Below are 115,343 nucleotides of genomic sequence, written 5' to 3'. Positions count from 1 at the left end.
TAAAAAGGAAAAAAAATGCTGTTCCGTAGAAATAAAAGAAGTTAAAACTGAAACGAAAGACGATAAGAATCTAAGCAAACTTGCTGTTAAAGGAAGTGAGTAAAATGACTGTAAATCATGGTGGAACGCTAGGAATAGACTTCTTTGTTGCTTATATAAAATTAATAATGAACTCACGAAGATGCTCATTTGAGGAGGCAAAAACAATCACACTTGATTTGTTCTTTAACAGGAACGAAAATCAGTTTGGAAAACAAACATACAACCACTTTTTGCTAGCCTTTGAGAAAATAACAGAAAATCAATAGAATAATAAAGGGATAACCCTTACGTACAATCGTAAAAGGTATCCCTTATTTCATCTTTTCTTAAACTGTATTACCAATAATAAGGATATGGATATGGTGGATAAGGCGGATAGTAATATCTAGGTGGCGTTAATAATGCACCTGCTGCTAATCCTGTTAAAAATGGAAAACCGAAACCTAATCCAAATCCTGGAAACCCAAAACCGAAACCAGGTCTACCAAAACCGAAGCCCGGTCTACCAAAGCCAAAACCTGGACGGCCGAACCCCATTCCAAAAATTCTCGAATCTGCTGGATTATAATTTACATCTTGATAATTAGACAACACTTTTCAACTTCCTCCTCATTTGTTGAATGTTTTACTGTCTTCCATAAAGATTATGCTAATTATCAATAAAGTTCTTGGGCGTTCAACCTAATATAGAGGAAAAATATGAGATATTAGCGGATTTTTGCCACAACAGTCGGTAATGGCTTTTTCATAAATGTGGTTTCTGTAACATCCTCTGACTTTGGGAGCGATCGAGTAACCTTATCCAATATCCAAAAGACTCCAACGAAAAATACGATTACCCCGCTTACAAAAATTATATATACACTTCCAACTACTACACCTAATACGCCACCAATAAGGGACCCTATCGGCATTGCGATACCACTTAAACTAAAAGATGCAGAGAACACTCTTCCTAACAAATGTTTTGGTATTCCTCTTTGTATAAAAGTATTAACTAAAATATTCGTAACCCCACCTGGGAACCAAGCTAGACCGTAAATTACAATCATTAACCACGTCCATGGGCTAAAAACCGATATTGCCCACAAAATACCGCTTATAATAAATGCAGTCGCATAAACCTTTCCGATTCCAAACTTTTCTAACTTCAGATACGGAGTCAATAATGCTCCACTAATACTTCCTAGTGCTTGTGCCATCAATAACAGGCCAAAAATTTCTGCCCCGCCTTGTTGTTTACTGAATTCTGGTAATACAACAAAAGTGGCACCACCTACTAGATTAATAGCGATGATTCCTAACAATAATCTAGAGAATGTCTTATTAAGAAGTATACTAATACCCTCTTTTAGCTCCACACCATACTTTTTAAAATGTACTATAAATGATTCATCACTTTTTTCTTTTCTTTGTGGTTTAGGTAATTTTATTAAGGAGAATAGTATAGCCCCCATTAAAAACATAACAGAGTCTATAAGATATATAGAAATTGCGCCAATTGTTACAAGTAATACGCCGGCAATTGCATTGCATCCGGTTTCAATTCCTTGATAAGCAAAAGTGAAAAGCGAATTTGCTTTTGTTAGGTCTTTTTTTTCTACAATTTTAGGTAAAGACGCCATTTGAGCAGGGTAAACTAACATATTAAAAGTTGTTATGATAGGAGAAATAATTAAAACGAGTGTAACTGTTATTACGTCAAAGTAATGCGCGATTGGAATGATTAACAAAAGAATAGATTGAATGCACTGTGTCATAATTAATAAGGGACGAATTGGTATTCTATCAATAAATGGTCCGGCAAAAAATTGAACAAACCTCGGTATGATAGTAAGGAACCCAGCCAAACCAGTATAAAAAGTAGAGCCCCCTAATTCAGAAACTAACCACATGGCCGCGACTGCATACATTGTGTCCCCAATATTTGTTACAACTCTCCCTAAAAACATGTATAGAAAATTTCTATTTAAAAGTATACTCATAGGTTGTTAATCCCCATATTCTTCACTTTTTAGTTCTGTAGAGACTATTTTTACACCGATACTGTATTCCTCTGTTTGTGTCCCGTCGCTTACAGAAGTTTTCATTACCCAGTTCTCAAGAAACTGCTTAAATTCTTCTTTTATTTCGTCTTGTTGTTGAGGAGTTAAATGTAATCGAAGGCTTAAAGCGGTAGAATCTTTTGAAAGATAGTTATCTTTTAACACTGGGTCAACCTGTGTATCTCCTACTGAGTTAAACCACTTTGCTTTTGATTTATAATACTTCTCTATAACTCCCCCAAACTTCCTTTCTTCCACAAGCTCGATTAATCCACCTTCATATAATTTTTTCATATGATAATGTACATTTCCACCTGTTTCTCTTAGCAGATCCGCTACTTGTTTAGAAGTTTTTGGTTTATCAATTAACTGACCAATTATTTTAATTCTAAGTGCATTTCCAAGTAATTTTGCTTGTTCAACTGATACATTTAATGAATTATCGTTCATGAAAATCCCCCTATCATAATTAATCTATTTTTTTAGATTATCAATCTGCAAATATAGATTATCACATTTTTAAACAATTGTATATACTTACCAATAAATTAATGTTGCTACTGATTTTATGATTAAATTACAGTGCTCACTTTAATTTACCAATAAAAAAAAGCCACTGATTTCTCAGCAGCTCATCTTTATATATACTTCCTCTGCACGGTCTTCCCATCATAGAAGAACACTACATTTTTCCCTTCAATAACCGATTCCATATGCACTGGTCTTCCCCATAACTGATAAATGTATGGTAACACTTTTTCCAAATATTTTAAGTCAAGCTCAATTCCTTCAAACCAATGTTTTAAATAGAGTTCTCCAGCTTTCATGTAGTCGCCATCATTTACTGTAATATATGGAAAACCTCCATTTACCCGCATGTTCACTAATTGGTCGCGAACTTGCACCCACTCTTTATCAACAATTTTGTAGTCTTTCCCTTGCTTTTGGAATAAGTACATATCTTCTCTTAAAACAAGGTCTTTCGTTAAATAGTTACGAATAAACGAAATATCCGATTCGATTTCACGCACCTCGAACATTTTTTCACGACCGGAACCTGGCTCTACTCCATCCTTTTTCATGTCCTCTGTTGGGTTGTTGTAACGTTCTTCGATATCTTCAAAGATTTTCAATCCTAAATAATAAGGGTTTATGCTAGTACGTGATGGTTGCACAACGCCCGCATTTAGTTTAGCGAATTCCACCGCCTCGTCACTCGTTAAGTCCATTTCACGTAAGATGCGTTGATGCCAGAAGGAAGCCCAGCCTTCGTTCATGATTTTCGTTTCTAGCTGTGGCCAAAAATAGAGCATCTCCTCCCGCATCATCGTTAAAATATCCCGTTGCCATTCTTCTAGTTCTCGACTGTATTGCTCGATAAATAATAAAATGTCTTTTTCAGGCTGGGGCGGAAGGCTCTTCTTCTTTCTTCTCGGCTTTTCCTTCGGTTTGTTACGATCGTCTAATAACCAGAGATCGTCATAAATAGAATGCTTATGTGGAGCTTCCTCCTCTTCTAAATCTTCTAAACTCCAGGCAAGTTTTGGTCGTACTAAGGACGGGTCAATATGCTCTTGAATGGAAAGGACAGCATCTAGAAATGTCTCGACTTCTTTTTTGCCATATTCATGCTCATACTGTTTTATCCGTTCAGCAGTGGCCGCCATACTTTCTACCATGTCTCGTTTCGTATTTTGGAAGCGACTATTATTTTTAAAGAAATCACAGTGAGCTAAAACGTGCGCAACAATAAGTTTATTTTGAATTAACGAATTGGTATCTAACAAAAACGCATAGCAAGGATCCGAGTTGATGACGAGCTCATAAATTTTACTTAACCCTAAGTCGTAATGAAGCTTCATTTTATGGAACTGTTTTCCGAAACTCCAATGAGAAAATCTCGTTGGCATTCCGTACGCTCCGAATGTGTAAATAATGTCAGCTGGACAAATTTCATATCTCATTGGGTAAAAATCTAAACCAAAGCCTTTTGCTATTTCTGTAATTTCATCGATAGCGTAAAATAACGCTTTTTCATCTTCCGGTCTCATCTCACCCTCTCCTTTCCTCTTACAACAATGTATGAACAAGAAGTCGATAACATGAAACTTTCGTTATTGAAATAATTTAGCTTTACAAATAATAAGTAAAACCATTATTATATTCGCCTTAACGTTTCGTAAAAAAATATATAAAAGACGGATACTATTTACTGTAGTGGTATACTTTCTATAGAGAGGAGTGTATTCATGGATTATGTCCTTTTAATTGTAATCGGCTTTTGCATTAGTATGCTTTCTGGTTTTTTCGGCATAGGTGGTGGATTTGTTCTAACACCACTGTTATTACTTTTAGGATTTAGCCCTATTGAAGCGATCACAACTAGCTTATTTTATACGATTGGTTCTTCTATCGCAGGAATGTATGCCCATTACAAATTAAAGAATATTTTATGGAAAGAAGCTATTATTGTCGGAATTAGTGGAGCTATTGCTACTCAGGTAGCCTATCCGTTTGTACGGTGGCTAGAGAGCAACAATTTGGATACGACTGTTATTCCAACATTTTATTTAATTCTCTTAACTTATTTCTCTTATAGCATGTTAAAGAAACAAAAAAATGTCACAAGCAAGACGTCAGTAGGAGCTAGTAAGTGGAAGTTAATCATATTAGGAATAGGGGCAGGATTTCTTTCCACAACACTCGGAGTTGGTGGTGGCTTTTTCTTAGTTCCTTTGCTTATTACTTTTTTCGGATTGCCTTCTAAAAAAGCGGTTGCGACTAGTTTAGTAGCAGTATTTTTCATCGTCTCTACTGGTTTTGTTACATATGTAGTAAATACACCAATACAATGGGAAGTCGCATTCTTTTTAGTTACCGGGGCTTTGTTAGGCTCTCCTTTAGGAGCAAAGGCTACGTCTTTTTTCCAACAAAAAAGGATTCAACATTTACTTGGATTTCTTTATATCACCACATTTATTAGCTTGGCATTAAAGTTAATTCAGCTCAACACTGTCGGCTTTTGGATTCTTTCCATCTATACTCTGTTTGTTAATGTACTATTATTAGTTCAGCTTTTTAAACAAAAAAGGTTAGCAGCAATAACGTGAAAAAGCTAGGGAGGCTCCCTAGCTTTTTACAATAAAAGTGCTGTTGCTATACCAAAATATATAAATAAAGAGATAATATCATTTAACGTCGTAATTAGTGGACCTGATGCAATCGCAGGGTCTACATTTAGTTTATATAGAATAAGTGGAATAATTGTACCTGCTAACGTACCAATTATTAATGTACAAAGTAAAGATATTCCAACAACGACACCAAACATTGGGTCAGGTAACCATACCCAGGCAATAATCGCAATTAAAATACCACAAGTAATTCCGATGATAATTCCAACACGAAGTTCCCTTAAAACTAATCCCGTTGCTACTTTCATATCCATCTCACGCGTAATCAATCCACGTACTACAACAGCAAGTGACTGAGTTCCAGTATTTCCTGTCATTCCTGCAATCATTGGCATGAAAAATGCTAAAGCAACGACAGCTTCTAATGTTTCTTCAAAGTTACTTATAATACTTCCTGAAATTAAACCGATAAATAGAAGTAAAATAAGCCAAGGTAATCTTCTTCTTGATGCAACCCATGCTTTCGTATCAAAATCAATATCTTTACCCGATGCAGAAAGCTTTTCAATATCCTCATTTGCTTCTTGTATTACAACGTCGATGACATCATCGACCGTGATAATACCGACAAGCGTACCATCTTCTTCAATTACTGGAACTGCTAAAAAGTCGTAACGACCAATAATATTAGCTACTTCTTCTTGGTCGGTATCGGCCGAAACAGAGATAACACGACTAAACATAATGTCTTCAATTTTTTCGTCCGCATCCGCTAATATTAAATCACGGTATGATACAACTCCGACTAGTTTCTTTTCCCCATTAATAACATATAAATAGTTAATTGTTTCAGCGATTTCCGCAAAACTTTTTAGCTTTGCCACTACTTCCATAACCGTGTAATGACTAGGAATCCAAACGAAGCGGTTTGTCATAATACGACCAGCAGTTTCCGCTTCATACTTCATTAGATCACGTACGGCAGTTGATTCCTCTTCATCCATTTTAGAAAGGAATGCTTCTTTAATTTTTGGCTCCATTTCATGGAAAAGAGTCGCTAGATCATCGTTATCCATCATATCCATTATTTTGGCTGATTTCTCAACACCAATTTTTTGGAATACTTGCAGCTGTAATTCTTGTGTTAACTCTTGAATAAATGATGTAAGCTCTTCATCGGACATGTATGATAAGAATCTTACTCGATGCTTTTCTGGTAATTGCTGATAAATGGAGGCAACGTCATATGGTTGCAGCTCATCAATTATTTCTTGAAAATCTTTCCGTTTACCTTCTTTAATGTACTTAATAACATTGATGATAATTTCATTTTCTGTTAAATTTTTCACCATGTTCTTCCCCTCCTTTTCAAATATGATAAAGGATGTTTAGAACTTTTATTATTTCCTCATCGAGAGATGAATATGAAAATAAATATGTTCGTTACGATCCTTTATGCTCCTTCGACTTGGGCCGATATCCATTTTCATAACCACCTCCATCTTTCTTATACCCTCTTTCATGCAAAAAACCACCTTCTATTTGAATGAAGGTGGTATACGCGCACAAAAATATAGAACGAACTCATCCCCCATTCGTAGAGCTTTAGCACTGTGTGGCATAGGGTAAATCCCAGCTACATTAAAGCCACCTTATATCGATGGTCCCTGTTGACCCGTTGGCGTCTTTGGACGTTTCTGGGCAGCAGCGTATCTCCAACACAGGAGCCTCACCTAACGAAGGCATATAGGTTTTTCTTCACACCTAATACTCTACATCGTGAAAAAACACTTTGTCAATGCCTTTCCTTACCTTTTTTCTTCAAGTGATAATTGTTTTAAAAGTTTTGTCTTTTTATCGAACACTAACGTAACAACTACTTCAAATTTTTCTTGCCCGTTACTCCCTACTAGTTTAAATGTATCTTTCGCTTCTTTTTCCGATAGTTCTTCACGCCCTACATAAGTATAATCTTGAAATTCCACATCCGCTCCGTAGCTTTCCTTCGCAACTTCAACTGCAATTCTTCCCCACTTCTCATAATCATTACTTTCTTGTGCAAAAGCAACGTTTCCGACCATCGTTATTAATAAAGTAGCAATAAATAATGATGCAACAGCACTTTTCTTCATCATGTTTGGCCTCCCACTCTTTTTTTTCATTATTATTTTGCACCTTATCCCATCATTTGATTACGATAATTTTATACGTAAGAAACTGTTTGGCGATTAGACCAACATTTACAACGTGAAAAAAATTAAATAAGCGGGCAATATAATATCAACTCCTTCACAAAGGAGGTATGGCGGAGATGAACACGATTGACTATGATCGTGCATTATACTACACACACCGATCAGAATGGGATAACTTACTTATCCTTATGGTTCGCACAAAAGATGATTTTCTTTCCAAACATATTGAACACTTTTTACATTCGTATAACTTTTCCCGGGATCATCAAGTTATCGAACAAAACCTTTACCAGTTGCTGAGATATATCGATCATGCTGTTCAAATTAATACAACACACTATGATGAAGAAACAAGTCACGATTACGTGAATATGTAGGAAGGCGCTTAGCCTTCCTTTTTTTTATTTGTTAGACATCTGAATGAGGGTAGGGTTTTGCTCCGCTGAAATTTATGCTGACTTTTCCCCTCTGTTGAACCACATTCCGAAGTTCATTGCACTACTTTTGTAAACAAAAGAAAAAAACACCCTAAAAATAGGATGTTTACTTTTGCTCAACGTATTGATGCATTTTGTAATATAGCTTTAGTTCATCTATAACACCTTTTACAAGTAACTTACTGTCATCCGTTAACGTATAATTTTCACGGTCAAAACAGTGCGGGTCTAGCACTAGCTGTTTCGGTATAACATTAGCATATACGCCACGACCTACTGTGCGCATGTTTGTAAGGGCATTTATTCCCCCTTTTCCTCCTCCAGCTACTGCGATTAATCCTACAGGTTTATGCGCAAACTGTTCATTACTTAAAAAATCTAAAGCATTTTTTAATGCACCACTCATGCCAGAATGGTACTCTGGAGAAGTTAATATAACGGCATCTGCCTTTTTTACCGTATCTCGCAATGCGCGAACATGGTCTAATTCTCCTTGATATTCTTCTCCGTTATATAAAGGCAACGTTTCTTCGCTAAGGTCAATTATTTTTGCATTGAACTCCTTTTCGATAAACGTAGCTAAAATTCTCGTTCTTCCCGCTTTACGTGGACTTCCGTTTATTACTACTATTTCCATCGCTAGCCACTCCTTTCCAATATGTTCAGTATAACAATCGTCCTCTAAGTATTTGTATAGGATAAAGGACATGAATCATTTTAGGTCAAAAGCTTTAATCGTTCAAATATTTCACTGCAAATAACGCTGCTTGTGTTCGATCCGCTAGTTCTAGTTTCGCTAATATATTTGATACGTGAGTTTTAACCGTCTTTTCTGTAATGTAAAGACTACTTGCAATTTCTTTATTACTTTTCCCTTTGCAGATCTCATGTAAAACTTCTAATTCTCTTTTCGTTAATTCTTTTAATTTATTTTGAGGTGCTTCGTTTTCATTCGATAAGTGAGACATTACGTGAAACGTTACTTTTGGATGAAGCTGGCTTTCACCACGATATATAGCACGAATAGCTGCACTTAGCTCATCAGGCTCTACATCCTTTAATTGATAACCTGCAGCACCTGCTTTTATAGCAGGAATGACATGGTCTTGATCAGCAAAGCTTGTTAGTATTAATATTTTTATGTGAGGGTGTTTTTCCACAATAATTTTTGTTGCCTCTATTCCGTCTTTCACAGGCATTTGCAAGTCCATTAATATGATGTCAGGCTTTAACTCGTCTGCGAGGTTAATTGCTTCTGCACCGTCTTTTGCTTCCCCAATTACTTGAATGTCCTTTTGTGTTTTCAAAAAAAAGTGTAAACCTCGACGAACAACATGATGATCATCAGCAATTAAAACTTTAATCATTTCATTCCCTCCTTCACAAATGGAATGGTTACTTTTACGGTTGTACCGGCACCAAGCTTACTCGTTAAACTAAATGTACCTTGTAAAATTTCCGCTCGTTCTTTCATACTCGCTATACCTAATGATGGAAAGTCCTCCATATTACTACATTCAAAACCATCACCATGATCTACAATCGTTAATGTTACTTCATCTTTTTCTTTTAAGACATGCATAGTAACCTTTTGAACATTTGCATGCTTTTTGCAATTATTTAACGCTTCTTGTCCTATTCGCCACAGGCATTCTTCCATTTCACTTGGTATATCTAAAACACCTGTCACATGTGCATCTACTTCAATACTTAATACTTTTCCATAATGGAGCAAGGCGCTAACTAAACCGTTTTCTAATCCTTGTGGACGAAGCTGCCAAATGAGTCCTCTCATTTCGCTCATCGCTTCTTGCGATAATTCCTGCATATAATTTAACATTTCTATCAACTCAGGATTCTGCGTCATTTCTTTCGTTCCACGTACTGTTAGCATTAGGGAAAATAATAGTTGATTTACGGAATCATGGAGGTCTCGGGCTAGTCGGTTTCTTTCAGCTATAACAGTAAGGCGCTGTTCATTCTCAGTTAATTTAATTCTTTTAATCGCTGTTCCGACTTGATATGCTACCGATTCTAATAATGCTAGTTCTCCGTCCGTGAATTGTGTTTTATTTGGAGAAGCAACGTTTAACAAACCAAACTTCTCCGTCCCTGCGGTTAATGGCACTGTCGCATGGTGAGTAATCCCCTTCGTATCTCCCCAATGATTTTCGACGGCATCCTCTAATCGTTTACATTCCATAATGTTCGTTGCTTTTTGAAGAGCTCCACGATTATATTTATTGACACACCAGCAAGAACCTTCACACATAACTTTCTTTTTATTATTCGATAACGCTTCTGGTAATTGATAGTCTGCCGCGAGTTGATAAGTCCCTTTTTCTTCGTCTATTAAAAAAATCCATCCCGTTTCTAACTTCATAATAGCTAATAGCTCTTTTAGAACATCTAAAAGCATAGTTGATAATTCAGTTGCTTGGTTTAAAGATTCTGCAATTACTTTTAATGCCTTTAATTCACTTATACGTTGATCATCCACTTCTCCCATACCCCTTTACCATTCGTTATTTCTATTATAACAATCAGTACTACTGTTTTAACTTATAAATTAGTCGAGTTTTTTCTAAGACTTTAGACCGAAAAAAGAGGTCAGAATAGTTCTGACCTCTTTTACTAATTGCTTAGCTTTTTAACAAGCACTATTTTAATAATTGATTTACTTTTTCCATAACATCAGTAGCAATACTCTCTAGTTTTTGTTCGCTTTCAGCTAATGTATTGGATTGTACGCCAAAGTAAAATTTCACTTTTGGTTCTGTACCTGAAGGACGCATACATACCCATGATCCATCCTCTAAGAAATATTTCAACACGTTGGAAGTTGGTAATTGAATAGTACTTGTTTCTCTAGTTTGAACATTTACCTTTTCTTGTTTATTATAGTCTTCTGTTACATTAACTGTTAAACCAGCAAATTCAGTTGGAGGTTCAGCTCGAAACGTTGCCAGTAAGTTTGCAATTTGTTCTGCCCCATCTTTCCCTTTCAATGTAAGAGAACGAAGTCCTTCTAAATAATAGCCATATTTTTCATATAAGCTCATTAATGCTTCATATATTGTTAAACCTTGTTTCTTATAGAAAGCACATATTTCCACTGCCATTATTGCTGCTTGTACAGCATCTTTATCACGTGCAAAGTCTGCAATTAAACTTCCGTAGCTTTCTTCATAGCCAAATTGGAAAGTATATTCGCCTGTTTCCTCATATTGTTTGATTTTTTCTCCAATAAATTTAAACCCTGTTAACGTATCAACCGTTTTAACACCAAAACTATCGGCAATAACTCTACCAAATTCAGAAGTAACAATTGTTTTTAACATAACTCCATTGTTTGGCAACAAGCCTAACTGCTTTCTTTCTGATAGTAAGTAATGTAAAAACAGTGCCCCTGTTTGGTTTCCAGTTAAAATGACATATTCACCGTGCTCATTTTTTACTGCTATACCTAAACGGTCTGCATCTGGATCTGTTGCGATAAGTAAATCTGCGTCTATTTCTTTCCCGTCACGAATAGCTAACTCAAAAGCAGCATGCTCTTCTGGATTAGGTGATTGAACAGTAGAAAAGTTAGGGTCTGGAACTTCCTGTTCTTTTACAACATGAACATTTTTATAACCAAGTGCCTCTAATCCTTGTCTTACAGGAAGGTTAGCTGTTCCGTGAAGTGGTGTAAACACAACTTTTACTTTATCTCCTATCTCTTCTGCAAGTTCCGGATGTAGCGTAATTGTTTTTAGCTGCTGAAGGTAGGCAGAGTCCACTGGTTCACTAATCATTTTAATTAATCCTTTTTCGATTAACTCCTCTTTGGAAGCAACTTCTATCGTTAATTCGTTTTCGACTTCATCTACTTTTGCAATTACCTCATCTGCTTCTTGAGGTGGTAATTGACTGCCGTCAGGGCCGTAAACTTTATAACCATTGTATTCTGGAGGATTATGACTTGCAGTAACAACAATACCTGAAAAAGCATGAAGATACCGAACTGCAAACGACAATACTGGTGTTGGACGTAAACTCTCAAACACATACGTTTGGATTCCATGGCTAGCAATCGTTTTAGCTGCTTCCATCGCAAATTCTGGTGATTTATGTCGACAATCATATGCAATCGCAACCCCACGATTTTTTGCTTCCTCACCAAATGAAGCAATATATTTAGCAAGACCTTCTGAAGCCTTTCGTACTGTATAAACATTCATGCGATTCGTTCCTGCACCAATCTCCCCACGCATACCTCCTGTTCCAAATTCTAAGTTTTTATAAAACGCTTCTTCTTTCGCTTTATCATCCTCGCTCATCGCTTGTAGCAGTTGCTTCATTTCATCGTCTAAATTTGTATGCTTTTCCCATAATTCGTACTTATTAGTCCAACTCATTTTACTTCCTCCATTTCATTGCTCATGAATATGTACTTTTTCTTTATTTCTTATTTAATTCCTGCTTATATTTAATGACAAATAATGCAATCCCCATCATTATACTAAAAAAGTGTCAATTATTGAATGTTAATTTGGCTTTACGTGTTCATGTAAAGTTTCTACTGTTTGTCTGTATTTATCTACAAAAAAAGAACAAGCTAACAGACACAAGTAAATACTTATATTTGTTAGTTGTTGTTCTCTTCTCAGAAAACCATTTACTTAAAAGCCATTGCAGCGTTTACTGCCTTTTTCCAACCTTCATATAGAGATTTTTGTTCATCTACTTTCATTTTAGGTTCAAAGGAACTTTCAACCTTCCATTGTTCTGAAATTTCCTCCCTACCTTTCCAAAAGCCAACTGCTAAACCTGCCAAATAGGCTGCTCCTAATGCTGTTGTTTCATTAACTACCGGGCGCTCTACCGGCACTTGTAACACATCGCTTTGAAATTGCATTAAGAAATTATTTCTCACAGCACCTCCGTCGACACGTAGTGTTTTTAACGTTATCGATGAATCTTGTTCCATTGCACTAAGTACATCTTTCGATTGATATGCTAACGACTCCAACGTCGCACGGATAAAGTGATCCTTTGACGTACCTCTCGTAATGCCGAATACAGCCCCTCTAACATCACTATCCCAATAAGGTGTTCCTAGCCCTACAAAAGCTGGCACTACATAAACACCTTCCGTAGAAACTACATTATTGGCATATTGCTCTGACTCTTCCGCGCTTTGTATTAGGTTCAATCCATCACGAAGCCATTGAATAGCCGCACCAGCAATAAATATACTACCTTCTAAGGCGTAAGTCACTTTGCCATCTAATCCCCATGCAATCGTCGTCAATAAGCCATGATTGGATTCTACTGGCTTTTCTCCTGTATTCATTAACATGAAACAACCGGTCCCGTACGTATTTTTCGCCATTCCCTCTTCAAAGCATGCTTGGCCAAATAGGGCTGCTTGTTGGTCCCCTGCTACTCCGGCAATTGGTACTTCTTTTCCAAAAAAGTGGTAATCAGCTGTATGAGCGTATATTTCAGAGGAAGCGCGTACTTCTGGTAACATAGATGCCGGAACTGTAAACATGTCCAATAGCTCTTCATCCCATTTCAATTCATGAATATTATACATTAACGTTCTAGATGCGTTTGAATAATCAGTAACATGGGCTTTCCCACCAGATAGTTTCCAAATAAGCCAACTATCTATCGTACCGAATAGTACTTCTCCCTTATTTGCTTTTTCCCTTACTCCTTCTACGTTATCTAATATCCACTTTACCTTTGTTCCTGAAAAATAAGGATCAATTAACAAACCTGTTTTCTTTTGAACTGTATCCTCATATCCTGCCTCTTTCAGTTCATTACATATAGAGGCTGTTTGCCTAGATTGCCATACAATTGCGTTATAGACAGGCTTGCCGGTTTTTTTGTCCCATACAACGGTTGTTTCTCTTTGGTTTGTAATGCCAATACCTACAATTTGTTCAGGTTTTATACCAGATTCAGAAAGACACGATGCTATACATGATAATACGCTGCTCCAAATTTCATTAGCATTATGTTCTACCCAACCACTTTTCGGAAAATATTGAGTGAATTCACGTTGAGAACTATAGACGATTTCTCCACTTTTGTTAAAAATAATAGCTCTTGAACTTGTCGTTCCTTGATCTATTGCTAAAATAAATTTCCCCACTCTTACTCTCCCCTTATTTGAAAGTTTTTTCTATAATGAATAATTAATTATGTAAGGTTTTTTATTATCATATGGTGGACTACTCCTCGTAATGTCACATAATAAGTTGTTATTTCCATTTTAAATTGGATAGCTACAAGTAACAACTGTAATGATAATAAGTACATAAAAGTTGAACAATATATATATGTGCGAGTAAAATATAAGTATTCCGATATAAGTAGGTGCATTTAGTATGAATAAAACTGTTCCGATACCATTAGTTACGCTAAATCAATGGTTTATCTTCATTATTGTTCTTCTTTCATTAAGTACGGGGTTATACAATCTATTATTGCTTCCCTTTATCACTGGAATAATCGGGTTGTTGTTTAAAAAGAATCCTATTATTTTAATTGGATCACAATTTTTAAGAAAACATAAATCTTCCTATCCTCAAGAAGAAATCGCACAACTTCAATTTAATCAAACAATTGCAGTTACATGTTTAGGGATTTCACTTATTGGCTTTAATTTTGGAATTCCGACACTTGGATTCATCTTTGCAATCATGGTAGGTCTAGCCGCTCTTGTTGCAAATTTAGGCTTTTGTGTTGGATGTTTTATACGATTTCAATGGCAGCAATATCAATTTAAAAGACAACAAAATAACGGATAGTGAAGAGCTGCTAAAAAAATAGCAGCTTTTTACCTATTTTTTTATTGAATCACCTCCTTCCAAAATACCTATTTAAATCATTCCTCTAAACAGAAAGACTCATTTTAAAAATCAACCCCAATAAACACTTAACCTCTTCCGAAATAGTTGGTGGATTATTCGACAAATTTTGCTAATAAGTCCATAAATTTCACAAGGGAGTTGGAAAAGTTGGAAAAAGAAAAAAAGCTTATTACAACATCTAGAAAGCAACGCATTCAAAAATCAAAAGTACTAGAAAGAAGAAGAAAGAAAAGGAAAGTTACAAGTTTTATTATTGCAGGTATTTTAGCTGCTAGTGCTTTCATAACATTTGGAACAACCCATATGTTAGCCGATAAGTCGGTAGGCAATCATAAAGTAGTACAAGGGGACACTCTTTATTCTTTATCAAGAACTTATGGAGTCTCTGTAAAAGAATTAAAAGAAACTAATAACTTACAAACTGACACGATTAAAGTTGGACAAACATTAAAAGTACCAGCAAAAGAAAACGTTTCCGGTCATAATAGCACTCATTCTCATATTGTTAAAAACGGTGAAACACTTTATTCTATTGCTAAAAGGTACGGCATTACAGTTCAACAATTAAAAGACTACAACGGGTTGCAAAACAACATAATTAAAGTTGACCAAACTTTACAAATTCCGAAAACAACTCACGTAGTAACGAAAGGTGATACTTTATTTTCAATAGCAAGAAAAAATGGGTTAACTGTAGATGAATTAAAGGCAGCAAACAACTTAACTTCTTCGACTATTTATGTAGGTCAAACATTGTCATTAGTGAAAAATTCAACTAGCCAACCAAAAGGCAGTCAATCTGTTTTTTATGGAGAAAAAGTAGAAAGTGGAACATATACAGTTGTACCAGGAGATACATTGTGGAATATTGCGAAAAGATTTCAAATTTCCGTTGAATCACTGAAAAAAACAAACAATATGAAAAATGATTACGTTCTAATTGGCCAAAAACTAACGATAAAAGCTCCTAACTTATATAAAGTAGATGCTGATGTTGTCGGGGCAATTGATAATAGCACGATTGAATTACTAATAAGTGGTTATGACGAACCTGTTGTCCTAAGAGTGGCGTATGGGACTGGAAAAGCATTCGACCTCTATAGCGGAGCAGTAATCACTATCATTTATCAAGATTCCGCTAACCCCTCATTAATTGAATATCGATTTTAAAGAAACAATAGAAAGCTCTCAAAGAAGAGCTTTCTATTGTTTATATTTTATGGAATAAATATCTTTTCGTCTGTCTTTTAGTTGACGTACTGTTCCTGACTGTCTTTGTCTTCGTAATATTTCTAAATCTACATCACCTATGACTACCATTTCTATATTGGCATTACATTCTCCTACTATTCCATCACGAGCAAATTCAAAATCAGAAGGTGCAAATATGGCTGACTGTGCATATTGAATATCCATATTTTCCACTTGTGGTAAATTACCACATGTTCCTGCGATTACGGTGTAAATTTGATTTTCAACCGCTCTTGCTTGCGCACAATAGCGAACCCGTAAATAACCTTGGCGATCTTCTGTATTAAACGGACAAAAAATAATATTGGCACCTTTTTCTGTTGCAATTCGAGCTAACTCTGGAAATTCGATATCATAACATATTTGAATGGCAATCTTTCCACAATCAGTATTGAATACTCTTACTCGATCTCCTCGACTTATTCCCCACCATTTACGTTCATTAGGGGTAATGTGAAGTTTATATTGTTTTTCAATCGTACCGTCACGGCGAAATAAATAAGCGATATTATATATTTTTTCATCCTCTTCAACAAAATGCGAACCACCGATAATATTAACATTATATTTAACGGCTAAATCCGTAAATAATTGAATGTATTGTTCCGTAAATGCTGTTAAACGTTGCACCGCTTTACTCGGAACTTTTTCATGTAAAATGGACATAAGTTGTGTCGTAAAAATTTCTGGGAAAACCGCAAAATCTGATCCTGCATCCGAAGCAACATCCGTATAATATTCCACTTGTGTTGCAAATTCTTCAAAAGAATTAATTTGCTTCATTTTATATTGGACAACACAAATCCGTACTGGAAAGGAGGTTTTAAAGTGTCGCTTAGACACTGGAACAAAATCTACGTTATTCCATTCCATCAACGTAGCATATTTATTCGACGCAACATCATCCGGCAAATACCCAGGATTAATTCTCATTAATGTAAATTCATTTAACAATTGAAAAGAAAGTACCGGATCGTAAATTTTATGGCGCATTACTTGTCTGACATATTCCCGTGGCGTCATATCTTGCTCGTATTTATGATAATTAGGAATCCGCCCACCGATGATAATACTTTTTAAATTTAATCTTCGTGCTAAGTCTTTTCTAGCTTCATATAAACGATGCCCTACCTTCATACGGCGAAAATCTGGATGGACCATTACTTCAATTCCGTATAAATTGTATCCATCTGGATTATGGTTTGTTATGTAACCTTCATCGGTAATGTCATCCCACGTATGCCGATCATCATACTCATCAAAATTAATAATAAGGCTGGAGCAAGAACCAATTATTTCACCGTCATACTCTGCACAAAATTGTCCTTCTGGGAAAATGGATAAATGACTCTCTAATTGATCCTTTGTCCATGGAATCATTCCTGGAAAGCATGTATGTTGCATCGTAATTATCCGTTCAATATCCTCTTCTTCCATATTCCGAATAATCATTTTCTTTTCAAACTTTGATAAATCTATTTTTGACAAAACCGTCCATCTCCTTTATTTGTCCAAACTATCTACTACTTTTTATTTTCCCTAACTTCAGTATTCCAAAACTCATTCGATTACTATGCTGAATAGTTCATGTGAAAGTGACAATAATAATGGGAAAATGTACCTTCAGGAGGTGCTCTTATGATACTTGGTTGGGATTCTTGGAGTTTAGCAAGATTACTTACGTTATTATTAGGCTTCGGATACTTTACACTATGGATACAAATTTATCTTTGGCACAGTAGAGGAAGATTTCACGCTTGGCAAATGTACATCCCCGTCGTGAGTCTCCCTCTTGCAAGCATCATTGCTATAATTACGGCAATATTCCCATATAATTGGCTCGCTTGGATACATACACTGCTCTCTGTCATCGTAATAGCGGTTGGTTTTTATGGAGGGGTACTTCATTGGAAGTCTATTAACAAACGAACTGGTGGGTTTAGAAAAGAAAATGTAATGGCAGGCCCGCCGATTACACTACCAACTTTTGTAGGTTCAATGGGAATTTTCGCACTCTTAATCATATGGTATTAAAGGGAAAGTTTGACATATTAATGTCAAACTTTTTCTATTTAATACATAAATTACTTTATTGTTTTGTTTATCAACTATACTAAATAAATATTTTTTTCGACAAGTTTCGACAAACTATACATTTTTTTAGTAAACGCTTTACATATTGTTATGTAAGAATCTTTAACTTTCAAATGAATAACAATTCACTGAAAGTTTAAAAATATCTGTGCCGAAACAGTGGGAAAAGTCTGAAAATCATGTGGACAATCTCTTTTTATGGTGCTATATTTTGAATTACTTTTTAATTCATATTTTCATTCATAGGAGGCATACAGCATGATTGACAATCCACTAATCGCTACCACCCTTATCTTTGCACTACTTGCACTTGGAGAATGGATTTCGATAATATCTAGAGCAAGAGTCCCAATGTTACTTACAGCAATGCTTGGATATTTACTATGTGTATGGACAGGAATATTTCCTGCAGATATTTTAGACAAAGCAATGTTCCCTGCTTTAGGAGCACTCTTAATTGGGCCAGCAATTCTTCATATGGGAACTCTAATACCTTTTTCATTATTAAAGAGTCAAATAAAGGCTGTATTAATTTCATTAGGAGGACTAATCACTGCTGCCGCGTTAATTCTCGCTATTATTCCTTTATTTTTTGATTATGCTACAGCAGTTGCAGGATTAGGCCCCGTAACGGGCGGCATCGTTGCTTTAATTATAACGTCTGAAAAGTTAACTGAAATTGGAATGACAAGTTTAATCATCATACCAGCACTTATCGTTGCCTTTCAAGGTGTGGTTGGGATGCCACTGGCGTTAAATTTCATGAGACGCTATTCGATAAAAATAAAAAAGCAAATGGATGACGGTACTTTTATTCCGATGTTAAAAGAAGCTAATGAAGAAAGTGCCGCAACAAAAGAAAATGCTAGTGCCGTAAAATCTAGCTTAACATTAAAATTATTCTTCGTTTTCGTAGGTGCTGCAATTGGTGTAGCACTGGGAGAAATTACTCCAGTACATTACAGCTTATGGTGCTTAGCAATCGGAATAGTAGGTTTAAAACTCCGTATATTTGAACCACGTACATTAGAAAAATCAAATTCTTTTACTATCACAATGATTGGAATTCTTTTCGTTGTTATCGGTACGATGGGTGGAGTTACCCCACAGCAAGTAGTTGAGAACCTTCCTGCTATATTAGCAATTTTAACTATTGGAACGTTAGGCATTTGTATTGGTGGATACGTTGTTTCTAAACTAGTAAAATGGGATCCACTGAAAGGAATGCCTGTCGCATTAACTGCATTATTCGGCTTTCCAGCAGATTACATTTTATGTGAAGAGGCAGCTCGAAGTGCGGCTAGAAATAAAGAAGAAGAAAAAGCAATTTTTGACGAATTAGTTCCGCCGATGTTAATTGGAGGCTTCACTACTGTAACAGTAGCATCCGTTGTGATTGCTGGAATTATTGTTCAAACGTTATAGGAGGAATTACAGATGAAAAAAACTGTTTTTAAAAACGGAGTAGTTATAGATGGAACAGGTGCAGAACAAAAATTAGATTATATTGTCGTAGTTAATGATAAATTGATTGAATACGTTGGGCCTGAAAGTGAGTACACTTCCACTGGAGATGAAACAATTGTTGATGCTCAAGGCGGCACTGTTTTACCCGGCTTTATCGATTCACACGTTCATATGATGTTTGAATACGAACCAATTGAGAAAAGATTAACAACACCATTTTCGATGATGTATTATAAAGCGGAAAAATATTTAGAAAAGACACTAAACGCTGGTGTAACATCTGTTCGTGATGCGCTTGGGGCAGATCTTGGGGTTAAACAAGCTGTTGAACAAGGATATATTAAAGGTCCTCGATTACAAGTTAGTATTAATGCATTAACGATTACTGGTGGTCATGGAGACGGCTATCAAGTATCAGGTCAAGTGTTAGATTTACTTCCCTCTAACTACCCTGGTATGCCAGATGGGCGCTGTGACGGTGTGGAAGAAGTCCGTAAGAAAACAAGAGAAATGTTACGTGCAGGAGCTGAGGTCATTAAAGTGCATGCTACTGGTGGAGTTTTAAGTGCGACAGACCATCCAGAGTTCACTCAATTCTCGTTAGAAGAGCTAAAGGTAATTGTAGAGGAAGGAAAATTCCGTAAAGGTGTCAAAGTAATGGCACACGCTCAAGGAGCAGAAGGAATTAAAAATGCTGTTAAAGCAGGTATTCATTCAATAGAACACGGTATTTTCCTTGATGATGAATCGATTCAATTAATGGTTGAAAACGGAACTTACTTAGTTCCAACGTTACTTGCACCTGTAGCTGTTCTTGAAATGGCTGACGAGCTTGGTATGCCTCAATCTGCAGTTAAAAAATCACTAGAAGTAATTGAACAACATAGAGAAAGTTTTGCTCGTGCATATAAAGCCGGTGTAAAAATCGCGATGGGTACTGACGCTGGCGTTATGCCACACGGGATAAACCTTCGTGAACTTGGCCTTATGGTCGATTATGGAATGACACCAATGGATGCCATTGTCGCATCGACTAAAACTGCCGCGGAATGTCTCGGTTGGGAAGATAAAGTAGGAACGTTACAAGAGGGCAAACTAGCTGACATCATTGTTGTGAAAGGGAACCCGCTAGACGATATTTACTCACTAGCAAACACTGAAAACATACAAGTTGTAATGAAAGATGGGCAAATCGAAAAGAACTTAGTGTAATAATTCGATCAAGCAAGTGGGGAAAATTAAGACTTTTTTCCTCACTTGTTTTTTATTTTAATTTAAAGTTGTTACAATTTTTAATAGCATATTATTTTCGGTATCTTTTTTTGCGGTCATTCACCCTTTTACTTGTGGAAACCCATCTTTTATTAGCGGTAAGCCCTTTTTATTGGCGGTAACCACTCTCTTATTTGCAATAACTCCCTTTTATTTGCCGTAACCATCCTTTTATTTGCGATAACCCCACAGGCTATCCTCAAGGTAGATAAGCCACCTAAGATTCTCCAACCAGTTTTGTATGAAAACACCTAATTTGAAGTAGACTTGTTATAAGGGATACATTCCCAATTAAGAAAGAAGGTGCTCACAATTGGAACATCCAAAATCTCCTCATTACGAAGAATACAACGTAATGGATCAATTCCACGAATGGGACGTAATCACGCAAAGAGTCATACGTAATAGACTCGCTGCCAGTGATGTTTCTTTCTTTACACCAGAAGAACAAAACACCATTATCGCTCTTTACCCTATTATTTTCCCATCTCATTTAGGAGATATTGGTGTAAACGTGCTTGCCCTTTTGGATCAACGAATGCGAGAAAATAAAATAAACGGCTATGTAAAAGGCACAACATTACAAAAAGTAGATGTAATACGTACAGGATTACGATATGTTGCTACCGAATGCTATACGCAATTTCACCATCCCTTTTCTACTTTGGAGAAAAAACTACAAATCTCATATGTTGGACAGTTAGTTGAAAACATAGGCTCTAGTGAAGTCTGGATAAAAATAACGCCAAAGTTATTTTTCACTACTTTTACATATGAACTACTTAAAATTATATACGCAGACCCTTCCGTTTGGTCCGATATTGGCTTTGGTGGCCCTGCGTTTCCAAGAGGCTATTATACGTTCGGTTTTGATCAATTTGATCCGTGGGAGGCGCCTAATAATGAGCAAAACAAAAATCATTGATGTTTGTATTGTTGGAGCTGGTGCTAGTGGTAGTGTGATTGCCAGCGAGCTTAGTAAAAAAGGGCTTTCCGTTGTTTGCATAGAGGCTGGTCCTAAAAGGTTGCCAGTTAACGACTTTGCTAGTGACGAATTGGAGATGGAGAAGCTTTTTTGGAATGACCCACGAATTAGCTTAGGCAGTGACCCACTTGATTTAGCAAGAAGTACTTCCGGGAAAGGTGTAGGTGGGAGCGCAGTCCACTATACGGCTCAACTATTACGATTTCATCACTCAGACTTTCGAGCATACACGTTTGAAGGGGTTGGAGAAGATTGGCCGATATCTTATGAAACATTACAACCTTATTACGAAAAGTTAGAAAAAGAGCTGCTGTTATCGGGGCCAATAGACTTCCCGTGGGAGCCATACGGTGGGAAGTATCCATACCCACCACACCATGATTTAAGTAATAACACCTTAAAGTTTAGAGAAGGATGTGAAAATGCTGGATTACAGCATTCCGTTTCCCCACTCGCTATTTTATCAGCTCCACATGAACATCGAGCTCCGTGTACCAATCGGGGGTTTTGTGAGGAAGGGTGTATGCCCGATGCAAAAACGACACCTTTAAACACATTCATTCCGAAAGCTATAAAATACGGTACAAAAATTATAACAGATGCTATGGTAAGCCGTATCGATGTCGATTCCCATGGGAAAGCGCGCGGTGTTGAATATATTAAAAATAATGAAACACATTTCCAAGAAGCTCGTCTTGTTGTGCTTGCAACTTATGCAGTTGAAACACCTCGACTGCTTCTACAAAGTGCAAATTCCAACTACCCAGACGGAATTGCCAACAGTAGTGGTTTAGTCGGAAAATATATTATGACAAATTTAAATGATAAAATGATTATTAAATTCGATGAAGAAATTCGTATGTACCGTGGTAATCCAGTACAAGCATTAACATTAGATCCTTATGAGTATGGTAAAACTTCTAACTACGCTAGAGGGTTTATTATGAATTCTTACGGATTACGACCGATGCGACTAGCTTCTCTATTTTTTGAAAACGAACCTTCCCTTTACGGTGAAGAATTTAGAAGCCGAATGTTAGATTATAATTACTATGGAAGTTTCGCCATGTTAGGAGAAACATTACCACAGAAGGAAAACTGTGTTACTTTAAGTGAAAAGAAAGATGAGCACGGTCTTCCTATACCAAAGGTTCAACATTCTTATGGTGAAAATGATATAAAAATTCGCGAAGCTGCTCGAGAACTTCTATCTCAAATTGGTCAAGCATCTGGTGGCAAACCACTCTACCATTTAAAGGCACATGCACACTTAATGGGTGGATGTCGAATGGGTACTGACCCAACCAATTCAGTAGTGAATAGCTACGGTCAGAGTCACGATATTCCTAATTTATTTATTGTAGGCACACCGACATTTGTCACTGCTCCCTCTGCAAATCCTACATTAACTGTATATGCATTAGCATTAAGAAGTTCGGAATTTATACTGGAAGAATTAAAGTTGCAAAATATTAGCTAAAAGAGGCTCAAACAAGACTAAAATGATCAATTAATAAACGAACAATTGGAGATTTAGCGGAGGAAATATACGTAGACTCCAGCGGGAGGAAAGGCATAGGTGAGAAGATAGCAGTGCGAAGCACGAGGAGGCTCACCAGCTACGAAAAGTGAAGGCGGCTCGACCTGGCCCGACAAGCATAAGCCAGTCACTTCAGTTGGGCGCTCTTTGCCCAACTGAAGTGACTGGCTTATGTCTCGAGGGCCAAGCCGCCGTAACTAGACACGCCCGCGGAAAGCGAAGTATATTTCCGGAGCGGGTCTTCCCCGAAAATCATTGTTCGTTTTTTAATTTGATTAAATAGTCTAGTCCCAACCTATTTCTTAAATTGTCAAAAAACAGACAAACAATTTATCATCGTAAGTTTTTTCCTTTGCATCATCCTATTACTCTATACTATAATTTTCAAGAAGATAGATGAAAGAAGGTTAAATAGTGAATCATACAAAGCTCGTGGAAAACCTTTTATTCGGAGCATTCATCGTCGCTCTAGTTGCAATGCTCGGAAGTTTATACTTTTCCGAAATACTATTATTTATACCTTGCGACCTCTGTTGGTACCAACGTATTTTAATGTATCCGCTTGTTATTATATTAGGTATAGCTGCAGTCAAAAAGGACGCAAACATTACAACATATGCTCTACCCTTTTCTATTATCGGGATTGCAATATCTTCCTACCATTATTTAATCCAAAAAGTGCCTATTTTTGCAGATAACGCATTAGAATGTGGTATTGTCCCATGTACTGGACAATATATTAACTTGTTAGGTTTTATCACTATCCCATTTTTAGCACTCATCGGTTTTATATTAATTACAATACTATTATTACTTGTTAGAAAGTATAAGAAAGAAGGAAAATAATATGAAAAAAATAATTGCTATTATTTCAGTTATTGTCGTCGTCTTTGGTGCAATTGCATTCATAACAAACTATCAACAAAAAGAACAATCAAAAGGAAATCCTTATGGAAAAGATGTTGTTCATCCAGAAACTGTTAAAATATTAGGAAACCCATTATACGAAAACGTTATACTACCAGATGATTTAGAAGAAAACTTAAATAACAATGTTCCAACTACTGTTTACTTTTTTGCGCCTGATTGTCAGTATTGCCAATTAACAACTCCTATTCTAGTTCCTCTTGCAGAAGAAATGGATGTTAATGTCCAATTATATAACTTACGTGAATTTGAAGAAGGTTGGAATGACTATGCTATTCGAGCAACACCTACCCTTATTCATTTCGTTGATGGAAAAGAAGTTAACCGTGTTGAAGGTTACCAAGAAGAACCTGTATTTGAACAATGGCTAGAACAAATAAAAGAAGAGACTGCTAGCGAAAGCTAATAGTCTCTTCTTTTTTACTAGTATTTTAAACTAAGTATTCATTTGCTGCTTTCCCGTATTTCGTAAATGAATACGGTGTATTATTTTGTTTAATAAATTGCTCCAGTGGAAATGGAAAATGGAAACCATACTCTTCTAACATCGTAACATTTCTATTAAAAATAGTACGGTGTTTAGCAGTTACCGTTTCTTCTTGAATGGCTTCAATAACAGCAATTATAGATTGAAGGCTTGAGATGATATAAAATGCTTCCCTTAACGTCCCATTGTAATACGTAAATGTCTCATTAATTCCTTTCGTATGTATAGACCCTACCGTTAAATCCAGCTTCTCCATATCTCGGTCTGTTACATAATGAGGAAGTACGTCGGTTAATAAATAGTAAATTAGTTCATCAATATGATCCTCCTGTTCAGGAGTTGATGCATATACGACTTTCACAGTGAAACCCACCTTTGTTATCTTTTCTTTATTCAAGATTACCATATATAATAAAGGAATTAAGTAGGTAGTTACTGGAATCTTAAAGGTCAGAATTATACCAATTATTGAAAGGTGAAGATAAATGAAAATTTCCATCCGTGGTCATATGATAGAGATAGTTTGCAGTCAGCCATTTACGCAAAGGTCGTTGCAAGACTTTTTAAAGCATGATATTGGTATTCCTAAAACATTACTACACGAAATCCGAATGAGCAAAACTGTAAAAGTTAATGAGGAAGAACCAAACTGGGTAAAGCCATTAAATGAAAATGATCGCATTACATTTAAAGTGATTTACGACGAGACAATTACTCCTCCTCCCACTAAGATGAACATCGATATTTTAATGGAAGACGAAAACCTATTAATCATAAATAAACCATACGGAGTCGATACTCATCCTTCATCTGAAAGAGATACAACTTCCCTGTCAAACGGGGTAGCTGCGTACTTTCACCATCAAGGAATTCGACAAAAGGTCCGCCATATACATCGGTTAGATAGGGATACGAGTGGGACCATTTTATTTGCAAAGCATGCTTTAAGTGGAGCGATTTTAGACCGGTCTTTAGAGAGAAGAGAAATAACAAGAACGTATTTAGCGTTAGTTGAAGGTACTGTAACAACGAAAAAAGGAACAATTAATAAACCTATTGGGAAAGACCGCCACCATTCCAATAGAAGAGTAGTTGCAAAGACTGGTCAAAAAGCAGTTACTCATTTTGAAGTATTAGAGCAATTTTCAAAAGATAATTGTACTTTAGTTAAACTAACATTAGAAACAGGAAGAACTCATCAAATAAGGGTACATATGAGCAGTATCGGGAATCCACTCGTTGGGGACCAATTATATGGAGCAAAAACGAAAAATGGAGGACGGCACGCACTTCACGCATGGCACATTACCGTCCTTCACCCATTTGACAATACATCTTTACATGCTAAAGCGCCTATCCCGGAAAGCTTTTGTCCTCCTTTGTTGCTTAAAAAAATAAAATCAAATTTTGAATAGGTCTCACCCTTGTATACCTTCCGAAAGGATAAGCACATATCCGAAATGGAAGTATTCTTTTCAAATGTTACTTGATATCAACGTGACCAAATTTGATGTCGCAAAATTAAAAGTATATAATCTTGTCGCCTATTTTTCACACTTTCCGTATCTAACCAATAGAATGGTAAAAAGGAAAGGTGAAGAGATATGTATGATTATGTCCTACTGTTACACATATTCTTAATGATTTCCTCTATATTTTTAGGATATTTCTTCATTGTAAAATACGGTCAAAATGTTAGGACGTACCAATTCCATGTCCTATACAGTTTTACTGTTTTGTTTTTTACTTGGTTGCTAACATTTGTATGTTGGTTTTGGTTAATGAGGGGACACGATATTTTTTTACTAATAGGTGGCACCCTAGTTACAATTGTAACAGCACTGTTTTGTAGTCTCGTTTTGTTAGCATCCATAGTCGTGAAAAAAAATATAATCGTTGAGCAAAATGAGAAAAAACTAAGGTGAAAATACCTTAGTTTTTTCTTATTAATAATATATTAATGTACGATAGCTAGTGAGAAACGCTGTGGTCCAGATGGAACGTTATACGCTTGAACCTCAATTGTATACGTTCCAGATTGCGGAGCGTTTATAAATACGTTCTCAACATTGTTGCGACCATCCCAATTATTATCATAAGGATAACTAAAATCATTACCTACATATTTTTGTCCATTCGGAGCAGTAATAACTAGATCTAAATCATTAACTAGTGTATAAGATGCTGTTGTACTTCCAGGTGCATCTGTCCATACTAACGAGATTTTTAATGGTTTACCCGCTTGCGTTTGGAACGAATACGTTGCTTTTTGTCCTGTTGTTAATGCAGTTGCTTCATTGACATACGCTACATTTAACGATTTATCTAAAGTAACACGCCCCCAGCCTTGGTCACCACTTGGATATCCTAAACCAACATCAGTAGCCCCAGCGATAAGTGTAGCTTTTATTAAGGAAGGTTTAGGTGTAATTCCTCTATTTTTTATAAAATGCTCGCGTAATTGCGCGACATTCCCCGCAACTATAGGTGTCGCCATAGAGGTACCGCCCATATACGCATACTTACTGTTATAATTCGCCCAAAACGAAGAGTCTGGTGCTAAAGAAGAGCGTGCTGATAATATAAATGTTCCAGGAGCTGTTACGTCTGGTTTAATTCGTCCATCTCTCGTAGCTCCTCTCGATGAAAATTGTGCGATATGATTAGGGTTATCTGCAATTGAACCGAAACTTGGTCGGTAGTTTTCCGTTGCGCCGACCGTAATGGCATTTTTCGCTGTCCCTGGAGCGCTAATTGTTCCAGAGTTAGGTCCTTCATTTCCAGCTGCAAAAAGTACCGTCATATCATTGTTTCGAACATACTCATCCACTTGTCTCGAGTTAGCAGTGTACGCTCCATTTACTGGGGCCCCCCAAGAGTTAGTATGAATTCTAGCGCCAGCATTCCAAGCTTGACTAAATAACGTATTTAAATTCGATGGTAATCCTCCTAATCCTCCGCTGCTATCCATAATAGATTGGAAGACTAAGTTAGCTTGCGGAGCCATTCCTTTATTTAAAGCATTACCAAGTACAGAACCAGCTACATGCGTACCATGCCCATTCGGATCATTTGCATTGTTAGTTCTTCCTAACGCGTAAAGAGCTGTAATTTTCCCACGGAATGCTTCATGCATAGAACTATCGTTACGACCTGTATCTAAACCCGTATCCGCTACTGCAACTACTTGACCTTGTCCATATAGTCCGTAATTGTTTTGTGCAACGTCTGCTTTTACTATTCCTCTTGCTACATCATTCATTAGCTCATACTCAGGCTTTGGCGAAATATAAAGAACTTCATTATTAGCAGCATGCTGAACAATCTCATCTAAACCGTTAAATTTCATGTTTTTGTTTTCGTGTTTTGTATTTAAAATAACCGCTTGAACTAGCTGAGAAGCTCCTTTCGTTAAAAGCGCAGGGTCAATTTTATAAAATGGTAAAAATGGTTGTACATTCTCAACCGAATGCAAAGAACTTATATTTTTAGTAGCACCACTATATTGTACAATAAAAGCATAATCTGGAATGTAATCTAGAATCGATACTCCTAGAGACTCCAATCCTTTTCTCTCTTCTTCTGAAATAGGTCCAGTAAATTGTACGATGTATAGTTCGTTATTTTTCGAGACTGCTTCTAACTTCTTTTGAATACCTTTAGGAATATTAATATTTTCCGTATCTACTAGAAAGGATGCCTCCCCGCTACTTACCGGTTTAGCCAAACTAGCATTTTCTAAACTTTTCACACCATTAAAATTCACTTGAAAATCTGCCCCACTAGTTGGTGAACTAACCATAACTGATGCTAAGATAGCAGCGGAAGCAACTACTGATAGCACAACTCTTTTTTTCCCCTTCATTTCTCCTCAACTCCTCATCTTCATTCATTAATAAGATAGCATAGGAGAAACCTTTTCCGGTATTGGGAAAATTCAGTCTATTAGTATGTCATACTATTACTTTTTTTCACCCTATTTTCCCAATGGAAAAAGAATGACAGTTTACTATAAACAACGAAAAAGACATTGTTTCTCTTAGGAAACAATGCCTTGCCTCATTATCCAAAATGTACTGGATCAGGATGCTCTTCTAAAGCAATTAATGATTGATTCGCATTATGGTCTACAAGCTGCACTCCTAATGATAGAGATATAACAAGCCCTGCACCTACCAACGTTTTTAATAGTTTATGCATCATATTTCCTCCTTAAAATTTATTTTATTTCCTTATAACATAAAGAATAATAATAACTTGCCTTTTTATATTTAAAACATTGTTCAAAATGTAAAGCTAACCTTTCACTAAATTTAAGAATTAGCTCTTTCATATGGTGCTTCCGATAGTATGGTAAAGCTATTTCTAAAAAATAGGTATCTAGCTGTTCATATTCCTTTGTTAGTAAATAGTTCATCAAATGAAAGGAGATACTATATTTTTTGTATTCTTCCTTTTCTTCTAGGAGGGTTCTTCCTAGCTCAAGCCAATTAAAAGAATGCTCTAAATCTCCTAACTGGTAGTACTCATCAACAATTGAAAAAATAGTATTTAATTTGGACAAGACCGATACATTTTCTTTTAATTTATAACTTTTTTGAAATTGTACTAATGCCTTTTCATGCTGTTTTTGATCGGAAAATAACTTACCTAAATTATGACAAATGGTAGCTTGTAATACCTGATTATTTGATAATTCAGCTATTTTCCATGCCAATATATAACTCTCCTCAGCTTTATCGTATTCTCCAATTCTTCGATAACTAATCCCAAGAAGAATTTGACACTCTGCACTTCGTGTATAATTGTAGGTTGATTGATATATTAATAGAGATTCTTTCGTATAAATAATACTTATCGGCACCCTCATTAACTGACTATAGGCAAGCCCTAATAAATAATAGATATCCGCTTTCTCCGTCTGGTCTAAGTCTGTACTATGGTGCAAGGCTTTCTCCGCTTCTTTTAACTTTTCAATGGAATCATGAAAGTTATTTTTTATATAAAAAATGATAGATTGAAACTTATAATAAAAATATGTCATTTTCAAATCGAAGGTAGCTTGATATTGTTCCAAATTACTTAATTCCAATTCAACCTCATCGAACTTCCTTAATAAAATAAAATATCTCGCTTTAAAAAGTGAAAAATAAATATACGTTTTTAATGATTGAGTAGTAATCAACGGTTCCAGCTTTTGAAATAAAATTCTACTCTGCTCAGCATTACCATCTCTAACTGAGTAATACCAGTTAAACATTTGTTGTAACAATGATTCATTTTCTTGCTCAAACAAATCTACTTCTAATCTTTCAGAAAGTAATTTTAATACTTCCAAACTAGGAGTCGTGATATTGTTTTCAATTTTTGATAAATAAGAAACCGATATGATTCCTTGTGCTAATTCTTCTTGTGTAAAATTTCTACGGAGCCGAAAAAATTTAATTTTACTTCCTACGTCCATTATATGTATCCGTTGTTCTACCGTCATAACGCCTTTTCCTTCCTTTATAAACTGTCTATTTTTTAAAATTTATAAAGACAATTTTATATAATGGAATATTTTAAAAATTGAAACAAAATATCTTCCCTTTATTATATGGTCTTTATCATACAAATTTAAGTAGTTTTTTTATTCTTCTAAGCATAGGAAATTTTTACTAAAAAAATGTTTATTTAGGCTAAATTTGCTATGTCCTCCAGACCCCGAACAAGTGAAAGCGAGGAGGAGACTCAAGCCACGCTCATGGCGACGCACATGATGTGCTAGTGTCGACCGTGCGACAGGACGTCGCGGTACGGTAGACAAAGCGAACACCGCAAGTGAAACGGACAAACCTTTAACCAACTTCTTAATTTCAAGATAGACACCCATGTACCTTTTTCACTTTCTTTGCCGAATTCACACTACTTTTGTCAGCCTGAAAGGAAAATGAAAACCTCTGTGTAATTATTATTTAAGGAGGGATAAATGTTGAGGCAAATGAAAACAAATGAGATTGCTGATGAGATTGGAGTTTCGCCACGGACAGTTCGAGATTGGGTGAAAAGATATAAAATCCCTTGCAATAAAAATGCATTTGGCCATTATGTTTACAATGAACAAGCTGTACAAAAAATTAAAGAAATTAATGGTGAAGACGTCACAACAACTACTAAACAATCCCGACAACTAATAAAAGAGAGAGAAGAGGAGAATGTCACAACCATGGATCAACTAGAAAAAATTTTATCACGACTAAAAGTAGCAGAAATACAAATTCAACAAAAGGCAGATGATGTTGTATCCTATCAACTTTTACAACAAAGAAAAGAAATTGAAGAACTGTCTTCTAAAGTAGAAACGTTGGAGACAAAGTTAATAGAAATGGAAGAAAAACTTCAAGCTTCTAAACCGAGGACTACCCAGATTCAAAACCCACTGCCATTAAAACCGAAAAGACGAGGAATTGCAAAAGCTATTTTTAGTATCTTTTAAAAATAACGGCATACAAAGTTGTTGCCGTTATTTTTTCTGCCTATTTTCGATTTTTGCTAATACATCTCGAAAAGCTTCGATCAATTCAATCTTATCATCATTAGGAAGGTTCGAATCGATAATACGGGCAACAGCTAGTGAAAACTTTTCATGTATCGTCTTCCTTAACCTTGGATGTGTTAACTCATCATTTAATTCCCTCTCTAGGAGCAGTTGAAAATGCTCTTGTTCAGCTACATTGTCAAGCTCGACCTTCCGATTATTCCAAAGATTTAAATAGTTTTGTAATAATTTCATAAAATAATTCTCCTAATCTTTTTTCGAAATATATTGAAAAATATAGAAATTACCAGTTTTTTATGGTAATTTGATTACATGATAGACAACAATAGTTAACTTAAAAAGAAATGTAAGGTGACAAACATGATTTACATAAAAGATTTTATTTTGCATCTTTTCTTTATTCTCTTTCCCATTTTACTTTATCATAGCATTACATTTTATCGGAATGAAATCATTAACGAATCGATGCAAAAAATGTACTTATTTATAAGCTGTTCTATATCTTCCATCATGTGTATGCTGTTTCCAATATTCGTTCATGCTGGTGTAAATTTTGACTTGCGTGGCATTCCAATCATAATAGCTATATTATATGGAGGGTACTTATATGGATTTTTTACGATTGTAGTTTTACTACTTTTTCGTTTACTTATTGGTGGGTATGACGGAATAATTTCAACGTTCATCGCTACCCCTCTATACACAATCTTACCTGCATTTCTTTACCCATATTGGGCTGATTTTAATAAAAAAATCAAGTTTGTTTCATCATTTTTTATTATTTCCATTAAATTTTTAGCTCTTTATTTTGTAATTTATTTCGGACATTCCTTCCTTCAATTTCAATACAATCATCTTTTTGAAGATTTCCGTTATGCAATTTTACTAGGGGTATTTAGCTTTATCACTATCGTTCTAGCCATTTTTTTATTAGAGTATTTTCTAGATATTGCAGCAATCCAAAGACAAGTGCAAAAAACAAAACGTCTTTCTATGGTATCTAGCTTGGCCGCAAGCGTTGCGCATGAAATTCGAACACCTTTAACTGTCGTTAAAGGTTTTTCTCAACTATTAGGTACTGAACAAAATAAATCGAATAAAGAATTCGTTCCTATTATTCTACATGAATTAGATCGGACGGAAGAAATAGTACAAAATTTTTTAAATTTAGCTAACAATAAAGTATCTGAAATGAAATCAATATCTTCAATAGAGCTTATTGATTCATCAATCGAAGCATTAACAACTTATTCATCCAATAGTAAAGTGCCGATTGATTGTTTTCACGAAAAAAACTATCGATTAAAAGGAGATTTTGCACCTTTATGCGAGGCACTTATTAATATTTTAAAAAATTCAATTGATGCTGTAAGTAACCCACATGGCAAAGTGACAGTTAAATGTTTTATGAAAAATAAAAACGTTATTATACAAGTTAAAGATAATGGTGTTGGCATGACCTCGGAACAAATAGAAAGACTTGGTGAACCAGCCTACAACCTTATTGAAAAAGGTACTGGTCTTGGCCTTATGACGGCTTTTTCCATCATCTATGCTCATGGGGGAGACATTCAATTTAAAAGTAAAATAAACAAAGGTACAGTCGTAACAATTTCCATACCTGGCTACAAAAAAGGAGCATAGTTTTTAAAAACTAGCTCCTTTCCTTATTATAAGTTTGCTACTGCACTTGCTGGAATAAATATATAAACAAGTATCGCTAAAATAAAACAATAAATAGAAAAATAAATTAGTTTACTTCTCTTTAAGAAGTCGATTAACCAAATAATACCTAACCAAGAGAAGATGAATGTCACGATGAACGCGACGATTAATGCGGGCACCCCAACTTCCGCAAACGCTCCTCCTGAAATATCTTTAAATGCTAATACAGATGAACCTAAAATAACAGGTACTGATAGTAAAAATGAATATCTTACAGCAGTTTCTTTATTTAATCCTGATAGTAAAGCAGCTACTAACGTAGAACCTGAACGAGAAATTCCTGGAAAAACCGCGATAGTTTGTCCAATACCAACGATAACAGAGTCTTTCAACGTCATATCTTTTTCCGTTCTATTTCCATCTTTATGCAAGCGCTCAATGTAAATTAAGGCTAAACCAGTGATCGTTAACGTAATAGAAATAGTTAATGGACGTTTTAACGTTTCACTAAAAGCATCTTCTAACAGTATGCCTCCGACGCCAGTAATAGCAGTCGCAACAACAATGTAAATGGCAAACCAAAAACTTGTTTTATTCTCTGCAGTCTTTTCTCTAAAGTAGGCAAAAAAACCGGTAATGATGGAAATAATATCTTTTCTAAAATAAATAATAACAGCTAAAATGGATGCTAAATGAAGAAAAATTTCAAATGATAAACCTGGTAAATTATAACCTAAAAGGTATTGAGTGATAACTATGTGCGCTGTACTCGAAATAGGTAAGTATTCCGATATTCCTTGAACTATACCGAAAATAATCGCTTCTAAAATGGACATATTGTTCTCCTCTGTATATAAAAATTGCAAAATCTTTTTCCATTGTAACACAAACTTTATATCTTTTATTTTACATTTTAATTAATATTTTGCTTATCTTTTTTGACTTCCTTGAAACAGAGTGGCGGTTTAAATTAATCCTTCCTCTACAAAACAGGTAGTACTCCCCACTTTGTAATAACAAAAAAAAGAGGCTGAGACAAAACTAAAATGATCATGATAAAAAACGAACAATCGCAGAATTAGCGGAGGAAATGTACGTAGACTCCTCGAAAAATGCCTCCGCATTTTTCTTCGTGCGATGTTTCGCTGCCGAAGCCTTCCTTGTCCTGCGGGAGCAAAGGCATAGGTGAGAAGATAGCAGTGCTTTAGCACGAGGAGGCTCACCAGCCGCCCGCGGAAAGCGAAGTACATTTCCGGAGCGGGTTATTTCCACTCTACTATTTTTTGTTCGTTTTATACTTTGATAAAAATAGTTGTGTCCCAACCTCGACTTTAGCTATTCGTCGCTAGAATGTCGATTGGTCCTCCTTGGGCTGCTATGTCTTGAAGATAAAATAGGTTTATAGGAAACATTGGTAGTCCGACGACGTAGGGGCTTAGTTCGTATGCTTGGAAATATATAACGATTGTTTTATCTGCTATATAAAAATATTGGTTCGGGTTGATATTTTCAAAAGGCTCTAACGTTGGAATTTCTCTTCTTCTAATCTGAGCTCGAACTTCGTTAGATATTCTTTCTACATAATTACTGTTTGGACTAAACAAATCTGGTAGCGAATATTGTTTTCCTGTTACTGTATTAAACGTGAGTGATTGAATAACCGTTAAGCCATGTGCTGCTCCTTCTATATACGTATAATTACTTATGGCAATACTTAAAATTCCTCTTTGATTATTTTTCACTTCAAACGTACTAACTACTTCTGCTCTATCTTTATTTTGGAAATAACCTTGGGAAACTAATAGATGATGGATTACATTTTGTAGTCGATGATTAATAAAATGTTGTACTTGACTATTTTTCAATCCACTAACGATTGGAAAATATATTGTCGCTTTAGGAGATAGTCTCCACACTTGGGTTCGTACAATAGCCGGCGGAGTAAATAGTGCCATACTTTCACCTCTTTCGTTAATTATTTCATATATATTCCGAATAATGATGGAGAAGAAGAGAGATAAAGATAAAGATAAAGATAAAAAAATAAAAAAGCCCAATAGCGATTTGCTATTAGACTTTCATCTTTTCTTCATTGTTCGTTTGAAAATATGATTTAACGATGAGGTGTAGTATATCTTCTGTCATATTTAAATGCTGTAAATTTGAATCTTTTAATAATTGTTGTGTATTTTGGTCGTGAAAGATGATGTTACGATCTAAATATGGCTTAAAGACACTAATCATTTCATTCATTTGCTTTTCTAACGGATTGAGTTCGTACTGACTATTAAACTCATATATTTGCAAATTATTAAACTGAAGGTAATGTTTAATAACATTTAGTATTTCCATATTAGTGGAAGGATTAGGATTTGTTATAAAGTAAATCATATTTTTCTCAGCTTTTTGACTTCCTAATGCGAGTATATCTGCTACATAGTCAACAGGTACAAGATTAGAAGTTCCATCACTTGAGCCAATTAAGTGAATTTTTTCAGTTAAAAGGCCTTTTCTTTCTAACCGTTTCTTGAATAAATCTAATCCACGCATAAACCCATACAACGTAAATTGCGAATTTGCCTCACCTGTTTTGGAATCTCCTACGATAATACTTGGTCGAAAAATACTTACATCCATTTTGTCAGCGTACTCAAACACCGCTCTTTCTGCTAACGCTTTACTCTCTTCATATGGATTATAATATGTTTGTCCTATTGGGGACAGTTGTTCAAATCCTTCGTCGCTTGTTCCTACAGTATATGCTGTGCTTACGTGAAGAAACTTTTTAACTTTAATTTTGTGAGCAAAACTAAGCGCTTCTTTCGTCCCTCCAAAGTTTGTTGCCATCAATTCTTCTCTTAACTCCACATCAAACTTTACAAGCGCTGCCAAATGATAAAATACATCTATTTTATTTTCCAGATATGTTACATCGTCCTCAGATAACCCTAAGTTCTTTGCTGTTATATCTCCTTGAAAAATCGTAATCGATGCATCTTCTGTTGAACATAGTGTCGATAGAGTACTTTCTGCCTTTTTTATATCTCTAGCTATCAAGTAAATAGCATGTCCTTCAAGTAGAAATTGTTTTATCAGCTTGCTTCCTAAAAAACCAGTTGCTCCAGTTAAAAATATATTCATTGGTGCCTCCTATACTGTCGGGTTACGTTTAAGTTTAATATAGATAGGAGTATCTATCAACATAAGTATGTATATTAGTACTGGTACTTAAAGGGATTAGTTATTTGCAAGTGCTTTAGCTTTCTCTGTACAGACATCCATCGCAGAAAGAACAGCTGAACGTAATCCTTCTTTTTCCAAAGTTAATACTGCTTCAATTGTCGCTCCACCTGGTGTACAAACTTGGTCTTTTAATTCTCCTGGGTGCTTTCCTGTCTCTAATACCATTTTCGCTGCACCTAATACTGCCTGTGCCCCTAGTTTATATGCTTGGTCTCTTGGAATCCCTTGTTTAACTGCCCCATCAGCAAGCGCTTCAATAAACATATATACGTAAGCTGGAGAAGATCCACTTATTGCTGGAATTGCATCCATAAGCCCTTCATTCATTACTTCAGCTTGACCAAACGTTTCACATAGCTTAACTACTAGGTCAAGCTCATCAGTAGTAACATATCTGTTAGGTGTAATTACACTCATTCCCTCCCTCACTAGAGAAGGTGTGTTTGGCATTACTCTAATTGCTTTTACTCCGTTATGAAAACCGCTCTCCAAATACGACAACGTAATGCCCGCAGCAATCGTAATTACAATAACATCTTTTTTCACATAATCTTTTATTTCATCGATTACTTCTTTATGAACATCAGGCTTTACAGCAAGAAATAATATATCAGCATTTTTTGCAACTTGCTTATTATCTCTTTCGATTTTTATGTTAAAAGTCTTTTTTACAAATTGCCTCGTCTCTTCTGTTCTTGCGCTTGCGATTATTCGCTCACGATCGACAATTCCTGATTGAATCATTCCACCTATTATCGCTTGAGCCATTTTCCCACAGCCTATAAATGCTAACGTTTTATTCATTTTTCGTTCACTTCCCTTTTTTCTCTTGACTTGTATTATACAAAAGGGTGTTAGATTACACAAAAAAATCGTCCAGAAATAGATTCCGGACGAAGCTATCTAATTAAACTATTGCAATGCTTTCTCTACATCAATAACGCCATTTCCATAATAAAAACTGCTTCCTAAGTTTGTTGCTGTTTCACGTAATTTTTCTCTAACTTGCACATTCGTTAAAGTTGGATCTTGTGCTAATAATAAAGCTGCAGCACCTGCTACATGAGGTGAAGCCATAGATGTTCCATTTAAAGAACCGTAACTATTCCCAGGCAATGTACTTAAAATATTTGCACCTGGAGCCATCACTTCCAATTGGCTTCCGACGCTAGAGAAAGATGCTCTTCTATTATTTGAATCTACTGCTCCTACCGCAATAACAGAGTCGTAGCGAGCTGGATATCCAATCGTATTAATAAGCCCAAAGAAATCTCCACTATTTCCGGCAGCAGCCACTACAACAAGTCCGCTATTGTATGCATTATCAGCAGCCTGCTTTAATGTAGTAGACCCTGAACTTCCCCCTAAACTCATATTAATTACATCCATATTATTTGCAATAGACCACTCTATTCCTTGTGCAATTCCACTTAATGTTCCACTACCGTCAGTGCCTAACACTTTAACAGCATAGAGATCAACGTCATACGCTACACCAAGAACGCCTACTTGATTATTTAAAGCCGCTACAGTTCCTGCTACATGTGTTCCATGTCCATTACCATCCTGAAGTGCATTCGGCTCACCAGCGACGAAACTTGCTCCACCAACTACTCGCAAATCTTCATGGGATGCGTCGATGCCTGTATCAAGTATGGCTACCTTCACGCCATTCCCAGTTACATTTTGTGAATGAGCAACATCTGCTTTAATATGAGGAACACCATACGGTACAGTTTGACTTACGGCATGCATTTTCACATTTTCTTCTATGTATGCCACATTCGGATTTTTCTCTAACGCATTAACTGCTTGCTCTGGCAATGTTACTTCTAATACGTTCATATATTGAAATTGATGATTAATTTGCCCACCAAGATTTTGGACAGTTTGTTTATCATTTGCCCCAACATTCTTCTCAAACCCAATTAAATACTCCTTCATTACTGGCTTCCCATTTGCACTCGCGCTACTTGGAAGTAACACAAAAGATACAACTAAAACTAGGATTGCTAAAACGGAAAGTAACTTAGAACATTTTCTCAAAATAAAACCTCCCCCTTGATTTCTAAATACTCTGACGTATTTAGTTCGTTTTTATGTTAGCATATGTTATCTAACATTGTTATTGGGAAAATAGGGAGGTCCATCATCACGTAAGCCTAAAGAATTCTTCTAACTTTCCCAATGATGCAAATATACATTTTACAAATTTAATGTTTACACTAATATTTCGTTATTTTTTTCCGATATAATTATTAGACTAAAATTTGGGGGACATCTAATGAGCAACTGGTGGAAAAAACAAAATATCGGAACAAAATACTTTACTATTTTCGGAATTACTCTTGCGTTATTTGTTATTACATTATCCATTGTCTTTATGCAGTTTTATCGATTAAGTGGTAATGTTGAAAAAATGGACCAAGCTAGTAGGCAAGAAATTTTGTTAACGGAAATGGGATCTATCGTTAAGGAAAAGACAATAAAAGCATACAGTTATCAATTTCAACCGAACGAAACGACTGTCAAACAATATGAAGAGATTTCAGCACACTTAACTACTTTAGAGGAAAATGTGGAAGGTATCATTCTTTCATCACAAGCAGAAGCTTTTGAACAGTATAAAACGATTAACAACCAATTTAATCATTTATTTTTCAATGAGTTAATTGCAGCTATTTTAATGGATAACGAAATTATCGTTACTAATACATTAAGGCAAATGGAAGTGTTGAACAGCCAAACAATAGATATTTTATATGATCTTCGCAGTCAGTACGAGCAAATGAGACAGGAAAGTAACGAAACGACTTTCTCTAATATAACTAGAAGTGCCATTGTTATTTTGATAGCAACAGTATTAACAATCGCTTTAAGTGGGATCATTATAGTTCGACTAAACCGTTCCATAAGTAACGGGCTAAAAAATGTTGTACATACAGCAAATGAAATTTCAGAAGGAAATTTATCTATTGGCGATATTCAAACATCAAGTACAGATGAAATCGGCCAGCTTAGTACGTCTGTCAATCATATGAAAAATAATTTAAAAGCAATGGTGGAGGAAATTCAACACGTTTCACAAACAGTCACCATTCAAAGCGAAGCACTCAAAGAATCTTCAAACGAGGTGCAACAAGGAGGCGAACAAGTAGCTGCTACGATGCAACAGCTATCCGCAGGTGCTGATCAACAAGCAGATGCTGCTTCTGAAATAAATGAAAAAGTGAATGTGTTTACTAGCCTAATTAGTAACACGAATACATTAGGGGAAGATTGCTTCCAAGCTTCATCTGAAGTTCTCCAATCAACATCTTCTGGTAAAGAATTAATGAAGAACTCAGTAGAAGCAATGGAAAACATTTATGAAAATGTAGAGCAGTCCTTTCAAAAGATTGGTGGTCTGGAACAAAAAACGAAAGAAGTATCTAGTTTAGTCGAAGTAATACAAGGTATTGCTGCTCAAACGAACCTTTTAGCATTAAATGCAGCAATTGAGGCGGCACGTGCTGGTGAAAGCGGCAGAGGCTTCGCAGTAGTTGCGGAGGAAGTAAGAAAGTTAGCGGAACAAGTATCCCAGTCACTTGAAGGAATTACGACTATCGTTAATGGCATTAAAACGGAATCTAAAATTATCTCCGAGTCGCTTACGACTAGTTTCCATCTAGTGAAAGAAGGAACGGAATCAATTAGAATAACGGGCGACACGTTTGGTACGATTCATGAACATATTCAAACAATGGGTGAAAGAATACAAACGATGACGCATAACTTACAAGATGTAACAAAAACTTCTAAAGACATTAATATGTCGATTGAATCCATTGCATCTGTTACAGAGGAATCAGCTGCTGGTATAGAAGAAACAGCTGCAACAATTGAACAATCCAACCATTCTATGGAGGAAATTGCTTCAAGTGCTAAAAACCTCTCTCAATTATCAGAGCAGTTAAATGTATTAGTCACTAAATTTAAATAATAGCGTAAAAAGCAATCCAATTAACTCGGATTGCTTTTTTAATGTGGAAATGGATTAAAAAGTAGAAATAAGCTATTTACGACATATAAGACAAAAATTAATAGTGATACGTACACATATTTAGGAGTATGTGTCGTTTTTCTTAATAAAACGAAAATAACGACTAGGTGCATGATAATGAGTATAAACGTCGAAAAGTAATGGAATATATCTACCGATGATAAAAGTAGTCCCGATCGATAAAAAATATCTGAACTTCCAAGAACGAATAAATTAAATAAATTACTACCTAACACGCTTCCAATAGCTAACGAAGGATTTCCAAGCCTTACAGCAACGATACAACTTACGACCTCTGGTAACGATGTAGTTACGGCAATTAAAAACATTCCTACAAAACTAGATCCTAAACCAGTAATTACTGCTATTTTATCCCCTGTAAGCGTTAAAAGCGTACCAAAAACCATGATGAGTAAGCAGCTAACGATAAACTTTATAACTGTTCCTCGAATAGAATTTCTCTCCATCTTTTCTGGATGAGCTTCTTTTTCTTCTGCCTTTTCACTCGGTATTCTCGATAAAATCCATAATCCAAAGCCATAACCAACTAACAATAAAATAGAATCAAGTCCGATTCCAAAAAAGTGAATATCTGATTGAATGTACAACCCAAATAGTAAATATACGGTTAGGAACAAACTTAAAATACTAGCATATAAATGTTCCTTCGTTTTAAATTGAAAAATGCGTTGCTTTAAGAAGTAAATATTAATAAATGCTAATGTTAATAAATTAAACAAGTTACTACCAAGAATGTTACCTAAAATCATGTCAGGATTATGAATGATAGCCGCTGTGTAACTCGTTGTAATTTCTGGTAAAGAGGTAGCGCCACCTAAAAGGATCGCTCCTAAAAAGGCTCCGCCTAACGTTGTGTTTCGGCTAATATGATCTGCATATTTTGATAATTTCATGGCAATTAGTACTGTAGCTATTACGGAAATAGTGAATAAGAAATAGACCAAGACATTGAGTTCCTTTCTTTCTAAGTGTAAAGATACTTATTAATTATGTAGTTTCATTTTTTGCACGGCACAATTATATTACTACAACCAATTTATGTTAGACTAAAGTTAAGTTTTTTCCTTAAACTAGTTCGTATAGTTCGTATACTTTAACCTAAACTAAAGAACCATAAACCTATAGTTGTTGTTTAAACATACTATTTTCATGTAAAAATAATTGCTTGTATCTACTTATTATTTTATTTTCTATTGTCCGATTACGTGAAAAAACTCCTCTAAAATAGAGGAGTTTTGGATTATGCGGTATAAGATTGTTCCATTTTCACTTCAACTAAAACTTTTTGAATTCTATTTTTACGGACTTCTTCAATTATAATTTCCGCAAAATCTAATTGGATCTTTTCACCCTTTTTCGGTAAATAACCAATTTTTTCAGAAATCCAGCCGCTTAATGTGATGGAACTAGAATCACTAACATCTAAATTTACAACAGTGGAGAAGTCTTCAACGGATGTTTTTCCATCCATTCGGAATTTTCCTTCTTGAAGTACTTCAATTAATAGTATACTTTCATCATGCTCATCCCAAATATCACCGACAATTTCTTCGATAATATCCTCAATTGAGATAATACCCGCTGTTCCACCATACTCATCAATAACAATCGCAAGGTGGTTTTTAGACTTTTGTAGTTCTTTTAAAAGGTTTGAAATTTTACTTGAACCGATGACAAAATGCGGTTTTCTCATTATGTCTGTTAATTCAAAGTTTTTATTTTCTACATATCGCTCGAAAAAATCACGGTGTGATATAATCCCGACAATATTATCAATTGTTCCCTCGTATACTGGAATTCTAGAGTATTTTTCACGTACAAAAGTTTCCTTAATATCTAGTAAACTATTATTTATGGACACAGCAACGACATCAGGTCGTGGTGTTAATATGTCATTTACAACTATATCGTCAAATTCAATTGCATTATGCAATAGTTCTTTTTCTTGAGAGAGAAATGTCCCTTCTTCTTCTCCAATCTCGACTAATGCCTTGACGTCCTCATCCGTAACAGTTGGCTCCATTTCTTTAGAACCTAATACTTTGTTTATGCCAAGCTTTAACTGGACAAAAAGCCAAGTAATCGGATAGAAGAGTTTCATGACCGCCATTAAAGAAGCAGAAATAACTAACAAGTATTTCTCTGCATATTGTTTCGCTAACGATTTCGGAAGAACTTCACCAAAAATAAGAATAAGAATCGTAGTAACAGCAGTTGAAATAGCTAACGTGGTCCCTTGCGAACCAAACAGATCCGTCGCAATTTTTGTTGCAATCGTCGCCATCGCAATGTTTACAATGTTATTCCCAATTAAAATAGTGGATAAACTGTGGTCAAACTTCTCCGTCAATTTAAGCGAACGCTGTGCTTTTACATTTTCATCATCAGCCATATTTCGTAAACGAACTTTGTTCGCACTTGTAATAGCTGTTTCTGATGCAGAAAAATAACCCGAAAGTATTAATAATGCTCCAAAAAAGATTATCGAGTCATAGGGTATACTGTCCAAAATCTCATCACTCTCCTAGTAATCATTAATATAAATATATTCAATTTTAAACATTTTAGCAATAAAAATGCATACTTTTAATATTTTTATTACGTTTATATTGGAATATTTTAGATTTCTTTACAAAATTGTCTCTAATTCAAAAATATCTTCGTTATTAATTTTAGATATATTAAAAACTCAGCCTTTCATAGCTGAGTTTTTGGCATTATTGAAGTGCTCCCTCAATTTCCTTCACCATTTCTAAAACTGATATTAGACCTCCACCGGATAAATACCAATAGTTTGGATCTAAATAAATGATATTACCTTCTTGGTATGCTTTCGTTTTTTCAATTAGCGCATTTTCAACTGTTTGCTTTGCAGAAGATTCACCTGCAACCGCTGCACCTCTGTCGATAACGAATAAATAATCTGGATTTTGCTCTAAAATGTACTCAAATGATACATTCATCCCATGTGTTGAAACTTCAATACCAGCGTCAACTGGCTCAAACCCAAATTCATCATGAATGATACCGAAACGAGATCCTGGGCCGTATGCGCTAATATTCCCTTCATTCGCCAGTATGATTAACGCATTTTTTCCATTTTTAGTTGTTTTTTCACTCAATTGTTCAATCGCGCTCTTAATTGAAGCAAGTTGTTGTTCGATATAACCTTCTTGGTTAAAAATTTGACCTAACGTTTGCATATTACTTTCAAATGATTGTAAGTAATCATTTGTATTAATACCAAGATGAATCGTTGGTGCGATTTTAGATAGCTCATCATATAATTCAGCCTGTCTTGCTGAAATAATGATTAAGTCCGGATTAATTTCACTAATTTTTTCAAAATCTGGCTCTTTTAAAGCTCCTACATTTTCATACTTCTCATCTTCATATTTCGATAAGTATGGCGGAATATTTGCCTGTGGAACTCCAACTACATCTATTCCCATTTTATCTAATGAATCTAAAATACCGAAATCAAACACTACCACTTTTGATGGGTTAATAGTTACAGCTGTACTCCCTAGTTCATGTTCAATTGTTAGTACATCTTCATCGTTACTATTTGAGCTAGCATTTCCAGACGTTGTGTCAGTATTTCCGCACGCAGCTAAAATTGTAATGAAAAATATAATTGTAAAAACAGTTAATAATTTTTTCATAAGAACCCCTCTTAATTCTCTATTTATTGTTGTAGCCTTTAATAAAACAGGCATTCCCTTTTTTATAAATGCCTGATAAAGAACAGTTAAGTATTCTTCTAGCTACTAAGAAAAGTACACACAAATTCTATTACATTGAATATTTTCTATATGAATATCCATATCATAAATTGTTTTCAAAATATCTGAATTAATAATGTGATCGGTAGCGCCTTCCTTAATTAATTTTCCGTCCTTTAAAGCAACAATATAATCTGAATATACAGACGCAAAATTTATATCATGGATAACAATAATAACTGTTTTTCCTCTTTCTTTTACTAGTCTACTTAATACCTTCATTATTTGAACGGAATGTTTCATATCAAGGTTATTCAGCGGTTCATCTAGTAAAATATATTCTGTATTTTGGGCAATTACCATTGCAATATAAGCACGTTGCCTTTGACCACCACTTAGCTGATCAAGAAACTTATCCTCCATCTCACCTAAGTCCATATACTGGATTGCATCATCAACATATTGCCAGTCTTCTTTTGTTAAATTACCTTGTGAATAAGGGAAACGTCCAAATGCAACTAACTCACGTACTGTAAGGCGAATATTGATTTGGTTAGATTGTTTTAATATTGAAATTTTCTTTGCTAATTCATTACTATTCCATCTATTTATATCTCTACCATCTATGCGAACTTTTCCTTCATCTTGCTTAATCAGCCTACTAACGATTGATAATAACGTACTTTTCCCAGCTCCATTCGGCCCGATAAAAGTCGTTATTTTCCCTTTTTCAATATTAACAGAAACATCTTCTACGACCTTTTTATTTCCATACGCTTTACTTACACCTAAAACTTCAATCATTTTCTTGTCCCCCTTAGTAGAAGATATATGAAGTACACTCCACCAATAAAGTTGATAATGACACTTAGAGTTGTTGAGAACGTAAAGACTCTCTCTACTACGAGTTGCCCACCTACAAGTGCAATAATACTAATAAAAACAGATCCTATAAGTAAGTACTTATGCTTATACGTTTTCAAAAACTCATACGATACATTGGCTACTAGTAAACCTAAAAAGATAATTGGACCAACTAATGCCGTTGAAATAGAAACTAGAATAGCAATAACAATTAATAACCGTTTTACTGCATAATCATAGTCAACACCTAAGTTAATTGCCTCATCTTTACCTAACGATAGAACATCTAAGTAGTTGGCAAACTTCATAAAATAGAGTCCAACTAAAACGAGTACACCTATTGCAATAAAAATTAAATCTGTTTGTACATTATTAAAACTAGCAAACATTCTATCCTGTACAACCATAAACTCATTTGGATCAATTAGTACTTGCATGAACGTAGAAGCACTATCAAATAATGTTCCAAATATAATCCCTACAAGTAAAAGAAAGTATATATTGTTTCCTTCTCTTTTAAACAAGATTTTATAAAAGACTAAGGAAAATAACACCATTAATAAGATAGAGATAATAAAGTTCACATTTTTGTTGATTAAAAGAAAGCTAGTAGAACCAAATAAAAATATAATAAAAGTTTGTATTAAAATATATAAATTATCTAAACCTAAAAGACTTGGAGTCAAAATTCGGTTGTTTGTAATCGTTTGAAAGACGACGGTAGAAATTGCAATTGTTCCACCAGTGATGACGATTGCTAAAATTTTCATTCCTCTTCTAGGTAAAACATAACCCCAGTTACTACCTAACCCGATAAATAAATACGTTAGTATTAATGCGACTGATACTATTATTAATCCTGAAATCTTCCACTTAAGCTGCATAATTCTTTCTCCTCATTAATAGGTACAGGAACATTCCGCTTCCTATAACACCTACTGTTAAACCGATAGGGATTTCATACGGGTAAATAATCGTTCTACCAAGAATGTCACATACTAATACGAAGATTGCACCAATTAGGGCAGTATGAGATAGGTTTTTCTTTAAGTTGTCTCCTTGATATAAACTTACGATATTAGGAACAATTAATCCTAAAAACGGTATCATACCGACTGTTAACAATACCAATGTAGCTACTAACGCTACAATAATTAATCCGATATTAACTACTCGTTTATAATTCATTCCTAGGTTAACTGCGAATTCCTCTCCCATCCCAGCTACCGTAAATCGGTTAGCATAAAGATAGGCGATAGCCATTAAAGGAATACTTATATAGAGTAATTCGTACCTTCCTTGCATAATTAACGAAAAATTACCTTGTAGCCATGAAGACATATTCTGAATTAAATCGTTCTTGTACGCAAAGAAAGTAGTTATGGAACCTATAATATTACCAAACATTAAACCTACTAACGGAATAAAAATGGCATCTTTATACTTAACTTTTTCTAATATTTTCATAAAAATGAAGGTTCCTAGTAAAGCAAAAATAAACGCAACAATCATTTTTTGGAACATGCTTGCAGATGTAAATAACATTAACGAAACTAGAACACCTAAACGCGCAGAGTCCATCGTTCCAGCAGTAGTAGGAGAAACAAACTTGTTTCTAGTTAATTGTTGCATGATTAAACCACAAATACTTAAAGAAACACCGGCAATAATAATACTTACTAACCGTGGTACTCGACTTATTAGAAAAATTTGTACTTCATCATCTCTCCAATAAATTAAGTCAAGTGGTGTAATGTTTTTCACTCCGATAAATAAGGAGATAATGGATAAAATTATTAGTAAGATTATTAAATACCTTCTTTTCATGTCTAGAACCCCTATTATGTTGCTTTTTATTTCACTAATTACGAAGTGATATTCATTATCATTTAAAAATAAAAATAAAAGTGATGCTCCGCACCAAAAATCTGATAACGATTCTCATTACCAGTAATAATTATATCTCTATAATCAATTGACAGTCAAGGTCTTTATACTGAAACTGAATTGAATTGTGGAACTATTTCACTTTTTCTTAACAATTTAATGATAGTTGTAATAGTGCAAAGGCAAAAAGCGTGGCGTGTACAAATCGAATTGAAAAATAAACTGTTAAACAGACACTAAAAAATGAGTATATACCTTGGATAAATCGAAAAGCACACTCAATAATAGAGTGTGCTTTAAACAATAACATCATTACACTTTTTCAAGCCTAGGTAGTTCAACTCGGAAGATTGTTTCTTCTCTTGATGATTTACATGTAATGGTACCGTTATGTTTTTCAATAATATTTTTACAAACGAAAAGCCCTATTCCTGTTCCTAACTCCTTTGTTGTATAAAATGGCTCGAATATCGTTCCAATTGTATTCTCAGGTATTTCCGGTCCATTGTTAGAAATTGAAACACCTACAAATCTTCCGTTTTCACAGTTCGTTATTTTTATTACTTTAGGTTTTTCTCTATTACTTAATGCATCAATTGAATTAATGATTAAATTTAGTAACACTTGTCTTAATTCATCTTTATTTCCTTCTAATATTACTTCGCACTCCATTTCTACCTTTACATCAACATCGGCGGCGACAATACTAGGGTACGTTAGTTGTAAAATGTTATCGATTACCTCATTTACGTTTATTTTTTCAGGCTTCCTACCAGGAATGTTAGCTTTAGAAGTATGCAAAAATTGTGTAATTCTGAAATTAAGTTGCTCTAATTCAACATCGATAATATCTAGATACTTTAATGTTGGGTACTCATCACGAAGCAGTTTAGTAAACCCAATTACTGCTGTAAGAGGATTACGAAATTCGTGGACGAAACTTGAAGACATTTGACCTAGTAATGCTAAGCGATCTTTCTGAGTTTCATGAATTAGTATTGTTTTTTCTTCCAGCTCTTTATCTTTTATTTCTGTATACTTTTTTACAGCATAATAACTAAATTGATCAAAAAGGTAATTAATCTTCTCTATTGCACTTTGCAAATCTTCTATTGGAATGTCTACTTTACTTATATATTTTAGAATGACAGTCCTTCCGAAATTAACATTAAAAACAAATTCCCCGATATTAATATTTGCTTCTACTCTTTCAAGAGCGACTTTAGTAGCTAGCTGTTTTAGTTCTTCATTCGAAATTAAGTCTTTTAATGCCTTTTTTACAAGTATGTACATTTGATAACCGTTATTTTTCACTTTATCTTTATGTATATCGTTATCGGAAAGCTTAATATAATGCTCCCACTCCATTAAAAATTCATCTTGGTTTTCTTGTAAAAAGAGAAATATTTTGTCGAAATTGGCTTTAGCTACATTACTCAAGAGACATTTCACCACCAAACAGAACTTTATATATTTAATTTCAACAAAAAGTGAGATTTTCCTTTATTTTTCACTAATATTAGAAAACTCACGAATCCATTGGACGAAACGAGTTTGTGTTAATCCTTCTTAATCGACTTTAATGAGTAAACCATATTTCTATAAACTAAAAACCCACCATTTATGGCGGGTTTTAAAAGATATTAGTTATTATTCATAACTTTTTTCTAATTCATCAATCAAGCTTCCTACAAATGCTACAGCTTTTTTAATTGGTTCTTGCGTTGACATGTCAACACCTGCGTGTTTTAACAGTTCTAAAGGAGTTTTCGTCCCACCCATTTTTAATACTTCTATCCAACGATCAACTGCAGGTTGACCTTCTTCTTTCATAAGTTGCGCTACTGCAGTAGATGCTGTTAAACCAGCAGAGTATGTGTATGGATATAGGCCCATGTAATAATGCGGTTGACGCATCCACGTTAAGCCAGCTCCTTCATCTAATTCCACAGTGTCTCCCCAGAAATTAGATAGAACTTCTGTTTTTTGTTCCGTTAACGTTTTCGCAGTAATGGGAGTACCAGCTTCCGCTAAAGCATACACTCTTCTTTGAAGCTCGCCTTCTAATAAATGTGTAACAAAATTATGATAGTATGTTCCTAAAAATTGAAGAATAATCCATCTTCTCATTCTTTTATCTTCTGTTGTACTTAATAAATGCTGCCCTAATAGTAATTCGTTCATCGTGGACGGTGCTTCTACAAAATACATAGACGGTCTTGTGTTAGAATATGTCTGATTTTTTCCAGCTAAGTAAAAATGTCCGGCATGTCCTAATTCATGCGTTAATATAAATGCGCCGCGCATTGTATCTGTCCAAGTAATCAAAATGTATGGGTGTACTCCATATGGACTTGCACAAAAAGCACCAGTAGATTTTCCAACGTTTTCAGCTAAATCTACCCATCGGTCCTTTAACCCCTTTTCCATAATTTCCACATACTCTGGTCCCATTACTTGAAGTGATTCTAATATAACTTTAGAAGCATCTTCATAAGTAGTTGTAGGGTTAAAATCAGGATCTAACGGTGCTTTCAAATCGCAGAACATTAGTTTATCTAATCCTAGTACACGTTTTTTCAATTTAGCAAATCGACGCATATGAGGTGCTAATTCTTTTTGAATAACATCTAATTGGTTGTTGTACATTTCTAATGAAACATCTTGTGGTTGCAGTAGCATATGTGTGACGGACTCATACCCGCGCAAACGAGAAAGAGTCACTTGTTTCTTAATTTCGGTTGAGTATGTAGCTGCAAAAGTGTTTTGATATTGCTTTAATGTATTTGTAAATGATTGAAACGCATTTCTTCGTACTTCCGTATTAGGTGATAATTCATATCTATCTTCAAACGTTGCAAAAGTTAAAGGTAGTTCCTTTCCTTGTTCATCTTGGAACGGAGCGAAAGCCATATCAGAAGATTTACTGCGCTGATACGTCATATATGGTGATGATAATACTTCCCCAAGCGCTGCTAACGTTTCTTCCGTTTCAGGATGCAATATATGTGGTTTCGTTTCTAGCAGCTCATTTAAAGGCTTTTGGAAAGCTTGTAACTTAGGTTCTTCTACTAAATATTTTTCTACTGTTCCGTCAGGTAAAGCTAATATTTCCGAATCGATAAAAGCAGTTGACGCTGAAACTGAAGCTAAAAATGAACCAACTAATGCTGATTGTGCTTGGCTCTCTGAATTTGTTCCGTCCTCTGCCTGTTGCAAATTAGCATAAGTAGCTACTCGCATCACACGAACATAAAGTGCTTCTTGTTGTGATAAGCATTCTAATAAATTGTTAGCTCCTTCGCCAAGTTTTCCTTTATATTGAGTAACTGTTGGCACCTCTTGTTTAATCGCTTCCAATTCTTCTTTCCATGCTTCTTTCGTCGGAAAAAGGTCTGTTAAATCCCATTTTAGTTCTTCAGGTACTTCATTTCTTAAAGTATTTTTCACTTGTACATTTTGCATTTTATTTACCCCTCTACTAATAATTTCGAAGCTCTAAATATTTTTTATTATAAACGAATTGGAGTAATATTTGTACAATTATTCCGAAATTTCCATTTGTTTTTAAAAAATCCGCTTCTTGAGAGTTGCGTTAGTTTTTCTTATGCAACTTTAACAAGTGGACCATGTTCAATAGTAGAACCTTATAGTTTAATAATTTTCACTTCCTCTTAAGCTAAATTTTTTTTACTTACTAGCATATTTTCTGACATATTATTTCCAGTCTGTTAAAATAGTTTTATTCTAAAAACAAAGAAGGTATTATTATATGGAAAATGTTGGACTTGTACTTGAAGGTGGAGGAATGAGAGGGGTATATACAGCCGGAGTACTAGAGTACTTTATGAAAGAAAACCTTTACTTTCCTTATAGTATCGGAGTTTCTGCAGGTGCGTGTATGGCTGCTTCCTACCTATCTCGCCAAGCTGGTAGAAATAAAAAAGTTAATTTAGATTATGTCAATGATTGGCGATATTTCTCAGTTAGGAATTATTTTAAGAAGAGACAACTGTTCGGAATGGATTTTATTTTTGATGAAATCCCGAAAAGAATTGTCCCCTTTGATTTTGATGCATTCCAAAATAGTAATGAACAATTAGTAATCGGCACGACAGATTGTCATACCGGTGAAGCAGTCTATTTTAACAAAAGCGACCATGCAGAAAATATATTATCAATTATACGCGCATCTAGCTCTTTGCCTTTTGTTGCTCCGCCAGTGCATTACGATAATCGTATTTTACTAGACGGTGGAATAATTGATCCTATTCCAATTAGAAAAGCACAACAAGATGGTAAGCGAAAGAATATTGTTATATTAACAAAACCTGCTGGCTACTTTAAGAAACCAAGTAAGTTTTCGTCCTTATTTCAATATAAAGAGTTTCCTAAAGTAAATGGCTTACTTCAAACACGCCATAGCGTTTATAACGAAACGATCGAATATTTATTGGAAGAAGAGAAAAAAGAGAATGTTATCGTATTACGGCCTAGTGTCGCCTTACCAGTTGGAAGAATGGAACGTAATCGAAGCAAATTAGAGATGTTATATGAACTAGGTATGCGTGATGCAGAAGAGCAGATTGGTAGGATAAGAGAGTTTATTCAATGATGTGAAAAGCAATATTAGTGAACTATGTGCTGTTACTCAAGGGAGTACTTAGTTCACTAATTATCCCCATATTCGTTATTTTCGTTGACAAAATTGAACGAAGTGTTGAGTTTTTATCACTTTTTTCGAATTATCTTTCAGTTGCCTGGCATTTATTTATCACTGACCTCGGTTTATTTATCACCGATCGCCTTTTATTTATCACCGACCCAATTTATTTATCACCGACCTCAATTTATTTATCACCGACCTCAATTTATTTATCACCGACCTCAATTTATTTATCACCGACTCGCTTTTATTTATCACTGACCTCCTTTTATTTATCACCGACTCGCTTTTATTTATCACTGACCTCCTTTTATTTATCACCGACTTGCTTTTATTTATCACTGGCCTCGGTTTATTTATCACCGACCCTTCTCAAGAAAACAACTTTAAATGATACCGAGTACTCTTCAAACTCCCCGTACGTTTTAGATTTAATTTTGATAAATACCTCGAAGCAGTAACTATAGGGAGTCCACCAATAAAGTCTCGAAATTCTCGATTTGTAATTTCGTTACTAATTAATAAATAGTAATCGTTGAGAGTATGTTTGTAAGCATCGGAACTTTTATATCTACAATCAGGACATAGCCATATGCCATTTTTTAACCTCTCCATCCCCATTACAAGACAGGATGGACAATGTACCCCCTTGATTAGTTCTTCTTTACGAACTTTAAACTTTTCTAGTTAATTAGGCTCAAAAGACACATTTCTCTTTTTCAAAAGATTTTCTACTCTTTTCAATTCACAAGTAGACCAAATTTCCTTTCGGTGAATGCGATTAATATCAACTAGTTTCATAGGAAGTGCCTCTGCTCGCACTATATTACTTGGAATTTTCACATACTCTGGATTTGATTTTAAAGTTGTATATGAATTGGTAAGTACAACTAATGTAAGAACTGGGATTGCAGGTAATTGAAGAGCTTGTAACAATCCCAATAACTGAAGCTTATGTCTTTCTACTTGTGATATAGGGTCATAAGAAACTAGCTCTTTTTCGATCCTTGCTTGAGTTAATTGGTTTGAGCTTGCTTGGTAAATAAGTTCTCCTGCGAAGTTTTTCGATTCTAAGATGAGAATATATCGAGTTGTCATTACTAATGTGTCTATTTGGAAGTAACTGCTTTTGTTGGGTAATCGGAGGTTAGTTAAAGTAAGCGATTCGCTTTTCGATAAAAGGGAGAGGTAGTAGTCCAACGTTTTTTCACCACGAAATCCAGCTTGCTGCTTCCAAAGTTCTTCCTCTAAAAGGCTTCTGCTTGGATGCTTCACTGGCACTCTTCTTTTTGCAGCTTCAAGCATTAATAAATAAATTGGGGTTTTTCTTTCTTTAATAATGATCACTCCTTTCAAGATTCCAACATCAATATTCGACATTTCGCTTTTATTCCTCCTTATGAACATAATAAAAAAACTCAGCATAGGCTGAGTTTTTCCATTTACACTATTATTTAATAGATCCTTCAATTTCTTTTACCATTTCTTGCACGGATGTTAAACCTCCACCAGAAAGGTACCAGTAGTTAGGGTCTAAATATACGATATTTCCGTTTTGATATGCTTTTGTTTTTTCTACAATTGCATTTTCAACTGTTTGTTTTGCGGAAGATTCACCAGCAACTGCTGCGCCACGGTCAATTACGAATAAATAGTCAGGATCTTGTTCTAAAATGTATTCGAAAGAAACGTTCATTCCGTGTGTAGATACTTCGATACCCGCATCAACTGGCGTGAATCCGAATTCATCATGAATAATTCCAAATCTAGAACCAGCTCCGTAAGCACTAATATTACCTTCGTTAGCTAAAACGATTAACGCATTTTTGTTTAATGCTGTTGCTTTCTCTTTTAACGCTTCAATTGATTCTTTAACAGTAGCAAGCTGCTGTTGAATAAATTCTTCTTGTTCAAAAATCTCACCTAATGTTTCCATATTTTTAGTGAAAGAGTTTAAGTAATCATTTGTATCTACACCTAAAAATATAGTTGGACCAATTTTAGATAGCTCATCATAAGATTCTGCTTGTCTTCCAGAGATAATAATTAAGTCCGGGTTAATTTCACTAATTTTTTCAAAATCAGGCTCTTTTAAACTACCTACATTTTCATATTTACTATCTTCATATTTTGATAAGTACGGAGGGATGTTCGCTTGTGGAACACCTGCAACTTCAACATCCATTTGATCTAAAGAATCTAAAATACCAAAATCAAAAACGACTACTTTTTCAGGACTTTTACTTACTTCCGTTGTTCCAAGTTCGTGCTCAATTGTAAGTGTAGCTACTTCAGAACCACTGTCACCATTTCCATTATCTCCACTTCCGTTGTTAGCAGTACCAGATGTATTGTTAGACGTACCACATGCTGCTAAAACTGTCATAACTGTCATAAATAATAAAACACTTAACCATTTTTTCATTTTGTTCACCTCATATTTTTTATGTAAAGACAATATTGAAAAGCGTTCATTTAACTAGTTTGAACTAAACCCCCTACAAATGATTATGAGATTCATTATCATTTAATGCTAAATAAAAAAACGAATCTCCATTCGTTGATAATGATTATCATTAACAATGATAATTATATTAATAGATTGAAGAAACGTCAAGCATATATTTTCAAAAAAATAAAGCACTTCAAATGAAGTACTTTAACTCTTAATAGTTAATTGAATAGGACAATGATCGCTACCTAATACTTGATCATGAATATCAGCATCTACTAATCTATCCTTTAACGATTCTGAAACAATAAAATAGTCTATTCTCCAGCCTATATTTCTCGCTCTAACATTTCTCATGTAAGACCACCACGTATAACTGTCACATTTTGTTGGATAGAAATAACGGAAGGAATCGATGAACCCCTCTCTTAACAACTCTGTCATTTTTCCTCTTTCTTCATCGGTAAAACCTGAATTTCCTCTATTCGATTTGAAATTTTTTAAGTCTATGTCTTCATGAGCGACATTTAAATCTCCACAAAGGACGACTGGTTTCTCTTGATCAAGTTGTTTTAAATATTGTCGTATTTTATCTTCCCATTGTAAACGGAATGGTAGCCGCGCTAAGTCTCGTTGAGAATTTGGTGTATACATATTAACTAAATAAAAATCATCATATTCTAGCGTAAGTATTCTTCCTTCCGGCTCTGTTTCTTCCTCCCCCACACCGTAACGGACGGAGATAGGTTTTAGTTTTGTAAAAACAGCTGTTCCTGAATACCCTTTTTTCTCTGCGTAATTCCAATATTGGTAATAACCTTCTAGCGATAAATCAATTTGCCCCTCTTGCAATTTACTTTCTTGAATACAAAAGATATCTGCATCTATTTCATGAAAGAAGTCAAGAAATCCTTTTGTTACACAAGCTCTTAAGCCGTTGACATTCCAAGATATTAATTTCATATTTGTAGTACTCCTATTCTTTCTATTATAGTAACGGATAAAATATCCTTTTGTTGGAAATAGTAATGGTAAAACAATGGAGTGTGTAATAATGAACAATTTTATGGAACAATTTAAAAACTTCACAAAGCACTTAGGTGAAGAAGTGAAAGAGATCTTTAAACATGAACCTGTTGAAAAAATAAGCGTTCTGGACTTGTCCTCATTTATTATTTCTCATCCAAATACTAGAAAAATTGAACAAGAAATGCTGCACCTCACCTTTAACACATACCATCTTAACATAAATCCGTATCATTTAAGACTAGAAACGAAAGGCAAAAATAATGAACAAGTATTAGAAATTACTATTTGGACAACGGAACAAACCGTTTTATCATTTGATGGATATGAACATGAGGGGAATGTTTCAACTGAGGAGATACAAATCCCAAAATCGATATACGAAAAGCTGATGGGATCAGATAGTATGCTACATTAGATGAGACAAACTTCTGTTAATAGATATGAAAACGCCAGGAAAATATCCTGGCGTACATACTTATTATTTATTTTCTCTTCTATATTCTACTAACCAACAATCTCTATATTCTCCTTCATGCCATTCATGTTTTGGCATTAGTTTAACCTTTTTGAATCCACACTTTTCGTAACATGCAACAGCTCGTTCGTTCCATGCTTGTGGGTCCATCGCGATAACATCAACCTTTAATTCATTTATTAAATAATAAACCATCCCACGGACAAGTTCAGTACCTATCCCTCTATTCCAATAAGAACTCTCCCCAATGAATTGATCCATTCCATAAACAATTTCATTACGATTATTATAGCCATATTTGTCTTTATACTCTTCCTCAATTGGATAGTATTGAATGTATCCTATTTCAACTCCTTCATATTCGACAATACAACCTGTAACATAATGATCTTCCACATTAAAAAAGTGTTTCGTCACTAATTCAATATTATGCGGATTATCACGGCCTTCATAATATTGTAGGATAGTTGGATTAGAAAGCCACTTCGCAAGCAATGTTTTATCAGAGTCTCTAAGTTTTCTAACTACTATGCTACCTTGTTGAAAGATCATGTCCCTACCTCCTTCTTATATATAATACCTTCTTAAAAATGATAAAAATTCTTTCTGTTTTTCGTGTTGATATTTCATTATAGCGTACGTATTTGCCTCCGGTAACGAAAAGGAATGGGAGTAAACTTCTATCAATCTACCTTCAAGTAGCTCACGACGCACAGTGGATCTTGGGAGAAAGGAAACACCTAACCCTTCACTAATAAATCTTTTCGTTATATGGATTTGCGATACCTTCATCATTTTTACACTAGGTATTTTATTTTTTATCAATAAACTTAAGGTGTCCCAATAAGCTGGATGGTTATGGGTAAGAAGATAATTATTCGTTAGTAGTTCCTCCTCATCTAACGGTGGAGCCATTTCAAAGTCTCTTCCATCATGTGGAGCGACGAAGACAATTTCATCCTTGTATAACATTTCCGAGAGCAAATTCGTATTCGTACTTTTTAAACAAGATAGTCCTAAATCTACCTCTTCATTCAATACAATTTCCTCAATATCAACAGACTCTACAATTTTCACATCAATTTCTACTTCTGGATAACGTTTCGTATAACTTTTTAACACAAACGGTAAAATAGTATCTGCTATTAACGGAGAAATTGCGATGGAAAGTTTTTTTGTATAGCCTTGACTAAAAGAATTGATATCTTTCAATCCTTCTTCATATACATGTAACAATTTTTTAGCATGTTCTAAATATCTCACCCCTTCTTCCGTTAATTTAACTCTCCTACCTTCTCTTTGAAAAAGTTTTATTCCTAACTCTTTTTCTAGAAGCTTTACATGAACCGTTACTGTAGGCTGTGAAATATATAACACATCAGCTGTACGTTTAAAATTTTCATATTCGGCAGCTGTAACAAATGTTTTTAACCACGCGAACTCCATAGCTTTCCCCCTAACTGATTATGTTTTTTAATTAATTAATTTAAAAATATTTAATTTTTTTAATTAACTATATTTTATAAAATGAACTTAAATAAGGAAAGGGGAGATTTTATGTTTCAGAAAGGTTTAAAAGGGATAGTAGCTGCAGAAACAAAAATATGTGATATTGACGGCGATAACGGCAAATTAATTTATCGAGGATATGAGATCGGAGAATTAACTAATAATTATTCATTTGAAGAAGTAGCTTACCTTTTATGGTACGGTGAAATAGGAGAAAAACACCAACTTCAACAGTTTAATAAGGACTGGAAGAAATATCTCAACTTAACAGACACAACTAAAATAATAATAGATTCGCTTCCTACAAACATGGACTTAATGAGTGTGATTCGGACCACTATCTCATCCTTAGGGACGATAGAATTTAACTGGAAACCTTCCATCTCACAAGCAATGTATTTAACGGCAATTGTTCCTTCTATTATCGCGTATCATACTAGACGTAAAAAAGGTTTAGATTATATTCCTCCAAATGATTGTTACGGTCATGTTGAGAACTTTCTATACATGTTAAACGGTAAAGTTCCCGACCCAGCACATGTTTCCGCTCTAGAGACGTATATGATATTAACGATGGAACATGGCATGAACGCATCTACTTTTTCGGCAAGAGTAACTGCCTCTACTGAATCAGATATCGTTTCTGCTATCACCTCTGCTATTGGGACGATGAAAGGACCGCTTCACGGTGGTGCACCTTCTGGAGTAATTGACCTACTAAATGAAACAGCCAAACTTGAAAACAGAGTGGAGTATATTAGAACTAAAATATTAAACGGTGAAAAATTAATGGGCTTTGGCCATCGTGTTTATAAAACTCACGATCCGAGAGCCATGGCGTTAAAGGAGAAACTTACAAAATTTGTTGGTACGGATGAATGGCTTGACCTTGCTATGGAAGTAGAACAAATCTGTATTGACCAATTAAACGAATTAAAACCTGGACGCTCTCTATATACTAATGTGGAATATTATGCTGCTGCCATAATGAAGGCGATTGACCTTCCCCCAGAAATGTTCACTCCAACCTTCACTGCTAGCAGAATGGTAGGCTGGACCGCCCACGTACTTGAACAAGCCGAAAACAACACGATATACCGCCCTCAATCAATCTATATTGGAAAATAACATTTCTCTAGAACACACATTAAAAGAAAAGCACCTTCATCGTTAAATATGAAGGTGCTCTTCTACTTTAAAATGCTTTGACGTTTAGTTTCTGAATAATTTTATTTACACAATCGGAACGTTGTTCAGTGAACGTATTTACTTCGACATCATACACTTCATCATTTTGATGAACAAATAATAATTGCTCTTTACTTTGGCCAATTCTTCTATCTCCTCTTGCCAGTTCTCTTCTAGCCAATTCCTCAACCGGGCAATGGACACCAACATAAAAGACAGGATAGCCGTTTAAAACTTCAAACCAATCTTTTAATGTTAATTGATCGTGCAAAATATGATCAACTACAAGATTCACACCACTATTTGAAAACATTGCAATATTACGATGAAAATAGTACTCCGTTGGGATAGGAATTAATTTACCTTCCTGCCTATCTTCCATTTTTTCAATAATGTAATCGTAGTCATCAATACTAAAATGAAAATAGTGAGGTAAGACATCTACTAACTCCCTTGATAATGTAGACTTTCCAGAACTTGAAACACCGTTTAATAGTATTATTTTTCCTTTTTCCATAGTTAAATACTAGAATAAGGGAATGTTTTTTCTTTTAACATCTTATATCCCAATTGAATTGCGTCTTTAGTAGACTTAATAAGTGCTTTATCCCCTTTTTTCACCCTTATTTTAAGCGCTTCTGTTAAGCTGATAATGGACTCTTCTAATCTGTCTAATTCTAAAAGACATTTTCCTTTATGTTGATAGGCAAAATCAATCAACGATATTAAATTTTCCTCATTGCATACGGTTAATGCCTTTTCAAAATACGTTAGTGCCTCTTCTAACTCATTATTATATTTCTTCGCTTCTCCTAATCTAATTAAAGTCGTAACATACTTATTGTTATCGCTCACTCGTAAAGCAATATCTATTGCTTGTTCTAAGTAGAAGATCGCTTTTTCCGGTTCTTCTTTTATTCTATAAAGATTACCTAATGCTCCGGAATAGATAAATTGCACATCATCATTTTTACTTGCTACCTTCCCAATTTCTTCAACATTTTGAATGATTGTCTCTAACTTTGATAGATTTTCTACTTTTTCACGAAGAAAGTGATTTTCATCAAAATAAACCAATTCTTTTAACTTTTCCATTTCATTTCTTATTCTTTGTATGGAATCCATTTTACTTTCCTTTCTAAATGTTGTTTCACTACTTTAATGTAGTCTGGTATCTCTTTCAATATAGCCGTCTTTTGCCATCTTTGTTTTTAAGTTTTCTACTAAATAAAATCCTAACAAACCGTACAATTCTTCATCTTCTAATTCCCCTAACAACCTCAAAACGTCTACCCGCTCTAAATCATCTAAAATGGCTGCTGCAATTATTTCTGCATCAAATTCAGAACCAGTAAATTGATCTCGATAAAAAGTGTATAATTCATCTACAAATCTCATTATTTCACCCTTTTATTGCTTTTATCTTCATTATTACCAATTAAAAGAAATCGTAAAAATATGTTTGTTGTATAGGTATTAAATCTTCGAGCTTTTCTATTTGTTCTTTTTTGCCTGTAATAAAGCCAGCCTCATATAGTTCTCTTGGTCTTTTATAGCCGAATGTTAGGGCAGAAAAAGTATTAATCGTCATTTCCATTTCTTCAGAATGATTACTGGATTTTTCTTCTCCTATTAGAAACGTTTGTTCATTCCACGGAGCAAAAGTATCTGTTATTTTTATTTTCACACTTTCTCTACTTTTGTTAAACTTATATTGTTTTATAAATGCTTCAACATTTACAATCCGCGTCATAAAATAAGGAGAAACTTCCATTTTTATATTAGGGTTTACGAGTGAGTAGATGAGTGGATCTCTCTCGTTCGTTATTATTTCAAGCGTATTAACCATGGAATCGTGTTGGCATATAAAATTCCATAGCCCGTTTCTTGCCCCTTTATCGAGAGCCACAAATTCTTCCACTTCCATTTTCGAATCTTTAATGGAATATAATAAATACCCAGTAGGCACTATATCTTCGTAGTAAATAGCAGCATGTAAACCTTCCGTAATTTGTTCCCACCAATCTTTACTACGTACAAGCATACCCGAGAACGTACTAGCATACTGATCATACACAGTACTTAAATCAGTAAAGTCACTCACATCACGGTATCGCTTAATTTTTCCGGTATTTGTATCTGTAGGCAACATTACTAAGTCACTCTTCGTCAATGTGCATTTAAATCGATTAGACAGCACTTCCCATCCATATTTTCTATAAAACGGGATAGAGAACGGATGTAGCATCGAAACAGTGTACCCTTCCTCTTTCATTACGTGTAAACTATGAGTTAGCAACTCTTTAACATATCCCTTTCTGCGATATTCTGGATATGTTGCAACACCTGCAATTCCACCCATCTTCCACTGTTGCTCTCCTAAATGTATCTCGAACGGTAACAGATGTAATTTAGCTACTAACACATCTTCCTCTAATATTCCATACAGTATATGGTTTTTTTTCATACGTTCTATTCGTTTTTCTATTTCATCTATAGGCACTTTATATTGGAAAGCATATTCTGATAACTGGATAGCTTCCTTATATTTATCTTCATTAATTTTTCTTACTAACATTATAATCCTCCTACTCGTTTGTTTTACTCTACTTAAGAATATTCGGTAGGGTTGCAGCAATATCCTTTATTAAAGATTTGCACATGAAAAAAAGCAGCTAATAATAGCCACCTTTTTCAATTTCTTAAAATAATGAAAATCATATACGCAATATATGTCGTTGCGAGTACTAATCCCTCTATTTTCCCTACTCTATAACGTGTTCTAGAGAAAATTAATAAAATGAATGTCATAATGATCATAAATATTGCATCTACAAACACCTTACCATTAACCGCTAACGGAGACACAACGGATGCAGAGCCTAGTACAAAGAGGATATTAAATATATTGCTACCAACAATATTCCCTAACGCAATTTCACTTTGTTTTTTAATTGCCGCTGTTATAGACGTAACTAGCTCTGGGAGTGATGTCCCAATTGCAACGATTGTTAAACCAACTAACGTTTCACTCATTCCTAATGCGTAAGCGATTTCTGTACTATTTTTTACTACTAAATCACCACCATAAATAATTGCAGCTAAGCCGATTAGAGTGAATGCAATATTTTTACCCCACGTAATATTTTCAGTCGATGCCGCTTCATTTATATTGTTAGTTTGCTCGCGACTATTTCTCGCGACTTCAAATATGTAATACATGAAAATGAGGAAAAATAACAGAAGAATTATTCCGTCACTTCTTGTTATTAAATTTACACTTGAAACTTTTAACGCTATATCACTCATTACTACTAATAGTGCAACACTTGCTAATAATGTAAAAGGAATTTCTTTTCTAATCGTTTCACTTTCCACCTTTAATGGATTTAAAAAGGCAGTTAAACCGATTACGAGTGTAATGTTAAAGATATTACTTCCAATAACGTTTCCTAACGCTACATCTGCGTTTTCTTCCAAAGATGCAATAATACTTACTGTTGCTTCAGGCGAACTAGTACCAAAAGCTACAATTGTTAAACCGATTAGTATCGGTGGTACCCGTAATAAACTAGAAATGTTAGAAGCTCCCTTTACAAATAAGTCGGCCCCTTTTATTAACAAGGCAAAGCCAACTACAAGTAATAAGTAATTCAAATAAACTCCTCCATGACTTTGTAAAATGTATTAGTCTAAAAATAAAACCATATGCTCTTCATCATAATACGTTTCGTTTACTTTCAAAGCCTTCTTTTCTGTCCCATAAACTTGAAATCCAACACTATTGTATAATCTTTTTGCACTTTCATTTGATGCAACAACTGTTAAGTTAATTTTTATTACTCCATCTAGCGTTTTTGCCTCATCAATGGCAGTTTGTATTAGTGCCTTTGCAACACCTGTACCTCTTGCAGTTGGTGACACATACATCGCAAATATGTTTGCTCGATGGCTCAATTTTATTGCTTTTTCCTGTACTAACGTTACCATCCCTACTAATTTATTTTCTATAAAAGCACCAAAAGTATAACTACCTTTTGCAGTTAAATTTTGTTGGACTTGTTCTATTGGGTTTTCTTTTTGTAGCGCCTCTTCATAACTTGAAGCAAACGCCTCGGGGTTTTGCTTTAATGCCTCTAATCTTAAGTTCCAATATGTTGCTGCATCTACACTTACTAACTTTCTGACAAACATTTATCCTCCAACCTTTCGAATCGAGACTGGCACATCCCTATCATTTTTTAATTTTTTCGGTTTCATTGAAATAATAATTATTGCTATAAAAATACAAAATACCCCTATCCAAGATATCCAATTTAATGTCTCCCCAATTAGAAAAACACCTAATAATGCAGCTGTCATCGGCTCAGCCAAAGTAAGCGTAACGGCAGTAGAACCACTAACATTCATCAATCCTTTTGCAAATAAAAGATATGCGAAAGCAGTTGCAATAACACCAATATACAAACTAGATACGAAGCCATTAACCTCTAGGAACCAAGTAAGGTCAAAAAGAAATAATGATGGTAGTAAACACATTCCACTCAATGTAAAAACAACTGCAACTACTGTATTAGGTGAATGACTTTTTATCAATTGCTTACTCACTAACGTATAACCCGCAAACGAAGTACCCGCAGCAAAGGCACAAATAACACCTGTCATATTTAGGGACACTGCTTCTTTTTGAATAAAGAGTAATAAACAACCAATTATTGCAACACTCGTAGCAATTCCCCATTGTTTCGTAGGTCGTTTTTTCTGTACAATCCATTCAAGCAAACCAGCAGTAATGGGGGCACTTCCAATTCCAATAACAGTACCTACCGCTATACCGGTCATACTCACTGCTGTAAAAAAGAACGGTTGGTAAAGCGTCATACAGATAACTGCTAGAAATAGTAATTTTTTTGGCCAATTATTAAACGATATTTTACCTTGTATCCAAATAAATACGAATAGCGTTAATCCACCAATCGCTAACCTCATCGCCCCAAAAGAAATAGGATGAACACCCGCTGGAGCTAAAGCTTGTGCTGTACCCGTTGTTCCCCAAAGCATCGCCGCAACTAAAACAAACAAAATAGAAACTCTTCCTAGCAACGTATCATTCTCCCCATTTCCGTTTTCAATTCCCATAATAATTCTACAATAATTCCACTTTACGTTATATTTTTCCTGCTTCCGTTTTAACACTAATTTTTTGAATATATTTGATAAACAGAAACACACTTGGTGATTTAGTTTTACTCCTTCTACAACTTTACCTATATTCTGCTGTCATTTAAAGGAATTTATTTTAGTTTAAGGGATGTAGCACTATTGCAATTAAAAATTTAATCCTCATAAAGCTCTTCAAGTTTTTATAACCATGTGTACAAAAAAAGTCCAAAAAGTCAGTCTCTACTGACTTTTTGGACACCCCAACTTATTTTTGTATTAATAATTTGCAGTTAATTTACTATAATCTACTGAGCCTTCTTCCACAAGATGGCATGCTACTTGTTGTGTAGCACCCGGAATCGAATGTAGTTTCGGTTCTTCGGAAGCACAACGTTCCATCGCATAAGGACATCTTGTATGGAAACGACAGCCTTGTGGTGGATTAATTGGAGAAGGAACATCTCCTTTTAAAATAATACGTTCTTTTTTCTGCTCAATGTTCGTACTTGGTATCGCTGATAGCAAAGCTTTCGTATATGGATGTTGTGGGTTTTCGAACAACGACTTTTTATCTGCAACCTCCACAATCTTCCCAAGATACATAACGATAATTCTGTCAGAAATATGACGTACTACTCCTAAATCATGAGAAATAAATAAGTATGTTAATTTAAATTTACGTTGTAAATCCTTTAATAAGTTTAATACTTGAGCTTGAATCGATACATCTAGGGCAGAAACAGCTTCATCACAAATAATTAACTTAGGATTTACTGATAATGCCCGGGCAATACCGATACGTTGACGTTGCCCTCCACTAAATTCATGTGGATGTCGGTCGATTTGATGTGCTCCAATTCCTACTGTTTCCAACAAGTCTATAACTTTTTGTCGTCTTTCTCTTCTCGGTACAACATTTTGTATTTCTAACGCTTCTTCAATAATTTGACTAACTGTTTGACGAGGATTTAAAGATGCGTAAGGATCTTGGAATATTATTTGAAGGTCTTTTCGCTTTTTACGCATTTTCGATTTACTTAAAGCTAGCAAATCTTCTCCTTCAAATACAATTTCTCCCTCCGTAGGATCTTCTAATCTTAAAATAGCACGACCAGTTGTCGACTTCCCACAACCAGACTCTCCTACAATACTAACCGTTTCTCCTTCATTGACTATGAAGCTTATATCATCAACAGCTTTTACATGATTTACTGTGCGGCCAAACATACCTCCCTTAATAGGAAAATATTGTTTAAGTCCATTTACTTCTAAAAGTGGCTTACTCATGGCTAGCCGCCACCTCCTCGTTTTCCCATTTATCTGTATGGATCCAGCATCTTACTTGATCCCCATCTGGTGTTTCAACTAACTCTGGTAGTTCTGCATGACATATTTCTTTTGCATGAGGACAACGTGGTGCGAAACGGCATCCTTTCGGTAAAGAGAATGGACTCGGTACAGATCCTTGAATAACAGATAAGTCCCCTTCATATTCTTGATCATGTTTCGGTACAGAGTTTAAAAGCCCAACTGTATAAGGGTGTTTAGGATCTGTAAAAATCGTTTTTACATCTGCATATTCCACCACTTTTCCACAATACATAACGGCTACTTTATCACACATTTCCGCTACAACTCCAAGGTCATGTGTAATCATCATTAATGACGTCCCTAACTCTTCTTGCAGTTTTTTCATTAACTCTAAAATTTGCGCTTGAATGGTTACGTCTAACGCGGTAGTAGGTTCGTCTGCAATTAAAAGCTCAGGGTTACACGAAAGTGCAATCGCAATCATTACACGCTGCCTCATGCCACCTGAGAGTTCAAATGGATATTGCTTTGCACGACTTTCTGGAGATGGAATCCCTACTAGTTTTAACATATCCACCGCTTTATTCCATGCATCCTTTTTATTTAACTTTTGGTGAATTCGTATGCTTTCCGCAATTTGCTCTCCACAAGTTAATACTGGGTTCAAAGAAGTCATTGGTTCTTGGAAAATCATCGAAATATTATTTCCGCGTATTTTCATCATTTCTTTTTTCGATTTGGCTAATAAATCCTCACCTTTAAAGACAACATTTCCACCAACTACTCTTCCAACTGGTTCTTCCAACAAGCGAAGAATAGATAAGGACGTTATACTTTTTCCAGAACCGGATTCCCCAACAATTCCGAGTGTCTTCCCTTTTTCTATTTCAAAGTCTACACCATCAACAGCCTTAACTTCACCTTCATCCGTGAAAAAGGATGTACGTAGATTTTTCACTTCGAGTATCACTTTATTAGTTTCCGTCATTCCTTTTCACCACCTTAGTTTAGATCAATTCTTTTATTAATAAGTCTGTACGTTATATCGACAAGGAAGTTAACGAGTACGAATAATAATGCACATACTAATATCGCCCCTTGTACCATTGGAAAATCATGCGCTTTAATAGAATCAATAATGAAGCGTCCTAAACCATTGATTGCGAAAACACTCTCTGTTACAACCGCTCCTCCTAGTAATCCACCAAACTGTAAACCTACGACAGTTACAACCGGAATAAGAGCATTACGTAAAGCATGTTTATAGACTACTAGTTTATCACTTACCCCTTTAGCATAGGCAGTACGAATATAATCTTGATTTAAGACCTCTAACATGCTAGAACGAGTCATACGCGCAATAATCGCAGCACCACCTGTACCTAACGTTATCGCTGGTAGCACCATTTGCTTCCACGATGTTCCCCAACCTGCTACTGGGAGCCAACCTAAATTTACTGAGAAGAAATAAATAAGCATAATACCTAACCAGAAGTTTGGCATTGATAGTCCAAACAATGCCACTACCATGATCGACGTATCAGCAAACGTATACTTTTTCGTTGCTGAAATTACACCTGCAACTAGACCAATCAATACTGCTAGTGCTGTACCGATAACGGCTAGCTGTACGGTGACCCAAAAACGGCTATCAAATATTTCAGTTACGACGGGACGCTTTGTTCGAATTGAATTACCTAAATCACCTTGAATCGCGTTTCCAACATAACGTAAATATTGTTCATGTAAAGGATCATTTAGCCCTAAATTTTCTCTCATCTGTTCTATTTGTTCTGGATTTGCTTGTTCACCAGCCATGATAACCGCTGCATCACCAGGAATTAAATGAATCATTAAAAATACTGCTAATGTAACCCCAATCATTACCGGGATAGTTTGTAGTAACCTACGAATTATATATACAAACATTTAAGTTCACCTTCTTCCATAAAAATTATTTCTTCGCTTTTGGATCTAATGCATCTCTTAATCCATCTCCAAATAGGTTAAAACCAATAACGACTATTAAAATCGTTATACCAGGAAACAGCGTTACATGTGGAGAAGAACGAACTAAATGTCGACCGTCACTTAACATTGCTCCCCACTCAGGAGTTGGTGGCTGTGTACCTAAGCCTAAAAATGATAATGCACTTGCTGTAATAATAGCCGAAGCAATGTAAAGCGTTGACTGTACAATAATCGGTGATAAAACATTCGGTAAAATATGCTTAAAAATAATTCTAGAATCACTTGAGCCCATTGCTCGTATTGCATCTATGTATTCTAGCTTTTTAACACTTAACGTTGAACCACGTACGATACGTGCAAAAGTAGGAATTGCAAAGAAAGCAATTGCTATAATTACATTCGTTGTACTAGCTCCTAAAATACTAACAATGGCTAACGCTAATAAAATTCCAGGAAATGCTAATAAAACGTCACAAAATCTCATAATGACAGAATCAATCGCTCTCCCGTAATATCCAGCGACGATTCCTAAGAAAACTCCAATAATAGCCCCTAGTAATGTAGAGAGTACTCCTACTGTTAAAGAAACTCTAGCACCAAATATAAGTCTACTTAAAATATCCCTTCCCATTTCATCAGTGCCCAACCAATGCTCAGCGGAAGGTGTTTGTAGTTTCTTAGGCATATCTACTAATTTTGGATCGTACGGAGCAATAAGCGGTGCAAATATTGCTAAAATGACAAAAACTAAAACGATAGCTGCCCCAACTAACGCAGCTTTATTTTTAGCTAATCTTTTATAAAATGCCGACCAACGTCGGATAGTACCAGATTGATGTCGTATAGGTACTGTTGTTGTCGTTTCAATCTGCGGTTGACTCATACCTTTTCCCCCTTTAAATAAATTGATAATCTTACAAATTTTTTAAATTGTTGATTACTATATTATATAGAAATTTAAAAGTTGACAATAGCATTTGTTGGATTAATCTTACTAATTTGATTAATATAATTTTTTGAGATAGTTTTTTTTATAAAAAGTATATTATTATTATTCAATAAATTTCGAATATGCACTTGTAACAATGGAATTTTTAGTCTATTATTACTACTATTCTACATAGACAACATTATTTTACAAAAACACTTAGGAGGTTAAAGTCTATGAAAATAAAAAAATTACTAACTGCCGTTTTATTTACGGCTCTAGTCCTTGCTTTAGCAGCATGTAACAGTGACAGCAACACCAATACTTCTGGAAGTAATGAAAATAAAGAAGGTGGACATTTTGTTTATGTTACAGCTTCAGATGCACCTACACTAGATCCACATGGCATGAATGACACCGCATCTACACACGCAACAACTCAAATTTTTGAAAGACTTACAGATTACAATGAGGATGGTACTGTTTATGGAGTATTAGCAGAAGAGTTTACTCCATTAGACGACACTACTTGGGAATTTAAGCTCCGCCAAGGAGTTACATTCCAAGATGGAACTGATTTTACAGCAGATGCTGTTAAAATGTCGTTAGATCGCCTTTTAGATCCAGAACTTGCCTCTCCAAAGGCTGTATTACTAAATATGATTGAAGAAGTAATTGTAGAAGATGAATTTACAGTAATAATTAAAACAGCTGGACCTTTTGCTCCACTACCAGCACACTTAGCACATAATGCGGGATCCATCGTTGCCCCTTCAGCAATTGAAGAAGAAAAAAACGGTGGAAAAACTGTTGATGAAAATCCAATTGGTACAGGTCCATTCCTATTAGATGAATGGAATCGTGGATCTGAGATTAAATTAAAAAGAAATGAAAATTATTGGGGAAATGTACCTACCATTGAAACAATGAGTTTTACTGTTGTACCTGAACAGTCTACTCGTATGGCTATGTTAGAGTCTGGCGAAGCAAATGTCGCTCTAGTCGGTTCATCAGATGTTACTCAAATGGAGAGTATACCTGGTATTGAATTAACTCACATACGTGGCACGCGTATGGACTACTTAGGATTTAATATGAATGTTGAGCCTTTTGATAATAAATTAGTTCGACAAGCAGTCTCCATGGCAATTAATAAGCAAGATATTATTGACGGCATTTTAGAAGGTCACGGTATACCAGCCGTTGGACCTCTAGCTCCTACTGTTGTAGGTAACTATCAAGGATTAACTCCTCTCCCTTACGATGTAGAAGAGGCGAAAACCCTTTTAGAAGAAGCTGGATATGCTGATGGATTTACAACTACTCTTTTTGTTAGAGAAGGTAATAAAGAATTAGCAAATATCGCAGTATTTATTCAATCTCAATTACAGCAAATTAATATTAACGTAGACATACAATCAATTGAATGGGGAACTCTACTAGAAAAAACAGGCGCTGGTGAACATGATTTAGTTCTTCTTGGTTGGACAACTGTAACAGCAGATGCTGATAACGGATTATATTCTTTATTCCACTCTGCTAATCTAGGTCCGTCAGGAAATCGTTCTTTTTATAAGAATGAAAGAGTAGACGAACTATTAGATTATGCTCGTTCTGAAACAGATCAACAGAAAAGAAACGAAGCTTACAAAGAAGTTTCTGAAGTTTTAGTAGATGAAGTTCCTATGGTTTACTTACAACACCCTGATTTCATATATGGTACTAACGGGGTTGAATCTGGTTTATATATCGACTTTAGCGGAATTCCATACTTCAAAAATGTAAAACTAAATTAACTATTGTAGAGAGACTCTTAAAACGGGTCTCTCCTTACATATAACTTCTCTCTAATAATCTATTGGGAATATTAGTAAAATATTATTTTTTTATACAAATCTTTAAAATAACCTTGTAAATTTAAAATTTTTAGATTATTATAATTTCTAATCATGCATAGACATGTATTGTTGAAAAAAAAATAGGGGGTTTTCATTCTATGAAAGCAAAAAAGCACTTTCTTTTAATGCTATCACTGGCTGTTATGCTAGTATTAGCGGCTTGTGGCGGTCAAAACGCTGGCACTAACAATGATAGTAAAGATGATGGCGGTGGAACTGCTGAAGGACAAGATGGCGGACATTTCGTGTTTGTTACAGGCTCGGATGCACCAACTCTTGATCCACACGGTATGAACGACACTGCAACAACAAATGCAACTTCTCAAATTTTTGAGCGTTTAACAGATTTCGCTGAAGATGGATCTGTTGTACCTCTACTTGCTGAAGAATTCAATCCAATTGACGACAGAACTTGGGAATTCAAATTACGTCAAGGTGTAAAATTCCATGACGGTACTGATTTTACAGCAGAGGCAGTAAAATTATCTTTAGAGCGTCTAATCGATCCTGATTTCGCTTCTCCTCGTGCTGTTGTACTTAACATGATTTCTGAAGTAATCGTGGAAGATGATTATACAGTTGTTATTAAAACAGCTGAGCCATTTGCTCCACTACCAGCTCACTTAGCACATAATGCTGGATCAATCATTGCTCCTTCTGCACTTGAAGAAGAAAACAATGGTGGAAAAACAGTTGATGAAAACCCAATCGGTACTGGACCATTCGTATTAGAAGAATGGGCTCGTGGTAGCGAAATTAAATTTAAGAAAAACGAAGATTACTGGGGTACGAAAACTTCTCTAGATACAATGAGCTTTATCGTAGTTCCTGAGCAATCTACTCGTATGGCTATGTTAGAATCTGGAGATGCGAATGCAGCTCAAATCGGTTCTTCTGACGTAAGACATATGGAAGGTGTACCTGATATTGAACTTACTCGTATCGTAAGTACACGTATGGACTACTTAGGATTCAATATGGGTGTTGAACCATTTGATAACAAATTAGTTCGTCAAGCAATCTCTATGGCAATTAACAAAAACGATATCGTTGATGGTATTTTAGATGGTCAAGGTACTGCTGCTGTTGGTCCATTAGCACCGACTGTAGTTGGTAACTACCAAGGCTTAACTCCACTTGGTTTCGATGTGGAAGAAGCAAAAGCATTATTAGAAGAAGCAGGATATGCTGACGGATTCAAAACAACGTTATATGTTAACGAAGGAAACAAAGAGCGTGCTGATATCGCTGTTTTAATTCAATCTCAATTAGCTCAAATCAACATCGATGTTGATATCCAATCTATTGAGTGGGGTACATTCTTAGAAAAAACTGGTGCTGGTGAGCATGAAATGTTCATCCTTGGTTGGACTACAGTAACAGGTGATGCTGACTACGGTTTATATGCACTATTCCATTCTGATATGCATGGGGCACCTGGTAACCGTTCTTTCTATACGAACGAAAGAGTTGACGAATTATTAGACTTAGCTCGTTCTTCAACTGATCAAGATGAGCGTAACGAAGCTTACAAAGAACTTTCTGAAATTCTTGTAGACGAAGTACCAATGGTTTACCTACAACATCCTGACTTCGTATACGGAACTAACGGTGTTGCTTCTGGTCTATTCGTAGACTTCAGTGGTACTCCATACTTCAAAGGTATTAAACTAAAATAATGTAACTTTTACTAGAGGGAGAGCTTATTATAAGCCTCCCTCTTTTTATCTATAAAAATAAAAAACTAACGCTTGTGCGCTAGTTTTTTAAGCATACAATTTACTTTCTTCTTTCTTGAAAAACTCCTTCATCGCATGAAAAACATCTGGTTTTTGCTTTAAAATATAATGTCTAAACTTTTCTTCGTGAATATTTTCATAGGCTGACATTAACGTACTATGTCGATTGTACTGATTAACTTCTCCGTACCCAAACATATTGGACACTTTCATCAATTCCCCTACTAATTTTACACAACGTTGATTATCAGAAGTTAAGTTATCACCATCAGAAAAATGGAACGGATAAATATTGTAATGTGTTGGATTATATTTATGATCTATTAGTTCTAACGCTTTCCTATAGGCTGAAGAACAAATAGTCCCACCACTTTCCCCTTTGGAAAAGAAATCTTCTTCTGAGACGATTTTAGCCTCTGTATGATGTGCAATAAATTCAATTTCTACTGTCTCATATTTTGTTCTTAAAAACCTTGTCATCCAAAAGTAAAAACTTCTAGCCATATACTTTTCCCACATACCCATCGATCCGCTTGTATCCATCATCATTAAAACTACTGCCTTTGAATCTGGTTTAATTACTTCGTTCCACGTTTTAAACTTTAAATCTTCTTTATAAATTGGGTGGAAGCTAGCTTTTCCGTTCATTGCATTCCGCTTATATGCGGAAAGCATTGTTCTTTTTTTGTCAATATTTCCCATTAATCCTGTACGTCTTATATCATTAAACTCGTAATGCTCCACAACATTTTCTGCTTTTTCTTTTTGCTGAAGATTTGGTAGCTCTAACTCATTAAAAAGAGCAGCTTCTATATCCATTAACGAAACTTCTGCTTCAAAATAATCTTCTCCTGCTTGATCTCCGGCCCCTTGACCTTTCCCTGCGCCTTGTTTTCCTGAATTAGATCCGTCTCTCGCCACAACATCGCCAACTTGGCTATCCCCATCGCCTTGGCCTACATGTTTGTTTTTGTCATAGTTATAGCGAATTCTATATTCGTCTAATGACCGAATAGGAATTTTCACGACCTCTTTACCATTAGACATAATAATATTTTCTTCTGTAACTAAGTCGGGTAGATTGTTTTTTATTGCCTCTTGTACCTTTTCTTGATGGCGTTTTTGGTCGTCGTAGCCTTTACGATGGAGGGACCAATCCTCTTTTGATACAATAAAATTTGTCTCATTGGAACTCATTATTGTTTCCCTCCTTTTTATTAAAAAACTTTAAAAAATTATGCACGATTTGCAAGTAAAGTTCATACAATATTTTGGTTACTGTAAAAAATGCACCAACCTTAAACTAACGAGAGGTTGGTTACTCTATCCTATGCAGAATCGTAAAAATATTGACAGATTATTTAGATAAATGTTGCCTCTTTTAAACTCGGACATGCTTCTTTTATTGCCTAAAACTGTTTCTTTTTTTATATAAGAGCAACCGGTCCAATATTATTTCTAATTTGTATTTATTCTTATGCGAGCAATAGCTTGTATCATACTAAAAAGGTGAAAACTGATTGTTAGCTCATTATACAAAAGCCCATAGCAATGCTACGGGCTTTTACTTATTTTTTCTTTCTTCTCAAATTGTTTTGGTACTTCCTCTTTATTTGAATTATTCTTTTTCAATTGTTCTATTTCTTTTGCCAACTTCTTCATTTCTTCATTATTTGGTGCCATCGTATTTTTTACATTTTCCATTGTTATCACCTCTTGGTTTTTACATTCCCGCTTGTCCAAATTGTAAACATATAATTTTTGTAATATTTCAAATAGTATTCACGATTCGCGATAAGTTAGATATGATAATTCCATATCTAACTGGAAGGAGGATTACGTTATGAATTTTGATATGATGCTAGGTTTAATTATCATTCCTCTCGCTATTATTGGTCTTGCAGTTGCAGCCTTTTATCATACGAAGGAAAAGGAAGGTGAAACAAAATGAGTGCTAATCCAATTACAGTAGCTGTATTAGTGTTCTATTTACTAGTGCTTATTGGGATAGGCTTTGTTAGTACTAAAAAAAGTTCTGGTGGATTGTCTGACTTTTTCTTAGCTGGTAGAGGCTTAGGGAAGTTTACGGTAGCATTAAGTGCGGTTAGTTCTGGAAGAAGTGCTTGGTTAGTACTAGGGGTCACTGGAACTGCTTATGCAACTGGTCTTAATGCAGTATGGGCTGTTGCTGGTTACATAACAGTTGAAGTATTTATGTTTTTTTACGTTGCTAAAAGATTTAGAGTATATAGTGAGAAAACAGGAAGTATTACTTTACCCGATATATTAGAAAACAGATATGAAGATAAATCTAACCTGCTAAGAATAACAAGCTCTCTTATTATCATTTTCTTTATGATTGCTTATGTAGGTAGTCAAGTAGTTGCAGGCGGGACAGCTTTTTCATCTAGCTTAGGGCTTTCTCAATCTAACGGAATGTGGTTAACAGCTATTATTATTTTATTGTACACGATGTTAGGTGGATTTCACGCCGTAAGTAAAACAGATGTTTTGCAAGCTATGTTTATGTTTTTATCTCTAATAATTTTACCAATTATAGCAATTATCGGTCTCGGTGGCTTCGGCCCAATTCTTGACACGATGCATGCACAAGGGGCTGGATTTACAAGCATTTGGACATTCGGTTTTGGAGCAATTGTCGGTTTATTAGGAATTGGTTTTGGAAGTCCTGGGAACCCTCATATTCTTGTTAGATATATGTCTTTAAAAAATGTAAATGAAATGCGTCAAGCTGCGTTAATCGGAACCATTTGGAATGTTGTTATGGGTTGGGGAGCAATCATGGTAGGTCTTGCCGGTAGAGCGTATTTCCCTAATATTAGTATGTTACCTGGTGAAAACAGTGAAGCGATTTTTACAACTCTTGGTGAGGAAATTTTAAATCCGTTTTTTATGGGGATTTTATTAGTCGCAGTACTAGCAGCGATTATGTCGAGTGCAGATAGCCAGCTACTCGTTGGAGCAAGTGCAGTCGTTCGTGATATTTATGATAAAATTTTTGCAAAAGGAAAAGAAGTTTCTCAAAAGAAGCTAGTATTATTTAGCCGCATATCTATTGCTTGTTTTATGTTACTTGCTGTATGGTTAGCGTTTTCCGCAGAACAATTTGTATTTTGGATGGTTCTTTTCGCATTTGGCGGACTTGGAGCCTGCTTCGGCCCAGCACTAATACTATCATTGTACTGGAAAGGTACAACAAAAGCTGGTGTTCTTACTGGAATGATCCTCGGATTAATAACGGTTATATTAGTTAAAAAGCAGCCTGAATGGACTTTTGCTTTTTTACCTGATGTAAAAGCGTTATTTGCCAAAATATTATTCGGAGTTACCTACGAAGCAGTGCCAGGGTTTTTAGTTGCATTACTCGCAACCGTTCTCGTAAGCTTATTTACGAACAAACCTGTTAATGTGGATCAACAATTTATAGATATAAAAAGTAAAAGTATGTAAGTAATATATTTTATAACAAAAGAGAGTACCCGTAAAAGCTAATGAATAGCTCATAAGGTACTCTCTAATTTTTTTATCTATTTAATAAACTTCCTACGTAACGAAGTAATTCATTCGCTGATGTTGAATTATATCCATGCTCATCGATAAGCCTTGCAACTACCTCATTTATTTTCTTCAACTGCGTTTCATCCGGTGTTTTAGAGGATGTCGTTATTTTCACCACATCTTTTAAATCGGCGAATAGCTTCTTCTGGATTGCTTCTCGTAGTCGTTCATGGGAATTATAATCAAATCGCTTCCCTTTTCGCGCATAAGCGGAAATACGAATTAATATTTCCTCACGAAATGCTTTTTTTGCATTTTCAGAAATACCGATTTGCTCCTCAATTGACCTCATTAACTTTTCATCTGGATTCATTTCTTCACCAGTAAGTGGATCACGTAGTTTAACTCTATTACAATATGCCTCCACATTGTCTAAATAGTTATCCATTAATGTTTTAGCAGATTCTTCATATGAATAAACAAATGCTTTTTGAACTTCTTTTTTCGCAATGTTATCATATTCTTTTCTTGCTACTGAAATAAAGTTCAAATACCTTTCTCTATCTTCATTCGAAATAGATGGATGTTGATCCAACCCTTCTTTTAATGAGCGTAAAACATCTAATGCATTAATGGAAGGTACTTCTTTTCGAATAATAGTGGAAGATATACGGTTTATAACATATCGAGGATCGATTCCGCTCATTCCCTCATCGTTGTATTCTTTCTTCAATTCTTCCACGTCCACTGAGTTAAAGCCTTCTACTTGCTCACCATCGTATAATCTCATTTTCTTTAATAAGTCAATGTCGCCACGCTTTGGCTCTTTTAACCTTGTTAAAATTGTGAACATTGCTGCTACCCGTAACGTATGCGGTGCAATATGCACATCACGCACATCACTTTCATTTATCATCTTTTCATAAATTTTCTCTTCTTGTGTAACTTTTAAATTATACGGGACTGGCATAACAATAATCCGTGAATGAAGTGCCTCATTTTTCTTATTAGAAATAAAGGATCGATACTCTGTTTCATTCGTATGGGCAACAATTAATTCATCTGCACTTATTAATGCAAAACGCCCAGCTTTGAAGTTTCCTTCTTGGGTTAATGATAATAAATGCCATAAAAACTTCTCATCACACTTTAACATCTCCTGAAATTCCATCATACCGCGGTTTGCTTTATTCAGTTCACCATCAAAACGATATGCCCGTGGATCTGACTCAGAACCAAATTCTGCAATTGTCGAGAAATCAATACTTCCAGTTAAATCAGCAATGTCTTGTGATTTTGGATCGGACGGACTAAACGTTCCAATACCTACACGTTGATTTTCCGATAAGAATATTCGTTCCACTAGTACATCTTCAATTCTTCCACCATACTCTTTTTCTAGTCTCATCATGTTTAATGGTGATAAGTTTCCTTCAACACGAATACCATACTCTTGATGGAAATCTTCTCTTAAATGATGCGGTATTAAATGCAAAGGATCTTCATGCATCGGACAGCCTTTAATTGCATAAACAGCACCACGGTCTGTTAGCGTATACTGTTCTAAGCCCCTTTTTAAAATTGTAACTAAAGTTGATTTCCCTCCACTTACAGGACCCATTAATAAAAGGATACGTTTTCTAACATCGAGCCTCTTTGCTGCTGGATGAAAATACTCCTCGACGAGTCTCTCTAATGCTTCTTCTAACCCAAATAACGAATTACTGAAAAATTTATATTCCTTCCTGCCATTAACCTCTTCTACTCCTGCATCTTTGACCATATTGTACACCCTTGAATGAGCCGATTGTGCAATATACGGGCGTTCCTTTATTAACTTTAAATACTCGCCGAAGGTTCCTTCCCACTTAAGCCGCTGTTCTTCTTCCCTGTACTTTTCAATTTTACGTAAAATATCCATAAGGACCTCCCCCATTTATCTCTTCAAGAGCAAGATTAATAATATGTATGCTGTCATTATTTGAAACATGCTTTTCAAAGAAAATTATTCAAGGACCTTCTTGAGGAAGATTAAAATCAGAAGTGTAAGGTTTGTCTACATATAGCAACAATAACAACGATTTTTTAGGAAGTACCATATTATTGTAAAAAACAATTTTGAATCAGTTTAAAGAATACGGTACATAATAGAATAAAGGAAATATTGTCAAATTTTATTCATACATTACATTCACAATAATTACTTATTAAGTTATAATAATGGATAGTATGCTTACTTATATACTTTATTAAAGGGGGAGCTACATATGGGAACAATTTTAATTTTAGGTGTATGCCTAGCGTTCTTAACAGCAATTTTCACTGCTGGTTATAACGATAGACCTGGTGCAAAAACTAAATAATGGAAACACCCCGGCGCTTTCCTATTCACTAGGACAAGCGCTTTTTTAGACACAAATAGAAAACGGAGTATAGAATTAATTCTACGCTCCGTTTTTTCATTAAATTTCAGGATATTCAATTGAAAGGTTAGGATAATCTTGTTGTCTTAGTGCTTCGTATACTAAGATTGCTGCTGTATTAGATAAGTTTAACGACCTTACATTTGTCGTCATAGGTAAACGTAAGCAAGTGTCTATGTTCTTTTGAATAACTTCCTTTGGAAGACCGGTTGTTTCTCTTCCAAAAACAAAGAAATAATCTTTTTCCAAATTACTATAGTCAAAGGAAGTATGTGGTTTTTGACCAAATTTTGTAATGAAAAAGAATTCACCATCACTGTTTTTTTCAAACAATTCTTCAAGTGAATCATAATAAACAACATTTACAAACTCCCAATAATCAAGACCTGCCCGTTTTAACATTTTATCGTCAGTTGAAAATCCAAGCGGTCGAATCAAATGTAGTGTTGTATTTGTTGCTGCACAAGTTCTAGCTATATTTCCTGTGTTAGCTGGAATTTCTGGTTGATATAATACTACATGTATACCCAAGTTTTTCACCTCTAAAATTACTTAAATCAATCATACATATAAACAATACATTTAATTTATTCGATAATCAATATTTTAATTGCGATCAATAATATGAAAGAACTTATATTTTATATTTGGAGTGTACGCTGACGAGTCTTCATATGCCCAATACCTCATTCTACTGTTATGTGTATGTGCATTTACTAACGGCATCCCATCTTGGTCCTTGGCAACTACGATAGTATTATGGTCAAATCTCCCATCACCTTGAAAATCATAACAAATAACATCTCCTGGCATTAAATCAGCTGCCCTTGTTACTTCTCTTCCTTTCATGCCACTTTTTGCATTAGGTAAATACCAGCGTAAAGAGTGAGCAACAGACCATGTATAGCTCCAAGCTTTATTTTTCATCCACCAACCACTACTCTTATTAGGAAAACCTACCATTGGGGCCCCACCTGCGTGTACACATTGAGAAACGTAGTTCGTACAATCAACATCAAATTTTTTAAACTGAGGATTGTAACTATTCCACCATCTTTCTGCATATTGAACAGCAGCCATTCTATCATAAGTAAAACGATAATCCCGCTTTTCACATTCTTCTAACGGTTGCATGTAAATCGGCTCTACGTTATTCATTACTTGTCTATCAGTTACTATTTCATTATCATCCCATACAGATATTCTATTTAACATTTCTTCTTCTAAATATAGTTTATCCTTATGATTAATTAAATACCTAATATGAATTTGATATGTGACTTCTTTCTGGCTTCCGATCGGAGTAATTTTATTTATTTTCCCTTCTGCGTTACATTTGACAATCTCTGCCCCTCTTCTTCTGTGCATTTCCCTTTTATTCTTTATCGTATCGTCGTTTATAATATAGTTACCAGTTTGAGAACTTCTATATACATAACTTTGAAGCAACATTTCAACATGTCTTTGCAATTGAGTATTCATCGTATACACTCCTCCAGAAAACTTCTTTTTACACTGTATGCTTTTAGAAGTAGTCTCATTAAAAAGACAGAAAAAAAGTGAGAGTTATTGGTTAACTCTCACTCTTCAATAATGCTATTCCCTTCTCCATTTCTTCTCGTGCATCTGAATCTTGTTCTTTCTCCATTAAGTGCATTAAGCGAGGTAAGGAAGATTGTTCTCCAATTTTACCTAATGCCCATGCTGCTGTCCCTCTAATGACAGGTCTTGGATCATTTTCAATTAGCTCAAGGAGAACTGGGACAGCCGTTTTATCCCGATAATGGGCTAGTGCTATAATTGCATTTCGTTGGATTGGTTTTTTTCCTCGCCATGAACCTGACATATGGCCATATTTTTCTTTAAACTCTCGATTACTCATTGTTAACAAAGGCTTTAATCTCGGCTTTACTAGCTCAGGATCGGGTTCTAATTCCGCATGAAGGTGAAAGTCCTTCCCCTTATTTTCTGGACATACCGTCTGGCACGTGTCACAACCATACAAACGATTACCTAGTTTTGTTCTATATTCTTCTTTTAAAAAGCCTTTCGTCTGTGTTAAAAAGGCAATGCACTTGTTAGAATCGAGTTGCCCTCCTTGAATTAATGCACCGGTTGGACAAGCATCCACACACTTATTACACGACCCACAACGGTCTTCAATCGATTGATCTGGATCAAATGGTATATTTGTAATCATTTCACCTAAATACACGTAGGAACCAAATTCTGGCGTAATAATGGCACAGTTTTTACCACTCCACCCGATACCTGCTCTTTCGGCAACTGCTCGATCTGCAAGCTCACCTGTATCGACCATTGATTTTAATGTTGCTTCTGGGACTTTTTGTTTAATGAATTCTTCTAATTTACTTAAGCGATCTCTCAGTACAAGGTGATAATCTGTTCCCCATGATGCCCTGCAAAAAATACCCCGTGGGTCCTTCCTCGTACTACGAGGTGCATCTTTCATTTTTGATGGGTAAGCAATCGCAATCGCAATAATAGATTTTGCTTGAGGGAGTAAAAGCTGAGGATTCGTTCGCTTTTCAATATCACTTTCTTCAAAACCTGATTGGTACCCATTTTCTTGCTGTACTCTCAACCGTTCCTTCAATTCAACAAAAGGACTTGCACTTGTAAAACCAATTTTATCAATGCCAATTTGCTTACTGTATTGAATAATTTCTTCTTTTAATTTAGTAAAATTCAATGTATGCACCTCCTTTGCTAACATTTTTAACTATTCATTTAATGTGTGGTAAACTAATATAAACATGGAAATAAAGGAAGCGGTATAATGATTACAATACATAATGAAGTAAAAAAAGCTATTCCAAATTTTAAGTTAGGTTATATTGAATATGAAAATACAACTATAAGCACTACACCCCAAATGTTTAAAGGTAGATTTCGCCTTTTTCAAGAATCAATATACTTTGATTTACTTGATCAAGAACTAAAAAGTGTTCACGGAATAGCGGAATGGAGAAAGATTTTCAAACAAACTGGTACTGATCCGAGTAGGTACCGCCCATCCGCCGAAGCGCTATATAGAAGGATTAAAAAAGGTCAGTTTCTTGAACCTGTAAACTCTGGCGTAGACATTAATAATTTTTTTTCGTTAAAGTATTCAATTCCTTTTGGTTTATATGATAATGCAAAACTTAACGGACAGCTATCAGTAATGATTGGAAAAGAAAATGATCACTATACTGGTTTAAACGGTAGAATAATCAGTCTTGATAAAATCCTTCATACTGCTGACGAAAATGGCCCGTTCGGAAGTCCTTACATTGATAGTACTAGATCCCCTATTTCAGAAGCAACTACTGATGCCATTCAACTTGTTTATTTACTTCCATCTATTGAAAATAATGAAGCAGTAAAGATGCTAGAGAGTGTTGCTTCTATGTTTGTACAAATTAACGGCGGGAATTTTAAAGTAAATCTAGTATCATAAAGAATTCATTTTATTAATGAATTCTTTTTTTGTTCTTTAACATATTAGATTAAAAGTATCCATAGTGGGTAAACAAAAAAACGTAATGCATCGTTAATTTGTTTAACGAAACACTACGTTACTCACTATGTATGGAGCGGGTGATGGGAATCGAACCCACGACATCAGCTTGGAAGGCTGAGGTTTTACCATTAAACTACACCCGCACTGGCCTATTCTTAATTAATACCGGTGGTCGGGTTCGAACCGACACTCCGAAGGAACACGATTTTGAGTCGTGCGCGTCTGCCAATTCCGCCACACCGGCGTAAACAGTATTAAAATAAAAAATGGTGCCGAGGACCGGAATCGAACCGGTACGGTAGTCACCTACCGCAGGATTTTAAGTCCTGTGCGTCTGCCAGTTCCGCCACCCCGGCTTGTAACACTGTTTGGCATTTATTAGTGGAGGCGGCAACCGGATTCGAACCGGTGGTAAAGGTTTTGCAGACCTCTGCCTTACCACTTGGCTATGCCGCCTAATGTATTGGAGCGGAAGACGGGATTCGAACCCGCGACCCCCACCTTGGCAAGGTGGTGTTCTACCACTGAACTACTTCCGCAAAATTGGCTGGGCTAGCTGGATTCGAACCAACGCATGACGGAGTCAAAGTCCGTTGCCTTACCGCTTGGCTATAGCCCAATAATTTTATAATGTTGGGGCGATTGATGGGAATCGAACCCACGAGTGCCAGAGCCACAATCTGGTGCGTTAACCACTTCGCCACAACCGCCATAATGTTAAGTTTTGTTTTATAATTGGCAGGGGCAGTAGGAATCGAACCCACACCGGAGGTTTTGGAGACCTCTGTTCTACCGTTAAACTATGCCCCTATAGTAAGAATTGTTACAACTTAATTTAAAATGGTGGAGGGGGACGGATTCGAACCGCCGAACCCAAGGGAGCGGATTTACAGTCCGCCGCGTTTAGCCACTTCGCTACCCCTCCAGTAAGGATGGTGCCGGCGATAGGAGTCGAACCCACGACCTACTGATTACAAGTCAGTTGCTCTACCAACTGAGCTACACCGGCATATATTAAATGCAATTATTTCTTTTTATAATTTAAATGGTGGCTCGGGACGGAATCGAACCGCCGACACATGGATTTTCAGTCCATTGCTCTACCGACTGAGCTACCGAGCCTAACTTTAAATTATAATGGCGGTCCCGACGGGAATCGAACCCGCGATCTCCTGCGTGACAGGCAGGCATGTTAACCGCTACACCACGGGACCTGGTTGCGGGGACAGGATTTGAACCTGCGACCTTCGGGTTATGAGCCCGACGAGCTACCGGACTGCTCCACCCCGCGACGATATTAATCTTATAATTTATGGTGGAGGATGACGGGATCGAACCGCCGACCCCCTGCTTGTAAGGCAGGTGCTCTCCCAGCTGAGCTAATCCTCCAATATATAATGGTGACCCGTACGGGATTCGAACCCGTGTTACCGCCGTGAAAGGGCGGTGTCTTAACCGCTTGACCAACGGGCCATAATTGTAAGAGTTTAAGAATGGCGGAGAGCAAGGGATTTGAACCCTTGAGACGGCGGTAACCGTCTACACGATTTCCAATCGTGCTCCTTCGGCCACTCGGACAGCTCTCCATAATGGCTCCACCAGTAGGATTCGAACCTACGACCCTTCGGTTAACAGCCGAATGCTCTACCGCTGAGCTATGGTGGAATAGAAGAATTATATCCTTCAGCCTGGCAACGTCCTACTCTCGCAGGGGGACAGCCCCCAACTACCATCGGCGCTGAAGAGCTTAACTTCCGTGTTCGGTATGGGAACGGGTGTGACCTCTTCGCCATCATTACCAGACATTTTTTTAAGGACAAATACTATTATAATATATTTTATGAGAAAATCAAGAGTTTTTTTTGTTCTCTCAAAACTAGATAATATTTTTCATCAAGATCGTTCATATCGTTCATTTAAATTGGTTAAGTCCTCGATCGATTAGTATTCGTCAGCTACACGTGTCGCCACGCTTCCACCTCGAACCTATCAACCTGATCATCTTTCAGGGATCTTACTAGCTTGCGCTAAAGGAAATCTCATCTTGAGGGGGGCTTCATGCTTAGATGCTTTCAGCACTTATCCCGTCCGCACGTAGCTACCCAGCTATGCCTTTGGCAAGACAACTGGTACACCAGCGGTGCGTCCATCCCGGTCCTCTCGTACTAAGGACAGCTCCTCTCAAATTTCCTACGCCCACGACGGATAGGGACCGAACTGTCTCACGACGTTCTGAACCCAGCTCGCGTACCGCTTTAATGGGCGAACAGCCCAACCCTTGGGACCGACTACAGCCCCAGGATGCGATGAGCCGACATCGAGGTGCCAAACCTCCCCGTCGATGTGGACTCTTGGGGGAGATAAGCCTGTTATCCCCGGGGTAGCTTTTATCCGTTGAGCGATGGCCCTTCCATGCGGAACCACCGGATCACTAAGCCCGACTTTCGTCCCTGCTCGACTTGTAGGTCTCGCAGTCAAGCTCCCTTGTGCCTTTACACTCTACGAATGATTTCCAACCATTCTGAGGGAACCTTTGGGCGCCTCCGTTACTCTTTAGGAGGCGACCGCCCCAGTCAAACTGCCCACCTGACACTGTCTCCCGAGCCGATAAGGCTCGCGGGTTAGAATTTCAATACAGCCAGGGTAGTATCCCACCGACGCCTCCACCGAAGCTAGCGCTCCGGCTTCTCAGGCTCCTACCTATCCTGTACAAGCTGTACCAAAATTCAATATCAGGCTACAGTAAAGCTCCACGGGGTCTTTCCGTCCTGTCGCGGGTAACCTGCATCTTCACAGGTACTATAATTTCACCGAGTCTCTGGTTGAGACAGTGCCCAGATCGTTACGCCTTTCGTGCGGGTCGGAACTTACCCGACAAGGAATTTCGCTACCTTAGGACCGTTATAGTTACGGCCGCCGTTTACTGGGGCTTCGGTTCAAAGCTTCGCGCCGAGGCGCTAACCTTTCCCCTTAACCTTCCAGCACCGGGCAGGCGTCAGCCCCTATACTTCGCCTTACGGCTTCGCAGAGACCTGTGTTTTTGCTAAACAGTCGCCTGGGCCTATTCACTGCGGCTCTCTCGGGCTTTAACACCCTAACAGAGCACCCCTTCTCCCGAAGTTACGGGGTCATTTTGCCGAGTTCCTTAACCAGAGTTCTCTCGCTCACCTTAGGATTCTCTCCTCGCCTACCTGTGTCGGTTTGCGGTACGGGCACCATATTCCTCGCTAGAAGCTTTTCTTGGCAGTGTGGAATCAGGAACTTCGGTACTATATTTCCCTCGCCATCACAGCTCAGCCTTTAGGATAAGCGGATTTGCCTACTTATCCAGCCTAACTGCTTGGACGCACATATCCAACAGTGCGCTTACCCTATCCTCCTGCGTCCCTCCATCGCTCAAACGGAATGAGGTGGTACAGGAATATCAACCTGTTATCCATCGCCTACGCCTTTCGGCCTCGGCTTAGGTCCCGACTAACCCTGAGCGGACGAGCCTTCCTCAGGAAACCTTAGGCATTCGGTGGAAGGGATTCTCACCCTTCTTTCGCTACTCATACCGGCATTCTCACTTCTAAGCGCTCCACCAGTCCTTACGGTCTAGCTTCAACGCCCTTAGAACGCTCTCCTACCACTGTTCGTAAGAACAGTCCGCAGCTTCGGTGATACGTTTAGCCCCGGTACATTTTCGGCGCAGAGTCACTCGACCAGTGAGCTATTACGCACTCTTTAAATGGTGGCTGCTTCTAAGCCAACATCCTGGTTGTCTAAGCAACTCCACATCCTTTTCCACTTAACGTATACTTTGGGACCTTAGCTGGCGGTCTGGGCTGTTTCCCTCTTGACTACGGATCTTATCACTCGCAGTCTGACTCCTGAGAAACAAGTCTTTGGCATTCGGAGTTTGACTGAATTCGGTAATCCGATGAGGACCCCTAGTCCAATCAGTGCTCTACCTCCAAGACTCTTTACTCAAGGCTAGCCCTAAAGCTATTTCGGAGAGAACCAGCTATCTCCAGGTTCGATTGGAATTTCTCCGCTACCCACACCTCATCCCCGCACTTTTCAACGTGCGTGGGTTCGGGCCTCCATTCAGTGTTACCTGAACTTCACCCTGGACATGGGTAGATCACCTGGTTTCGGGTCTACGACCACGTACTATGACGCCCTATTCAGACTCGCTTTCGCTACGGCTCCGTCTCATCAACTTAACCTTGCACGTAATCGTAACTCGCCGGTTCATTCTACAAAAGGCACGCTATCACCCATTAACGGGCTCTAACTACTTGTAGGCACACGGTTTCAGGATCTTTTCACTCCCCTTCCGGGGTGCTTTTCACCTTTCCCTCACGGTACTGGTTCACTATCGGTCACTAGGGAGTATTTAGCCTTGGGAGATGGTCCTCCCAGCTTCCGACGGGATTTCTCGTGTCCCGCCGTACTCAGGATCCACTCAAGAGAGAACGAGGTTTCAACTACAGGGTTTTTACCTTCTATGACAGACCTTTCCAGGTCGCTTCGTTTACCCCGTTCTTTTGTAACTCCGTATAGAGTGTCCTACAACCCCAAGAGGCAAGCCTCTTGGTTTGGGCTAATTCCGTTTCGCTCGCCGCTACTCAGGAAATCGCGTTTGCTTTCTCTTCCTCCGGGTACTTAGATGTTTCAGTTCCCCGGGTCTGCCTTCCATACCCTATGTATTCAGGTAAGGATACTACTCCATTACGAGCAGTGGGTTTCCCCATTCGGAAATCTCTGGATCAAAGCTTACTTACAGCTCCCCAAAGCATATCGGTGTTAGTCCCGTCCTTCATCGGCTCCTAGTGCCAAGGCATCCACCGTGCGCCCTTAATAACTTAACCGTCGACAAATGATAAGCGTCGCATCTCTTCGTCAGCTTCCTTCGCTCACGTCCTCATGTACGCTTTTGTACACTCCGGCGCTCGCTCAGTCGCTTCCTCGACCTGCTCGCTTCTAATTTGTCTTAGTATTCAACCTAAAATTAGGTTTCGTTGATAACAGCGAATTGTTATCATTAGAAAATTACTAAGATGAACGATACTTGTGAATGTATCTTGATTACTTATATTATCTAGTTTTCAAAGAACATATTTAATAGAGAGAATGCTCTCTCAAAACTAAACAAAACAATGAGCGTGATTTTCCTTAGAAAGGAGGTGATCCAGCCGCACCTTCCGATACGGCTACCTTGTTACGACTTCACCCCAATCATCTGTCCCACCTTAGGCGGCTGGCTCCAAAAGGTTACCCCACCGACTTCGGGTGTTACAAACTCTCGTGGTGTGACGGGCGGTGTGTACAAGGCCCGGGAACGTATTCACCGCGGCATGCTGATCCGCGATTACTAGCGATTCCGGCTTCATGTAGGCGAGTTGCAGCCTACAATCCGAACTGAGAACGGTTTTATGGGATTGGCTCGACCTCGCGGTTTTGCTGCCCTTTGTACCGTCCATTGTAGCACGTGTGTAGCCCAGGTCATAAGGGGCATGATGATTTGACGTCATCCCCACCTTCCTCCGGTTTGTCACCGGCAGTCTCCTTAGAGTGCCCAACTGAATGCTGGCAACTAAGAACAAGGGTTGCGCTCGTTGCGGGACTTAACCCAACATCTCACGACACGAGCTGACGACAACCATGCACCACCTGTCACTCTGTCCCCCGAAGGGGAACGCTCTATCTCTAGAGGTGGCAGAGGATGTCAAGACCTGGTAAGGTTCTTCGCGTTGCTTCGAATTAAACCACATGCTCCACCGCTTGTGCGGGCCCCCGTCAATTCCTTTGAGTTTCAGTCTTGCGACCGTACTCCCCAGGCGGAGTGCTTAATGCGTTAGCTGCAGCACTAAAGGGCGGAAACCCTCTAACACTTAGCACTCATCGTTTACGGCGTGGACTACCAGGGTATCTAATCCTGTTTGCTCCCCACGCTTTCGCGCCTCAGCGTCAGTTACAGACCAGAGAGTCGCCTTCGCCACTGGTGTTCCTCCACATCTCTACGCATTTCACCGCTACACGTGGAATTCCACTCTCCTCTTCTGCACTCAAGTCTCCCAGTTTCCAATGACCCTCCACGGTTGAGCCGTGGGCTTTCACATCAGACTTAAGAAACCGCCTGCGCGCGCTTTACGCCCAATAATTCCGGACAACGCTTGCCACCTACGTATTACCGCGGCTGCTGGCACGTAGTTAGCCGTGGCTTTCTGGTTAGGTACCGTCAAGGTGCGAGCAGTTACTCTCGCACTTGTTCTTCCCTAACAACAGAGCTTTACGACCCGAAGGCCTTCATCGCTCACGCGGCGTTGCTCCATCAGACTTTCGTCCATTGTGGAAGATTCCCTACTGCTGCCTCCCGTAGGAGTCTGGGCCGTGTCTCAGTCCCAGTGTGGCCGATCACCCTCTCAGGTCGGCTACGCATCGTTGCCTTGGTGAGCCGTTACCTCACCAACTAGCTAATGCGCCGCGGGCCCATCTGTAAGTGTTAGCCGAAACCAACTTTCAATATAGTACCAGGAGGTACTATATATTATCCGGTATTAGCTCCGGTTTCCCGAAGTTATCCCAGTCTTACAGGCAGGTTGCCCACGTGTTACTCACCCGTCCGCCGCTAACTTCTTTAAAGCAAGCTCTAAAGAAGTTCGCTCGACTTGCATGTATTAGGCACGCCGCCAGCGTTCGTCCTGAGCCAGGATCAAACTCTCCGTAGAGTATTTGATTGCTCAAAATGTTTGCTGACTTATCGTCAATTTATTGTTTTGTCGATTTTAAAAACCGACTTGCACGCTATTGTTTTGTTTAGTTTTCAAAGAACATTTTAAGTTCGCTTGCTTGAAGCGACTTTTATAATTTAACATGTTTTCAAATCAATGTCAACATGTTTTTTTATTTTTTGTTGTTGTCGTTTAACACCTTCGTTAGCGACGAATATTAATATATCACGATAACAAAATCGAGTCAACAGTTTTTTAGATCTTTTTTTAAAAGAGGGAGAATAAATGTTTATCCCCCTCTTTGACTTACTCATTCGAGACTTTATACATTCTATGATAAACACCATGACCCTTTGTTTCTACTTTAACAGCCTCTATTAAACCTTTTTCAACAAGGTAGTCTATAAGTACCGTTAAGTCTGCAATATACCCTGCCAATTCAGGTTCATTTAATAAATCATTATATGACCATGATGTTTCTTTCGTATTTAATACATCTAATAAATGTTGAATTCCAATTTTCGTTCTAGAATGTATTAAAAATTCACTTGCTAGAAATAAAAGCTCTAGTCTTTTTTCAATTGGTTCTTCTCCCTCTACTAATTCTTCATATAGTTTATGAATTTGTGGCTCAATTTGTTTAACTTGATTCCATACAGTCAGTTCTGGATGAAAACCATTTTCAATAACTGATAATCTTGCAAGGTGGTGGAGAGAATGAACGATATGATTGAATGCGTCCAAATGATGATTTGATTCAAAGAAATCTTTTCCTTCCATATACCTTCTAATTAGCTTAGCAAATTCTATACCTATTTTTACTTTTCTATCTTCTAACGGGTAATCATCCAATTTGTTTCTCAAAGTTATAATGTATTCATTTCGATCGAATAATATTTTACCATTCATAATCCAATCGATCACTCTTCGGTTCGTTCCTAATTGAATCCAATCTTTGAGTTGTTCTTCACTCACAATATAGAGTGCAGCTTTTTGCTCACCAATATCATAATGCTTTATATATAACGGGGTTTCTAATTCTTTCACAATCATTAATAGTATTGCATCGAATCTGTCTGTATTCGGACTATTACGGTTCCTTTTTTCGATTAATAGTGTTCCTAGCGTATTCGATTGACTTGCACGTTCTTGATATATTGGACGAAGTAGGTCCTCCATAACATCACTCCATTTATTCACTTGTTTTTCATAGCTTATAATTTTAATTTTAGTTTCTTCTTTATAAACACATACTTTTAACTGAAACTTACTTACACAAAAATATTCGACATAATTCTCTTTTATCCTCTTAATTCTTTTGAAAAACTTAATTAGTAGGGATAGTTTCTCAGGTAGTGTATAGAATTTGGCATTGTTTTAAAAATCTCATTTTATTGCCATAACTAACTGCTATAATTTATGATATGATTGTTCACTAGGAGGTATTATTTATGGCTCGTAAATATTCCAGTAAAATAAATAAGATTCGTACCTTTGCTCTTTCGTTAATCTTTATCGGATTTTTCATTATGTATTTAGGTATTTTCTTCCGTGAAAATATGATTGTAATGACTATATTCATGCTTTTAGGGTTAGTAGCAATTGTAGGAAGTACTGTTGTTTACTTTTGGATTGGTATGCTATCTACTAAAGCAGTACAAGTAGTTTGTCCAACATGTAATAAAGTTACGAAAGTTCTTGGTCGAGTTGATATGTGTATGTATTGCAATGAAACTCTCACTTTAGATCCTTCTTTAGAAGGGAAAGAATTTGACGAATCTTACAATCACAAAAAGAAGGCAGATAGTTAAGCTATCCGCCTTCTTTCTTTTTATATATTATAGCAGTCCATTTTGAAAACAGAAAGTGGTTTAAATCAATTCGTTGCACTTCGGTTCTCAGCCTTGAAACTAAAAACATTAATGCAGTTCAAAATACAAGTCACAATTTATAGTCGCTATTGTGCAATATTCCATTTCCATAAGTGTTCACCTTATATAACGACAGACACTTAGAAATAGTTTTCTGTTTCGACACATATTTTTCACCATAAAAAAACAGATATTAACTATCTGTTTTTTTAGTGTGCGCCTTTTTGACATTCTGGGCAAGTACCGTAAATTTCCATACGATGTCTATTAATTTTGAATCCAGTAACATGAGCAGCTAACGCTTCTACCTCATCTAAACCTGGGTATGAAAAATCTACAATTTTACCACAGCTATCACAAATGACATGATAATGATCGGACGTTACGAAGTCAAATCTACTTGAACTGTCTCCATAAGTTAATTCTTTAACTAAACCAACTTCTTTAAATACTCGTAAATTATTATAGACTGTCGCAACACTCATATTAGGGAATTTCCCCTCTAGTGCTTTATATATATCATCTGCAGTTGGGTGGGTCATTGCTTCAATTAGATATTCTAAAATCGCATGACGCTGAGGAGTAATTCTAACCCCAGTTTGTTTCAACGTTTCAAGCGCTTCTTTAATTTGTTCTTCAACCACCGTCATGCACCCCCTTATCCATAAGGATTCTTACTTTATAATATTTATAAATAGTGTACATTGTAAGTGTGATTTTTGTCAATCATCTCCTATATATATACTATATACAGTTTTTAATAATTATTACACTTCTGGCCTCAATTCTGGTTCTTCCACCTGCAAGTGGAAATTAACCGCTCTCCCTGCCACAAATAAATAGTCAGATAGTCTGTTCAAGTACGCAAGTACTATTTCCGATGTACCTTCTTCTATTTTCACTGCATTTCTTTCTGCTCTCCTTACTATCGTTCTAGCGCAATGTAGTGTAGCACCTGCTTTACTTCCTCCAGGTAATATAAAGTTTTTCAAAGGAGGTAAATTTTCAGATAGTATATCAATATCTTTTTCTAACCTTTTAACATGCTCTTCTGTTAAGTTCCATCTTACATCTTTCCCTTTAGGAGTAGCTAATTCTGCCCCAACATGGAATAAAATCGTTTGAATAGAGTTTAACGTTTCTAATATTGTTTCTTTTTTTTCAAATACTTTTTCTTCGTTAATATAAGTCACAGCTAATCCAATCATAGAATTAGCCTCATCACAAGTACCATATGCTTCGACTCTATCATCGTATTTTGGTACGCGTGAGCCATAAACTAAAGAAGTTTGACCTTTGTCGCCTGTTTTCGTGTAAATTTTCATATTAATATCCCCTTTCTAGATCAATCATATTTATAAAGTCAGCATTTTCGTTTTTAAGATATACATTCAAATTGTGTTTAAAAATTTGCAGAGCACGAGGTTGATATCCTTTCGTAACACTAGATAGATGTGGTGTTACAGTAACATTTTCCATCTTCCAAAATGGATGGTCCTCATCTATTGGTTCCGTTTCAAAGACGTCTAATACTGCATGTGATATTTCTTTTAATTCTAGTGCCTTTAATAAAATTTCCTCCGCTACTACGTCTCCTCGACCAATATTTATAAAGACTGAGTTATCTTTCATTAGTTGAAACTGTTTATGTTTTAAAACATGCTTTGTTTCTTTCGTACTTGGTAAAACAGATACAACGAAGTCAGCTTGTGGAAGTACTTCATCTAATTCTGCTAAAGAATATATTTCATCTACAAATTCAACTTGTTTACTAGTACGTGTTATCCCTAATGTCTTCATCCGAAACGCTTTTGCTAGTCTTGCTATTTCTCCCCCGATTGCACCGACACCTAAAATAGCAATTGTTTTACCGTTAAGTTCCATCGTTTCTATTGTTCGATCCCACAAACAATTTCTCTCGTTTTCTATAAGCTTTTTGGAATTACGAGCTACTTGTAACATCATCGCTATTGTATATTCAGCCATCGGTATTTTATGTATGCCTCTTGCGTTTGTAACAAGGATTTTTTTCTCTTCTATCATATTTAAAGGCATTCTCTCTACACCCGCTGATGCTACCATAATCCATTTTAAGTTTTCCGCAATGTTAATATGGTCAGTAGTTAAGTTACCATATGTTAAGATAATTTCCGCATGTTTTAGCTTTTCTTTTGGTATTTCAGAAACTTTTTTAAAAAACTCGAATGTAACCTCCGGAAAACTTTTCTTTAAATCCTCTGCTAGGTTTGGATCTTGCAATTCAAAAGTAGAAACGACGAACATATGAAACATCCCCTTTATCTTAACTTCTCCTTCCATCATATTAGAAAAACTTCCTGTTTGCCAAGTACTATAACTCTAAGTTAATGTACACTGATCTAAAATAGGATAGGCTTTTAAATTTATCCTTTTTACTTCGTTGTGGTACAAGTTCTTTCCTTTAAATGCAAAAAATCCGTCTATTTGTAAAAACAAATAGACGGATTTGCTTAACTTTATATTAACCTGGATAGTGAATTGGTGCATTCGGTCCTAATGGAACTCCCGTTAGCATCCAAACGACTAACATAATAATCCATGTAATGGTAAAGAAGATAGAGTATGGTAACATCGTAGAAATTAATGTCCCGATACCAACCTTTTTATCGTATTTTTGAGCAAAAACGATAACAATCGCAAAATATGGTAATAGTGGAGAAATTACATTAGTCGTTGAATCTGCAATTCGATATGCTAATTGTGTTAGTTCAGGTGAATACCCTAAGTTCATCATCATCGGAACGAAAACAGGTGCCATTATCGCCCATTTTGCAGATGCACTTCCTATAAACAAGTTAATCATACCAGCTACTAATATAAAAATTAAGATTAGTAGAATACTATAAAACATGTTATCTCCAGAGAAGCCTAATCCTTGAATGAATTCTGCTCCATTTACTGCCATAACTGTTCCTAATTTCGTTTCATTAAAGTATGCTACGAATTGTCCTGCTACGAAGGCTAAAACAATATAAGAACCCATTGTTGCCATCGTTTCAGATAATTGATTTGCTACATCTTTATCATCCTTAATTGACTTGGTTACTTTACCGTAAACAAACCCTGGCACAAAGAAAACAATTAGTATAATAGGAACTAACACTTGGAAAAATGGCCAGCTTGTTACGTCACCTTCACCACGTAACGGTCCCCAAGATGGAACAACTAATAATGATAATACTGCTACTGTACCTAAAATAGCGAATAACGCAAACCATAAACCTTTTTTCTCTTCAGGTTTTAAATGGCTCATACTTTCTTCTTCAATTGAACCTTTATATTTACCTAAACGAGGCTCAACTAATTTATCTGTAACAAATGTACCTACAATCGTTAATAGAAAAACAGATGCAATCATGAAATAATAGTTCATCATATAGTTCATGCCTGCAGCGTATTCCGGATTAACAGTTTCTGCTGCTTGGATCGTTAAACCACCAAGAAGTGGATCTAATGATGTTAATAATAAGTTTGCACTAAATCCAGCTGATACTCCTGCGAATGCGGCTGCTAAACCTGCTAAAGGATGTCTGCCAAGACCCGCAAATAATACTGCCCCAAGAGGAACTAATACTACGTAACCAGCATCAGAAGCCATACTCGACATAATACCACCGAATACTAGCGCCGCTGTCATTAACTGTTTAGGGACAGAAGTTACTAGCCCACGTAACGCCGCACTAATTAACCCTGATCTCTCAGCAATTCCAATACCTAGCATTGTTACAAGAACGGTGCCAAGTGGCGCAAATCCAGTAAAGTTTTTAACAGCACTTTCAAATATGTACTGTATACCTTCACTTGACATTAAGCTTTTAACCTCAATTACTTCCCCTTCATTAATCGGGTCTGCCACTTGAACTCCTAAGCTAGCAAAAATCCCTGAAAATAAAACAACTAATAAAGCAAAAATTGCGAATAACGTAACGGGATGAGGAAGTTTATTACCGACACGTTCAATCATATCTAATGAACGAACCAAAAAGCCTCGTTTACTCGTTTCTGACGATTCCATTGTTTTACCCCTTCCATGCGAATGTATTAAATTTTCAAAAAATACCACAAAAAAACTCGTCCTTAGTATATTGCAGAAATTCCTCGTATGGAAGGGGTTTCAAAAAAGGCGGAATAACCTTAAAGTTAATAAAAATCCCTATATTTTGAAATTTAAACTAGAAACGTTGGTGTTACTACATTTCCCATTTTAACCCTTGTAAAATTATGTTAACATACTTATAAATAGGCATAAAAAAAAGTGTGGAACGAGTTCCACACTATATATAAAAACAACTACTGAGGAGGTATGCCCTACACTAATAAAGTACTCAAATAGCCTCTAAAGCGTTTTAGACATTCGCCCCATTTCTAAAAAATAGGCTATTTTCGTTAAGACAGATTTTCTTTAATAAACGAAAGTGCATCTTCAACATGATCTTTCACACGTACTTTACGCCATTCTTTTACTATTTCACCCTTTGTATTAATAATAAAAGTACTTCGTTCAATACCCATATACTCTTTCCCAAAGTTCTTTTTAAGTTTCCATACATCGTAGTTTTCAGCAACCTGGTGATCTTCGTCTACTAATAGTGAGAAAGGTAACCCGTGTTTTTCGATAAATTTTTGGTGCTTCTCTACCGGGTCTGGGCTGACACCTAAAATAACAGTATTCAGCTGTGAAAAGTCTTCGTGTTTATCACGGAAATCACATGCTTGCGTCGTACACCCTGGCGTCATATCTTTTGGATAAAAATATAGCACTACATTTTTCCCTCTAAAATCGGATAATTTAATCTTTTCACCCTTCTCCGTTTGCAATTCAAAATCCGGAGCTAATTGTCCCACTTCTACTGACATTTTTAATTCCTCCTTGTCTTTCATAGTTATAGGTTAGCGTAATCATATTTTAATTTCAAATATGGTGATACAACCATTTATACATATAATGACGTTTTACATTACAAACTAAAAAAGAATAAACTGTTTGGAGGGTATTATGAAAAAATCAAAAGATAAAATGTCAGTTGTTCAACCAAAAGAACCGCATTATACAGGAATTGCAAAAGATAGCGCTACACAACCGTTAGAAAGCTTTGAAAATAAATACCCCGATTCCGTTAATGAACATAAAGCGTTAGAAGCTGCCAATATGATGTTAAACGAAGGTGAAATTTCACAGCAGAGGAATAACAATTAGTCACGATAATCTAAGTCTAGTACAATTCTAACAACAAAAGCAGCAGGCATCACATATCCTAACAACGCTTGGATTATAGCGATGCCTCTCCCTATTCCAATTGGTGTAACATCCCCATACCCAACTGTTAACATTGTTACAGCACTAAAATAAACCGAAGTAGTCATCGTAGAAAAAAAGTCTTCCTTTAGCAATTCTCCCCCTTCCGTAAGAATTGGTTGTATATTAAGATGAATAACACAGTAAAGTACGGCAAAAGAAATCACTAATGTTAAATATATTAAAAGTAAAAGTATTAAAGTTTCTTTTGATACGTAAGGAATTCCTCTCATATCTCTTCTATTTGGCGAAAATAAATGTAAAAAACTAAAGATAATTGCTAGAGCCACTATACATAAAACAATAAAAAACAGCATTATAATCCCCCATTGGACATGCTTTAATAATTTAATATACTCGAATTAATAGGGGGATATGCTATATTTTCATTTACAAGATACCCACTCTTTTTCATCATTTATTCATTCATGATAGAATAATGATGTAATACATTTTAGGAGGATACATATGAATTTTCAAAAATCAGAACAGCTTCATGAAGAAGCGTTACAACATATTGTAGGTGGAGTTAATAGTCCATCTCGTTCTTATAAAGCAGTTGGTGGTGGTGCTCCTGTAACAATGGAGCGAGCTAAAGGTGCTTATTTTTGGGATGTGGACGGCAATAAATATATTGATTATTTAGCAGCTTATGGACCAATTATTACTGGTCATGCACACCCTCATATTACAGAAGCGATTAAAACTGCAGCTGAAAATGGTGTTTTATACGGAACACCAACTCCTCATGAGGTGAAATTTGCAAAAATGTTAAAAGAAGCAATACCATCCATGGATAAAGTGCGTTTTGTAAACTCTGGGACAGAAGCGGTAATGACAACGATTCGTGTTGCTAGAGCTTACACAGGACGAACAAAAATCATTAAATTTGCTGGCTGTTATCATGGCCACTCTGACTTAGTATTAGTAGCAGCAGGTTCTGGACCATCAACTTTAGGCACTCCTGATTCAGCAGGTGTTCCAAAAAGTATTGCTCAAGAAGTTATTACAGTTCCCTTTAATGATATTGAGCCTTTTGAGAAAGCACTTGAAAAATGGGGAGATGAAATTGCTGCTGTATTAGTGGAGCCGATCGTTGGTAACTTTGGTATCGTAGAGCCACTACCTGGTTTTTTAGAAAAGGTAAATGAACTTACACATAAAGCTGGTGCACTCGTTATTTATGATGAAGTTATCACCGCATTCCGCTTTATGTACGGTGGGGCTCAAGATTTACTTGATGTAAAGCCAGATTTAACAGCACTAGGAAAAATCATTGGTGGAGGTCTACCGATTGGAGCGTATGGTGGACGTAAAGAAATTATGGAGAAAGTAGCGCCACTTGGTCCAGCATACCAAGCAGGGACAATGGCTGGAAACCCAGCTTCTATTTTATCTGGTATCGCTTGTCTAGAAGTTCTGAAACAAGATGGTGTTTATGAGAAGTTAGACAAATTAGGAGCAATTTTGGAAGAAGGTATTTTACGCTTAGCAGAAAAATATGGAGTTACGATTACGATTAACAGATTAAAAGGTGCACTAACGATTTATTTTACTGATGAAAAAGTCATTAATTATGAACAAGCGGAGAATACAGATGGAGAGAAGTTTGCAAAGTTCTTTAAATTAATGCTTCACGAAGGAATTAATCTTGCACCTTCTAAATATGAAGCTTGGTTTTTAACAACTGCACATACGGAAGAAGATATTCAACTTACTTTACAAGCTGTAGAACGAGCTTTTGAAAAAATATAAAAATGTATATTTATGCAAAACACGGACGGTAAAAACCGTCCTTTTTCATTGAATATACATGAAAACGGTTACATTTTTTATATTTATTTGTATGAACTAAACATTTTTTTGTATAGAAATTGATTTTGTTTTAATATAGTGATATGATAAAGTATCTGAAAATTCCTTATTTTCCCCCTAATCCTAAACCTATTACTTTAACAGGAGGTGAATGGCTTTTCTTGGGACCCTCTATCCCTTAGTATGAAGCCAAACATTTATGACAAACTGGAATCCGAGCAATTTTAAAGATTATCACCACGCAGAACACGATGCTTGTGGTATCGTATCCGCAATTGAAAAGAAAAAAATCCCAACAAAACAAAATATAAATGATTGTATTGACGCACTCGTTAAAATGAATCACCGTGCTGGGTTTATTAACGGTGAAGGTGATGGTGTTGGAATTCACATCGACATACCTAAAGCATTATGGAAAGAAAAACTTATGAAAGCTTCACTAAACACAGACCTTGTAGACCGCAATGATTTTATTGTCGGGCATTTTTTCATTAATAGAAACATAGACACTCAATCTGCAAAAGAAGAAATAATAGAAAAAGCAGCCTCTTATCAATTAGAAATACTTTTCGAGTCTGATAGCGTAACAAATGAAGGAGCACTTGGCCCCATAGCATTGCAACAAAATCCATTATTTTGGCAAGTTGCATTCCTTTCCACTTCAGAGGAGTTTCAAGAAAATGTTGTTTTTGAACTAACAATTGATGTAGAAAAAAATGATGAAATTCATGTTGCTTCTCTATCAAACTATCATGCAGTTTATAAAGTGATGGGCGCAGGTGATATTTTACCAAAGTATTATCAAGACTTAGCTAGCCCTATCGTTGCCTCTACTATGACATTAGGACATAATCGTTATTCCACTAATACATTATCAAATTTCTTTCGTGTGCAACCGTTTAGCGTGCTCGGTCATAACGGCGAAATCAATACGATCGCCAAACTTCGAGACGAGGCACTGATGCTTGGTGTACCTCTTACAAACGGCGGTAGCGACTCTCAAGACTTAAGTAGAACAATTGAAACGTTCATAAATAGATTTAACTTTACTTTATTTGAAGCAGTAGACATTGTTTTTCCACCAATTATTAATGAAATTAAGCAATATCCTTCCCATTTACAAGATTTATATACTTATATTCGTGAAGCTTGGGGTCACTTTGCACAAGGTCCAGCAGGGATTATTTCACGTTATAGGGATGAGGCAGTTTTTAGCCTCGATTCTTTAGGTCTTCGTCCGCTTTGGATGTTGGAAACAGAATCTACTTACTATTTTTCATCCGAACCAGGAATAAAACTAACTTCCGAGTTCACAGCTGAGCCAAAGCCATTCTCGCCTGGAGAAAAAGTCGGCCTAAAATGGAATGGTGACACGATAAAAGTTTACGAATACAAACAATATCAAGAAGAAGTTTATACCCGTTTCTCTAACAAGTTCTCGTTCGATCAATTTTCGACAAGACTAAATACAGTGGCATTAACAGATGAAGTTTCTGTTTCCCCTATAGAAAAAGTTCATAATGGGCAGTATGCTGCTTTTGGGTGGGATCGTGAACATATTCAATTAGTTGAACAGATGGCTGAAAAAGGCGTTGAACCTATCCGTTCCCTCGGACATGATGTTCCACTTGCCGCTATAGCAAATGGAAGAAAGAATATTGCAGATTTTATAAAAGAAAGTGTTGCTGTTGTTACAAATCCAGCGATAGATCGCGATCGTGAAACGGAACACTTTTCTACACGAACAGTATTAGGTTCAAGACCATTATTACAAAATAAAAAGGAAGCTTCACCATTCACGGTAGAATTGTTAACACCATTATTAATTGAAGGTAACACTGGTGCTACTTGTGCAAAAGAATTAGAACAGCCTTCCTATGATCAAGTAACACATATTTTTTCAACAAAAAAGCTAACTTACTTCCTTCCTACGGCTGCACAGGAAGGCGAGAGTGTAGAAAACGCATTAAACCGATTAGTAGAAGAAGCAACACATGCAGTTGAAAACGGAAAAACTTTGTTAATACTAGATGATGCGTTAGCACACCAAAACGGACATTTATGGATCGATCCACATTTAATTACATCGGTTATTGATCAAGCTTTAGTAGAAAAACAACTAAGAAGACAATGTTCCATTTTATTACGTTCAGGCGCAATCCGCTCACTACATGACTGTATAGTAGCACTTGGATTAGGCGCAAACGTTATTAGCCCTTATTTATTATTCGGTACTGTAAGTGAAGAATCTGTTGTACCGACGACAAATTTATATAATGCATTAACGAAAGGCTTAGAAAAAGTTATTTCTACAATTGGCATTCATGAGCTAAGAGGATACGGACGCCTATTCTCCTCTATCGGATTACACGATGACATTGCAAAGTCTTTAAGAATTGTTAACTTTTTAGGATCTGAACAATTAGGCTATAATTTTCATTCTTTATTAGAGGACGCAAAAGAAAGAATGCAAGATTTCCAAAATGAACAAGCTCGTCCAGGTAAGTCCTTTCACTTATTCCCAAGAATATGGAAAGCAATTGGTGACGTAGCGAAATCAGGAAATTACAATGATTTCCGTGAAAAATTAAACGAACAAGAAACGAATAATCCGACTACAATTAGACATTTAACAGACCTTAAGGAAAGCAACAAGCCTATTGAACCGCAGAAAGTAAATATATCTGTTGGAGAACATAGTCTACCGTTTGTTATTTCCTCGATGTCATTCGGTTCACAAAACGAAATAGCTTTTAGAGCTTACGCTGAAGCAGCTGATAAACTTAATATGATCAGCTTAAACGGTGAAGGTGGAGAAATAAAGGATATGCTCGGAAAATATCCAAAATCACGAGGTCAACAAGTTGCATCTGGACGCTTCGGTGTTAATGCTGAACTATTAAACTCTTCAAACCTGTTAGAAATAAAAATTGGTCAAGGTGCAAAGCCTGGAGAAGGTGGACATTTACCTGGATCAAAAGTAACAGCTAAAATTGCTGAAGCGAGAAATGCAACGATAGGTTCAGATTTAATTTCTCCTTCAAATAATCATGATATTTATTCTATTGAAGACTTAGCACAAATGATTGCAGAGTTAAAAACTGCAAATGACCAAGCAAAAGTTTCTGTAAAAGTTCCCGTTGTTCCTAACATCGGAACAATCGCAGTTGGTATCGCTAAAGCAGGTGCCGATATTATCACGATTAGTGGGTTCGATGGTGGAACAGGTGCTGCCAGAATTCACGCTTTACAATACGTTGGTTTACCTGTTGAAATTGGAGTAAAAGCTGCCCATAACGCTTTATTAGAAGCTGGACTTCGAAACGAAGTTGAAATTTGGGGAGATGGCGGTATTAAAAGCGCAATGGATGTTATTAAAGTAATGTTGCTTGGTGCAAACCGAATTGGTTTCGGAACTTTATCAATGATTGCGATCGGCTGTACAACATGCCGTGGCTGCCATTTAGATACTTGTCATGTTGGAATTGCAACTCAAATTGAATCAGAAGCTCAAGCGAAAGAGCATGGTTTAAGACGTTTCGTTCCACGTCAAAGTGATTTAGCTGTGCAAGGTCTTATGAATCTATTCACAGCGTTCGGCCAGGAGTTAAAAGCTTTAACTGGTTCTTTAGGATTTAAAAACTTACAAGATATCGTAGGCCGCTCCGATTTATTAGAACAAACACGCGGACTTGAAAGTATAAACTTAAAACCACTATTAACGGTACTAGATGTGCCTCAAATAGCTCAAAAAGAAGTAGCAGCTAGTTTAGATGAGAAGAAGCTCTTAGTTGCAGCTGGTGCAGAGTATTTAGATTATCAAGAGGAAGAACTGTTTAACTCTCGAGAGTTCTCTTCTATCACATCTGAACAAAGGGTCCTTGGAAGTCGCGTTTCTTGTCATCGAGTAAGAAATCGTCTAGACGGGTCTTACGTTGAATTAGGAGATATTAAACTTTCATACAAAGATGGCTCCATTCCAGGTAATGGACTCGGATCGTATAATTCAGAAGGGATTAACATTTTAGTAGAAGGTGGCGCCCAAGACGGAATCGGTAAAACTGCTTTTGGTGGAAATATTACGATTTTAAAAGCAGTTGGAAGTCACGGTAAACGTGTAAATGGATCGGTTGGAAAAGGTTTCGGTTACGGCGCTCAAAAAGGGACACTTATTGTGCAAGGGAATGCAGATGCTCGAGCGGGAATTCGTTTATCCGGTGCTGACATGATTATCGGTGGTAAAGTTACTTCCCCAATTCCAGAAAATGAAGCTGGAAACTTAGGAGTAAATGCAAATATAAAAGGATTTGCTTTCGAATATATGACAAACGGTAGAGGGTTAGTTCTTGGAGATCCTGGACCATGGATTTGTGCAGGTATGACAGGTGGAGTCGTTTATTTAAGACACCAACCAGAAGTTGGACTAACGAAAGAAGCGCTACAACGTCGTATCGCAAAAGGAGCTAAAGTAGCAATCCAGCCACTTTCCAATGACGGAAAACGTGACGTACAAGAACTATTAACAAAATATAAAGAAGCACTATTAAGTACGAATCAAATAGAGGAAGCAAATGAAATTACACAACTATTAAACAACCTAGAAGCAAACTTCCTACAAGTCAACCCAGTAAAAGAACAAGCAGACCCATCCGTATCTACTGAGTGATCGAAAAGCGGAGGGCGTTTGGGTAGCGGCGTACAAACTGGACCTTTCCTGCCGGAGATAAAGGAAACACTGCGAACGCAAGAGAGCAGATGTTGACTTATCGTACAGAAGGAAAGGGAAGTTTGATAGCCGCTAACGCCCGGAGCTAGACAATCCGAAAAGCGGAGACTGCTCGCTCAGGTCCAATCAAACTGGAGCTTTTCCGCAGGAGATAAAGGAATCACGGCGAGCGGTAACGAGTCGATGATGACTTATCGTACTGAGGAAAAGTGAAGTTTGAGCCGGACCTAGCCGCCGCAGCTAGACAATCCGAAAAGCGGAAGGGGCTCGCTCAGCGGCGACAAGCACAAGGCAAGCCGGCTAGAAGGTTGCTCTTTGACCTTCTGGACGGATTGACTTGTGACCTCGAGCCGCTAGTCCCTGCAGCTAGACAATCCGAAAAGCGGAGGCGGACCGTTCAGGTAAAAACAGAAAAAATATTGAGAGGCTATCCCGAAAAATTGGATAGCCTCTTTTTCACTTTACGTATTGAAGTAAAAAGGGAAACGTTGTATATTACATAAGTGTTTACAATATATATGTTTGTGGGAAATTAATAGTAGGCTATGAGATTATAGAAAATTACTAATTAAAATCTTAATAATCTCTTACTTAAGAAAGGATAAGAAAAACAAATGAAATTAGGAGCCCGAATATTAAAAACGGGAATTGCAATCACTTTAGCGTTGTATGTTGCACAATGGCTGGATTTACCTTCTCCTGTCTTTGCTGGAATTGCTGCAATATTCGCTATCCAACCTTCTATTTATCGCTCATATTTATCTATTTTAGAGCATATTCAAGGTAACTTAATTGGAGCTATTTTAGCAGTTATTTTTGGAATTACTTTTGGAGCAGACCCATTTATTATTGGATTAACAGCCATCGTTTTAATTGCTATAAATTTGCGATTAAAAATTGAAAATACAATCCCACTTGCACTAGTAACTGTCATTGCTATTATGCAAAGTCCTGCGGAAGGGTTTTTAGAATTTTCCTTTATTCGTTTTGGTACTGTAATGATTGGAATATTATCTGCTTTTTTAGTGAACTTAGTCTTTCTACCTCCAAAATACGAGACGAGGCTTTATTATAAAATTAAAGAAACTACGGACGATATTTTAAAATGGATCCGCATCAGTACGCGACATGCTTCTGAACATAATTTATTAAAAGGTGACATCGAAAACTTACGCCAACGTCTACTAAAGCTAGAACAAATTTTCACCTTATATAAAGAGGAACGAACTTATTTACGAACAAATAAATTAGGAAAATCAAGAAAGCTCGTTTTATTTAGACAATTAATCGTAACAAGCAATAGAGCATTGTTTACGTTAAAAATGTTACATCGCTTCGAGAATGAATTACACCATATGCCAACAGAATATCAACATTATTTAAAAGCTGAGCTAGACCATTTAGTTAATTTTCACGAACAAATATTATTAAAATTTGTTGGGAAAATTAAGCAAAATAATACGTCTGAAATGTTCGAAGAGGAAAAATTCAATAAAAAGATGTTTTTAGATGAATTCATGCGTCAAAAGGAAGAATGGTGTCATACAGAGTGCAACCCTGACGATTGGTACCAACTGTTCCCTCTCATTTCAAGAATTGTTGATTATAGCGATCAGCTCGAACATCTTCAAAAACTAATGCACAGCTTTCAAAATTATCATAATGATGAATTTAACATCCGCACCCGCGAAGAAGAATAAAACAAAAGCGCCAAGAGTAATCTTGACGCTTTTTATATATTAATGAATTAACGTTATTCTAATTCTTGAATGCTATACAATTCATAATAATGACCTTTTTTCCTCATTAGCTCTTCATGAGATCCTATTTCTACAATTTCTCCATGTTCTAATAAAACAATTCGGTTCGCATGGGTGATAGTAGATAACCGATGAGCAACGATAAAAGTAGTTCTATCTGCAGCAAGCCTTTCCAACGATTCTTGAATAAGGTGCTCACTCTCTAAGTCAAGGGCAGACGTAGCTTCATCTAAAATAAGGATAGGTGGGTTTTTAAGAAACACTCGAGCAATTGCTACCCTTTGCTTTTGACCTCCAGATAACTTTACTCCTCTTTCTCCTACTTTCGTTTCGTAACCATCTTGCAAATTCATTATAAATTCATGTGCATTTGCCGCTTTAGCTGCTTCAATAATTTCTTCTTTCGTTGCATCTGGTTTTCCTAGTGCTATGTTTTCTCTAACTGAATCACTAAACAGGATACTATCTTGTAACACCATTCCGATATTTTGGCGTAGCTGTTGGACTTTTACATCACGGATATCGACACCGTCTAATCGAATACTTCCTTCCGTTACATCATAAAAACGTGGTAGTAAACTAACTAATGTCGATTTCCCACCACCACTCATCCCAACTAATGCAATGGTTTCTCCTTGTTTTACTTCTAATGAAACATTTTTTAGTATAGATTCATTCTCTTCTTCATATCGGAAAGAAACATTAGAGATGGAAACATCACCTTTTACGGAATGAATATTTTTAGCGTTCTTTTTATCCGTAATATCGTATTTTTCATCCACAAATTCAAATACACGATCCATTGAAGCTAGCGATTGTGTTAATGTTGTAGAGGAATTTATTAACCTTCTTAATGGATTATATAGGCGATCAATGTATGTAATGAACATAATCATTTCACCTATCGTTAGCGTATTATTAATCACTGCATATCCTGCATAAAAAATAACTAATAATGGAGCGATATCGGTAATTGTGTTGACGACAGCAAATGTTTTTGCATTCCAACTCGTATGTACTAACGCCTTATTTAAGAAGTTTTTATTCTGCTTTTGGAATTGCTCTTGCTCATAATCCTCAATTGCCATACTTTGAATGACTGGCATTCCTTGTACTCGTTCATGCAAATGGCCTTGTACCTCTGCAAGTGCTTGAGAGCGCATTTTTGTTAATTGACGTAACCGACTATAAAAGTACTTTACGGAGAACCCGTAAAGTGGAAATAAAATGATGGAAACGATAGTTAACGTAACATCTACTTGAAACATTATGATGATAACAATAAGTATAGTTGCAAAATCTAACCATACGTTCATAAGGCCAGTAATGACAAAGTTTTTCGTTTGTTCAACATCGTGTATTACTCTAGATATTACTTCCCCCGCACGATTGTTCGCATAAAAACGAAGACTTAGCCTTTGAATGTGATCAAAAAGTTTATCACGGATATCATAAAGTACTTTACTACCAGTCCACTGTGCTAAATATTGACGATAATATTCAATTGGTGGCCTTAACACAACAAAAATAACGATAATAATTCCCATTACAAGAATAAGTTCAGATTTTTTATCTTCTGTTGAAATACCTTCGGCTAAAAGAATATCATCAGTAACATATTTTAATAAGAGCGGAATTAGTAAAGGTAAACCAAATTTGAACAATCCTATTATAACGGTACCAATTACTTGCCAACTATATGGCCTAACAAATTTCAAATATCTCTTTATACTTTCCAATGCCAGCTCCTCCTCAACTGCAACAACAAACAAAAAAGAAACAGTGCGTATACACTGCTTAGTATCTCTTTTAAGCAAAAAAAAAATGAAAATAGATTATTACTTCATTTTACTAATAGTGGAATGAATTGAATAGTAAACTGCTCAAATCAGTTTGAGGAAGAAGAATTGAGGCAAAAAAAGTCCCATATTAAAGAGCTCTTATCGTCAAAAGCTCTTTAATATGGCGACTTTCTATTTATGGTACATTAAATATCGTTCATACCATATATCAATAAAATCTGGATCAAACGGTCCTTTTCTTTGTCGAATCCATGAAATTAGCGTGTTTACATTGCTTTTTAAAATTTTATCAATAACATCCGGGTAGTTCATTTCTCTTCGATGCTTCTCATATTCATCTTCGTCTAACAATATAAAAGTCATGTCAGGGAACACTTTTATATCCAAATCATAATCAATATACTTTAAAGCTTCTTCGTCATATATAAATGGAGAACTAATATTACAATAATAGTACACTCCGTCCTCTCTGATCATTCCAATTATGTTAAACCAATGTTGGGAATGAAAATAGCAAATGGCTGGTTCTCTCGTTATCCATGTACGACCATCCGATTCGGTTACAATTGTTTTATCATTTCCACCAATGACAAGATTTTGTGTCCCTTTTAAAACGGTTGTCTCATCCCAAACTCTATGAATTAGTCCGTTATGCTTATAACTGTGTATTTGAATCTTTTCTCCTTCGATGGGACACCCCATACGTTCTCCCCTACCTTCCTTTCTTGGACATTTTGAAAGCAGTTATTTTTACATATCCTTTTACTCTCATTTGAACCAATAAATTTATTTATAAAGTTTCTGTTATAACTATTATAACGGTTGTCCAGTAAATTTAAAACAAAAGAGCCATCTTTCTTTTAGATAGATGACTCTTCGTTAACATTTTATGCACTAGTTATAGCTGATTTTTTGTATGATCGTAAAGTTTCTTCCGTTTGTTTTTTAAATAATAGCTGGATAGATAGTAGTTCTTCCTTCATTTCTTTTATTTCATTTTGTACAGAGAGTAATTTCGTTCCATTTTCAAGTTCTATTAATTGTTTTTCAATTGATTGACATCGTTCAATTTCAGCTTGTAAATACAATAGCTTATCCATTATTTCTAGTTGTTTGGCAACTTCAATATCAAATTGTTCCAATGGATTTCCTCCTTTACCTGAAAATAAAAATTCTATATATGTACTTTCTGTTTATTTTTCCGTTTTCCTTTGACTATGTATGTTGACTCTTTAGAAGTTTTGTCGACGTGGGTATTTCTTTTATTGAGGTGGTACTACAGGAGCCCTATTAATGTGCATTGACTCGATTCCAGGCAGGCTGCTCTTCCTTTTATGTGCATCATTCAAAAATATTTTATATGTATGTCCTCATGCGACCCCTTTAAAACACACTTTCATTACCCTTCTCGGAAACAGCAAATTGATGATACCTCAAAATGGAAAAGCACTCCCTATCCGACAGGATAAGAAGTGCTTTATTTATTATTGTTGACGTTGGTTTTTCTTTGCTTGAGATTGAGCGTTTTGCTGTCTCACTTCTTGTGCGTTAGTTTCACTAGCGAATTCAGTACCATATTGGCTGTTTCCAGAAGCAGACTGAGCGTTTTGTTGTCTTACTTCTTGAATGTTAGTACCAGATTGAGTTCTACCAGCTTGACGATTGTTTGCCATTCGTTATCACCTCCACGAAGATTAAGATGTCCAAATAAAACTGAAACTATGACAAAATTTCTTAACATTTTTTTGAAAGTTCTTTTTTCAAACTCCACGTCCAATTACCATCCTTTGGAAACTCTTCGTTCAGTATAGGTATCAATCGCTTTTCAAACAATATGGAAAAAGCCCACTTTAAGGAGGACATATTATGTACGTAGGTAGAGATATGACAGAACTATCCATGATGTCTAAGCAAGAATGGAAGGATACTGAATTAGCATTTTTCCACCATTCTTTACAACAAGTTGTACCTTACCTCAATGCGGAAGGCCAAACAATTCACCGAGAAATAATCGAAGAAATCGAAGCCCGCGGTGGCCTCAAACGACAAGAAGCCGACTACACCCACGGAACAAGAATCAGTTATGATTGACAGAAAAGCGGAGGCGGCTCGCTCTGGCCCGACAAGCATAAGACAGGCGCTGTAGATGGGCGCTTTTTGCCCATCGGAAGTGACTGGCTTATGACTCGAGGGCCAAGCCGCCGGAGCTAGACAAAGAAAAGCGGAGGCCGCTCGTTTAGGTCCAATCAAACTGGAGCTTTTCCGCAGATAAAGGAATACATTGAAAAGGCTTAAAAAAAGAGTGGATATTATTTCATCCACTCTTCTCACTTTTATTCTTTTGTACTTCTTTCCATATATTTTGATGAGAGACAGGAAATGGCAACAGTTCTTGTTCTTCCCTAGATACAGCCTTTAAAGTTGAACTTTCAAATGATCCGTTTACTTTTCCAACATACACATTAATGTTCCAGACAAGATGAGAAAAAACATGTTGAATATCGCAAACGTAGTCTTCAACCTCAACATTAATTCCATTTTCCTCTAACATAAAGCGTTGTAGTTGTTGTTTTGGTGTTTCTAATTCAACTACTCGTTCAACCGTAGGAAACTCCCAAAGTTTTGCTAACAAGCCACTTTCTGGCCTTTGCTGAACTAATACATTTCCTTTTGAATCAAAAAATACACCCGCAATTAAGTTTACTTGTTTTGTTGATTTTTTCTTTGTTTTTACAGGGAGTTCATTTTGTTCACCCTCATGAAACGCCCTACAATGTTCTCTTACTGGACATAATAAGCAAGAGGGAGAGGTTGGTGTACACACAATTGCACCAAGCTCCATCAGCCCTTGATTGAAGAAGGATGGGTTTTCTTTACTAATTATTTCACGTATAACTTCTTCAAATATTTTCCTAGTTTTTGGTTTAGCAATGTCTTCTCGAATAAGTAAAATTCTCGATAAAACTCTCATTACGTTTCCATCGACAGCTGGCTCGGGGATACCGTATGCAATACTTAAAATGGCACCCGTTGTATAGGGACCTACTCCCTTTAATGAGGAAATGTCTTTCACGTTATTAGGTACTACTCCACCGTAAACTACATTCACTTCTTTAACTGCTGCTTGTAAATTTCTAGCGCGTGAATAATAACCTAACCCTTCCCACGCTTTTAACACCTTTTCTTCCTCTGCATTAGCTAAACTTTCAATGTTTGGAAACTGCTCGATGAAGGAATTAAAGTAAGGGATTACTGTATCTACTTTCGTTTGTTGTAACATAATTTCTGAAACCCAAACTTTATATGGATCTTGGTCTTTTCTCCATGGCAAATCTCGTTGCTCTTTTGAAAACCACTGTATTAAATCGTTTTGGAAATCTTCTGTAGAAAACGTTTGTAATAATGAATTCAAATTAATATCCCCCGTTTTAAATATGTTTCATTGTGAAATAATAATAAATAATAATATTGCAATGATGTAAAGGTTTTGTAATTTTTATTTGTTAAAGTAGTACGTATAGAAAATTAAGCATTCATTTATTATAAAAAGGTTTAATAATTTTGAGGAGGCCAAAAGGACATTGGATACTGGTACACATATCGTGATGGGAATTGCAATTGGTACAATTGCAACAATTGATCCTGTTGTCTCAAGCCATCCCGAAACAGCGAAAGCTATAATGATTGGAGCTCTTATCGGTTCGCAAGCTCCTGATTTAGATACGATATTAAAATTAAAAAATAACGCTAAATATATAAAAAACCACCGAGGAATAACACATTCTATTCCTGCTGTCATTTTATGGCCAATTCTCATAAGTGGCATAATCTATTTGTTTCTCCCAGAAGCTAGTCTTTTCCACTTATGGCTTTGGACGTTTCTAGCTGTCATTTTACATGTCTTTGTTGATATTTTTAATGCATACGGAACACAAGCATTAAGACCTTTCACAAAGAAATGGATTGCTCTTGGTATCATCAATACTTTTGATGCTTTTATTTTTGGTATGCACATATTTGGGTTAATCTTATGGGCGTTCGGATTCTCGCCACAATATACATTTCTCGTTATTTACGTTATTCTCATTGGATATTACGTGCTTCGGTACCAGATGCAACAAAATGTATTAAAGAAAGTTAAGTCTATGATACCTAGTTCAAAAAGCATCATTATTTCTCCTACTATTCATTTTAATCAATGGCATTTAGCGATTACGACTGACCAGAACTTTTATGTAGCAAGAGCAGTACTAAATAAGATTATCATTCATGATACGTTTGAGAAAGTACCACTTCCTGACAATGCGATTATTGCCGCTGCAAAACTGGACGATAACGTTGCTGCATTTCTATCCTTTTCTCCAGTGTACAGATGGGAAATGGAAGAATATAGTGACCACTACGAGGTTCGCTTTATAGATTTACGTTATCGTAGTAAAGGCTATTACCCTTTCGTTGCTGTCGTTCAGCTTGATTTCGACTTAAATATCGTTAGCTCATACACAGGGTGGATCTTCAGTGAAGAAAAACTTCGTAGCAAATTAGACTTAATTCCAAACGAGACATAAAACAAAACTAGGCATTGATTGCCTAGTTTTTAATGTTTTAAATCGGTGAATAAGTGGGCATATTTCGGATTATTGGAAAGAAACTCATGCAATGTTGCACCGTGGTTATCTATCCACTGAACAACTATTTTAGCTGTCATTTCTTTTCCTTTATATTCATAACCTGCTTTTGCATAAGTCGATTCAAAGTCCTCCCACAAATGCTCAACCCATGCACGTGCTTGGTTATACGTTAAATGTTGATTTTGTTTCAACAGTCTATCAGTTAATTGTTCAATATATTCATTCAAAATCATCACCTCAACTGGTTTCATTTCACTATTTGTATTAACACATATATTAGGGGTAAAAATCAAATATTATAGTTGTGCATGAAAATGATGCTTTGCACAATTTCGCCTACGTTTGGAGGAGATACGAATGAGAAACAAAGAGCGTGGTTTCCCTAATCAACATAATAACAAATTAGAAGGTGAACCTAGAGCGAAAGCAGAATATGCTTCGAAACGTGCAAACGGAACGATAAATACCCATCCTCAAGAACGCATGCGTGCATCTGGACAGCGTCAAGATAATACGTATTAATAATTGACTTACACAATTATTAAACTTAGGAGGTTTTAACGAATGGGTCATAAAAATAAAACTCATTTTAATCACCGTTTTGCGAGTGACGATCATCCTTTTCCTCAACCAAACGCTCATAGGAAACATACGTATCGACAAGTAAATGGTGAAACACAAGAAGCTCAAAATATCATTATTTTACACAGACAAACGCGAAAAAGATCATAATTATACCACTACCCCTAAAAACAAAGGAAGTGCAGAGGTGGTTACTCTGCACTTCTTTCTTTATTTTTTCAAAAACATAGATATTGGAATTCCTTCTTGTTCTTTACTTACTACATTATTATGAATTCTTCTACCCCAGGCAAAAATCCCGTTCATATAATCAATCTCAAAAAATACACCTGGATCGCCTTCCAATTCATATACTTCTCCTGGCTTGTACTCATCAGGATGTAACATATAGGCTTGAGCCATTAATATTTTTCTTTCTAAAACAGCATATTCGTTTACAATCCCTAATTGCTCTGCTTTCCGAGCCTTTTCCTTTAAGGTAGCAATTTCTTGACGTAATTCATGTGATGACAATTCACTATATCTTTTTTGCATTTCCATAAAAGGTATCCCCCTAATGTTTTGCTCTTATAAATCAAGCATAGCACTGTTTACTTGAGAAGAAAATATGTTTAGAATCTAATAAAGGAGTTTTTTAAATGAACACAATTTTAATAACTGGCGCTGGTACAGGTCTAGGGAAAGAACTTGCATTAGCATACGCAAAAAAAGGGAACACCATTATACTTACTGGTAGAAAATTATTACCTTTAAAAGAAGTCCAACTTTTAATTGAAGAAATGGGTGGCCATGCCGAGGTATATACGATCGATATTACTAACGTTAACGAATTAGAGCATAGTGTACACAAAATATTAAAGCATCATAATGTTAATTTTTTAATTAACAATGCTGGTATCGGATCATTCGGACCTTTTACCGCACTATCTTTAGATGAAATAGAAACGATGATAAACACGAATGTAAAAGGTACTATATATATGACAAAGATTGTACTCCCACACCTGCTTAAACATAGAAATGGTAAAGTTTTCAATATTATTTCTACTGCTGGGCAAAAGGGGAAAGTAAATGAAAGTGTTTACGTTGCTTCCAAGTTTGCCATTAGAGGCTTTACAGAAAGTTTACAGAAGGAATATGAAGGTAAATTAAATATTAAAGCAGTTTACATGGGTGGTATGGATACTCCTTTTTGGGAGAAATCTGATCATATAAAAGATAAATCGAGACTTCGTCCCCCTAAAGAAATTGCTAAAAAAATTATTAAAGAAGATGAAAATGGTACGGATGATATTTTTGTTTAAATAGTTTAAGGAGCACGTGTTAACGTACTCCTAATCTTCTTCTATCTCTTCAACATAACGGTCAATTAATTCCATCGGAAAACCTTTTCTATAAAGGGCTCCCTTCAACTTCATTTTATATTCATAAGGTGGCAGCTTTTCGTATTTCCTTTCGTACTTTTCTGCTGCTTTTTGAAGGCTTTCCCACTCTTCCGTAGTATCTTGCTCTATTTCGACATTTTTAAAAGCTTCTTGAATGACTGTGGTAGGGTAACCTTTTCTTTTTAAAGTCATATCCAGCTTTTGTAACATTATTTTATAGGAATCTTTTCGATACTTCCCTGAATATTTATCGATAAGTTTCACTACATGCTCAAGCTGTGTGGAGAAAGAAAATTCTACTAATGCTTCCTCTATTATAGAAGTGGAGACTCCCTTCTCTTTTAACTCTCGTGCAATTACCTCTGGGCCTTTTAATGTTGTATTCATTTGCGTTCGTACGTAAGCTCTCGAAAACTCCATATCATTAATTAATAGCTGTTCCTCTAGCTTTTTTATTACTTCTGCACGTACGAATGATTCAATTTCTTTCTCCACTAAAAAATCTTCTATTTCTTTCCTAGTTCTCATTCGATACGATAAGAAGTTCATCGCGGCTAACGTTGCTTTATGTATTTGATCACCATATAAAATTTCTTCTATTTCTAGTTCATCTAATTCTTTTCCTTTACTTAAATGAAATTTTATTAATGTATCCTCACTAACTGCAAATGCGTATTCTTCTCCACTACCATTATCCATATATATATTAAAACGACTTTTATTATTTTTCTGTACTTGAATTTTTGTAATAACACCCATAACGTTTCACCTCTCTACTTGTAATGTAACACAGTAAAAATGATATTTAAAACGAAAAAATGAGGCTGACTTACTAAAATGTTTGTCTAAATAGAAAAAAAACAATACATTAAAAGAAAGGAGGGCAAAAGATATGAAAATTGCTATTTCTGGTGGTACTGGTTTAGTCGGTAAAGCTTTAACGAACATATTAATTAAGCAAGGTCATGAAGTATATGTATTAACTAGAAATATTAGTAACAATAACTCTTCACCGAAGTTAACATACGTAAGTTGGTTAAATAGCGGTGATTGTCCTGAAGAGTCATTAAAAGACGTTGATGCTTTTATTAACCTTGCTGGTGAGTCGATTAATAGTGGCCGGTGGACTAAAAAACGAAAAGAACGGATAAAAAATAGCCGAATTCAAGCGACAAATGAAGTAATCCGCATTATAACAGCACTTCCTATTAAACCAAAAGTATTAATTAATGCCAGCGCTATAGGTTTTTATGGAACTTCCTATTCAGAAACATTCACAGAAGATTGCGTTACACCTGGACATGACTTTTTAGCATCGACGGTGAAAGATTGGGAAAAAACAGCTCGTAAAGCAGAGGCTATAGGAGTACGTACCGTTCTAGCAAGATTTGGAATTATTTTAGATAAAAATGAAGGAGCACTACCAAAACTATTAATTCCGTATAAGCTATTTGCAGGAGGGAATTTAGGCTCTGGTGAACAATGGATGTCATGGATACATATTGATGACGTTGTTCAAGGTCTGAATTATTGTTTACAAACGAACACTATCGAAGGACCTGTAAATTTTGTTTCACCTCAACCGTTAAAAATGAAAGAATTTGGTCAAACGTTAGGTCGTGTTTTAAAAAGGCCCCATTGGTTCCCCACACCAGCCTTACCAATTAAATTAGCACTTGGTGAAATGAGTTTATTAATATTAGAAGGGCAAAAAGTACTACCAACTAAATTACATGATTATCATTTTCTATTTCCTACTTTAGAAAAAGCTTTGAAAAATATACTACAAAACGAAACATAGGAGTGGGATATGAAAACACTTATAAAAAATGTAAATATTTATCCTGTTACGACAGCCCCTGTCTTCAACGGTTACGTTTTAGTTGAAAACGGCAAAATATTGGCGTTTGGTAAGGAGTTTCATTCTAAAGAAAATGTTCAAATAGTAGAAGGCGATAATCGTTATTTATTTCCAGGGTTTATTGATGTACATTCTCACCTCGGTCTTTATGATGAAGGAACAGGTTGGGCAGGTAACGATGCAAACGAAACAATCGAACCTCTTACACCACATATTCGAGCAATTGATGGCGTACACCCTTTGGATCAAGCATTCCATGATGCTGTTTCTTACGGAATAACGACAGTCCATATCATGCCAGGAAGCGCTAACGTTATTGGTGGAACAACATCCGTCATTAAAACAGCCGGTGTCAACATTTTAGACATGATTATTAAAGAAACGGCCGGATTAAAAGTAGCTTTAGGGGAAAATCCGAAACGAATTCATAGTCAAGGGAACAAAGATTCCATTACGAGAATGGGAATTATGGGCATGCTAAGAGAGGCATTTTATGATGCAAAAAAGAGCGAGGATAAAGACTCTCTTCGCGTAAAACCAATTGTCTTAGCGTTAGAGAGAAAAATACCCGTTCGCATCCATGCACACCGAGCGGACGATATAATGTCAGCGATTAGATTTGCCGATGAATTCGATTTAGACTTACGTATCGAGCATTGTACGGAAGGTCATTTAATTGCAAAAGAATTAATGAATCGCAAATTAAAAGTTTGTGTTGGTCCAACGATGACTAGAAAATCAAAAATTGAATTAAAAAATAAAACTTGGAAAACGTGCGAAATATTAACTAACCATAATGTTGAAGTTTCTATTACTACCGATCACCCCTACACACCAATTCAATATTTAAACATATGTGCAGCCATTGCTGTAAGAGAAGGGCTAAGTGAACAAAAAGCTTTAGAAGCAATTACTATAAATCCCGCCAAAAACCTACAAGTTGATAATAGAATCGGTAGTATAGAAATTGGAAAAGATGCTGATTTAGTTCTATGGTCTCATCACCCTTTTCACTTCTTTGCAAAGCCTCTTTGGACGATGATAAATGGTGAAATAATTTACCAAAAAAATAGGTAAAAAAGTTGTTTCTTTTTATCCGAAAATCGAGTATGATACTAGAAGAAAATCAAATGTAATAAACTAACTGCTACTTTGTATGAAAGCGTTAGGGAAGGCAAATGGTGCGCCACCAGGTAACTGGTTCTAGTGGGTTCGATTCCCACCCCGAAATTTTTTGCAAGTTAAAAAATTTCGAGGGTGGAGAATCTATCTCTATGATGGATACTTTTCTGCCCTCATTTGGAGGGATAGCGATGCTAAAGAAACGAGATCTTCAAGAGGCTCAAGAACTTTACGAATTGATGGTGCATCCAGAAGTCTTCCCTTTTGTACGTCATAAAGCTTATTCGTATGAAGAGTTTCTATTCTTAACAAAACAAACGATAGAAGCAGAAGAGCAAGGCCAACTTGTTTCTCGTACTATCCTAGATGAATGGGGCGCTCCAATCGGAACTATTAATTTATTCGACGTACAAGACGGTGCAGGATTTCTCGGAACTTGGTTAGGTAAGCCGTATCACGGAAAAGGTTACAATCAAATTGCAAAAGACCAATTTTTTGATGAATTATTTTATGAATTAGATATTCAATCTATTTTTATGCGAGTACGAAAAATTAACATTCGTTCTACTAAGGCAGTCGAGAAACTCCCTTACGCAATACTAGCTAACGAAACGAGAATGAATTTATTTAATCAAATTAACAATGGTGAAGACATTTATAATCTTTACGAAATTTCAAAAGATCAATACACATTATACAAATTACGCAGTCAAGATATACAAGAAGAGCAACACCTTAAAGAAGCGTAAACAGAGTCTCAGCGGCTCTGTTTTTTTATTTTTATTTAAGCTAGGGAGAAAAAACGAATTCTACATTTAAACACAAAAGGACAAAAATAACTACGTATATTTTTAGTATGTAAAGTTCATCCTAATGATGTAGTACATATGTACAAAGGAGGCTTATCATGTCAAAAGAAAAAAAGCGTAGAGAGCGAACAAAAAGTACGTTAAGTAGTATGCAGGAAGTTACATATTCTCGTGAATTTAAAATGGCAGATAATGCTGGCGGTTATACAGGTAAAAATAGCCGATAAAACATAATGAATGTGAAAATGGCGTCTAATGAACGCCATTTTTTCTTTGTTTGAACTGATTACGCTAAGTTCTGATTTAACCCACTTTCTTTCCGTTTAATATCCATACTCCAAAAAATACTATTCATTTTCCAACTATTTGCGGAAATCATAAAGAAGTAATAA

Annotated in this window: 106 protein-coding genes, 17 tRNA genes, 3 rRNA genes and 1 riboswitch (1 of these 127 running past the window's edge); of the genes, 38 read left to right on the top strand and 88 right to left on the bottom strand. The window is 36.1% G+C overall.

All coding sequences use genetic code 11. The features are described from left to right. A protein-coding gene (locus tag O1A01_RS05120; protein WP_268874284.1) for a hypothetical protein crosses the window boundary here: on the top strand, nucleotides 1-103 show its 3' portion. It extends 26 nt beyond the left edge of the window; the window shows 103 of its 129 coding nt (coding positions 27-129); the start codon falls outside the window, past its left edge; the stop codon is at nucleotides 101-103. Nucleotide 104: 1 nt separating this feature from the next. Beyond that, a complete protein-coding gene (locus tag O1A01_RS05115) occupies nucleotides 105-308 on the top strand; it encodes a hypothetical protein (protein WP_066419476.1) in 204 nt (67 codons plus the stop codon). 70 nt (nucleotides 309-378) lie between these two features. On the opposite strand, the gene O1A01_RS05110 is transcribed toward O1A01_RS05115, so the two are convergent. The 4 genes from O1A01_RS05110 to O1A01_RS05095 form a co-directional block, all read right to left on the bottom strand. Continuing rightward, complete coding sequence (locus O1A01_RS05110; RefSeq protein ID WP_270066376.1) at nucleotides 379-579, bottom strand: spore coat protein; 201 nt, start codon at nucleotides 577-579, stop codon at nucleotides 379-381. Between the two features lie 170 nt (nucleotides 580-749). Then, nucleotides 750-2,027 carry an MFS transporter gene (locus tag O1A01_RS05105; protein ID WP_066419474.1) on the bottom strand — a complete coding sequence of 426 codons (1,278 nt, stop codon included), beginning with the start codon at nucleotides 2,025-2,027 and terminating at the stop codon, nucleotides 750-752. Between the two features lie 6 nt (nucleotides 2,028-2,033). Further along, nucleotides 2,034-2,537, bottom strand: coding sequence for a winged helix-turn-helix domain-containing protein (locus O1A01_RS05100; RefSeq protein ID WP_066419473.1), 504 nt, complete (start codon nucleotides 2,535-2,537; stop codon nucleotides 2,034-2,036). Nucleotides 2,538-2,725: 188 nt separating this feature from the next. Further along, nucleotides 2,726-4,138 carry a SpoVR family protein gene (locus O1A01_RS05095; RefSeq protein ID WP_066419472.1) on the bottom strand — a complete coding sequence of 471 codons (1,413 nt, stop codon included), beginning with the start codon at nucleotides 4,136-4,138 and terminating at the stop codon, nucleotides 2,726-2,728. A 198-nt stretch (nucleotides 4,139-4,336) separates the two neighbouring features. Here O1A01_RS05095 and O1A01_RS05090 point away from each other — a divergent pair, with 198 nt between their 5' ends. Continuing rightward, nucleotides 4,337-5,197, top strand: coding sequence for a sulfite exporter TauE/SafE family protein (locus O1A01_RS05090; protein ID WP_270065727.1), 861 nt, complete (start codon nucleotides 4,337-4,339; stop codon nucleotides 5,195-5,197). Between the two features lie 26 nt (nucleotides 5,198-5,223). Here O1A01_RS05090 and mgtE read toward each other — a convergent pair whose 3' ends face one another. The 3 genes from mgtE to O1A01_RS05075 all read right to left on the bottom strand — a co-directional run bounded on the left by mgtE (nucleotide 5,224) and on the right by O1A01_RS05075 (nucleotide 7,356). Beyond that, nucleotides 5,224-6,573 (bottom strand): magnesium transporter, encoded by a 1,350-nt coding sequence (mgtE, locus tag O1A01_RS05085; protein WP_270065726.1) that lies wholly within the window; start codon nucleotides 6,571-6,573, stop codon nucleotides 5,224-5,226. A gap of 48 nt (nucleotides 6,574-6,621) precedes the next feature. Beyond that, nucleotides 6,622-6,744, bottom strand: a complete 123-nt coding sequence (locus O1A01_RS05080; RefSeq protein WP_268874283.1) for a hypothetical protein — start codon at nucleotides 6,742-6,744, stop codon at nucleotides 6,622-6,624. Between the two features lie 60 nt (nucleotides 6,745-6,804). After that, a riboswitch (M-box (ykoK) riboswitch) is annotated at nucleotides 6,805-6,969 on the bottom strand. Nucleotides 6,970-7,029: 60 nt separating this feature from the next. Then, on the bottom strand, nucleotides 7,030-7,356 hold the full coding sequence (locus O1A01_RS05075) for a DUF3889 domain-containing protein (RefSeq protein WP_270065725.1): 327 nt from the start codon (nucleotides 7,354-7,356) through the stop codon (nucleotides 7,030-7,032). 176 nt (nucleotides 7,357-7,532) lie between these two features. On the opposite strand from O1A01_RS05075, the gene O1A01_RS05070 reads away from it, so the two are divergent. Beyond that, on the top strand, nucleotides 7,533-7,793 hold the full coding sequence (locus tag O1A01_RS05070; protein WP_066419465.1) for a YhdB family protein: 261 nt from the start codon (nucleotides 7,533-7,535) through the stop codon (nucleotides 7,791-7,793). A 166-nt stretch (nucleotides 7,794-7,959) separates the two neighbouring features. Here the strand turns inward: O1A01_RS05070 and O1A01_RS05065 are convergent, their stop codons facing one another. From O1A01_RS05065 to glpK, 5 genes are all read right to left on the bottom strand, one after another. Then, nucleotides 7,960-8,490 (bottom strand): NADPH-dependent FMN reductase, encoded by a 531-nt coding sequence (locus O1A01_RS05065; protein WP_270065724.1) that lies wholly within the window; start codon nucleotides 8,488-8,490, stop codon nucleotides 7,960-7,962. 94 nt (nucleotides 8,491-8,584) lie between these two features. Continuing rightward, nucleotides 8,585-9,220 carry a response regulator gene (locus tag O1A01_RS05060; RefSeq protein ID WP_270065723.1) on the bottom strand — a complete coding sequence of 212 codons (636 nt, stop codon included), beginning with the start codon at nucleotides 9,218-9,220 and terminating at the stop codon, nucleotides 8,585-8,587. Next, nucleotides 9,217-10,362, bottom strand: a complete 1,146-nt coding sequence (locus tag O1A01_RS05055; protein WP_270065722.1) for a GAF domain-containing sensor histidine kinase — start codon at nucleotides 10,360-10,362, stop codon at nucleotides 9,217-9,219. The genes O1A01_RS05060 and O1A01_RS05055 overlap by 4 nt, the downstream gene beginning before the upstream one ends. A 151-nt stretch (nucleotides 10,363-10,513) precedes the next feature. Further along, the gene (locus O1A01_RS05050; protein WP_270065721.1) at nucleotides 10,514-12,253 is read right to left on the bottom strand and encodes a phospho-sugar mutase; all 1,740 of its coding nucleotides are present in this window, start codon (nucleotides 12,251-12,253) and stop codon (nucleotides 10,514-10,516) included. A 260-nt stretch (nucleotides 12,254-12,513) separates the two neighbouring features. Beyond that, a complete protein-coding gene (gene glpK, locus O1A01_RS05045; protein WP_270065720.1) occupies nucleotides 12,514-14,004 on the bottom strand; it encodes a glycerol kinase GlpK in 1,491 nt (496 codons plus the stop codon). A 235-nt stretch (nucleotides 14,005-14,239) separates the two neighbouring features. Between glpK and O1A01_RS05040 the strand changes: the two genes are divergently transcribed. Both O1A01_RS05040 and O1A01_RS05035 read left to right on the top strand, forming a co-directional pair. Continuing rightward, nucleotides 14,240-14,662, top strand: coding sequence for a DUF4395 domain-containing protein (locus O1A01_RS05040; RefSeq protein ID WP_066419457.1), 423 nt, complete (start codon nucleotides 14,240-14,242; stop codon nucleotides 14,660-14,662). A 210-nt stretch (nucleotides 14,663-14,872) separates the two neighbouring features. Beyond that, complete coding sequence (locus O1A01_RS05035; RefSeq protein ID WP_270065719.1) at nucleotides 14,873-15,895, top strand: LysM peptidoglycan-binding domain-containing protein; 1,023 nt, start codon at nucleotides 14,873-14,875, stop codon at nucleotides 15,893-15,895. Nucleotides 15,896-15,928: 33 nt separating this feature from the next. On the opposite strand, the gene O1A01_RS05030 is transcribed toward O1A01_RS05035, so the two are convergent. Further along, nucleotides 15,929-17,428, bottom strand: coding sequence for a bifunctional GNAT family N-acetyltransferase/carbon-nitrogen hydrolase family protein (locus O1A01_RS05030; RefSeq protein WP_270066375.1), 1,500 nt, complete (start codon nucleotides 17,426-17,428; stop codon nucleotides 15,929-15,931). Between the two features lie 186 nt (nucleotides 17,429-17,614). Between O1A01_RS05030 and O1A01_RS05025 the strand changes: the two genes are divergently transcribed. The 7 genes from O1A01_RS05025 to O1A01_RS04995 all read left to right on the top strand — a co-directional run bounded on the left by O1A01_RS05025 (nucleotide 17,615) and on the right by O1A01_RS04995 (nucleotide 24,667). Beyond that, nucleotides 17,615-18,010 (top strand): hypothetical protein, encoded by a 396-nt coding sequence (locus O1A01_RS05025; protein WP_066419454.1) that lies wholly within the window; start codon nucleotides 17,615-17,617, stop codon nucleotides 18,008-18,010. 318 nt (nucleotides 18,011-18,328) lie between these two features. After that, entirely contained in the window at nucleotides 18,329-19,495 is a 1,167-nt protein-coding gene (locus O1A01_RS05020) for a hypothetical protein (protein ID WP_066419453.1), read from the top strand. A 12-nt stretch (nucleotides 19,496-19,507) separates the two neighbouring features. Beyond that, the gene (locus O1A01_RS05015) at nucleotides 19,508-20,749 is read left to right on the top strand and encodes a metal-dependent hydrolase family protein (RefSeq protein WP_066419451.1); all 1,242 of its coding nucleotides are present in this window, start codon (nucleotides 19,508-19,510) and stop codon (nucleotides 20,747-20,749) included. A gap of 373 nt (nucleotides 20,750-21,122) precedes the next feature. Beyond that, complete coding sequence (locus O1A01_RS05010) at nucleotides 21,123-21,734, top strand: gluconate 2-dehydrogenase subunit 3 family protein (RefSeq protein WP_270065718.1); 612 nt, start codon at nucleotides 21,123-21,125, stop codon at nucleotides 21,732-21,734. Further along, entirely contained in the window at nucleotides 21,712-23,274 is a 1,563-nt protein-coding gene (locus O1A01_RS05005; protein ID WP_270065717.1) for a GMC family oxidoreductase, read from the top strand. Before O1A01_RS05010 ends, O1A01_RS05005 begins: the two co-directional genes overlap by 23 nt. A 471-nt stretch (nucleotides 23,275-23,745) precedes the next feature. Next, on the top strand, nucleotides 23,746-24,180 hold the full coding sequence (locus tag O1A01_RS05000) for a disulfide oxidoreductase (RefSeq protein ID WP_066421152.1): 435 nt from the start codon (nucleotides 23,746-23,748) through the stop codon (nucleotides 24,178-24,180). Between the two features lies 1 nt (nucleotide 24,181). Then, entirely contained in the window at nucleotides 24,182-24,667 is a 486-nt protein-coding gene (locus O1A01_RS04995) for a thioredoxin family protein (protein WP_066421155.1), read from the top strand. Between the two features lie 25 nt (nucleotides 24,668-24,692). On the opposite strand, the gene O1A01_RS04990 is transcribed toward O1A01_RS04995, so the two are convergent. Further along, on the bottom strand, nucleotides 24,693-25,109 hold the full coding sequence (locus O1A01_RS04990; RefSeq protein WP_270065716.1) for a DUF5365 family protein: 417 nt from the start codon (nucleotides 25,107-25,109) through the stop codon (nucleotides 24,693-24,695). 124 nt (nucleotides 25,110-25,233) lie between these two features. Between O1A01_RS04990 and O1A01_RS04985 the strand changes: the two genes are divergently transcribed. After that, on the top strand, nucleotides 25,234-26,163 hold the full coding sequence (locus O1A01_RS04985; protein WP_270065715.1) for an RluA family pseudouridine synthase: 930 nt from the start codon (nucleotides 25,234-25,236) through the stop codon (nucleotides 26,161-26,163). 542 nt (nucleotides 26,164-26,705) lie between these two features. Here the strand turns inward: O1A01_RS04985 and O1A01_RS04980 are convergent. The 3 genes from O1A01_RS04980 to O1A01_RS04970 form a co-directional block, all read right to left on the bottom strand. Further along, entirely contained in the window at nucleotides 26,706-28,613 is a 1,908-nt protein-coding gene (locus tag O1A01_RS04980) for a S8 family serine peptidase (RefSeq protein ID WP_270065714.1), read from the bottom strand. A 197-nt stretch (nucleotides 28,614-28,810) separates the two neighbouring features. Beyond that, nucleotides 28,811-28,951: a hypothetical protein gene (locus O1A01_RS04975; protein ID WP_157076716.1), complete on the bottom strand. Its 141-nt coding sequence runs from the start codon at nucleotides 28,949-28,951 to the stop codon at nucleotides 28,811-28,813. Between the two features lie 16 nt (nucleotides 28,952-28,967). Further along, on the bottom strand, nucleotides 28,968-30,239 hold the full coding sequence (locus O1A01_RS04970) for a helix-turn-helix transcriptional regulator (protein ID WP_066421176.1): 1,272 nt from the start codon (nucleotides 30,237-30,239) through the stop codon (nucleotides 28,968-28,970). 480 nt (nucleotides 30,240-30,719) lie between these two features. Between O1A01_RS04970 and O1A01_RS04965 the strand changes: the two genes are divergently transcribed. Further along, a complete protein-coding gene (locus O1A01_RS04965) occupies nucleotides 30,720-31,226 on the top strand; it encodes a MerR family transcriptional regulator (protein ID WP_066421179.1) in 507 nt (168 codons plus the stop codon). 27 nt (nucleotides 31,227-31,253) lie between these two features. Here the strand turns inward: O1A01_RS04965 and O1A01_RS04960 are convergent, their stop codons facing one another. Next, a complete protein-coding gene (locus O1A01_RS04960) occupies nucleotides 31,254-31,523 on the bottom strand; it encodes a hypothetical protein (RefSeq protein WP_270065713.1) in 270 nt (89 codons plus the stop codon). Nucleotides 31,524-31,649: 126 nt separating this feature from the next. Here O1A01_RS04960 and O1A01_RS04955 point away from each other — a divergent pair, with 126 nt between their 5' ends. Continuing rightward, on the top strand, nucleotides 31,650-32,933 hold the full coding sequence (locus O1A01_RS04955) for an ATP-binding protein (RefSeq protein ID WP_270065712.1): 1,284 nt from the start codon (nucleotides 31,650-31,652) through the stop codon (nucleotides 32,931-32,933). A gap of 26 nt (nucleotides 32,934-32,959) precedes the next feature. Here O1A01_RS04955 and uppP read toward each other — a convergent pair whose 3' ends face one another. The 5 genes from uppP to O1A01_RS04930 all read right to left on the bottom strand — a co-directional run bounded on the left by uppP (nucleotide 32,960) and on the right by O1A01_RS04930 (nucleotide 38,243). Beyond that, complete coding sequence (gene uppP, locus O1A01_RS04950) at nucleotides 32,960-33,790, bottom strand: undecaprenyl-diphosphatase UppP (protein ID WP_066421186.1); 831 nt, start codon at nucleotides 33,788-33,790, stop codon at nucleotides 32,960-32,962. Nucleotides 33,791-34,285: 495 nt separating this feature from the next. Further along, a complete protein-coding gene (locus O1A01_RS04945; protein ID WP_270065711.1) occupies nucleotides 34,286-34,909 on the bottom strand; it encodes a DUF3298 and DUF4163 domain-containing protein in 624 nt (207 codons plus the stop codon). A 115-nt stretch (nucleotides 34,910-35,024) separates the two neighbouring features. After that, on the bottom strand, nucleotides 35,025-36,095 hold the full coding sequence (locus O1A01_RS04940) for an SDR family oxidoreductase (RefSeq protein WP_066419947.1): 1,071 nt from the start codon (nucleotides 36,093-36,095) through the stop codon (nucleotides 35,025-35,027). A gap of 96 nt (nucleotides 36,096-36,191) precedes the next feature. Next, on the bottom strand, nucleotides 36,192-37,001 hold the full coding sequence (gene proC, locus O1A01_RS04935; protein WP_270065710.1) for a pyrroline-5-carboxylate reductase: 810 nt from the start codon (nucleotides 36,999-37,001) through the stop codon (nucleotides 36,192-36,194). Nucleotides 37,002-37,109: 108 nt separating this feature from the next. Next, a complete protein-coding gene (locus O1A01_RS04930; RefSeq protein WP_443081797.1) occupies nucleotides 37,110-38,243 on the bottom strand; it encodes a S8 family peptidase in 1,134 nt (377 codons plus the stop codon). 238 nt (nucleotides 38,244-38,481) lie between these two features. Here O1A01_RS04930 and O1A01_RS04925 point away from each other — a divergent pair, with 238 nt between their 5' ends. Beyond that, complete coding sequence (locus O1A01_RS04925; protein ID WP_270065709.1) at nucleotides 38,482-40,179, top strand: methyl-accepting chemotaxis protein; 1,698 nt, start codon at nucleotides 38,482-38,484, stop codon at nucleotides 40,177-40,179. A 38-nt stretch (nucleotides 40,180-40,217) separates the two neighbouring features. Here the strand turns inward: O1A01_RS04925 and O1A01_RS04920 are convergent, their stop codons facing one another. From O1A01_RS04920 to pepF, 8 genes are all read right to left on the bottom strand, one after another. Continuing rightward, nucleotides 40,218-41,204: a sodium:calcium antiporter gene (locus tag O1A01_RS04920; RefSeq protein WP_066419942.1), complete on the bottom strand. Its 987-nt coding sequence runs from the start codon at nucleotides 41,202-41,204 to the stop codon at nucleotides 40,218-40,220. A 296-nt stretch (nucleotides 41,205-41,500) separates the two neighbouring features. Next, nucleotides 41,501-42,769 carry a hemolysin family protein gene (locus O1A01_RS04915; protein WP_270065708.1) on the bottom strand — a complete coding sequence of 423 codons (1,269 nt, stop codon included), beginning with the start codon at nucleotides 42,767-42,769 and terminating at the stop codon, nucleotides 41,501-41,503. Nucleotides 42,770-42,977: 208 nt separating this feature from the next. After that, the gene (locus tag O1A01_RS04910) at nucleotides 42,978-43,925 is read right to left on the bottom strand and encodes a siderophore ABC transporter substrate-binding protein (RefSeq protein ID WP_066419932.1); all 948 of its coding nucleotides are present in this window, start codon (nucleotides 43,923-43,925) and stop codon (nucleotides 42,978-42,980) included. 105 nt (nucleotides 43,926-44,030) lie between these two features. Continuing rightward, the gene (locus O1A01_RS04905; RefSeq protein WP_270065707.1) at nucleotides 44,031-44,789 is read right to left on the bottom strand and encodes an iron ABC transporter ATP-binding protein; all 759 of its coding nucleotides are present in this window, start codon (nucleotides 44,787-44,789) and stop codon (nucleotides 44,031-44,033) included. Continuing rightward, nucleotides 44,786-45,733 carry an iron chelate uptake ABC transporter family permease subunit gene (locus O1A01_RS04900; protein ID WP_066419927.1) on the bottom strand — a complete coding sequence of 316 codons (948 nt, stop codon included), beginning with the start codon at nucleotides 45,731-45,733 and terminating at the stop codon, nucleotides 44,786-44,788. The genes O1A01_RS04905 and O1A01_RS04900 overlap by 4 nt, the downstream gene beginning before the upstream one ends. Then, nucleotides 45,723-46,676, bottom strand: a complete 954-nt coding sequence (locus tag O1A01_RS04895) for an ABC transporter permease (RefSeq protein WP_270065706.1) — start codon at nucleotides 46,674-46,676, stop codon at nucleotides 45,723-45,725. The genes O1A01_RS04900 and O1A01_RS04895 overlap by 11 nt, the downstream gene beginning before the upstream one ends. Before the next feature lie 372 nt (nucleotides 46,677-47,048). Then, nucleotides 47,049-48,176 (bottom strand): histidine kinase N-terminal domain-containing protein, encoded by a 1,128-nt coding sequence (locus tag O1A01_RS04890; RefSeq protein ID WP_235858245.1) that lies wholly within the window; start codon nucleotides 48,174-48,176, stop codon nucleotides 47,049-47,051. A gap of 210 nt (nucleotides 48,177-48,386) precedes the next feature. Further along, nucleotides 48,387-50,201 carry an oligoendopeptidase F gene (gene pepF / locus O1A01_RS04885; RefSeq protein ID WP_270065705.1) on the bottom strand — a complete coding sequence of 605 codons (1,815 nt, stop codon included), beginning with the start codon at nucleotides 50,199-50,201 and terminating at the stop codon, nucleotides 48,387-48,389. A gap of 307 nt (nucleotides 50,202-50,508) precedes the next feature. Here pepF and O1A01_RS04880 point away from each other — a divergent pair, with 307 nt between their 5' ends. Continuing rightward, nucleotides 50,509-51,351 carry a patatin-like phospholipase family protein gene (locus tag O1A01_RS04880; protein ID WP_270065704.1) on the top strand — a complete coding sequence of 281 codons (843 nt, stop codon included), beginning with the start codon at nucleotides 50,509-50,511 and terminating at the stop codon, nucleotides 51,349-51,351. A gap of 738 nt (nucleotides 51,352-52,089) precedes the next feature. Here O1A01_RS04880 and O1A01_RS04875 read toward each other — a convergent pair. The 3 genes from O1A01_RS04875 to O1A01_RS04865 form a co-directional block, all read right to left on the bottom strand. Beyond that, nucleotides 52,090-52,782 (bottom strand): nuclease-related domain-containing protein, encoded by a 693-nt coding sequence (locus O1A01_RS04875; protein ID WP_270065703.1) that lies wholly within the window; start codon nucleotides 52,780-52,782, stop codon nucleotides 52,090-52,092. Nucleotides 52,783-52,852: 70 nt separating this feature from the next. Then, entirely contained in the window at nucleotides 52,853-53,827 is a 975-nt protein-coding gene (locus O1A01_RS04870; RefSeq protein WP_270065702.1) for a siderophore ABC transporter substrate-binding protein, read from the bottom strand. A 234-nt stretch (nucleotides 53,828-54,061) separates the two neighbouring features. Then, nucleotides 54,062-54,817 (bottom strand): exodeoxyribonuclease III, encoded by a 756-nt coding sequence (locus O1A01_RS04865; RefSeq protein ID WP_270065701.1) that lies wholly within the window; start codon nucleotides 54,815-54,817, stop codon nucleotides 54,062-54,064. A gap of 91 nt (nucleotides 54,818-54,908) precedes the next feature. Between O1A01_RS04865 and O1A01_RS04860 the strand changes: the two genes are divergently transcribed. Then, nucleotides 54,909-55,298 carry a hypothetical protein gene (locus O1A01_RS04860; RefSeq protein ID WP_270065700.1) on the top strand — a complete coding sequence of 130 codons (390 nt, stop codon included), beginning with the start codon at nucleotides 54,909-54,911 and terminating at the stop codon, nucleotides 55,296-55,298. A gap of 63 nt (nucleotides 55,299-55,361) precedes the next feature. Here O1A01_RS04860 and O1A01_RS04855 read toward each other — a convergent pair whose 3' ends face one another. Beyond that, nucleotides 55,362-55,910: a GNAT family N-acetyltransferase gene (locus O1A01_RS04855; protein WP_270065699.1), complete on the bottom strand. Its 549-nt coding sequence runs from the start codon at nucleotides 55,908-55,910 to the stop codon at nucleotides 55,362-55,364. 15 nt (nucleotides 55,911-55,925) lie between these two features. Then, a complete protein-coding gene (locus O1A01_RS04850; protein ID WP_270065698.1) occupies nucleotides 55,926-56,804 on the bottom strand; it encodes a LysR family transcriptional regulator in 879 nt (292 codons plus the stop codon). Nucleotides 56,805-56,915: 111 nt separating this feature from the next. Here O1A01_RS04850 and O1A01_RS04845 point away from each other — a divergent pair, with 111 nt between their 5' ends. Beyond that, nucleotides 56,916-57,995 (top strand): citrate synthase/methylcitrate synthase, encoded by a 1,080-nt coding sequence (locus tag O1A01_RS04845; protein ID WP_270065697.1) that lies wholly within the window; start codon nucleotides 56,916-56,918, stop codon nucleotides 57,993-57,995. 67 nt (nucleotides 57,996-58,062) lie between these two features. On the opposite strand, the gene O1A01_RS04840 is transcribed toward O1A01_RS04845, so the two are convergent. The 11 genes from O1A01_RS04840 to nikC form a co-directional block, all read right to left on the bottom strand. After that, the gene (locus O1A01_RS04840) at nucleotides 58,063-58,572 is read right to left on the bottom strand and encodes a chloramphenicol phosphotransferase CPT family protein (protein ID WP_270065696.1); all 510 of its coding nucleotides are present in this window, start codon (nucleotides 58,570-58,572) and stop codon (nucleotides 58,063-58,065) included. A gap of 2 nt (nucleotides 58,573-58,574) precedes the next feature. Beyond that, nucleotides 58,575-59,180: a tetratricopeptide repeat protein gene (locus O1A01_RS04835; protein WP_270065695.1), complete on the bottom strand. Its 606-nt coding sequence runs from the start codon at nucleotides 59,178-59,180 to the stop codon at nucleotides 58,575-58,577. Between the two features lie 33 nt (nucleotides 59,181-59,213). Beyond that, complete coding sequence (locus O1A01_RS04830) at nucleotides 59,214-59,453, bottom strand: DUF6154 family protein (protein WP_066419847.1); 240 nt, start codon at nucleotides 59,451-59,453, stop codon at nucleotides 59,214-59,216. A gap of 40 nt (nucleotides 59,454-59,493) precedes the next feature. Further along, entirely contained in the window at nucleotides 59,494-60,633 is a 1,140-nt protein-coding gene (locus tag O1A01_RS04825) for a GNAT family N-acetyltransferase (RefSeq protein ID WP_270065694.1), read from the bottom strand. 116 nt (nucleotides 60,634-60,749) lie between these two features. Further along, complete coding sequence (locus O1A01_RS04820; RefSeq protein WP_270065693.1) at nucleotides 60,750-61,712, bottom strand: calcium/sodium antiporter; 963 nt, start codon at nucleotides 61,710-61,712, stop codon at nucleotides 60,750-60,752. A 30-nt stretch (nucleotides 61,713-61,742) separates the two neighbouring features. Continuing rightward, nucleotides 61,743-62,249, bottom strand: coding sequence for a GNAT family N-acetyltransferase (locus O1A01_RS04815; RefSeq protein WP_270065692.1), 507 nt, complete (start codon nucleotides 62,247-62,249; stop codon nucleotides 61,743-61,745). Beyond that, the gene (locus tag O1A01_RS04810) at nucleotides 62,250-63,158 is read right to left on the bottom strand and encodes a DMT family transporter (protein ID WP_443081808.1); all 909 of its coding nucleotides are present in this window, start codon (nucleotides 63,156-63,158) and stop codon (nucleotides 62,250-62,252) included. A gap of 336 nt (nucleotides 63,159-63,494) precedes the next feature. After that, complete coding sequence (locus tag O1A01_RS04805; protein WP_270065690.1) at nucleotides 63,495-64,505, bottom strand: ABC transporter ATP-binding protein; 1,011 nt, start codon at nucleotides 64,503-64,505, stop codon at nucleotides 63,495-63,497. Then, nucleotides 64,498-65,517, bottom strand: a complete 1,020-nt coding sequence (locus tag O1A01_RS04800; RefSeq protein ID WP_270065689.1) for an ABC transporter ATP-binding protein — start codon at nucleotides 65,515-65,517, stop codon at nucleotides 64,498-64,500. Before O1A01_RS04800 ends, O1A01_RS04805 begins: the two co-directional genes overlap by 8 nt. Before the next feature lie 14 nt (nucleotides 65,518-65,531). Further along, nucleotides 65,532-66,458, bottom strand: coding sequence for an ABC transporter permease (locus tag O1A01_RS04795; protein WP_270065688.1), 927 nt, complete (start codon nucleotides 66,456-66,458; stop codon nucleotides 65,532-65,534). Nucleotides 66,459-66,483: 25 nt separating this feature from the next. Then, nucleotides 66,484-67,383: a nickel transporter permease gene (gene nikC / locus O1A01_RS04790; protein ID WP_066419858.1), complete on the bottom strand. Its 900-nt coding sequence runs from the start codon at nucleotides 67,381-67,383 to the stop codon at nucleotides 66,484-66,486. Nucleotides 67,384-67,664: 281 nt separating this feature from the next. Between nikC and O1A01_RS04785 the strand changes: the two genes are divergently transcribed. Together O1A01_RS04785 and O1A01_RS04780 are read left to right on the top strand one after the other, a co-directional pair. Beyond that, nucleotides 67,665-69,224: a glutathione ABC transporter substrate-binding protein gene (locus O1A01_RS04785; RefSeq protein ID WP_270065687.1), complete on the top strand. Its 1,560-nt coding sequence runs from the start codon at nucleotides 67,665-67,667 to the stop codon at nucleotides 69,222-69,224. A gap of 200 nt (nucleotides 69,225-69,424) precedes the next feature. Beyond that, nucleotides 69,425-71,005: a glutathione ABC transporter substrate-binding protein gene (locus O1A01_RS04780; RefSeq protein WP_066419860.1), complete on the top strand. Its 1,581-nt coding sequence runs from the start codon at nucleotides 69,425-69,427 to the stop codon at nucleotides 71,003-71,005. 87 nt (nucleotides 71,006-71,092) lie between these two features. Here the strand turns inward: O1A01_RS04780 and yhbH are convergent, their stop codons facing one another. After that, nucleotides 71,093-72,262 carry a sporulation protein YhbH gene (yhbH, locus tag O1A01_RS04775; RefSeq protein ID WP_270065686.1) on the bottom strand — a complete coding sequence of 390 codons (1,170 nt, stop codon included), beginning with the start codon at nucleotides 72,260-72,262 and terminating at the stop codon, nucleotides 71,093-71,095. 357 nt (nucleotides 72,263-72,619) lie between these two features. Next, on the bottom strand, nucleotides 72,620-72,769 hold the full coding sequence (locus O1A01_RS04770; protein WP_157076698.1) for a hypothetical protein: 150 nt from the start codon (nucleotides 72,767-72,769) through the stop codon (nucleotides 72,620-72,622). Nucleotides 72,770-73,012: 243 nt separating this feature from the next. Between O1A01_RS04770 and O1A01_RS04765 the strand changes: the two genes are divergently transcribed. Further along, nucleotides 73,013-74,536: a sodium/proline symporter gene (locus O1A01_RS04765; RefSeq protein WP_270065685.1), complete on the top strand. Its 1,524-nt coding sequence runs from the start codon at nucleotides 73,013-73,015 to the stop codon at nucleotides 74,534-74,536. A gap of 73 nt (nucleotides 74,537-74,609) precedes the next feature. Here O1A01_RS04765 and O1A01_RS04760 read toward each other — a convergent pair whose 3' ends face one another. The 4 genes from O1A01_RS04760 to queG form a co-directional block, all read right to left on the bottom strand. Continuing rightward, entirely contained in the window at nucleotides 74,610-76,505 is a 1,896-nt protein-coding gene (locus O1A01_RS04760) for a PrkA family serine protein kinase (protein ID WP_066419863.1), read from the bottom strand. A 541-nt stretch (nucleotides 76,506-77,046) separates the two neighbouring features. After that, the gene (trmL, locus tag O1A01_RS04755; RefSeq protein WP_066419865.1) at nucleotides 77,047-77,538 is read right to left on the bottom strand and encodes a tRNA (uridine(34)/cytosine(34)/5-carboxymethylaminomethyluridine(34)-2'-O)-methyltransferase TrmL; all 492 of its coding nucleotides are present in this window, start codon (nucleotides 77,536-77,538) and stop codon (nucleotides 77,047-77,049) included. Nucleotides 77,539-77,613: 75 nt separating this feature from the next. After that, nucleotides 77,614-78,489 (bottom strand): amidase domain-containing protein, encoded by an 876-nt coding sequence (locus O1A01_RS04750; RefSeq protein WP_270065684.1) that lies wholly within the window; start codon nucleotides 78,487-78,489, stop codon nucleotides 77,614-77,616. Nucleotides 78,490-78,580: 91 nt separating this feature from the next. Further along, nucleotides 78,581-79,744, bottom strand: coding sequence for a tRNA epoxyqueuosine(34) reductase QueG (gene queG / locus O1A01_RS04745; protein ID WP_425319485.1), 1,164 nt, complete (start codon nucleotides 79,742-79,744; stop codon nucleotides 78,581-78,583). A 63-nt stretch (nucleotides 79,745-79,807) separates the two neighbouring features. Here queG and O1A01_RS04740 point away from each other — a divergent pair, with 63 nt between their 5' ends. Further along, on the top strand, nucleotides 79,808-80,470 hold the full coding sequence (locus tag O1A01_RS04740) for a B3/B4 domain-containing protein (RefSeq protein ID WP_094366049.1): 663 nt from the start codon (nucleotides 79,808-79,810) through the stop codon (nucleotides 80,468-80,470). 132 nt (nucleotides 80,471-80,602) lie between these two features. Here the strand turns inward: O1A01_RS04740 and O1A01_RS04735 are convergent. The 21 genes from O1A01_RS04735 to O1A01_RS04635 all read right to left on the bottom strand — a co-directional run bounded on the left by O1A01_RS04735 (nucleotide 80,603) and on the right by O1A01_RS04635 (nucleotide 88,431). Then, a tRNA-Gly gene (locus O1A01_RS04735) sits at nucleotides 80,603-80,676 on the bottom strand. A 20-nt stretch (nucleotides 80,677-80,696) separates the two neighbouring features. Then, nucleotides 80,697-80,777: transfer RNA gene (locus tag O1A01_RS04730), tRNA-Leu, on the bottom strand. A gap of 23 nt (nucleotides 80,778-80,800) precedes the next feature. After that, nucleotides 80,801-80,889 (bottom strand) — tRNA-Leu (locus tag O1A01_RS04725). A 26-nt stretch (nucleotides 80,890-80,915) separates the two neighbouring features. Then, nucleotides 80,916-80,989, bottom strand: a tRNA-Cys gene (locus O1A01_RS04720). Between the two features lie 8 nt (nucleotides 80,990-80,997). Continuing rightward, nucleotides 80,998-81,072, bottom strand: a tRNA-Gly gene (locus O1A01_RS04715). Between the two features lie 5 nt (nucleotides 81,073-81,077). Then, nucleotides 81,078-81,152: transfer RNA gene (locus tag O1A01_RS04710), tRNA-Gln, on the bottom strand. 15 nt (nucleotides 81,153-81,167) lie between these two features. Beyond that, nucleotides 81,168-81,243, bottom strand: a tRNA-His gene (locus tag O1A01_RS04705). A gap of 26 nt (nucleotides 81,244-81,269) precedes the next feature. Continuing rightward, nucleotides 81,270-81,343: transfer RNA gene (locus O1A01_RS04700), tRNA-Trp, on the bottom strand. Nucleotides 81,344-81,374: 31 nt separating this feature from the next. After that, nucleotides 81,375-81,458: transfer RNA gene (locus tag O1A01_RS04695), tRNA-Tyr, on the bottom strand. Between the two features lie 8 nt (nucleotides 81,459-81,466). Continuing rightward, nucleotides 81,467-81,542 (bottom strand) — tRNA-Thr (locus tag O1A01_RS04690). Nucleotides 81,543-81,579: 37 nt separating this feature from the next. Continuing rightward, nucleotides 81,580-81,655, bottom strand: a tRNA-Phe gene (locus O1A01_RS04685). Nucleotides 81,656-81,671: 16 nt separating this feature from the next. Beyond that, nucleotides 81,672-81,747: transfer RNA gene (locus O1A01_RS04680), tRNA-Asp, on the bottom strand. Beyond that, nucleotides 81,748-81,824 (bottom strand) — tRNA-Met (locus O1A01_RS04675). It abuts the tRNA gene before it with no gap. A 22-nt stretch (nucleotides 81,825-81,846) separates the two neighbouring features. Next, nucleotides 81,847-81,922: transfer RNA gene (locus O1A01_RS04670), tRNA-Val, on the bottom strand. 9 nt (nucleotides 81,923-81,931) lie between these two features. Then, a tRNA-Glu gene (locus tag O1A01_RS04665) sits at nucleotides 81,932-82,006 on the bottom strand. A gap of 21 nt (nucleotides 82,007-82,027) precedes the next feature. Then, a tRNA-Ser gene (locus tag O1A01_RS04660) sits at nucleotides 82,028-82,119 on the bottom strand. Between the two features lie 4 nt (nucleotides 82,120-82,123). Then, nucleotides 82,124-82,198 (bottom strand) — tRNA-Asn (locus O1A01_RS04655). Between the two features lie 21 nt (nucleotides 82,199-82,219). Next, nucleotides 82,220-82,336: ribosomal RNA gene (gene rrf / locus O1A01_RS04650) — 5S ribosomal RNA — on the bottom strand. A 118-nt stretch (nucleotides 82,337-82,454) separates the two neighbouring features. Continuing rightward, a 23S ribosomal RNA gene (locus tag O1A01_RS04645) occupies nucleotides 82,455-85,389 on the bottom strand. 308 nt (nucleotides 85,390-85,697) lie between these two features. Next, nucleotides 85,698-87,249: ribosomal RNA gene (locus tag O1A01_RS04640) — 16S ribosomal RNA — on the bottom strand. Together the 16S, 23S and 5S rRNA genes with 17 tRNA genes alongside form the textbook arrangement of a ribosomal RNA operon. Before the next feature lie 309 nt (nucleotides 87,250-87,558). After that, nucleotides 87,559-88,431 (bottom strand): nucleotidyltransferase-like protein, encoded by an 873-nt coding sequence (locus O1A01_RS04635; protein ID WP_066420701.1) that lies wholly within the window; start codon nucleotides 88,429-88,431, stop codon nucleotides 87,559-87,561. Nucleotides 88,432-88,703: 272 nt separating this feature from the next. Between O1A01_RS04635 and O1A01_RS04630 the strand changes: the two genes are divergently transcribed. Beyond that, the gene (locus tag O1A01_RS04630) at nucleotides 88,704-89,063 is read left to right on the top strand and encodes a YgzB family protein (RefSeq protein ID WP_066420700.1); all 360 of its coding nucleotides are present in this window, start codon (nucleotides 88,704-88,706) and stop codon (nucleotides 89,061-89,063) included. Between the two features lie 269 nt (nucleotides 89,064-89,332). Here the strand turns inward: O1A01_RS04630 and perR are convergent, their stop codons facing one another. From perR to bcp, 5 genes are all read right to left on the bottom strand, one after another. Beyond that, nucleotides 89,333-89,773 (bottom strand): peroxide-responsive transcriptional repressor PerR, encoded by a 441-nt coding sequence (perR, locus tag O1A01_RS04625; RefSeq protein ID WP_066420698.1) that lies wholly within the window; start codon nucleotides 89,771-89,773, stop codon nucleotides 89,333-89,335. Between the two features lie 117 nt (nucleotides 89,774-89,890). Then, on the bottom strand, nucleotides 89,891-90,448 hold the full coding sequence (locus tag O1A01_RS04620) for a cob(I)yrinic acid a,c-diamide adenosyltransferase (RefSeq protein ID WP_066420697.1): 558 nt from the start codon (nucleotides 90,446-90,448) through the stop codon (nucleotides 89,891-89,893). 1 nt (nucleotide 90,449) lies between these two features. Continuing rightward, nucleotides 90,450-91,445 carry a D-2-hydroxyacid dehydrogenase gene (locus O1A01_RS04615; RefSeq protein WP_270065683.1) on the bottom strand — a complete coding sequence of 332 codons (996 nt, stop codon included), beginning with the start codon at nucleotides 91,443-91,445 and terminating at the stop codon, nucleotides 90,450-90,452. A 178-nt stretch (nucleotides 91,446-91,623) separates the two neighbouring features. Then, the gene (locus O1A01_RS04610) at nucleotides 91,624-93,177 is read right to left on the bottom strand and encodes an AbgT family transporter (RefSeq protein WP_270065682.1); all 1,554 of its coding nucleotides are present in this window, start codon (nucleotides 93,175-93,177) and stop codon (nucleotides 91,624-91,626) included. 371 nt (nucleotides 93,178-93,548) lie between these two features. Next, the gene (gene bcp / locus O1A01_RS04605) at nucleotides 93,549-94,019 is read right to left on the bottom strand and encodes a thioredoxin-dependent thiol peroxidase (RefSeq protein ID WP_270065681.1); all 471 of its coding nucleotides are present in this window, start codon (nucleotides 94,017-94,019) and stop codon (nucleotides 93,549-93,551) included. Between the two features lie 139 nt (nucleotides 94,020-94,158). Between bcp and O1A01_RS04600 the strand changes: the two genes are divergently transcribed. Beyond that, nucleotides 94,159-94,359 carry a hypothetical protein gene (locus O1A01_RS04600; protein WP_066420691.1) on the top strand — a complete coding sequence of 67 codons (201 nt, stop codon included), beginning with the start codon at nucleotides 94,159-94,161 and terminating at the stop codon, nucleotides 94,357-94,359. On the opposite strand, the gene O1A01_RS04595 is transcribed toward O1A01_RS04600, so the two are convergent. After that, nucleotides 94,356-94,775, bottom strand: a complete 420-nt coding sequence (locus O1A01_RS04595; RefSeq protein WP_270065680.1) for an ion channel — start codon at nucleotides 94,773-94,775, stop codon at nucleotides 94,356-94,358. The genes O1A01_RS04600 and O1A01_RS04595 overlap by 4 nt on opposite strands. Before the next feature lie 151 nt (nucleotides 94,776-94,926). Between O1A01_RS04595 and O1A01_RS04590 the strand changes: the two genes are divergently transcribed. The 3 genes from O1A01_RS04590 (at nucleotide 94,927) to O1A01_RS04580 (ending at nucleotide 102,699) form a co-directional block, all read left to right on the top strand. After that, nucleotides 94,927-96,213 carry a glutamate-1-semialdehyde 2,1-aminomutase gene (locus O1A01_RS04590; RefSeq protein WP_270065679.1) on the top strand — a complete coding sequence of 429 codons (1,287 nt, stop codon included), beginning with the start codon at nucleotides 94,927-94,929 and terminating at the stop codon, nucleotides 96,211-96,213. A gap of 259 nt (nucleotides 96,214-96,472) precedes the next feature. Beyond that, nucleotides 96,473-100,939 carry a glutamate synthase-related protein gene (locus O1A01_RS04585; protein ID WP_270065678.1) on the top strand — a complete coding sequence of 1,489 codons (4,467 nt, stop codon included), beginning with the start codon at nucleotides 96,473-96,475 and terminating at the stop codon, nucleotides 100,937-100,939. 674 nt (nucleotides 100,940-101,613) lie between these two features. Continuing rightward, a complete protein-coding gene (locus O1A01_RS04580; RefSeq protein ID WP_066421840.1) occupies nucleotides 101,614-102,699 on the top strand; it encodes an FUSC family protein in 1,086 nt (361 codons plus the stop codon). A 53-nt stretch (nucleotides 102,700-102,752) separates the two neighbouring features. Here O1A01_RS04580 and O1A01_RS04575 read toward each other — a convergent pair whose 3' ends face one another. From O1A01_RS04575 to O1A01_RS04560, 4 genes are all read right to left on the bottom strand, one after another. Beyond that, nucleotides 102,753-104,498, bottom strand: a complete 1,746-nt coding sequence (locus O1A01_RS04575) for an ABC transporter ATP-binding protein (RefSeq protein ID WP_270065677.1) — start codon at nucleotides 104,496-104,498, stop codon at nucleotides 102,753-102,755. A 234-nt stretch (nucleotides 104,499-104,732) separates the two neighbouring features. After that, on the bottom strand, nucleotides 104,733-105,263 hold the full coding sequence (gene ntdP / locus O1A01_RS04570; RefSeq protein WP_270065676.1) for a nucleoside tri-diphosphate phosphatase: 531 nt from the start codon (nucleotides 105,261-105,263) through the stop codon (nucleotides 104,733-104,735). A 185-nt stretch (nucleotides 105,264-105,448) separates the two neighbouring features. Further along, nucleotides 105,449-105,703 carry a YgaB family protein gene (locus O1A01_RS04565; RefSeq protein ID WP_066421846.1) on the bottom strand — a complete coding sequence of 85 codons (255 nt, stop codon included), beginning with the start codon at nucleotides 105,701-105,703 and terminating at the stop codon, nucleotides 105,449-105,451. Between the two features lie 342 nt (nucleotides 105,704-106,045). Continuing rightward, nucleotides 106,046-106,234 (bottom strand): gamma-type small acid-soluble spore protein, encoded by a 189-nt coding sequence (locus O1A01_RS04560; protein ID WP_270065675.1) that lies wholly within the window; start codon nucleotides 106,232-106,234, stop codon nucleotides 106,046-106,048. Nucleotides 106,235-106,427: 193 nt separating this feature from the next. On the opposite strand from O1A01_RS04560, the gene O1A01_RS04555 reads away from it, so the two are divergent. Beyond that, entirely contained in the window at nucleotides 106,428-106,652 is a 225-nt protein-coding gene (locus O1A01_RS04555) for a hypothetical protein (protein WP_066421850.1), read from the top strand. A 223-nt stretch (nucleotides 106,653-106,875) separates the two neighbouring features. Here O1A01_RS04555 and mutY read toward each other — a convergent pair whose 3' ends face one another. Further along, nucleotides 106,876-107,979: an A/G-specific adenine glycosylase gene (mutY, locus tag O1A01_RS04550; protein WP_270066373.1), complete on the bottom strand. Its 1,104-nt coding sequence runs from the start codon at nucleotides 107,977-107,979 to the stop codon at nucleotides 106,876-106,878. A gap of 163 nt (nucleotides 107,980-108,142) precedes the next feature. On the opposite strand from mutY, the gene O1A01_RS04545 reads away from it, so the two are divergent. Continuing rightward, the gene (locus tag O1A01_RS04545; protein WP_270065674.1) at nucleotides 108,143-109,129 is read left to right on the top strand and encodes a metal-dependent hydrolase; all 987 of its coding nucleotides are present in this window, start codon (nucleotides 108,143-108,145) and stop codon (nucleotides 109,127-109,129) included. A gap of 29 nt (nucleotides 109,130-109,158) precedes the next feature. Here O1A01_RS04545 and O1A01_RS04540 read toward each other — a convergent pair whose 3' ends face one another. Then, nucleotides 109,159-109,425, bottom strand: a complete 267-nt coding sequence (locus tag O1A01_RS04540; protein WP_270066372.1) for a YfhJ family protein — start codon at nucleotides 109,423-109,425, stop codon at nucleotides 109,159-109,161. A gap of 124 nt (nucleotides 109,426-109,549) precedes the next feature. On the opposite strand from O1A01_RS04540, the gene O1A01_RS04535 reads away from it, so the two are divergent. Together O1A01_RS04535 and O1A01_RS04530 are read left to right on the top strand one after the other, a co-directional pair. Continuing rightward, nucleotides 109,550-109,714 (top strand): small, acid-soluble spore protein K, encoded by a 165-nt coding sequence (locus O1A01_RS04535; protein WP_066421431.1) that lies wholly within the window; start codon nucleotides 109,550-109,552, stop codon nucleotides 109,712-109,714. A gap of 42 nt (nucleotides 109,715-109,756) precedes the next feature. Further along, entirely contained in the window at nucleotides 109,757-109,924 is a 168-nt protein-coding gene (locus tag O1A01_RS04530; RefSeq protein ID WP_084380749.1) for a YpzG family protein, read from the top strand. A 60-nt stretch (nucleotides 109,925-109,984) separates the two neighbouring features. On the opposite strand, the gene O1A01_RS04525 is transcribed toward O1A01_RS04530, so the two are convergent. Continuing rightward, nucleotides 109,985-110,314, bottom strand: a complete 330-nt coding sequence (locus tag O1A01_RS04525; protein ID WP_066421434.1) for a YfhH family protein — start codon at nucleotides 110,312-110,314, stop codon at nucleotides 109,985-109,987. 98 nt (nucleotides 110,315-110,412) lie between these two features. On the opposite strand from O1A01_RS04525, the gene O1A01_RS04520 reads away from it, so the two are divergent. Then, entirely contained in the window at nucleotides 110,413-111,078 is a 666-nt protein-coding gene (locus O1A01_RS04520) for an SDR family NAD(P)-dependent oxidoreductase (RefSeq protein ID WP_270065673.1), read from the top strand. 30 nt (nucleotides 111,079-111,108) lie between these two features. Here O1A01_RS04520 and recX read toward each other — a convergent pair whose 3' ends face one another. Further along, nucleotides 111,109-111,918, bottom strand: coding sequence for a recombination regulator RecX (gene recX, locus O1A01_RS04515; protein WP_270065672.1), 810 nt, complete (start codon nucleotides 111,916-111,918; stop codon nucleotides 111,109-111,111). A gap of 133 nt (nucleotides 111,919-112,051) precedes the next feature. On the opposite strand from recX, the gene O1A01_RS04510 reads away from it, so the two are divergent. The 4 genes from O1A01_RS04510 to O1A01_RS04495 all read left to right on the top strand — a co-directional run bounded on the left by O1A01_RS04510 (nucleotide 112,052) and on the right by O1A01_RS04495 (nucleotide 115,178). Continuing rightward, the gene (locus O1A01_RS04510) at nucleotides 112,052-112,960 is read left to right on the top strand and encodes a TIGR01777 family oxidoreductase (protein WP_270065671.1); all 909 of its coding nucleotides are present in this window, start codon (nucleotides 112,052-112,054) and stop codon (nucleotides 112,958-112,960) included. Between the two features lie 9 nt (nucleotides 112,961-112,969). Then, nucleotides 112,970-114,097 (top strand): amidohydrolase, encoded by a 1,128-nt coding sequence (locus tag O1A01_RS04505; protein ID WP_270065670.1) that lies wholly within the window; start codon nucleotides 112,970-112,972, stop codon nucleotides 114,095-114,097. Between the two features lie 236 nt (nucleotides 114,098-114,333). Then, entirely contained in the window at nucleotides 114,334-114,891 is a 558-nt protein-coding gene (locus tag O1A01_RS04500; protein ID WP_270065669.1) for a GNAT family N-acetyltransferase, read from the top strand. A 158-nt stretch (nucleotides 114,892-115,049) separates the two neighbouring features. Beyond that, nucleotides 115,050-115,178 (top strand): YfhE family protein, encoded by a 129-nt coding sequence (locus O1A01_RS04495; RefSeq protein WP_084380751.1) that lies wholly within the window; start codon nucleotides 115,050-115,052, stop codon nucleotides 115,176-115,178. Nucleotides 115,179-115,343: the final 165 nt, after the last annotated feature.

The sequence above is a fragment of the Sutcliffiella sp. NC1 genome (assembly GCF_027594365.1).
In the GTDB taxonomy this organism is placed as follows: Bacteria; Bacillota; Bacilli; order Bacillales; family Bacillaceae_I; genus Sutcliffiella; species Sutcliffiella cohnii.
Note: the sequence above shows the minus strand (reverse complement) of the source record. Positions and strands in the feature narration are given on the sequence as shown.

Excerpts from the sequence above, each read along its gene's own strand:
- O1A01_RS04980 (WP_270065714.1), bottom strand. The coding sequence starts at position 28,613 with ATGAAGGGGAAAAAAAGAGTTGTGCTATCAGTAGTTGCTTCCGCTGCT.
- yhbH (WP_270065686.1), bottom strand. The coding sequence starts at position 72,262 with ATGAGTTCCAATGAGACAAATTTTATTGTATCAAAAGAGGATTGGTCC.
- O1A01_RS05090 (WP_270065727.1), top strand. The coding sequence starts at position 4,337 with ATGGATTATGTCCTTTTAATTGTAATCGGCTTTTGCATTAGTATGCTT.
- O1A01_RS04830 (WP_066419847.1), bottom strand. The coding sequence starts at position 59,453 with ATGAGATTTGTAGATGAATTATACACTTTTTATCGAGATCAATTTACT.
- O1A01_RS04860 (WP_270065700.1), top strand. The coding sequence starts at position 54,909 with ATGAACAATTTTATGGAACAATTTAAAAACTTCACAAAGCACTTAGGT.
- O1A01_RS04600 (WP_066420691.1), top strand. The coding sequence starts at position 94,159 with ATGAAAAAATCAAAAGATAAAATGTCAGTTGTTCAACCAAAAGAACCG.
- O1A01_RS04985 (WP_270065715.1), top strand. The coding sequence starts at position 25,234 with ATGAAAATTTCCATCCGTGGTCATATGATAGAGATAGTTTGCAGTCAG.
- O1A01_RS04955 (WP_270065712.1), top strand. The coding sequence starts at position 31,650 with ATGATTTACATAAAAGATTTTATTTTGCATCTTTTCTTTATTCTCTTT.
- O1A01_RS04770 (WP_157076698.1), bottom strand. The coding sequence starts at position 72,769 with ATGGAAAATGTAAAAAATACGATGGCACCAAATAATGAAGAAATGAAG.
- O1A01_RS05050 (WP_270065721.1), bottom strand. The coding sequence starts at position 12,253 with ATGAGTTGGACTAATAAGTACGAATTATGGGAAAAGCATACAAATTTA.
- O1A01_RS05095 (WP_066419472.1), bottom strand. The coding sequence starts at position 4,138 with ATGAGACCGGAAGATGAAAAAGCGTTATTTTACGCTATCGATGAAATT.
- O1A01_RS04630 (WP_066420700.1), top strand. The coding sequence starts at position 88,704 with ATGGCTCGTAAATATTCCAGTAAAATAAATAAGATTCGTACCTTTGCT.
- O1A01_RS04995 (WP_066421155.1), top strand. The coding sequence starts at position 24,182 with ATGAAAAAAATAATTGCTATTATTTCAGTTATTGTCGTCGTCTTTGGT.
- O1A01_RS04740 (WP_094366049.1), top strand. The coding sequence starts at position 79,808 with ATGATTACAATACATAATGAAGTAAAAAAAGCTATTCCAAATTTTAAG.
- O1A01_RS04595 (WP_270065680.1), bottom strand. The coding sequence starts at position 94,775 with ATGCTGTTTTTTATTGTTTTATGTATAGTGGCTCTAGCAATTATCTTT.
- O1A01_RS04525 (WP_066421434.1), bottom strand. The coding sequence starts at position 110,314 with ATGGAAATGCAAAAAAGATATAGTGAATTGTCATCACATGAATTACGT.
- O1A01_RS04785 (WP_270065687.1), top strand. The coding sequence starts at position 67,665 with ATGAAAATAAAAAAATTACTAACTGCCGTTTTATTTACGGCTCTAGTC.
- O1A01_RS04945 (WP_270065711.1), bottom strand. The coding sequence starts at position 34,909 with ATGGCACTATTTACTCCGCCGGCTATTGTACGAACCCAAGTGTGGAGA.
- O1A01_RS04750 (WP_270065684.1), bottom strand. The coding sequence starts at position 78,489 with ATGAATACTCAATTGCAAAGACATGTTGAAATGTTGCTTCAAAGTTAT.
- O1A01_RS04760 (WP_066419863.1), bottom strand. The coding sequence starts at position 76,505 with ATGGATATTTTACGTAAAATTGAAAAGTACAGGGAAGAAGAACAGCGG.
- O1A01_RS04795 (WP_270065688.1), bottom strand. The coding sequence starts at position 66,458 with ATGTTTGTATATATAATTCGTAGGTTACTACAAACTATCCCGGTAATG.
- bcp (WP_270065681.1), bottom strand. The coding sequence starts at position 94,019 with ATGTCAGTAGAAGTGGGACAATTAGCTCCGGATTTTGAATTGCAAACG.
- O1A01_RS04855 (WP_270065699.1), bottom strand. The coding sequence starts at position 55,910 with ATGATCTTTCAACAAGGTAGCATAGTAGTTAGAAAACTTAGAGACTCT.
- O1A01_RS05055 (WP_270065722.1), bottom strand. The coding sequence starts at position 10,362 with ATGGGAGAAGTGGATGATCAACGTATAAGTGAATTAAAGGCATTAAAA.
- O1A01_RS04965 (WP_066421179.1), top strand. The coding sequence starts at position 30,720 with ATGTTGAGGCAAATGAAAACAAATGAGATTGCTGATGAGATTGGAGTT.
- O1A01_RS04845 (WP_270065697.1), top strand. The coding sequence starts at position 56,916 with ATGTTTCAGAAAGGTTTAAAAGGGATAGTAGCTGCAGAAACAAAAATA.
- pepF (WP_270065705.1), bottom strand. The coding sequence starts at position 50,201 with ATGCAAAATGTACAAGTGAAAAATACTTTAAGAAATGAAGTACCTGAA.
- O1A01_RS04800 (WP_270065689.1), bottom strand. The coding sequence starts at position 65,517 with ATGACGGAAACTAATAAAGTGATACTCGAAGTGAAAAATCTACGTACA.
- O1A01_RS04880 (WP_270065704.1), top strand. The coding sequence starts at position 50,509 with ATGGAAAATGTTGGACTTGTACTTGAAGGTGGAGGAATGAGAGGGGTA.
- O1A01_RS04610 (WP_270065682.1), bottom strand. The coding sequence starts at position 93,177 with ATGGAATCGTCAGAAACGAGTAAACGAGGCTTTTTGGTTCGTTCATTA.
- O1A01_RS05020 (WP_066419453.1), top strand. The coding sequence starts at position 18,329 with ATGATTGACAATCCACTAATCGCTACCACCCTTATCTTTGCACTACTT.
- O1A01_RS04580 (WP_066421840.1), top strand. The coding sequence starts at position 101,614 with ATGAAATTAGGAGCCCGAATATTAAAAACGGGAATTGCAATCACTTTA.
- O1A01_RS04825 (WP_270065694.1), bottom strand. The coding sequence starts at position 60,633 with ATGTTAGTAAGAAAAATTAATGAAGATAAATATAAGGAAGCTATCCAG.
- O1A01_RS05080 (WP_268874283.1), bottom strand. The coding sequence starts at position 6,744 with ATGAAAGAGGGTATAAGAAAGATGGAGGTGGTTATGAAAATGGATATC.
- O1A01_RS05030 (WP_270066375.1), bottom strand. The coding sequence starts at position 17,428 with ATGATTATTCGGAATATGGAAGAAGAGGATATTGAACGGATAATTACG.
- queG (WP_425319485.1), bottom strand. The coding sequence starts at position 79,744 with ATGTTAGCAAAGGAGGTGCATACATTGAATTTTACTAAATTAAAAGAA.
- O1A01_RS05060 (WP_270065723.1), bottom strand. The coding sequence starts at position 9,220 with ATGATTAAAGTTTTAATTGCTGATGATCATCATGTTGTTCGTCGAGGT.
- O1A01_RS04500 (WP_270065669.1), top strand. The coding sequence starts at position 114,334 with ATGCTAAAGAAACGAGATCTTCAAGAGGCTCAAGAACTTTACGAATTG.
- O1A01_RS04555 (WP_066421850.1), top strand. The coding sequence starts at position 106,428 with ATGTACGTAGGTAGAGATATGACAGAACTATCCATGATGTCTAAGCAA.
- O1A01_RS04905 (WP_270065707.1), bottom strand. The coding sequence starts at position 44,789 with ATGATTGAAGTTTTAGGTGTAAGTAAAGCGTATGGAAATAAAAAGGTC.
- O1A01_RS04510 (WP_270065671.1), top strand. The coding sequence starts at position 112,052 with ATGAAAATTGCTATTTCTGGTGGTACTGGTTTAGTCGGTAAAGCTTTA.
- O1A01_RS04815 (WP_270065692.1), bottom strand. The coding sequence starts at position 62,249 with ATGTTTGTCAGAAAGTTAGTAAGTGTAGATGCAGCAACATATTGGAAC.
- O1A01_RS04615 (WP_270065683.1), bottom strand. The coding sequence starts at position 91,445 with ATGATGGAAGGAGAAGTTAAGATAAAGGGGATGTTTCATATGTTCGTC.
- O1A01_RS04900 (WP_066419927.1), bottom strand. The coding sequence starts at position 45,733 with ATGCAGCTTAAGTGGAAGATTTCAGGATTAATAATAGTATCAGTCGCA.
- recX (WP_270065672.1), bottom strand. The coding sequence starts at position 111,918 with ATGGGTGTTATTACAAAAATTCAAGTACAGAAAAATAATAAAAGTCGT.
- O1A01_RS04495 (WP_084380751.1), top strand. The coding sequence starts at position 115,050 with ATGTCAAAAGAAAAAAAGCGTAGAGAGCGAACAAAAAGTACGTTAAGT.
- O1A01_RS04970 (WP_066421176.1), bottom strand. The coding sequence starts at position 30,239 with ATGACGGTAGAACAACGGATACATATAATGGACGTAGGAAGTAAAATT.
- O1A01_RS05065 (WP_270065724.1), bottom strand. The coding sequence starts at position 8,490 with ATGGAAATAGTAGTAATAAACGGAAGTCCACGTAAAGCGGGAAGAACG.
- O1A01_RS04560 (WP_270065675.1), bottom strand. The coding sequence starts at position 106,234 with ATGGCAAACAATCGTCAAGCTGGTAGAACTCAATCTGGTACTAACATT.
- O1A01_RS04590 (WP_270065679.1), top strand. The coding sequence starts at position 94,927 with ATGAATTTTCAAAAATCAGAACAGCTTCATGAAGAAGCGTTACAACAT.
- O1A01_RS04875 (WP_270065703.1), bottom strand. The coding sequence starts at position 52,782 with ATGTCGAATATTGATGTTGGAATCTTGAAAGGAGTGATCATTATTAAA.
- mgtE (WP_270065726.1), bottom strand. The coding sequence starts at position 6,573 with ATGGTGAAAAATTTAACAGAAAATGAAATTATCATCAATGTTATTAAG.
- O1A01_RS04535 (WP_066421431.1), top strand. The coding sequence starts at position 109,550 with ATGAGAAACAAAGAGCGTGGTTTCCCTAATCAACATAATAACAAATTA.
- O1A01_RS05070 (WP_066419465.1), top strand. The coding sequence starts at position 7,533 with ATGAACACGATTGACTATGATCGTGCATTATACTACACACACCGATCA.
- O1A01_RS05105 (WP_066419474.1), bottom strand. The coding sequence starts at position 2,027 with ATGAGTATACTTTTAAATAGAAATTTTCTATACATGTTTTTAGGGAGA.
- O1A01_RS05040 (WP_066419457.1), top strand. The coding sequence starts at position 14,240 with ATGAATAAAACTGTTCCGATACCATTAGTTACGCTAAATCAATGGTTT.
- O1A01_RS04835 (WP_270065695.1), bottom strand. The coding sequence starts at position 59,180 with ATGGATTCCATACAAAGAATAAGAAATGAAATGGAAAAGTTAAAAGAA.
- O1A01_RS04925 (WP_270065709.1), top strand. The coding sequence starts at position 38,482 with ATGAGCAACTGGTGGAAAAAACAAAATATCGGAACAAAATACTTTACT.
- proC (WP_270065710.1), bottom strand. The coding sequence starts at position 37,001 with ATGAATAAAACGTTAGCATTTATAGGCTGTGGGAAAATGGCTCAAGCG.
- O1A01_RS04585 (WP_270065678.1), top strand. The coding sequence starts at position 96,473 with ATGACAAACTGGAATCCGAGCAATTTTAAAGATTATCACCACGCAGAA.
- O1A01_RS04910 (WP_066419932.1), bottom strand. The coding sequence starts at position 43,925 with ATGAAAAAATTATTAACTGTTTTTACAATTATATTTTTCATTACAATT.
- O1A01_RS04975 (WP_157076716.1), bottom strand. The coding sequence starts at position 28,951 with ATGATGCATAAACTATTAAAAACGTTGGTAGGTGCAGGGCTTGTTATA.
- O1A01_RS04620 (WP_066420697.1), bottom strand. The coding sequence starts at position 90,448 with ATGAAAATTTACACGAAAACAGGCGACAAAGGTCAAACTTCTTTAGTT.
- O1A01_RS04505 (WP_270065670.1), top strand. The coding sequence starts at position 112,970 with ATGAAAACACTTATAAAAAATGTAAATATTTATCCTGTTACGACAGCC.
- O1A01_RS04805 (WP_270065690.1), bottom strand. The coding sequence starts at position 64,505 with ATGAGTAAGCCACTTTTAGAAGTAAATGGACTTAAACAATATTTTCCT.
- O1A01_RS05110 (WP_270066376.1), bottom strand. The coding sequence starts at position 579 with ATGGGGTTCGGCCGTCCAGGTTTTGGCTTTGGTAGACCGGGCTTCGGT.
- O1A01_RS04850 (WP_270065698.1), bottom strand. The coding sequence starts at position 56,804 with ATGGAGTTCGCGTGGTTAAAAACATTTGTTACAGCTGCCGAATATGAA.
- O1A01_RS04865 (WP_270065701.1), bottom strand. The coding sequence starts at position 54,817 with ATGAAATTAATATCTTGGAATGTCAACGGCTTAAGAGCTTGTGTAACA.
- nikC (WP_066419858.1), bottom strand. The coding sequence starts at position 67,383 with ATGAGTCAACCGCAGATTGAAACGACAACAACAGTACCTATACGACAT.
- O1A01_RS04520 (WP_270065673.1), top strand. The coding sequence starts at position 110,413 with ATGAACACAATTTTAATAACTGGCGCTGGTACAGGTCTAGGGAAAGAA.
- uppP (WP_066421186.1), bottom strand. The coding sequence starts at position 33,790 with ATGTCCATTTTAGAAGCGATTATTTTCGGTATAGTTCAAGGAATATCG.
- O1A01_RS04635 (WP_066420701.1), bottom strand. The coding sequence starts at position 88,431 with ATGGAGGACCTACTTCGTCCAATATATCAAGAACGTGCAAGTCAATCG.
- O1A01_RS04940 (WP_066419947.1), bottom strand. The coding sequence starts at position 36,095 with ATGAATATATTTTTAACTGGAGCAACTGGTTTTTTAGGAAGCAAGCTG.
- O1A01_RS04540 (WP_270066372.1), bottom strand. The coding sequence starts at position 109,425 with ATGATTTTGAATGAATATATTGAACAATTAACTGATAGACTGTTGAAA.
- O1A01_RS04870 (WP_270065702.1), bottom strand. The coding sequence starts at position 53,827 with ATGAAAAAATGGTTAAGTGTTTTATTATTTATGACAGTTATGACAGTT.
- O1A01_RS04960 (WP_270065713.1), bottom strand. The coding sequence starts at position 31,523 with ATGAAATTATTACAAAACTATTTAAATCTTTGGAATAATCGGAAGGTC.
- O1A01_RS04895 (WP_270065706.1), bottom strand. The coding sequence starts at position 46,676 with ATGAAAAGAAGGTATTTAATAATCTTACTAATAATTTTATCCATTATC.
- perR (WP_066420698.1), bottom strand. The coding sequence starts at position 89,773 with ATGACGGTGGTTGAAGAACAAATTAAAGAAGCGCTTGAAACGTTGAAA.
- O1A01_RS05025 (WP_066419454.1), top strand. The coding sequence starts at position 17,615 with ATGATACTTGGTTGGGATTCTTGGAGTTTAGCAAGATTACTTACGTTA.
- O1A01_RS05005 (WP_270065717.1), top strand. The coding sequence starts at position 21,712 with ATGAGCAAAACAAAAATCATTGATGTTTGTATTGTTGGAGCTGGTGCT.
- O1A01_RS04765 (WP_270065685.1), top strand. The coding sequence starts at position 73,013 with ATGAGTGCTAATCCAATTACAGTAGCTGTATTAGTGTTCTATTTACTA.
- O1A01_RS05100 (WP_066419473.1), bottom strand. The coding sequence starts at position 2,537 with ATGAACGATAATTCATTAAATGTATCAGTTGAACAAGCAAAATTACTT.
- O1A01_RS04530 (WP_084380749.1), top strand. The coding sequence starts at position 109,757 with ATGGGTCATAAAAATAAAACTCATTTTAATCACCGTTTTGCGAGTGAC.
- O1A01_RS05115 (WP_066419476.1), top strand. The coding sequence starts at position 105 with ATGACTGTAAATCATGGTGGAACGCTAGGAATAGACTTCTTTGTTGCT.
- O1A01_RS05015 (WP_066419451.1), top strand. The coding sequence starts at position 19,508 with ATGAAAAAAACTGTTTTTAAAAACGGAGTAGTTATAGATGGAACAGGT.
- O1A01_RS04780 (WP_066419860.1), top strand. The coding sequence starts at position 69,425 with ATGAAAGCAAAAAAGCACTTTCTTTTAATGCTATCACTGGCTGTTATG.
- ntdP (WP_270065676.1), bottom strand. The coding sequence starts at position 105,263 with ATGGGGTGTCCCATCGAAGGAGAAAAGATTCAAATACACAGTTATAAG.
- O1A01_RS04840 (WP_270065696.1), bottom strand. The coding sequence starts at position 58,572 with ATGGAAAAAGGAAAAATAATACTATTAAACGGTGTTTCAAGTTCTGGA.
- O1A01_RS05075 (WP_270065725.1), bottom strand. The coding sequence starts at position 7,356 with ATGATGAAGAAAAGTGCTGTTGCATCATTATTTATTGCTACTTTATTA.